Raw genomic sequence first — 115,343 nt, 5'->3', positions numbered from 1 at the left:
GCGCAGCCTATCCCGGACGGGATAGAGCCCGGCCATCTGGTGGGAGACGCGTAAAGGCGTAAAGCGCGAGTGTGGACGCCGCCCCAGGCGATTCAGGGGCGGCGTTCACGCTTCTTTGGCCTGGAGGGCCCGGCTGAGTACCTGGACGAGTTCCGCCTGCGCTCTTCTGCTGACCGCCGCGTCCGGAGCGAGGACGTCGAAACGGTGAAAGGCGCCGCGGTACAGATGGAACTCGGTGGGGACGCCGGCCTGGACGAGCCGGTGCCCGAAGGCCAGGCATTCATCCCGGAACGGCTCGATCTCCCCCACGGTCAGGTAAGTCGGCGGCAGGCCCGACAGGTCGGCCGCCCGGGCCGGGGCGGCGTAGCGGGACACGCCGCCGGAGCCCGCGGACCCGCCGAGCAGCGCGGACCAGCCGAAGCGGCTCGCGGCCAGGTTCCAGACCGGGGTGTCGGTGAACTCCAGGCTCGACGGGCTCGCGCACCGGTCGTCGAGCATCGGATAGAGCAGCACCTGGAGAGCGAGGTCCGGGCCCCCTCGGTCGCGGACCAGCAGCGCGGTCGCGGCGGCCAGGCCGCCGCCGGCGCTGCTGCCGCCGACGGCCAGCCGGTCCGTGTCGATGCCGAGGGCGGCGCCGTGCTCCGCCGTCCAGAGCAGGCCCGCGTGGCAGTCCGTCACCGGGGCCGGATGCGGGTGCTCCGGAGCGAGCCGGTAGTCGACCGAGACGACGGCCAGGCCCGCCTCGGCCGCGATGCGGAGCATCATCGCCTCGTCCCCTTCCGGGGTTCCGACGATCATCCCGCCGCCGTGGAACCAGCACAGGCCGGGCAGCGGCTCCGGACGGTCGGCGGGCCGGTAGATCCGGAGCCTGAGGCCGTCCGGCGTCCGCCCGTCCTCCACGGCGACCCGGGGCGCGGCCGCCCGCGCGGCGGCCGCCCGCCGGACGGCGAGGTCGCCCAGCGTCTCCCGGAGGGCGGGCAGGTCGGCATGGGACAGCTCGGCGAAGTCGATCGCCGGTCCGGGCGCGGCGGCGAGCGCCGCCGCGAGTTCGGGATCGAGCCTGTTCGGGTCGGACATGGCGACTCCAGGGACCCCGGCCGGAGCCGGCCGGCGTCCGGTCAGCGGGGCAGGGCGATCGACTGGGAGTGGCGGAAGAAGTCCGTCGGGTCCCACTTGGCCTTCACCCGCTGGAGCCGCGGGTAGTTGCCGCCGTAGTAGAGGGTCGACCAGGGGACGCCGGACTTGTTGTACGCCGGGTCGAGGATGTCGGGGTCCGGGGAGTTGATGTAGCACCCGTCGGCCTGGGCGCCCGGCGTCGGGTAGCCGCCGGTGTCGGCGAAGACCTGGCCGAAGATGTCGCGGAGCCAGCCGATGTGCTGGGCGTCCTCGCTCTCCGGGACCCAGAAGTTCTCGAACAGCGCCAGGTAGGTGGCGTTGCGGTGGGAGTAGGCGGTGGCGTCCGGGGCCACGGCGTTGACCTTCCCGCCGGCCACCCCGGTGAGCTGCACGGTCGCGGACATGTTGGCGTAGTCGGTCCGCATGACGTTCTCGTAGATGGCGTCGATCTGCCGGGGGGTGAACGGCTGCCGCATGTAGGCGCTCTTGACCGCGCTGCGCTCGCTCGGGTCGGTCATCAGGGCGGGCTGGCTCGTGCCGATGTAGCGCGTGGACGCCAGCCAGTTGAGCGTCCGGTGAGGGAGGGTCGGCGTCTGGATGCCGGTCCCGCGCACGAGGGCGGTCAGGTAGTCGTCCAGCAGCGTGGTGGCGCCGGGCACGGTGGCGTCGATCTGGGTGACCAGCCCGAGTCCCCCGGCGGCCCGGTGCGGGACGAAGACGATCCCGGACAGCGACGTGTACGGCGAGGCGGGCGACGCGTTGGCGGTCTGCCAGGCGCCGAAGTTGGCGATCAGCGTCCGGAAGGCGTCCTGGGGCAGGCGGGCGTACGGGATGAAGCCCGCGCTGACGATGACCTGGCTCGGCGGGTTCGGGAGCGCCTCGCGGGGCGAGGTCCCCGCGGCGTCCGCCGACCGGAACCAGTACTTGGTGATGACGCCGAAGTTGCCGCCCCCGCCGCCGCAGACGGCCCACCACAGGTCGTGGTTCGGGTCGGACGGACGGCGCGACGCCGTCACGAGCCTCGCGTGACCGAGGGAGTTCACCACGACCATCTCCACGGCCGCGATGTGGTCGGCCACCACCCCGAACTTGCGGGAGAGCAGGCCGTAGCCGCCGCCGGTGGCGTGGCCGGCGATGCCGACGAAGGGGCACACCCCGCCGGGCACCGTGACGCCCCACCTCCGGTAGAGCACCTCGTACACCCGGCCGAGCTCGGCGCCCGGCTCGACGGCGAAGGCGTTCTGGGCCGGGTCCCAGTAGATCCGGTTCATCGCCGAGGTGTCGATGATGACCTCGGTGCTGGTGCTGTAGACGAAGTCGGCGTAGCAGTGGCCGCCTCCTCGGACCGACACCCGCTTGCCGCCGCGCACCGCCTTCTGGACGATGCGGAGCACGTCGTCGGCGTCGCCGGCGATCTGCACCGACTCGGGGGCGGCCACCCAGCGCTGGTTGTTGCCGACCGTCAACTCCTTGAAGCGGGGGTTGCCGGGGGTGACCGTGATGGTTCCGCCCGAGGGGATCGGGGGCGCCGAGGGGGTCGTGTCCCCGTCGACGGCCTCCCCGCCGTCCAGGATCTGCTGTCCGTGCGATTCGTTCATGTGGTGTGTCAGTCCTCTCCGGAGGTTTTCAGCGGTGTGCCGACGTACTCGGCGGGGTCGACCCGGTGGGTGCGCTTCCAGTACTCCTCGGCGGTGAAGGGCCAGTTCTGCGCGCTCCGTCCGGAGGCGTTGACGAACCAGCTCGGGACCTTCGACCAGCCCCAGGCCCGGTTGGCGTTCGCCGTGTCGAGCCGCGCGTTGTAGTCGTCGTGGACGTCGCGGCGCACCTCAAGGGAGGCCGTCGACGTGGCCAGCAGATGCCGGACCGCGTCCAGCAGGTAGGTGACGCCGCATTCGGAGAAGTAGAAGATGCTGCCGCCCTGGCCGGACAGATTCGTGTTGGGTCCGTACAGGCAGAACAGGTTGGGGAATCCCGGGATGGTCAGGCCGAGGTAGGCGCGGGCGTCCCCGCCCCACATGGCGTGCAGGTCGCGCCCGCCGCGGCCGGTGACCCGCATCGGCATGAGGAACTCGGCGGCGCGGAACCCGGTGCCGTAGACGATGACGTCCACGTCGTGGAGCCGGCCGTCCGCGGTCGCTATCCCGGTCGGCGTGATCTCCCGGATGGGCTCGGTGACGAGGCGGACGTCATCGCGTTTCAACGTCGCGAGCCAGCGGCCGTCGTCACGGAGGACGCGCTTGGCCCCCACCGGGTAGTCGGGCATGACCTTGGGGAGCAGGTCCGGCCGGTCGGCGAGCTGCGCCTCCAGGTAGGCGGCCAGCCGTGACCGCGCCTGCTCGTTCAACGCGGACACCGCGCGTTCGGTCGGCGGGAACTCCGGGTCGACCACCCACTGCTCCAGGACGCCGTGCAGACCGGGCGCCAGCAGCCAGAAACGCAGAAAAGCCGAGTAGTAGGGAAGATTCTCCAGCAGCCAGCGCATGCCTTCGGGGACGGGCTGCCGGTAATGCGGGGTGGGCCGCAGCCACGGGGGCGTCCGCTGGAAGACGCTCAGCTCCGCGACCTGGCCCGCCAGTTCGGGGATGAACTGGCACGCGCTGGCCCCCGTGCCGACCACGGCGACCCGCTTTCCGGCCAGGTCGATCGAATGGTCCCATTCAGCCGAATGGAAGGACGCCCCGGCGAAGGACTCACGCCCGGGAATGGACGGGTAGGCGGGCCTGCTGAGCTGGCCGGTGGCGCTGACGAGCACCTCCGCCTCGGCCTCGGCGGCGCCGTCCGCCGTCTCCAGGGACAGCCGCCAGCAGGCGGCGTCCTCGTCCCATTCCGCGGCGGTCACCTCCGTGCCGAGCTGGATCCGCTCGTAGAGACCGGTGTCCTTGGCGAACTCGCGGAAGTAGTCGCGGAGGACGTCGCGGGTGCAGAAGTGTTCCGGCCAGTCGGTTCTGGGCGCGAAGGAGTAGCTGTAGAGGTGGCTCGGCACGTCGACGCGGCAGCCGGGGTAGTCGTTGGCCTGCCAGGTGCCGCCGACGTCGGAGCCGCGTTCGTAGACGGTGCAGGGCACGCCCGCCTCGCTCAGCCGGTGGGCCGCCAACAGGCCGCTCATGCCGGCGCCGATGACGGCCGCGCGCAACCGGCGGCCGGGCGCGATCCGCGGGGCGGTCCAGGTCGCGGCCTTGCCGGTGAAACCGAGTTCCTCGGCCAGCAGCGGGACCAGGTCCGCGGTGCCGCGCCCCATCGCCCATGAGGTGAGCCGCCGCAGCCGCTCCCCGTCGGGCGGCTCCGGGGCCGGGGGTGCGGCGTCCCTGAGCTTCGTCAGCAGCTCGAACGCCGCCTGCCGCGCGGCGTCCTGCTGTTCCTGGTCGAGGCCGCCCTGGGGGCGCAGCAGCCACTCGTTCGGACGGAGCTCTCCGGGCAGGACCGCGAGGTCATCGGTGAGGTGCGCGACCGTCATCAGCAAAGGCGGTATCTCGGCGTCGAGCAGGTGGCGGCGGATCGTCTCGTCATCGGCGGAGATGGGCGGGAACATGGGGCACCTCTTCGGCGGGCGAGTAGCGCGTCGTCACTGCTGGGGGTCGCCGTCGAGGATCGCCAAAGTCTGTCGCGGCTCGATCAAAGGAGACTCGAACGCGGCTTGAACGCGGTCGGCGCGGGCGCGGTCGGCGCGGGCGCGGTCGGCGCGGGCGCGGTCGGCGCGGGCGCGGTCAGTGCGAGAGCGGGCAGCCCATGAGCCGCAGGAGGTCGTCCAGCCCGGCCCTCACGTCGTCGATGCTCAGCCCCCGCTCTTTGAGCTGGTAGGAGACGAGGGTCGCCGACAGCGGCGCCAGCAGGGCGTCGGCGAGGTACGCGGAGTCGGCTTCCGGGACGAGCTGCGCCAGCAGAATGGAGAGGTGGGTGTGGTGCACGGCGTAGGGGACGCTGCGGAGCCTGCCCGACGCCGTGTTCTCGGCCAGGAGGAGCAGGTCGAGCTGGGTCTCCATCCGGTCGACCAGCGCGTGCAGGAACGCGTGGATCCGATCGCCGGGCGGGGCTCCCGGGCCGAGCGGAGGCGGCCCGTTGATGAACGCCTGCTGGAACTCGCGCTCCTGCTCGTCCAGCAGCGCGAAGATGAGCTGCGACCGGTCGCGGTACTTGCGGTACACGGTCGCGACGCCGACCTTGGCGGCCTTGGCCACCTCGTCCAGCGACAGCTCCGCCGCGCCGCGCTCGGCGATCATCGCCGCCGCGGCGTGGAGGATCTTCATGCGGTTCCTGGTCGCGTCGGCGCGTTCGGTGGGCGGCTGCGCCGCCATCGGAAGCCCGATGGGCGCGTCGCGGGCCACACGGACCTCCTTCCCGCCGTGGAGGGCTGATCGGCACGGCTCTCAAACCGTATCCGCGCGCACCGTACCGGTCAGCGCGCCTTGCTATCCGGAGAGCTCTTCGGTTAGCCTCAGGATAGCAAGCGGAGAGCTATCCGGTATGAGCGGGATGTCCTTTCTCCGGGCCGAGCGCCCAGACCTCTCCGCACCGCCCGATCGGAACGACACCGAGCACGTTCGAGGCAATTCGAGGGCTTCGGGCCTTCCTGAGGACACAGGGGAACCCATGACCACCAAGGTCGCCGTGATCTACTACTCGGCCACGGGCAACGTGCACAGGCTCGCCCAGGCCGTGGCCGAAGGAGCCGCCAAGGCCGGCGCGGAGGTCCGGCTGCGGCGGGTCGCCGAGTTAGCGCCGCAGGAGGCCATCGACGCGAACCCCGCGTGGCGGGCCCACGCCGACAGCACCGCGAACGAAGTGCAGCTCGCCGCCCTGGAGGACCTGAGCTGGGCCGACGCCTACGCCTTCGGCACCCCCACCCGTTTCGGAAACGTCTCCGCGCAGCTCAAGCAGTTCCTGGACACCACCGGCGGCCTCTGGCAGGCGGGCGAGCTCGCCGACAAGCCGGTCACGGCGTTCACCAGCGCGATCAACACCCACGGCGGCAACGAGTCCACGCTGCTCGCGCTCTACAACACCATGTACCACTGGGGATCGTTCATCGTCCCGCCCGGCTACACCGACCCGACGCTCTACGCAGCGGGCGGCAACCCCTACGGCGCCAGCCACCCCTCGGGAGCCGGTGAGGCGAGCGACGCCCTGCTCAAGGCCGCCGCCTACCAGGGTGAGCGCCTGGCCACCGTCGCCGCCCAGCTCGCGCGCGGCCGCGCCGCCTAGTCGATCACCGTTCCAGGACCCGTCAAGTCCGTGCTGTCAGCATGGCCGCAGCCCGTCGACGCCCGCTGGGAAGGGACCGTCATGCCAGAACGACTCGACATCGTGTGGGACGACTTCACCGAGGAGTTCCGCGCCGAGGGACCGGCCGCACGCTGGGTCTACTCGGCGGCCGGGCCCCATGTCGCCGATGACGGAGAGGTCGCGACCGGCATGGGCGAACTCCACGTCGTGTCCCGGCCCTTCACCCGGACGATCGCGCCCGAGGACGCGCTTCCCGGCACGCTGGACCACGTCAAATGGCTGGCCTACACGTCCCACACGGGGTCGGCGGGACTACCCGGATTCGACGCCCCGCCCGGCTCGGAACTGGCTTTCGAGGCGTCGTTCACCGGCCGCACCCACGGCACCGAGGCGCACCCGTTCGGCGACGCGGTCTTACCCGACGACCCGCGCCTGGCCGCCGTGGCGTTCAACGCGTTCGACCCGGAGACGTTCCTGGTCTTCGACTTCTTCCTCACCAACACCCGGATCTACGCCTTCTACGAGCGGCTCCCCTTCGCCCGGGAGGCGCTCGGCGAGTACGCGGCGTTCTCCTACGCCGTTCCGCTCGTGCCGAGGTCGCCCGGCGACCGCCACCTGCTGAAGATCGCCTACGACCGTGCCGCCGGAGTCGTGCGCTGGCTGATCGAGGGCGCCGAGGTGTTCCGGGTGTCGCGGATCGGCCACCACCTGCCGGGGCGCGAGCACCTCGTCCTGGACCATTCGGGCACCGAGCACATCGCCGAACCCCGGCAGCTCAACGCCGGTCTCGGAATCTTCACGCTGCTGGACGCCACCGGCCCGGACGGCGGCCCCGGACTTGTCCGGATCTCCACGGACGAGGGGTTCTACCCCGCCGCGGAGCACTTCCTCGACCCGGCGAGCAAGGAGAGCAGCCGGTTGTTCGGGCAGGGGGCGGAGTTCAGCGCCGGTCCAGTCCGGATCACCAGGAGCTGATCGGCGGTGACCGTGACCGTCCCCGTCCTCGGAGTCTGGACGCTGCACGCCTACCACGATCTCGACGAGCACGGGAACGCGTGCGTCGGGCCGCTGGGGCGGGCCCCGCGCGGCCTGCTGACCTACCGCTCCGACGGCCGCATGGCCGTGGCCATGATGAGAACCGAACCCGGCCCCTCCGACCTGGAGCCGTCGGCCGGCCTGCTGCCGCCGATGAGCCCGCCCGAGGAGTTCATGAGCTACTCGGGCACCTGGCGGCTGGAAGGGGACCGCAGGGTCGTCCACGCGGTCGAGGCCAGCGTCCACCCGCATCAGATCGGTACCGAGCAGGTACGTGACCTCGAACTGGCGGGATCGTCGCTCACCCTTCGCGGCACCGCGATCATCGACGGCCGTCCGCAGCACCGCGTCCTGTACTGGCGGCGGCAGCAGAAGCCGCCGCCGCAATCATCTGAAGGAGAAACCTCATGAAGGTCGTCGTCGCTCCCGGATACGTCCCGGTCGAGGAACTGGTCGTGGTCGACCAGCCCCGTCCCGAGCCGGGCCCCGGCCAGGTGCTCATCAAGCTGAGAGCCGCCGCCCTGAACCCGCTCGACGTCAAGCTGACCACGGGCGCCATGAAGGACCACATGCCGGTGGACCATCCGTTCACGCTCGGCCTCGACGCGGCGGGCACCGTCGAGGCGCTCGGCGAGGGCGTCCAGGACCTCGGGGTCGGGGACGAGGTCATCGCCTTCACCTACGGGGGTTCGGGCGCGCTCGCGGAGTACGCCCTGGCGAACGCCGGGCCGACCGTGGTCAGGCGGCCGGCCGCCCTCGATCCCGTGAAGGGCGCCGCGCTGCCCGTCGCCGCGATGACCGCCGCGGCCGTGATCACGGCGGCGGACGTCCCGGCGGGCGGCACGCTGCTGATCGTCGGCGCCGCCGGCGGCGTCGGCTCCTTCGCCGTCCAGCTCGCCGCCCAGGCCGGTGTGAAGGTGCTGGCCACGGCGACCAAGGACGAGGCCGACTACGTGCGCGGCCTCGGCGCGAAGGAGGCCGTCGACTACACCGCCGGCGACGTGGCCGAGCTGGCCCTCGCGGCCGAGCCGGGCGGCGTGGACGCCGTCGTCGACCTGGTCAACTTCGGGCCCGGCCTCGCGGCGACCGCGGCCGCCGCCAAGCCGGGCGGCCGGGTCGTGTCCACGCTCGGCGGGCCGCCGAGCTTCGACCGCGACGTCACCGCCGTCTACACCGGCGTCGAGGGCGGCATCGGAAGGCTCGACGAGCTGGTCGGCAAGGCCGCCGGCGGAACGCTGGCGGTCGAGGTCGGCTCCGTCCGCCCGTTCTCCGATGCGGTCGCGGCGGTCGTCGACTTCGCCGCCGCGGCGAACCGCGGCAAGACCGTCATCACCTTCTGACCGGCGGGAGCGAGCCATGTCGGGGCCCTACCACCTGGTCTGGGACGACTTCGGCGACGGGCTGCGGGCGACCGGCCCCGACGCCCGTTGGGCGTACTACACCTTCGGCGCCCTCGTGGGCGACGACGGCGAGCCGACCGGCGCCGGGAAGGGGCTCCGGGTCCGCTCCCGGGGCCGCCACCCGGTGACCGGGGAACCCGCGTTCCAGCGCACGACCGGCCGGGAGAACGGCGACCCGGCCGCCCTGCCCGGCGTCCTCGACCACGTCAAATGGCTGGTGTACGGCACGAACACGGCCTCCACCGGGCTGCCGGGCTTCGACGCCGAACCCGGGCGGGAACTGCTGATCGAGGCCGTCCTCGGCGGCAGGACGTACGGGACGGAGCGGCACCCGTTCGGCGACCGGGTGGTCGCGGCGGGCGACGACCTGAGACTGGCCGCCGTGTGCATGCCGCTGCTGGACGTCGAGACGTTCGTGCTCTTCGACTTCTTCCTGTCGAACGAGCGGATCTACGCCGGCTACGAGCGGCTTCCGTTCGTCCGCGAGCAGCACGGAGACTACGCGGCGTTCCTCTACACCGTCCCGGTCGGGCCGCGCACGCCGGAGCAGGAGCACCGGCTGGGCGTAGGTTATGACCGCACGGCGGGGGTCGCCCGCTGGTACGTGGACGGGACCGAGGTCATGCGCGTCGACCGGATCGGCCATCACCTCCCGTCCCGGGAGCACCTGATCCTCGACCACGGCGGTGAGGAGGCCACGGTGGCGCCACGCCAGCTCAACTGCGGCCTGGGGATGTTCACGATCCTCGACGCCACCCGTCCGGGTGAGGAAGGCGGGCTGGTCCAGCTCACCGAACACGACGAACACTATGCCCGACCCGTCTTCTGGGATTCCGAGAGCGATCCGGCGAGCCGGCTGTTCGGCCAGGGCGCGGAACTCACCTGCACGGGATACACCATCACTTCGCGTCCCGCGCAGAAAGACTGATCCTTTATGCGGCAACGTATCCTCGGCCAAGGCCTCTCCACCTCAGCGCTCGGGCTCGGGTGCATGGGAATGAGCGAGTTCTACGGCCCGGCCGATGAGGCCGAATCGATCGCGACGCTGCACCGGGCGTTCGATCTGGGCATCACATTCCTCGACACCTCTGATATGTACGGTCCGTTTACGAATGAGGAACTCCTGGGCCGGGCCGTCAAAGGGAGGCGGGAGGCCGTCACCGTCGCGACCAAGTTCGGTGTCCAGCGATCCGAGGACGGGGGCTGGCGCGGCATCAGCGGAGATCCCGCCTACGTCCGCTCGGCGTGTGACGCGTCGCTTCGCCGGCTCGGGACCGACCACATCGACCTCTACTACCAGCACCGCGTCGACCCCTCGGTCCCCATCGAGGACACCTGGGGAGCTCTGGCCGAGCTGGTGGCGGACGGGAAGGTGCGGCACCTGGGCATCTCGGAGGCCGACGGGCCGACCCTGCGGCGAGCGCACGCCGTCCATCCGATCACGGCGGGCCAGTACGAGTACTCGCTGTTCACCAGGGAGATCGAGGCGGACGTGCTGCCCGTCCTCAGGGAGCTCGGCATCGGCCTCGTCTCCTACAGCCCGCTCGGCCGGGGACTGCTGACCGGTGCGTACCAGGGCACGGCGAGCTTCGCCTCCGACGACTTCCGCCAGAACAACCCGCGCTGGCAGGGTCCGAACCTCGCGCGCAACCTGGCGCTGACCGAGGAGGTCGTCAGCATCGCGAAGGCTCGCGAGGTCACGCCGTCGCAGGTCGCCCTGGCCTGGGTGCTCGCCCAGGGGGACGACGTGGTCCCGATTCCCGGGACCAAGCGGGTGCGCTACCTGGAGGAGAACGCGGCCGCGGTCGACATCCGCCTGACCGGCCGGGAACTGGCGGCGCTCGGCGGGCTGGCCGACCAGGTCCAAGGCGATCGGTACGCACCACCGCCGCCGAGGGCCGGCAGCCGATGAACGCGGTTGACTGAAAAACCCGCGGTCCGTTCGGACCGCGGGTTTTTTGGTGCGTGGCGGGCTTTTGTCGCGGGCTTTTCGCCGCGGGCTTTGTCAGGACGCCTTGCGGTAGGCGAAATCGGTGATGCTGATCGTGTAGACCTTCGACTTCGCCTGGTAGCCGAGGCAGTAGGCGGTCGGGTACCAACCGGCCTTCTTCCACGCCCGGGGTTGGGGGAACGCCGTGCAGGAGCCCTTGCGACCGGCGGCCAACCCCTCGATCCACGCCTTGGTGATCATAGGCTCGTAGAACGTGATCTTCCCGTCGAAGGCGCCGTACATGAACGTCTGGGTGAAGGGCTTGCCGTGGAACTCCGGCGAGTCCATGTCCATCAGGTGGTTGCCCATGCCGGGCACGACGGCGCCCATGTCGTGATAGACGTCGGGCTTGTACTTGTCCGGAACCGGGATGCGGGCCCTCTTGAGGTCTTCGCAGTTCATCAGCCCCGGGCAGGGGCCGGTGGCGATGGCGTTCACTTCGGCTTCGCTCTGCATGTAGAAGTGGAAGTCGAAGTGCGGCACGCCGTAGATCTCGGGCGGGTCGTGCCCCTTCGGGTCCCAGGTCAGCAGCGCCCAGGTGAACGGGAACGCCTTGTCCCGGGTAGCGCGCTCGGGAAGGGCCAGCGCGCTTCCGTACTCCTGCACGCATTCGACGGTCGTCTTCCCATCGCGCTCGATGGGATAGCAGAGCTTTCCGTCCGATCCGCTCGTGGGCAGGCCCTTCAACGCGTTCGCCGTCAGGCGGTAGCCGAGCGTCCGCGGAGACTTTCCCTTGTAGACGGCGTACATCTGGACGGTCCCGTTGCCGAGGCGTTGCGCGGGGCCGTAGAACGTCCGCTCCCGCGCCGTGCGATTCGAGCCGCCGGACGCCGAGGCGGCGCCGATCATCGCGACGCTCAGCACGCCCACCAGCGCCAAACCGGTCCAGATTCTCTGACGTTCGGTCGTTTTCACCTGAGCTTCCTCTCGGGGACACTCTTCGTCGGTGACGGTGGCCGGAAATCTCGGGACGCGCGCGCGCCGCCGCGCGACCGGTGATTCCGGCCATCGTCCGAACTCCTCGGGTCACGATGCCCAGGCGCTCTCGAAATCTCCTAGAAGGGAGCTATCCACCCTCTCGAATGCTTACGCCGGACGAACGGAACGGAGCAGATCCACCGGCGAGGCCGCCACTCCGGCGGTGATCCTGTCGTTGCCGAGCATCTCTTGGAACAGCCGCTCGACCTCGGAGGTCGGCGCCACTCCGAGTTCGTTGGCGAGCATCTTCCGTAACGAGTGATATTCCTTCAGCGCCTCGGCCCGCCGCCCGGAGCGGAAGAGCGAGTTGATGAGCTGGTAATGCAGGAACTCGTTGAGCGGATAACTCGTCACGAGAGAGCGCAGTTCGGGAACGACGATCTGGTGCCGCCCGAGCTGCCGCAGCGTTTCGACTCGGAGACCGAGCGCGCGGAGCCTGAGCTCCTCCAGGTGCACCACGCAATCGTCGAGGATCGGCCCGGTCGGCACCGTGGCGAAGACCGGCCCGCGCCAGGTCGCGAGGGCTTCCTCCAGTTTGAGCAGCCCGGTCGTCAGGTCACCGCGGTCCAGGCACGCCGAACCGCACATGACCAGTTCTTCGAAGACGCCCACGTCCACTTCGTGATCGTCGATCCGGAGCAGGTATCCGGGCGACCGCGTGATCAGGAGCTCCTCCCCGTCGCGGGCGCTGATCCCCTCGCCGGCGAACATCCGCCGCGCGTGGTAAACGTAGGTCTGCAGTGTCGTGGAGGCGCTTCGCGGAGGATTCTGGCACCAGAGCTCCTCCATCAGCGTGCCGGAGCTCACCACCTCGTTCCTCCGCACGAGCAGAAGCGCGAGGATCTGAGCCATTTTCGACGCTTTCACAGGTATCGTGCGGTCGTCGTCACTGACGATCTCCATGGATCCAAGGATGTTGAACCTCACGAAAAAACTCCCCAGGTGTCCTGCGGGGTGTGATTTCTTCCTCGGCGGGAAGGACCAGTTTCATCGCGTCGGCGTGCTTTCGTTCAGCAGCACGCACCGGCTCCAGTGAATAGCCGGTTGGATGGACTGCCCCCGCTCGCCCCCTACGGCGTCACGCCGTTCACTACTTTCCGTGCATCCCCGTGGCAGACTCAGGCGACCCCGTGTGCCCGTGGTGCGACGCACGAACTTCCCCCGAGAATCCTCATCGGGATATTACACACTCCACCTTGAAGAGTCAAACTTCTTACAAGGTAGGTAAACCGCCAGGTCGAGCGCCCGGAATGATCGATAATAATTCCCGATTCTGGCGTGACCCTTAATTTCTGATCTTGAAAAGCTTCCCGCAGGTTCCAAAATGTTCAGCCAAAGGTAAGGATCGTGACGACCAACCGTGCCCTAGCGACGACGTTCGGTTACCGTCACCGGACGTCGCCTACGGCCAGGGCGCACCATGGATCGAGCGTCCGCACTCCGGAAGATCGTCGCGGGCATCCGCGCGAGGCCGCTGCCGCACATGACCGAACGCATCGCACGCCTCGAGCGCACGGGCAAGACGCTCCTAGGCGGTGACTGAACCCCGAACCAACCGCAGCGGACAGCCTCAGCCCCACGCGCGGATCACAGAAGCGGACGGTCTAGTTATCGCCTCGGTTTCCGTCGCGGATCACCGCCAACCCGCCGACCCGGGTCGTGATGCCCGCCGGCCCGCGTCGGGCGGAAGCGAGCACGCTGGCCGGTCGCCCGAGGGTGTCGCCCTGCTCCACCTCGATCGCGACCGTCCGTGCCCCTGTCGTGTCGAGCAGGTGGGCGGCCAGGCAGCCGGTGCTGTTGGCGTTGGCGACGTCCTCGTCGACACCGATCGCCGGCGCGAACATCCGCGCCGCACCCGGTCGGTCGCCCACCGGCGGTGCGTACACGAAACAGCCGAGGAGCCCGTACCGCCGGCACACCGCTGCCAGCCTGCCGAGGTGCGGGCGGACGCGGAGCAGCGCCGACCGGTCGCGGACCGGTACCAGCATGCGTGGTGCGCCGGGCGCGGCGATCCGTGGCGCGTCGGTCGGATGCGGGTCGTCCGCGGTGAGACCGAGCGCGGCGACGATCGCGGTGCGCTCGTCCGGTGCCGGGTGACGCAGCGCGACGAGGCCCTGGTCGAACCACACCTCGATTCCGGCGGGGCGGCGGATCGCGACGGTGTCGAACGTGCGCCCGCCGGTGTGTTGGCGCACGTTCAACTCGCCCAGCGCGGTGCGGGTCAACAGGACGGCCTGCGCGGCAACGGTGCCGTGGCCGCAGCCGGACAGTTCGGCGGTGGCGGTGAAGAACCGGACCGGCCGGCCACCGTCCGGCGTCCGCTCCGGACCCAGGAACGCCGCGTGCGAGGTCCCGGCCGCAGCGGCGACCGCACGTCGGTCCGCGTCCGTCGCCGCCGGGTCGTCGTCGGTGACGGCCGTGGGGCTGCCGCCCCGGCCGTCGCGCCGTACGCACGCATCGACCACCGTGACATCCGGCCAGGACATCGGCCCACCTTTGACGCTCAACGAACCGGCGATCGCGAACGGCGTCCGCCGATAACCGGGCCTGGCCGCAAGCGCCGACCGAACGCGTCCCGGAGCGTATTGTCCCGCCTCAGCCGGTGCCGTCCTGAACCGGATAGTGGATGACGACCGCGCCGCCGGTCGCGTAGTTGGCGACATCGGCGGCCAGCCGCCGGGCTTGCGGCGACGCCTGCGCCGCGGCGAAAGCGGCGGCGTCAGCGAAGTCCCCTTCGAAGACCGCGAAATACGGCGATTCTCCCGTGGTCGCCGCCACGTCGAAGCTGTAGCGCCACGCGAGCAGGCCGGGCCATTTCCTGACCAGTGGAAGGTGGTTGGTCACGTAGTAGTCGCGGAAGTGGTCGGGGTCGGCGGGCTTGGGATACAGGACCAGCAACTTATGCATGACGACCTCCGTCCAGAGGGCTCGGGTGGGTCGCGTCGCGCCAGATTCCATGGTCGAGCACACCGGGCTCGGTGGCCGCGGCCTCCGCGAAAGCCGTGAGGGCGGACTCGAATTCGGCGGCGTGCGTGGGTGGGATGTCTATTACTGCGGTCAGTTGAATCGCCATATGCGCAGGTTAGAGCTTCATGTGCGGTCAAGGGAAAGACCGGTTCGGGATAGACTCAGAACAGATCGTTATCAATCGGCAGGGAGGCCACGTGGCGCCGGATACGGTGAGCCTGCGGTACTTCCTGGTGCTGGCGCAGGAGTTGAACTTCACCCGCGCGGCCGCACGGATCGGTATCGCACAGCCCGCACTCAGCGCCCGGATGCGCCGATTGGAGGCGGAACTCGGTACGGCCCTGCTGGTCCGCAACACGCGTAGCGTCGTATTGACCACGGCCGGTGAGGCTTTGGCGGAGTCCGCACCGCCCGCGCTGGCGGCACTGGACCGGGCCTGGGACACCGCCCGGAGCGCGGCGGCCGGTGAACTGGGCACGCTGCGCATCGGATACAGCCTCAGCACCGGGGCCGAGACGGCACCGGCCCTGGTGGACAGGCTGATTCGCGGCAACAGCGGACTCGAGGTCGGCGCGGTCCCGATGGCGACCCCGGAGATCTCCCCCGCGGTCGCCGACGGCCGCATCGATGCCGGGATCACCCGCGGTGAACAGCCGGGCCGTGGCGTGCGCCGGTTCCCGCTGCGGCGTGAGCGTATAGGGGTCCAGTTGGCGCAGCACCATCCGCTGGCCGAACACCCGGAGATCGAGATCGCCGACGCGGCCGCGTATCCGCTGCGGCTCCCGGATCGCGCGGCCAACCCGGTGATCCACGATCAGCTGTCCGCACTGTTCCGAGACATCCGACCACACCCCCGATTCCACACGCCCGCAGTCTCTTTCGACATGTCTCAGCGCGACCTGCGCGACGGGGTCACCCTCGCCCCGGCCGGAGAAGCCGCGGCCACGGCACAACCGGCCGATCTCACCTGGCGACCGCTGCGGGACGCGCCCACCCTGACGATCCACCTGGTCCTCCCCCGCGACTGGTCGCCACTACACCGCCGTATCCGTGCCGTCGCCAAAACCCTGGCGCACGAGCTGCACTGGCTACCGGACTGACTGAAATCGTGGGTGTTGCCGCAGGCGTATCGCGACGCGGTGGAGATTCCGGCCCATGCGCCGCGCCCATGCGGGCCGGGCAGATTGTGCCCACGCCCAGCCCACCGCTGGCACCGGACACTGAAATAGAACGCTCCATGTCAAAACTCGATGTTAAATCTAACAATAGATCATCGGGTTGAAATTCACCGATTGACAAGACTTGAACGTCTGGCTACCTTTTCGGTAAAAGATCTTGTTATATGCCATTGACGAGCACCTGGAAACCTCCATTTCCCGGCAGTCGAAGAGCGTCCAATTTCGTGAAGGGGAATCGCATGCATAAGGAGATCGCGCTTTCCGCCGCTGCGACCGCCGCCGCGCTCGCCCTGGCCGCAACGCCGGCCGCCGCGTCCGCGCCGGTCAACAGTGGGGCCGTCTTCCCGCCCGACATGGGGGTCGAGATCGTGGCCTGGAACGGCTCCGGCTGTCCCCAGGGCACCGCAGCGGGTCAACTGTCGGACGGCAGAGAGGCCTTCACGATCACCTACGCCGAGTACAAGGTTCGAACGGGCGGTGACGCCAAGCCCACGGACATGCGGAAGAACTGCCAGCTCGGCCTGAAGGTGTACGTCCCACAAGGCTTCACCTACGCCATCACGCAGGTGGATTACCGCGGCTCCGCCCACCTGGAGAAGGGCGCCTCGCTCGTCAACAAGCGCGGCTTCTACTTCGAGGGCAGCTCGGGCGGCGGCACGCTATCGAACAGTCTGGTAGGCGAGTTCGACGACAACTGGCAGTACACAGACGTGATCCCGGTGGATCAGCGCGTGTGGAGGAAGTGCGGCGAGCAGCCGAACCTCAACATCAGCACCGAGCTGCGCGCAGTCAAGGGCATCTCGGATGCGAGTAAGGTCAGCTGGGGCGCCATGGACTCGCTTGACGGCAGCATCAGGCAGACCTACCACCTTGCCTGGAAGGCGTGCTCCTGACCGCACGACTGGCCCCGTCTACCAGGCAATTGCTCTGCGTCAAACGATTCGGTTCAGGTGCGGCTCCTGCTAGTGGAGCGGGCGGTCAGGTCATATCTCTGGCCGTGGGTGAAGTGAACGCGGTGATGTTCGCGTGCGAGGTGGAACCGCCAATACTCAGGAAAACTGCTATTGGCGACCAGGGCGCCTAGTCTCAGGACGGCCCGGTCCCGGCAAGGCCCCAGCGAGCACCGCCGATGGCGAGTCTGTCGGCCACAATGTGGGCGAATGGCACCTTCGATGACGCCGGTGGCGATCGGCCGCCCGGCCGCTAAGACCTGGCCGTAGGGCAGGAACGCGGGATGTCGAGGTAGGGCAGGGTCGATTTGTTCGCGGCGCGCGGGAAGCCCGGCGGCTCGGCGTCCGGGGCCGTGATGACCTGGTCGATGTGCCCGGCCAGCAGCGCAAGAACATGGGCGTGGACCTAGTCCCCGGCAATACTGTCGCCGGATTGGCGCAGGTCCCATGCCCCGGTCCAGGTGCTGGTCAGGGCACACACCGCCGAGCCAAGATTCCAAGATCTCCGCGAAGACGCGACCTGCGGCGCGAAGCTCGTCCAAGTCCCGCTCCGCTGCCGGACGCGCGGCGCCGGTGGGCGCGAATCGGACGGAAAGCGGTGGGTGAACGGTCTGCGATGTGGGCGCCGTCCGTCCGTACCTTCCTGGCATCGGACGGCGGGCCGGACGCCTCGGGGTGGACGGCCGCCGCCCCGCCGGGAGGACCTGGCGGGGATCACGGAAGGGGCTGGAGCGATGACCAAGACCGAGACCCAGGACCGGCCGAGGCGGCGGGGGCGCCGCGCCGCCACCGGGCTGGCGCTGGCCGGCGCGGCCACGCTGGCCGCGCTGGCCGTGCCGGCCGCGGCGTTCGCCGGCGGCGGTTCGATCTCCAACACCACGCTGCGCCCGGGCGACGAGGCGTGCGTGGCGGCGCACGCCGTCAGCTCGGTGAGCGCCTCGGGCAGCGCCAACGCGCCGGGCCTGAAGTTCAAGATCATCGGCCAGAGCGGCACCGTGGTGACGGGCTCCGGCTCGCCCGGCCCGGTGACGTCCTGGGGGGCGCAGACCCAGGCGGGCTGGTACAACTGGCAGGGAGAGGGCGACTACACCGCGTGCGCTAAGAACAACGGCACGTCCAACGTGCGTCTGAACCTCCTCGTCATCGACACGGTCTGAGCATGCCGCGCGGGCTCGTCCGACCGGACGGGCCCGCGCGGCCCGCGTCGCGGTGAGGCTGACCTCCCTGCCAGGTAAGGCGGGATGCCGGAAAGATGGGGACGTCCCGGTGTCGTGGTCAAGGGGGCACCGCGCATGGCCCAGCGACTCGCCGACCGGCTCGCCACCGCCCGCCGCCGTGGCTTCGTCGGACGGCAGGACGAACTCGCCCGGTTCCGGTCGTCCCTTGAGAACGAGGACGCCCCACGCGTGGTGTTCGTCCACGGGCCCGGCGGTGTGGGCAAGACGGCGTTACTGCACCAGTTCGGATGGATGGGCGAACGGCAGGGCCGCCGCCGCGTGTGGCTGGACGGCCGGGAACTCGCCCCGGTGGCGTCCGCCGTGGTCGCCGCCCTCGGCGCCCAGATCTGCGGTGGACCGGACGAGGACCCCCTCACCGCGATCGGAGAGGTCCCTGACCTGCTGCTCCTCATCGACACCCTGGAGGCGCTGGCACCGCTGGACCGCTGGCTGCGCGAGGAACTGATCCCCCGCTTGCCGGACGACGCGCTGACCGTCCTGTCCGGACGGGAGCGGCCGTCGCTTGGTTGGCGCGCGGACCCCGGCTGGCGGGAACTGCTGCAGACCATGCCGCTGGACAACCTCGCCCCGGCCGACGGGCGCCGGATGCTGGCCGCGCGCGGATTCCCCGACGCCGACAGCGACACCGCGCTCGCCTTCACCCGGGGCCACCCCCTCGCCCTGGCCCTGGTGGCGGACGCCCGCGTCCAGCGCCGCTCCACCGTCGCGCCGACCACGCCCGACGTCATCGCGGCACTGCTCAGAAGCTTCGTGGACACCGTCCCGTCCCCCGACCACCGGGCGGCGCTGGAAGCCTGCGCCCAGGTCCTCGGACTGACCGAGCCGCTGCTGGCCGCCATGCTCGACCGGCCCGCCGCCGCCCCGCTGTTCGACTGGCTCCGCGGCCTGTCGATCATCGAGCACGGCCCGCGCGGGCTCTACCCGCACGAACTCGTCCGCGAGGTCCTGGCCGCGGAGGCACGCTGGCGCAATCCCGACGGCCACGCGGCCGTCCAGCGCAGGGCCGCCGCCTACTACCGCACCCAGTTCCAGCGGGCCGGCGGCGCCGCGCAGCAGAACCTGCTACTCGACTTCGCGTACCTGCACCGCGACAGCTCCGTCCTGAAGCCCTTCCTGGGGAAGATGGGACCGGGCGGAACCGACGCCGACACCTTGCAGGCGACCACGGCGACGGAGAAGGACCGTACGATACTGCGATCCTGGGTGGCGGCGCACGAGGGACCCGCGTCCGCCGGCCTGTTCGACCACTGGACGGCGCGCCAGCCCCAGGGCTTCCTGGTGGTCCGCGACGAGGAGGGCGCGCCGGTCGGCTTCTCGCTCCAACTGGCGATCGAGGAGATGGACGACGGCGACCGGAGAGCCGACCCCCTCGCGGCCGAGGCCACGGCGCACCTGAACCGCAGCGGCGGACTGAGCGGACCGGAGACCGCCCGCCTCGTCCGCTTCTGGATGGACCGGGACGCCTACCAGGACATCTCCCGCGTCCAGACATTCATCACCTTGCAGTTATCCCAGGCGTACCTGTCGACGCCCTTCCTGGCCTGGACCTTCCTCACCTTCCGCGACCCGGACTTCTGGGCGGACGGCTGCGGCCACCTGGACTACCACCGGATCCCGTCCGCCGACGTCGAGGTCGGCGGCCACCGCTACGGCGTGTACGGCCACGACTGGCGCAGCGTGCCGCCCCTCGCCTGGCTGTCACTGATGGCGGACCGCGAGGCCAGACCACTGTCACCGCCGGGCGAACCGCCCCTGGAAAGACCCGAGTTCGCCGAGGCCGTCCGGGCCGCGCTGCGCGACCTCGGCAGGGCGGACGGCCTGCGCGACTCCGCCCTCCTGCGGACGGGCCTGGCGAACCCCGCGGACGGGACCGACCGTCCAGCCGCCCTCCGCGACGCGATCCACGAAGGCGCCGCGCTCCTGGAGGCGTCCCCCCGCGACCGGCGGGCCTTCCGCGCACTGCACCACACCTACCTGCGCCCCGCCGGAACCCAGCAGTTGGCGGCGGAACTCCTCGGCCTCCCGATGACGACATACCGCCGCCACTTGGCCGCAGGCGTCGAACGCCTGACGGACATCCTCTGGCAAAGAGAACTCGACACCCGCCGCTGACGTACGCCCGCGCGTACCCGCGTCCTGGACGTCACACGACGGCGACGACCTGCCCGACGAAAAGCTCTCCCGATTTGGCCAGGCCCACCATTACCCGACTCCTCGCCCAGCTAACGGCCCTCCGGGAATACCAAAGAGCAAAGGCACTTCGGACTGATGGGCGGTTGGACTCCCCCGTTCAGATTCTCGGTCAATCGTCTGCGCTGACCAGGCCAGGGAAGCTGGCAGCACACTGCGTCGGCGTGGCAGTTGTGAGGGTGCCTGCGGCGCTGAAGATGTATGCACCAAGCGTGCGTGATCAGCGTCTGGCTGTGAGAAATGCGGGTGCGACGGCGACAGTTCGTCGCTTTCTACAGACTGTCCAGTCGCCTGGTAATCGTGTCGAGTGTCGGCCAAGGAGGTCCCTCGCGCAGCGAGCGCAGGAGATCCTCTCCGAATCGTCTCCCGTTGGGAAGCTGGTCGCCGAGTTCCCAGCGCCAGGCTGCGACCATCGCGAGAACGATCTGGCGGCACTCGTCCAGCAGTCCTCGGTCGACATTCGGATAGTGCTCGCAGACCGCCTCGGGGACGTGGGCGAGATCGAACTCGACGGGTCCACGGCAGCACGTCTCGAGGTCGATGAACAACGGACCGTATTTGGTGCCGAGCACGTTGCCCGGATGCGGCTCGCCGTGAAGCAACTGCTCCACGGCGCCGCGCTCCTCGACTGCCTGTCGCAGGCTTCTGAGTCTGCTGCTGAGGAACACGCGGTCCCCGTCGGTGAGCTCTGGCGAGCGACCCGGGTTGGCAACGACGTCTTCCGCCTCCGCGATGCGATCGGTGAACCGCGGGCTCGGCACGTCGACGTTGCGCATTCCGGCGTGGAGTTGCTCCAGCGCCTTGGCGTAGTCGACCGGTGAGGTGTGAGGCGTCACGGGTTCGTAGTAGCTCCACAGCGTCACTGTGAAGCCGTCGCGCGCGTATACAAGTGGGCCCACCCGAGGTTCCAAGAGGCCCGTCGGACATCCGACCCGGGCGAGCCGTCGAGCGAGCTCGACCTCGAACTGTGCGTCCTCGCGCCCCCCAGGAGCGACCCGGGCAAGGACGTCGCACGGCGTCAGCCGCAGCGCCAGCCTGTTGGAGTTGTGGAGAAGGATCGCGTCGTCGGCCGGCAGGCCAAGCGATGCGGCGACCGAAGTCGCAGCAGCGACCGCCCGTCTGATGTCGGTCATCTCCACCATCGAATCTTGGCAGAGGTGAGCGAGCGCGGTGCCAACGAGTGTGACCACGGCGCCAGATTCGTGGGGTGGTCCAGACATCCACAACGCCCTGTGCGCGCGAATAGGTGAGCGACAACCGCTCGCCCATCTCAGGAGGACGTGTGAAGTCTTTCTCCCGCAAGGCCGCCTCAGCCACCGTTCTAACCCTCGGGGCGCTGACGGGCTTGATCACAATGACGGGGCCCGCTTCGGCCAGCCCGACGCAATGCAGCGTCGGCTTCAATTCCAGCATCGCCTCCAGCACCTGCCTCGGCGGCACCGGAGAGCACCGGATCGTCTGCTTCTACACCCACCACATTCCCGGCGTGGGAACCATCCAGGGCTACGGGCCATGGAAGCCGGTCGGCGAAACCTCCACCACCTACTGCCCCCCTGACCGAGTCACCAACACCTTCGTCGAAGTCCGCTGACCCACCCAGACCAACCAACCCCCGAAAGTAACAGCGCCCCCCGGCTCAACTACCTCGACCGAGGGGCTCGCATGCGCAGCCCGGTTGATGCGCTGGACGGTGCGCATGGCGCGGTGAGAACCCGCGCCATGCGCCCGTGCCCATCCGGCGACGGCTACGAGGCGATGGCCCAAACGGCTGAGCGCCCTGCCGAAGCCCGCAAATCACGCAAGGAGCACCCCACGCAGCCAACGACATCTGCCGCTCTGTGCGGACTGCCCCGCCGTCGCGGCGACCTCGGTCCGCACGCCACTGCCCACGTCCCAACACTGCGGCGCCTGGCCAAAACCCTCGATCCCTGCACGGCCCAAGAGGCCGCCACGCCCTCAAGATCAAATGATCAAGTATCCGAGGACGTCAATCGCGCCGGGTCAGCCGCGGATGACGAACACCGCGTAGTCGTCACCCAGCTCGGCGCTCTGGTCACCGTCCACGATCGTCAGCATCTCAAGCTCGTCGCGGGCCTGCTGGTCGGCCCAGGCGCGGGCGTCGGCCGGAAGTCGGTCGTAATCGGCCGGTCGCCCAGGAGCCATGTCGCCCAGCATGGTAGCGACGAGAGTGAAAGGGCCTGCGGGCATAGGAATCGCCTTCCGTGAGGGGTGGTGACGCCGCAATCCTGGGGGCCGGGGATGAACGTTTGCCAACGGCATGGCCGGGTGGCCGTATGAGGCCATCCATGAGGCCGAGGGCCGCGACCCCGCACCGGCCGGCTCCGCACCCGAGCGGTTCCGCCGCTTCGGCCTGACCACCGCCGGAGACGTCGAGGAACCTTGGGCCTAGCGGCGAGTTCAGGTTCGGATTCGGGCACCACGACTAACCCGGGCACGCTTGGCCGCGACGCCGCTTCCATCCGTTCGCGCCGCCCGTCATGTTTCCAGCCGCGCCTCCTGCCGCCATGCGGACCGGCCCGCTGGCGAGGCCGGTTCGAGGTGGTGAGCGAGCAGGCTGAGCAGACAGGTAATGATGGCGGCCGTGGCACCTGCGGCAAGCGCACCGGACGAAGCCCCGGACGAGCGACTTCGTCGCTGCATCCGGGGCTCGAAGAACATGGAGCCGGAACGCTTCACACGCCAACTCCAAGCAGGTGTCGGTCAGAGATCGGCGGTCCGCGAGAACCTGGCCGTGATGGCACGGAGATAGCGCCACAGGCGCTTGCTCGCGCAGCCTGGGCGGTGGCTTTAGATCGACCAGCCGCCAGGGCCGCAATGAGAGGGCATGGCGTACCGGGAGGACCTACGACTGCGGCTCGGCCAGCGCCCTGACCAGGTATGCACGCAGGGATGACGGGTCAGTCGAGCCGGACGTCGCCAGGACGCCTGCCACGGTTCGCGACGGAAGAGCGGACATCGGGGGACAGATACATCTGACGCGGCCGCACTGCCCGCACACCGGAACACTCATGACGCCTTCCTCCAAAGGGGGAACGTTGACCCAGCCCCTTTACCCGCCAGTTTCTTGATTCCACACGCTTCAATCTGACCAGGGCATTCTTGGGGCATGGACCATCTCCGGCAACGGAACAGGACGTATCACGATTCGCACACGATGACCCCGCACACCGCACAATGGAGGGTAAGACCGGGGCCCGCCGACGAACTCTTCGAGTTGCCCCGCCCGCACTGCTATACCCGCCACAACTCGTCGTGACCGGCGTCCGCGAGGGGGTGGCGCGCCGGTCATGGAGCGGCTCACCGTCTGCACCTAGCCGACCGGGGCTGCTGGCACTTCGGGAAGCGCGGCCTTCAGCACCGCCCGAAGTTCGGCGTACCGGCCGCACTGCAACCAGTGAACAGGAAGACGCGCGGGTTCCGCCGATCGCCTTCTCCTCCAACGCCCCAGCGCCCTTCACGGTCTTCACGTCCCCCGCCGTCCCCACCAGGACGCAGCCGTTGACCATCTGCGGGGGCCTTGCGCTGCACTTGGACGATCTCGGCCAGCGGGATCACGGCGCCCTTGCACTGCCACGCGCCAGAGTCGCGCCCACGCCGGGCGATCTCCCATCGATCGGCGTACAGCACCACGGTGGCTGATGTGCCTTGATCGTCTGGGGCATGCGCTTCCCGAAATCGACTACCGCCCACGTCCTCGCACCCGCACGGCCCAGAGGTAGGCATGGCGGTTTCAACCGGACGCCGGGCAGGCAGGCCCAAGGCCGAATTCGCAGTTTGCAAGGTGCTGGGCACGGAGCTGCACGGCTGTCTCGCAGGGCCGAGGCGAGCCCGGTGCCGGTCTGGCCACCATCGCGCAAGGATTTCCGCATTCGAACAACCACGGAACCGGTGCGTACACGTTCAGCGTGCCAGGTCTTCGCGACGATGCGGTGCTATTGACCATTCTGAGAGGATCATGGACATGCGTGTCGCCGCAGCACAAGCCCGATGCCCCTGGCTCGACTCCACCGCCGGGGTCGCCAAGGTGGTGGAGTTCCTTCAACGGGCCGCCGCGGACCGGATCGACCTGGTCGCCTTCCCCGAGACGTTCCTGTCGGGCTATCCGTTCTGGGTCGAGCAGACCGGCGGGGCCCGGTTCGACGATCCCGACCAGAAACGCGCCTACGCCGCCTATCTGGACGCCGCCGTCGAACTCGACGGCCCCGAGCTACGCGCGATTGTCGAGGCCGTCCGCGACCTGAAGGTCTTCACCTACCTGGGCATCACCGAAAGGGTCCGCGGGACCGTCTACTGCACGCTCGTCGCGATCTCCCCGGATGGCGGGATCGTCGGCGCCCACCGCAAGTTGATGCCCACGCACGAGGAACGCCTGGTCTGGGGCATCGGCGACGGGCACGGCCTGCGCACTCATCAGTTCGGCGGCCTCACAGTCGGCGGCCTGAGCTGCTGGGAGAACTGGATGCCGCTGGCCCGCCACGCCCTCTACGCCCAAGGCGAGGACCTGCACGTCTCGGTCTGGCCCGGCTCGTCCCGCCTCACCGGCGACATCACCCGGTTCATCGCCCTCGAAGGCCGCGTCTACTCCCTGGCCGCTGGCGCCTTGTTCTCCTACGCCGACATCCCCGCCGACTTCCCCTTCCGCGACCAACTCGCCGAGCGCGCCTCCCGCTACGACGGCGGCTCGGCCATCGCCGGGCCCGACGGCCAATGGGTCGTTCCGCCGGTCTCAGGCGAGGAACGGCTCGTCATCGCCGACATCGACCCCGCCGCCGTCCGCGCCGAACGCCAGAACTTCGACCCCACCGGTCATTACGGACGAGCCGACGTCCTCCACCTCCACGTCGATCGCCGTCGTCCCGTTCCGGCCGAGTTCGTCGATTGACGACTTCCGGTCCTGCCAGGCCCAAGGCCCGGCCCTTCCGGACGGCGTAGGCGGACGTCGCGCCGTCTGCCGCCGTGTGCGCCTGCTGGGAGTGGTCGGAAACGAATGACGCCCAGGAATCGGGAACGACCTCCGAGCAGGCCGAGAGGCACTCATCCGCAATCAGGCCAAAGGCTTCCCCCAGCACCCCACCGACGTGAGGTGGCGCCCGCGGACCGGTCGCGCGGCTGGCGCGCTGGCTTCGGCCGACGCCTCCGCCGCATGTCGGGGCCCGGCTGGATCACACGGTCTGTTCTGCCGCTTCCCACCCGCCCCAGTCCGGCCGAAACCGCCGTGCCGCCTGGGAAAGGCAGCCGCAGCGCAGTGGACGGCAGCGTTCTCGCAGCGCCTTCACAGCGTGGCCGGAAAGGCTGCCGACGGTCATTTCGATCAAGAAGTCCGAGAAAGGAAAGCCGCATGCGCATGCGCTCAGCCTTGCTGGCGTTGACCATGGCGACCTTCGGCACCGGGGTCCTGAGCACCGGCACCGCGAACGCCGCCCCATTGAAGGCCTCCATCACCTGCGACAGCGCGTCCAACCGGATCTCGACCCGGCTGACCGGGGCACTCGTGCCGAACTTCACCTACACCGTGAAGTTCACGGTCTGGACCGGCAGCCGGGTCACCACCGGCGGCGCGATCAGCTCGCTCCCGGAGTTGGGCAGCAGCGTGTCGGTGCCGATGACCACCGGGTCCGATCCGAACGTGGACGTCGCGGGTTACACCAGAAGCTGGAACGCGGCCGACTACGCCTACTACGGCGAGACCGTCCGGGTGACGGTGCTGAACCCGAACGGAGGCACGGTCGCCGAACGTGACGCCTCTTGCAGCCAAGACAAGCGCGTCACCGTCCAGCTTCGCTGTGCCCCGGAGGCGCACACCGTCACAGCGACCACCGCAGGCGTGAACTTCCTCGGGAACCGTTCAGTTTGGACGGAGTACGTCTATTCCACGACGTCCCAGTCGTCGGCGGACGGCCTGCGGTTCACCCGCCACAACATCAGCGGCCGACCGGACGTTACCCACAGCGTCACGGTGCCCGAATCCGGGCAGTGGTCGGACACGGGCTACGTCCACGAGCTCAGCGGTGATCCCTACTACTACGACGAAACGGTCACGGTCATAGTCCGGGACCGCCTGTCGAACCTCGTGGTCGGCCAGGGCACCGCCTACTGCGTGTACGCCGACAACCGCATCTCTACACCCACAGCGAGGGGCGTCACACGCGGTCAGGCATGGCCGGACATGGCCTGACCGCTACTTCTGCGGGCGGCAACGGGTCATTGCGCAAGGGGCGTCCGTAGCGTGCAGGGTGTGGGAAGCGACCCTCCAGTGGAGCCGCCCGACCGGGGCGACCCCACAACCGAGTCCGTGGTGCACCAGCATGTGACCGCTGCCCGCGATGCCTACACCGCGGGCGGGAACCAGTACTTCGGAGATCAGTACATCTACGTCGACCGGCAGAGCGAGGTGTCCACCGGAGCCCCGCTGGGTCGGTTGATCGGTGATCTAGGCGAGCAGGACGCGCTGGCGCTGGAGGTCCACCAAGCGTTCGCCGCCGGCGCGTCCGAGCAGGTGCCAGTGTTGCCGGTGTACCTACCACGGCCGGGGTTCGACGATCGGTTGCGGGCCGCCGTGGGGGACGCGGCGCACGGCAGCCGCATGGTGGTGGTGGTGGTCGGAGATTCCTCAACGGGTAAGACGCGGGCGTGCTGGGAGGCGATCCGCGCCGAATTGCCCGACTGGCGGGTCTGGCATCCGCTCACCCCCGAACGTCCGGCCGCGCTGGCCGAGGCGGTGCGCGCCGGGCGGGTCGCCCCGCGCACGGTGATCTGGCTGAACGAGGCCCAGTTCTACCTGCAGCCCGCAGGCGGGGAACGGGTGGCGACCGAACTGCAGTCGCTGCTGGCCGACCCCACGCGCGGGCCGGTACTGATTCTGGGGTCGATGTGGCCTGGTTTCCGGCAGGCTCTGACCGCCGGCGGCGACCCCGCGAAGCCGGATACGCACCGCGCGGCGCGGACACTGCTCGACCTGGCCGAGTACATCGCCGCACCATCAGGGTTCACTGCTGCGCAGCTCGCCGATCTGGCCGCGACGATCGAGACCGATCCGCGGCTCCGCACCGCCAGCACACGCGCGCCGAGCGGCCGCGTCACCCAGGAACTGGCCGGTGCCCCCGAACTACTGCGCCGCTACGAACATGCCACCCCGGCGGCCCGCGCGGTGCTGTGGGCCGCGATGGACGCCCGCCGACTAGGACACAACCTCTACCTGCCCGAACCCCTGCTCCACGACGCCGCCCCCGGCTACCTTAACGACGACGAATGGGACCGGGTCGGCGGCGGCGACTGGTTCCGCGCCGCGTTGGAGGAGCTCACCGCCCGGCACCGGCTCCTGCCCGGCCCTCTGGTCGAACACCGGGCCCGCCCCGGTGAGCCGCCCTTGCCGCACCGGCGGTATCGGCTGGCTGACTACCTCGAACAACACGGCCGTACCGAGCGTCTCCTGATCTGCCCACCGGCGTCCTTCTGGGACGCAGCCGCCCAACACAGCCGCGCCCCACACGACCTCCTCGTTCTGGGTGACCAAGCAAGGAGCAGAGGCCGCTACCGTCACGCCGCGCACCTTTACCGGCGGGCCGTCGACGTCGGAGACTCAGACGCGTTAATGGACCTGGCCCTGCTGCGCAAAGAAGCCGACGACCTCCAGGGCGCTGAGCAGTTCTACCGGCGGGCCGCCGAGGCCGGGAACTCCGACGCGCTGGCAAAGCTAGCGCTGCTGCGAGCGGAGGCCGGTGATCACGAAAGCGCGGAACGACTCGCCCTTCAGGCCACCGACGCCGGATACCCCGACGTGCTGGTGATCCTGGCCAAGCTGTGGACGAAGGCCGGTGATCACGAAGGCGCGGAACGACTCGCCGAAAAGGCCGCCGAAGTCGGCCACCCTGACGCGCTGGTCCATTTGGCCTGGCTGCGAGCAAAGGCCGGTGATCACCAGAGCGCGGAACGACTCGCCCGACAGGCCGCCGGAGCCGAACGCCTTGAAGCGCCGGAAGACCAGGCGTGGCTGCGGGAAGGGGTCGGCGACCTCCAGGGCGCTGAGTACCACCTCCGACCGGCCTCCGACGCCGGAACCCCCGCTGCACCGGGTGACCCGGCGCGCAAACAGGCGAAGCCCGGTGATCGTGAGGGTGCCGAACGAGCGGCTCTCAGAGCCGCCGACACCGCAGCCCCCAGGAGGATGGTGTTCCTGGCCTCGCTACAAGCGAAAGCCGGTGATCTGCAGGGCGCCGAACGGCTCTACCGGCTGGCCGTCGACGCCGGGAACATCGAAGCGTTGCTACGCCTGACCTGGCTGCGGAAGCGGAACGGGGACCACCAGGGCGCCGAGCGGCTCCGCCGCTTCGGCCTGACCGCCGCCGGGGACGTCGAAGAACCTTGGACCTAGCCGACCCGGGGTTATCCGGCCCGCCGGCAGGCAAGGAGTCGTCCATGACCGAGACGCGAACTCCCGACCCCTTACCAGCGTCGGAAACGGCTGCCCGCTCAGCGGACACCACGCTTGAGGCACTGCACTGGCACATCGTGCGATGCGACCATCTTCGCGCCGGTGTCGCATCCCGCGCGGGGGCCGTGCTCAGTACCAACGCCCTCGTGATCGCCGGAACCACGCTCGTGCTCTCCCTGCGCGACCAAAAGCCGGACGCGCTCCTTGTGGCGATCGCCTTGGCATCCCTCGGCTGTGTCGCCTTCTCAGTCGGCGGTGCCGCACTGGCCCTGATCAGCCTCCGGAGTTGGCGACCTCAGTCCCGCGATCAAGGAACCGCCACGTCCTTCCTGTACTGCTATGTCGAGGCCGACGAAGTCACCAACACATTTGAGACCTTCAAGCACAGGGCTCTTACAGCCTCCTCCGACGAACTCCTGGAGTTCGCGCTCGTCGAACTGTGGAGGTGCTGCCGCCTCTATAGATATCGCTACAAGAGGCTCCGAATCGCGGTGTGCTTGCTCCTTGCGGCCCTCGTACTGTTCTTGGCTGCCGCCGCGGTCTCGGCACTCGGCTGAAGGCGAACCCTACGGCGGGGGACGTCGGGCTACTGCAGGGCTCTGGGCGGCGGTCCGCAACCGGGCCGCAGGGGTTAGCGGCCAGCCCTCACTTGCAGATATTCGGCTGCCGCCCCCAGCGCTGCACGGGTTCGAGGAGGTATGTGCGAGCCATAGAGCATGCCGAAGAGTGTGTATCGCGGGCCTATCGAAAAACGCAAACGCTACCGCAACATGCCCCCGTATTCAGTGGAGGTGTGGGCCGCACGTGTCCGCGCCGATAGTGGCGGGCTCAAGCTTCTCTTGGTGATCAGAGAAAAGGGAGCGTGTTGCGTCAAATAGGAACGTGTCGTTGAGGATGGCCGGGATGGCCGTCGGTGTCACGATGCTGATGACGGCTCATTCCGGGCCTGCTACCGCCGCCCCGGCGCGGACGGGGAACGTGCAGAAGGCGATGGAGGAACTCGCCAGGACTCCCGGGGTCGTGGGGGCCGTCGGCGGGGCCTACGCCGACGGACGCCCCATCGGGCTGGGCAGCGCAGGCTCCCGGCTGCTGGACGGCAGGGGCGGCAAGATACCCGCGAACGCCCGCTTCCGGATCGGGTCACAGACCAAGGAAATGGTGGCCACCGTGGTGCTGCAACTGGTCGCCGAAGGCAAACTGGGGGTGGACGATAAACTAGCCGGCCTGCTTCCAGCAGTGGTCGAGAACGATCTGGTGGCGCGGGCCGACGAAGTCACGGTGCGGCAGATGCTCCGGCACACCTCCGGAATTCCCGACTGGTACGCCGACAAGCCGAACCCGGACGGAACCGAGGGAGAAATCTCGTTCGACCCGTTCGACTTCACGACCCACTACCAGCCGCTCGATCTGGTGAAGTGGAGCCGCGCCCGGCCCCGGACCGGAGAGCCGGGCGAGAAGTTCTCCTACTCCAACACCAACTACACCCTGCTCGGTCTGATCATCGAGAGACTCACCGGCCACGACCTGGCCACCGAAATGCACACGCGCCTGTTCGGCCCCCTGGGGATGACCAAGACCTACCTCGCCGTCAAACCGCCGGAGGGCATCGAGGGGCCGCACGGCCACGGCTACTATCCCGACGCGGACGGCAGGCTGCGCGACGTGGACCGGCTCAATTCCAGCATCGGAGGGGCAGCCGGAGGCGTGATCTCCACCGCGCACGACGTGAGCGCCTTCAAGCGGGCATTCACCCAGGGCAAACTGCTGCCGCCCGAACTCCAGCGCGTCCTGACCGACCGGCTGCCCAATCCCCCGCGACCCCTGGGTGAACACCGCAGCCAATGCGGCGACGATATTTACGTCACGGGCGGGACCGCTCCCGGCTTCCTCGCCATGACGTTCTACTCAGAAGACGGCCGCCGCCAGCTTTCGATATCGGCCACCCTGAGCGTCAAGGACCTCACCGAGCCGGGCGAAGCCATGGGCAGAGCAATGCAGGCCGTATTCTGCCCAGCCTCGTAAACGACGGCTCCTCCGCCCCATGGAAGAGGCCGAAGGAAAGAGCGTCCTCTCGCTTCGTTGAAGGCTGTCTGCGGCACTTCCGGGCGGGGCCGGGCTTGCCCCCGCGGTGCCGCTTCGTGGAACCGGTCACGTGGGCGGGCCGTCGCAGGGTTTCATGGTCGATCAGACGATCGAAGCGAAGGACGCGATGACTCAGTTCCCGCAGTTGCCGGCACCGGCGGATCTCGCCGCGGCCGGGCCCACAGGCGCCAAGAAGACGCTGAACAAGGCCGCGGCCCCGTTGCCCGCCGCCGAACTGGCGCCGTTCTTCGAGCACGCCTGCCGGGAACTGGCGCGGGCGGGCGAGCGCGAACTCGCGTTCTGGGCGTTCGCGCAGGCGCGCAAGGTCGAGAAGAACCATCCCGCGCTACGCGACCTCGACCGGGTGCAGGACGTCTTCCTCGAACTGGTCCCCGCGGGAGGCGTCGGCCCCGCCGCGCTGCGCGACTACGCCAAGACGCTCGCCGCGGAGCTGCCGGGCGAGGAGGCGCACGCCCGCTTCCGCGCGGTGATCTGCGCGGGATTCGACGCCGGGCTCATCCCGTACGCCCGGATCTTCCCCGACCTTCGCGCGCTGGCCCGCGCCGCGAAGATCAAGAAGCGGGACGAGGAGGCGTTCCTGGCCGAACGGCTGCTGCGCGCCGGGCTCATGCCCGTCGCGTCCCACCAGGTCTGGGCGGCCGCCCGGGAACCGCTCGCCGCGGTGGCCGGACGCGACGGCGACCTGATGAAACTGCTGATCGCCGCCGAACCCGACCGGCCCCGGCACGAGGAGGAGAGCGGCGAGGAGGTCGCCGAGGAGATTCGGCAGATGTGGCTGGAGACCTTGGCCGAGAGCGGGGCGGGGACGCACCTGTCGGCGCGGTGGTTCGGCACCGTGGGACGGGGTTGCGCGGCGACCGTCCTGCTGAGGCTCGTCGACCAGGCCGGGAGTCGTCTGTTCCCGGAGTCCGAGGTGGTACTCGGCGACGAAACGGACCCCGCGATTCCGCCTCCCGACTACCGGCACATCATCCCCCAAGGGGAACTCACCACCGACTCGCCCCGCTGGTGGGAGCCTGCCTTCGACGTGGAGCAGCAGGCAGCGGACGTGGCGTCCAGCCCAGAAGGACGCGAGCGTTTCGCCAGTCTGCTGGACGCGTTCGTCCGCGACATGGGCTACTTCGGCAACGTCGACTACGCGGCCACGATGCGAGCGCTCTGGAGCCTGCCGGAGACCCGCGAGGTGGTGCGCGAAGCCGTCGACGCATGGAAGGCCGACGCGGGCCGCCGAGACCTCCCCTTCCTGCACGACGCCTTGCACCGGCTGGTGCGGCTCACCGGCCCCGGCCGTCTTCTCGACGTGGAGCCGGACGTCGCCGACGGGCTCGAACCCGCCGATCCCGTGGACGCCCTGCTGCTGGTCCTGCGCGGCGGCGTTCCCGCCGAACTGGCCGTGCCCGGCGATGGAATGCCGCACAAGTCCCCGAAATCAGGCCGGACGATCGTCCAGCACCTGGGATTCCTCACCATCACGGAACGGTCCTGGCACGCTTACGCGTCCGTCATCGGCGACGACGAGCTGTCGGTGAGACTTCCCCAACTGCCGGAGGGGCTGCTGCCCTGGTATGACGGCCGCACCGGCCTCCTGTCGCGAATCCGGGACGGCGTCTGGCAGACGTTCCGGGTCGAGGGGCGGACGGGCCAGACCGTCGCGTTGACCCTCGACCCCGACACCGCCACCGCCCGGCCCGAGGCGCCCGGAACCGCCGAGGTGACCTTCCCGGGCGCCGCCGGGCCGAGCGAGGTCCGGTTGCGCCGCGGCGCGATCACCGTCACCGCCCCGGACGGGACCCGGACGGCCCGGCTGCTCTTCTCGCCCGTCATGAGAACGAAGAACGGGCTCGTGCCACCGCCCGGCTGGTGGTCGCGGCGCGACCCGGTCGACCCGGACGGGTCGGCGGCGCTGCGACGTCTCGACCGCGAGCGCGCGGCGCGCCTGCTGGAGGCGACGCTGACCGGACCGCGCGCGGCCGCCGACGCGCTGGACGCCGTGCTGCCGGAGGTGACCGCGCCCGCGCTGCGCGACGGCGTCCTCGAAGCGGCCCGCACGGCCGTCGAGTGCCTGCTGCTGGCCGTCGAGTTGCGCGACCGGACCGGGCGTCCGCAGCCTCCGGCGCTGCCCGCGCTGGTCACACCGGCGTCCGACCTGCCCTTCGCGCGCACCGCGGCGCGGACCAGGTGGCTCGTGCACCAGCGGTTGCTGGCCCGCGCGCTGGAGTCGGCGACGACCGGCGAACCCGCGGCCGGCGAGCCCTACCTCGTCCGGACGGTCTCCCTGCCACGCGCCGGCCACGTGGGCGTCGGCATGGACACCCTGGCGGGTCACGCGCTCCCGGCCGTTCTGCCTTGGACCACCGACGCGCGGCGCGAAGGCGTCCTCGACGTCCTGCGTCTCTGGGCCAACGCCCCGATCGGCGACGGCACGGCGACGGCGGCCTGCCGGATCCTGCGCCTCACTCCGGCGGGCGGCGAGGGGCAGTCCAACGCCGAGCGTCAGATGGTCGACAAGGAACTGGAGAGGACGGCGCCCGGAGAGCTCTGGCGCACCCCGACCGGCGCCCTGCTGATCATGGACTACCAGCGGCACGCCAGGACCGCGACGGCCGTGGAGTACGCCCCCGGCGGGACGTTCGGCCCGGTCGGGCCGCCCGGCTGGCGAGCGGTTCTGGCACCCGTTCCCTGCTGGGGCTGGAGCGGCTCCGACCGGGTCGTCCGGCTCATCCGGTTGCTGGCCGAGCGCGGCCCCGCACCGATCGACGCCGCCGCCACCGTCCGCGACCTGGCGGAACGCGCGGGCTTCACGGTGGCGGACGCCGTCGCGGCCTGCGACTTCCCCGCCGAGGTCCTCGACGACGGCATCCCCACGACCGGCGCCACGATCTCCTTCCCCATGCGGGACGCGGTGCGGGAACGCCTGCTGCCCGACGACCCGGCCGACCTCTGGGCCACCGGCCTCGCCACGGACGCGGCGGCCGACTGGTGGCGGGCCCACGGCGACGCCAGCTGAAGGGTTCCACTGAGGCGTCCGCGCGACGTTCGAGCGGGTCGTGGCGGGCGGGGGTCACGCGATCACTTGGGAGGTCAGGAGGGTGCCGCGGCGAACAGACGCGCGGGCGCGTCGAGCTTCGGGCCGCTGCGCCGAGCGGTCGGGAACGCACGGCGAGCTGCACGCTTTGCGAGGATTATCCCGATCTGTCGGTTTAATTACGGCCGAAAGCGGGGGTTCGCCCCGGAACGACCGCTGATCGCAAGGATCCGACCGCTCACCGATCACCCGCCCCGGTCGTCGCTCGAACACGGCCACTGGCAGAACACGGCGGCACTTGGCCCTTTCCGGCTCTAAAACGCCATTTTAATCTTCGATTCACCCGCCCTCGTGATGCGAACGCACTGCATTCGGCAGAAGTAAAGGCGCTACTGCCGCCACCGGCCCCGGAAAAACAACCCTGACCCCTCGCCACACCATACGCCCCAGACCAGAGAGTCCGGCGCATCGCCCTATTTCACGGCGCTGCGCATTACCGGGAATATGGGCTGCCCATCGTCGTGTCCTGCGGCGATGCGCGGCGCCGTGTCCTCGGCGGTGTGGCCGTCTTCCCCGCGACCACGGCGCCTCCATTTCCTTGCGGCGCCGTCCGATCCCCCGCGTGAGAGAGAAGGTCGGCATGGAGCCGAAGAAACTCAGATGGCCCATCGTCATCGCCGCCGCGGCGGCGGCGACGATGTTCACCTCCCCGGTGTCCGCGGCCCCGGTCGCCCCGTCCACGACACTTTCCGAAACGACCGACTGCGCGTCCGGCACGACCGTCAGCACGGACAAGGGATCCGTGTGCGGGACGGTCTCCGACGGCGTCGCCTCCTGGCTCGGGATCCGGTACGCCGCCCCTCCCGTCGGCAGGCTGCGCTGGGCGCCGCCGGAACCCGCACCCGCCTGGACCTCGACGTTCCCCGCGACCGAGAAGGGCAACAACTGCCCGCAGGCGGACGGGCTGGGCGCCGGATCGACCAACGAGGACTGCCTCAACCTGAACGTCCGGGCGCCCGTGAACGCCGGTGCCAAACGGCTGCCGGTCATGGTCCAGATCCACGGCGGCGGGTTCAGGTTCGGCACTCCGGCCGACGGAAGCCACCTCGTCCGCTCCGGCAACGTCATCTCGGTGGAAGTGCATTACCGGCTCGGCATCTTCGGCTTCATGGCGCACAAGGACCTGGGCCGCCACTCGGGCAACTACGCGTTCCAGGACCAGCAGGCAGCGCTGCGCTGGGTCCAGCGGAACATCGCGAACTTCGGCGGGGATCCGCACAACGTGACCATTTACGGCGCGTCCGCGGGCGGGTCGAGCGTCTGCGCGAACGCCGTCTCCCCCACCGCGAAGGGACTGTTCCAGAAGGGAATCGCGCAAAGCGGGGAGTACAACTCGCTGCTCGGCACCAACACTTCATGGCAGCCGCAGGACTGCAAGTCAGAACTGCCCACCGCGGAGCAGGCGCATCGGACCGGCGACCGGTTCGCCGCCGCCGTCGGCTGCGGGAACGCCGCCGACACCGCCGCCTGCCTGCGCCAGGTGCCGGTGAAGACGCTGCTCGACAAGTCCGGCGACGGGATGGGCCCCGACCAGGGCACGATGGCGCCGATCGTCGACGGCAAGACCCTGACCATGTCCCCGGCGAAGGCGTTCGTCACCGGCCACATCAACAAGGTGACGCTCATGCACGGCGTGGACCGCGACGAGACCCAACTGGCGTCCGCCAACACGCCCGCGGACTACAGCAGGCTCGTCCAGCAGCAGTACGGACGGTACGCCTCCAAGGTGTTCGCCCTATACCCGCTGGACCGCTTCCCCGCGCCCGCGGCGTTCATCGCCTACCGGACGATCGCGGCCGACTCCAACTCCGTCTGCCCGTCCCTGCTCAACCACCAGCGGATGTCGCGCTATATCACCGTGTACGGCTACCAGTCCGACAACTCCGATGCCCCACCGGCGAGCTTCCTCGACCAGACCAAGCCGAACGGCGCGTTCCACGTCCTGCTGAACCAGTTCCTGTCGCCTCGTCCGGGGCAGCAGTTCACGCCCAACCAGCAGGCGTTCGGCGCGCAGATCACGGCCCAGTGGACGGGATTTGCCCGCACCGGCGACCCGACCGTCCCGGGCGCGCCCCTGTGGCCGCGGTTCACCCGCCAGAACCCGGACGTCATGTCCCTGGCCCCGGCGGGCGACAGTGAGCTGACCCGAGAGATCGCACGCCAGCACCACTGCGACTTCTGGAACAAGCTCACTCCCTACAACCACTGACCGTCGACCCGGTTCGGGTGCCGCGCTAGGGCGGCACCCGAACCGGTGTTGGCTCTCTGCGGCCCGGTCAGGGCTAGCGGTCCTCGGGCTCCTGTTCCCCTGGCCGGGTGGTCGAGAACCGCGCCTGATATCGGCTGGGCGAGCCCCCGAAGCGGGCCACGAAGACGCGGCGCATCGTCTCGGACTGGACCTGGACGCCGGGGTGGGCACGGGCCAGGAGCGAGGCATGCCGCCAGAGGAAGGTGGCGCGGCGGCCGGATAATAGCCCGGCCGCGCGAGCACGAAGGAGCCGGTGCAGATCGACACCAGTCGCCGGGCGCGCGAGTGAAGTCGGTGGGCAGCGGCGATTAGGTCGACCGGAATCGGGCAGCTGACCAGGACGTCACCGCTGGCGATGACCACTGTGTAGGGGTCGGGTACGGCTGCGGCCTCCTCGGTGGTCGGCAACTCGATCCCGAACGAGGAGAGCACCGGCTTGCCGGACGGGGACACGTAGCGCACCGCGTAGGCGGCGCCGAACAGGTTGGCCTCGGCGAACACCTCCGCTGGACCTGCCACGTCGAGCATCTTCACACCGTCGAACACCACGAACACGACGTCGCGTGCCATCGCCTTCCCCAGGTCCGGATCTGTGGCTGACGGGCCCACAAGGCTGGAGTCGATCCGCTCCAACAGCAGCTCAAGGAGGCTCCGTGTCCGAGGTCATCGCGGGGATCGCCATCCCCGACACCGACCTGGTTCGCCAGGCCACCGCCCTCGTCAAAGAGGCCGCGGACGAGACACTTTTCAACCACTCACGCCGGGTCTTCCTTTGGGGATCGTTGAAGGCCGCCGCGCGGGGACTCGACGTCGACCCCGAGCTCGCCTATGTGGGAGGGCTTTTCCACGACCTCGGCCTGACCCCGTCCTACGCCACCAAGGACCGCCGTTTCGAGCTCGACGGGGCCGAGGCGGCCCGAGCGTTCCTGCTCGACCACGGCCGTACCGAGTCGGAAGCCCGCAATGTCTGGCTCGCGATCGCCCTCCACACGACCCCGGAAGTCCCGCTCCATCTGGAACCCGAGGTCGCCGTCGTGATACTCGGCGTGGAGACCGACGTCCTCGGGCTCGGCCTCGACGAGATCACCGCACAGCAGCGCGCCGAAGTCGTGGCGGCCCATCCCCGCCCGGACTTCAAGAACCGCATTCTGCGGTCCTTCTACCAGGGAATGGCAGACCGGCCCGATACCACCTTCGGAACGATGAACGATGACGTCATCGCGCACTTCGACCCGTCCTTCACCCGAACGGACTTCGTTGAATTGATCAAAAACAGCCCCTGGCCGGAATAGACCCTTCAAGCGGGAGTGAACGTGGTCTGCTAGTCCACAGGCACGAGACGAAGACAAATGACCGACCACCCCGACCCCGTCCGATCCAAGGCCCGCTAAAGGCGCGCCCCGGTCCGATAAACGTCAGTCGGTGGGTCTGAGGAGGACGGGCAGGGTGCGGTGACCGTTGGAGATGAAGGAGTCGAGTGGACGCAGCTCACTCGGTTGCGCGGCCAGGGTCAGGTCGGGGAAGCGGGTGAACAGGGCGGGCAGTGCGATCGACGCCTCCAGCCTGGCCAGGGGCGCGCCAAGGCAGTGGTGGACGCCGTACCCGAAGGCCAGGTGCTCCTTGTCGGCGCGGGTGATGTCGAAGAGGTCGGCGTCGGCGCCGTGCACGTCGGGGTCGCGTCCGGCCGCGGCCAAGCAGACCAGAATCGCCTCGGCCTTACCGATGGTGGTGTCGTCGTCCACCTGAATGTCCTCGACGGCGAAGCGCAGTGGCAGGTTGGCCACCGGAGGCTCTGCTCGCAGTGTCTCTTCGATGACGTCGTCCCAGGTCGCCTGCCCTGCCCGGACCATGGCGAGTTGGGCGGGATGGGTGAGCATGGCGTGGACGGCGTTGTCGAGAAGGTTGACGGTGGTCTCATGGCCCGCGCTCAGGAACAGCGTGAGCGTGTCGACCAGTTCCTCCTCCGACAGGGCCGAGCCTCCGTCACGGGCGGCGATCAGAGCCGACGACAGGTCGTCGGTGGGACGCGCCCGCTTCTCCTGAACCAGCCCGCGCAGGACCTCCCGCATCCGCGGTAACGCCGCGGCTGCCTCTTCCGGCGCGGTGGTGGTGCGGAAGAACACGTCGACGCAGCGGCGTATCTCCTCGCGCGCGTCCGGGTCCTCGACGCCGAACAACTCGCAGATCACCTGGATCGGGAGCGGGTAGGCGTAGCGGTCACGCAGGTCCACCGGTTCGCCGGTTGCGGCGGCGTCGAGTTCGTCCAGCAGCGCGGTGACGATCGCCTCGACACGGGGACGCAGCGCGGCGGTACGGCGCGTGGTGAACGCGCTGGACACCAGCCGCCGCAGCCGCCGATGGTCCTCCCCGTAGGCGGTGAACATGTTGCGCACCACCACCCAGGCGAACAACGGCCACCCGGGGCCGACCTCCCCGTTGATCAAGGGCGGCCAGTGCAGGTGAGCGTCCTTGGAAACCCGGCCGTCGGTCAGCAACCGCCGCAGCACCGCCGGACTGCTCACCGCCCACGCGCCCACACCACCGGGCAACACCACACGCGCAGCAGGCCCCCGCCCGCGGATCCGGGACGCGTCACCGTGCACATCACGGCCAGTAGGATCGATGACGAACGGATCGCCGTCTTCAGAAGTGCGCATCGGGCTCTCCCAGGGTCTGCCTGATGATGCCGAGCGATCGTCCGGTCACACCGGCCGAGCCGCCGTCAGGCGTTCGACCCTCGCCGGTCCGAGTCCCACCATCGCCAGTCCTACGCTCGGCCGAGCGACGTTGTCCATACGATCCGGCTGACCGCAAGAGGTCGGACGATTCGGCGCAGCTCCCGTGTTCTTGGACAGCCGATATTCAAGGCCCACATCGCCGGGACGGAATTCCATCACCCTCGCGATAGCACTGTGCGAGGTCGTTGTGCGTCCAATCCAAAGGGAGCGCGCCTAGGACGGAGACCAGTGTGATCGTCACTCTTGCAGATGTGGTCTCGAGTGTGCTGACCGAAGCCATCGTGGGTGGGGCAGCTCGACTGGCCATTGCGGTAGGCCGGGTATCACGGCGGGGTAGAGCTGAGAACACCGAAGTCAGAACGATCCTCGACTCCGCGGCAGATGTCCTGGCCCCCCGGGTCAGGGACTGGCCGCCGGATATCCAGGCTCAGTTGGCCGAGGCAATGGACAGCCCGCATGTCCTGGCCTACGTGCACGAACTTTTCGCGTTGCGGTTCACGGGTGTCCCTCGCGCGGAGATCGATCGGCTTGGACGTTCGTTCCGGGACTTGTTCCCCGGTGAGCTGGACCCGTACGCCTACGAGATCTTCATCTGCCTCGACGATCAGATCTTCGCCGCCGTTGAGAGTTTGCGCGCCACCATGCCCGTGGAGTACCGCGACCGCAGGCAGGACGCACAACTCGTGCTCATCACGGCGACACTGAACGCGATCTCCCGGCATATCGCGTCGATCTCGACCATCTCCGACGACGGTGCCGACCGCCGGTTCCTCGACGCCTACCGGCGTCAGGTGCTCGATCATCACGGCCGCCTCGAGCCGCCCGACTTCGAACGCCGCAGGCGGATACCGATCGACGACATTCTAGTGGCCCCTGGCATAGTCTCCGTTCCGGACGACCCTGAGCACGCCGAGCGGTTGGAACTCGCCGCGTTCGCTCAGCGCATCGACCGGTCTGTTCTGCTAGGTGATCCCGGAGCCGGCAAGACCACCGCTTGTCACGCCTTGATGCATATGCATGCCATCGAGCCGCGTACACGGGTACCGTTTCTGGTGACGCTGCGGGAATTCGCCGTCGAAGATCCTCCCGCCAGGTCGGTGGTCGAGCACATCGAGCACATTCTGCGGACCTTTTACCAGTGTCCCCCGCCCGCAGGGTTGGTCGAGCGACTGCTGCTCAGCGGCATGGCCATGGTCATCTTCGATGGGCTGGACGAGCTGCTGGACACGGGCCGGCGCGGTGACGTCGCCTCCATCGTTGAGCGCTTCTCGGTCGAGTATCCCCTCGCCTCGATCCTCGTCACATCCAGGGTCATCGGATACGACGAGGCGCGGCTGGACGACCGGCAGTTCGACTGCCACCGGATCGCCGGTTTCGGGGAGCAGGACGTCCGAGACTACGTCGCCAAATGGTTCGCCCAGGAGCGCATGACGGCGGCCGAACGCGAACGCGATGTCCACGATTTCCTCGCCAGCAGTGCCTCTGTCGCCGACCTGCGCACCAATCCGCTGATGCTGGCGCTCATGTGCATCCTCTACCGGGGCGAGGGCTGGATTCCCCAGAACCGCCCGGAGATCTATGAGCAATGCGCTTCGCTGCTCTTCCGCCGCTGGGACATCCGGCGCCGTATCCGCACAGAACTACGTGCGCACACGATGGTGGAGCCGACCCTCCATCATCTCGCATATTGGCTGTTCACCGAACGTTCCGCACAGCCGTATGTCACCGAACACGAACTGACCGCCCGGACCGCCGGCTTCCTGCTCACCCGCGGCTTCGAGCAGCGCGACGACGCCCTCGCGGCGGCCGATGAGCTCGTCAGGTTCCTGCGCGGCCGGGCATGGGTGTTCAACGACGTCGGCACCTCCCCGCGCGGCGAGTCCTGGTACGCCTTCACCCACCGCACTTTCTTGGAGTACTTCGCCGCCGCTCGCCTGGCCGGCCTGCACGACTCCCCTGCCGACCTGGGCGCCGAGATCCGCCCGTATGTCGTCCGCCAGGAGTGGGACACCGTCGCCCAGCTAGCAGTCCAGATCAAGGACCGCACCAGTGACCGAGGCGCCGAACGGCTCTTCCGAGCCCTCCTGGCAGGAGAGCAGACCGAAGAGGAACGCGAGAACTTGCTGGGCTTCCTCGGCCGCTGCCTCACCTTCGCCCAACCCCCCGCCGAGATCGTCCGCAGTCTCGCCCGCGAGGCCGCCCATTACGCCTTCCGACCCAACGAGGCCGGCTCGCCCCGGCTACGTGCGCTCGGCTGGATCATGTACGGCGGCACGTTCTATACCGATCTCATCGCCGAGGAGATCGACGCCGTCCTCACCATCCACCTGGCTGACGCGGAGACCCAGGAACTGGCCCTGCTCATCGGCATTTCCCTCGATGACCTGCCCTGGCTGTATCAACCCGAGCTGCGCGGCGGCCCCGATCACTGGAACGAGGCTGCCGAGGCGTTCTCCCTCAAACACGCTGACAGCCTCATGGCGCTCGCCCCAGGCAACCTGACCCTCGCCGTCGAAGCGTTCCGCATCCGCCGGCTGGACATCACACACATCGTCCGACACCACGGCATGACCGCTCTGCTGCGTTCCACTCCGCACGTGAAACATCACGACGGCTCCGGCTACAGCTACTACCGCAATCAGCCCCTCAGCACCATCCTCCTCGGCGACCCCACAGCATTCGTCCCGGTCGACACATCTCCCGACTCGGATCTGACATGGATCGTCCGCCAGCTCGACCTACTGGGCCGCCACCTCCCTGACCTTCCCGCCCCTCCCTGGGCGGACAGGTCCGCCTCGGACCTGGACATGTCGATCAACAGGTACTGCCCAGGACTGCCCCACAGCACTCTCGACCTGCCGAACACACCGCATGTCGCGCTGGCTCTGGCAGTCGTGCTATTCATGTCCGCCGAGGTCGACCATGACCCCGATGGCCTCACGGCTCTCGTGGAAGCGACCCCGCACCTGGCGCCCTATGCCCCGTACCTGCGACAGCGCTTCGGCTACGAGCCCCCGCCACCCCACCCCGCCAGCCTCCTGGAGCGCTGGGCCGCGCACCAAGTCGACTTCACCGCCCCGGATTCTGTGGGGTGAGCCTGCGAGGGCGCTCTTGATGCCGGGTTGGTTGAGGTTGGACGCCGCCTTGCCGGGACGGCAACGGCGTCTTGAGCGCTCTGAGGCACTTTGTGCTCCTTCTCGGCGAGATCGAGTTGTTCGGGCTTCTTGTTGATGCCTTTCTGACGGTCTGCGGCGTGAAAGCGGTTCGGGTGGTGAGCGGAGTAGAAGTGACGACCATCCTCCCGGAGGTGCGAATGACGGACCCAGCGGAAGGGGCGGCAGCGTGACCGCCCCACCCGACACGGCCCCGACGGACGCGGATCTGCTCGCCGCGTCCGTCCACGACAGTGACTGCTTCACCACCGTCTACGACCGGCATTACGCCGACGTCCACCGCTATGTCGCCGGACGCCTCGGCCCGCAGACGGCCGACGACGTCGTGGCTGAGACCTTTCTCGCCGCGTTCCGCCGCCGCGCCGTCTTCGACCCGTCCCGCGGGTCCGTCCGGCCCTGGCTGTTTGGCATCGCGACCAACCTGATCGCCCAGCACCGCCGCGCCGAGACCCGCCGCTACCAGGCGCTCGCGCAGGTCGGCGCGGACCGTCATCCCGGCGGCCACGACGACAGGGTCGCGGCCTCGGTGTCCGCCGAACGGCTCCAGCCGTCACTGGCCCGCGCGCTCGCCGCGCTGTCCCGCAAGGACCGCGACGTCGTGCTGCTCAAGGCCCTCGCCCAACTCACCCACGAGGAGATTGCCGACGTCCTCGACATCCCGTACGGAACCGTCGGGTCCCGCCTGAACCGGGCGCGCAAAAGCCTGCGCGCCGCACTGCCCGCTGACACGGAAGGACTGTGACCATGGACGAACTCCAGATGATCGTCACAATGCTGGACGAGCCGCCCACGCCGGAGAGCGAGGCCGCCGTCCGGCATCGCCTCCTCAACGAGATGCGTGAGCCGGAGCGGCCGACGCGCCGCGCCTGGCGCCGTCCCGCCATGTGGAGCGGCATCGGCCTGACCGCCACCGCCGCCGCCCTCACGGGGGTGGTCGTCCTGTCGTCCGGGACCACCCCGCGCGCGCCCGACCCCGGCCACCGTCCAGCCGTCCAGCCGATGTCGGCGAAGACGGTGCTGCTCACCGCCGCCGAGCACGCCGAGGCGGCACCGACCACCGGCCGGTACTGGCATGTCCTGACGGTGCAGTCGAGGGCTTTTTACAATGAGCGGGGAAAGTACTGGATGCTCGGGCAGCAGCTGATCGGGCAGTGGAGCCGACCGGACGGACGGTCCTGGACGGGATACCGGGGCCTCGGCGCCGTTCCCATGTCCCCCAAGGACGCGCCCGCCTTCCGGCGGGACGGCTCGCCCGACCCGAACCCGATCTCCCCCGCGCTCGACAAGGACACCACGGCGAAGACCTTTCTGGTCTGCGACAGACAGATGACGTTCAAGCAGGTCCAGGCACTGCCGACCGACCCCGGCAAGCTGAGGAGCGCTCTGCGGCGGGCGATCCCGCGCAACCACCCCACCGCGGGCCGGACAGCGGACGAGGTCGTGAAGAACTGCGTGACCGACCTGCTCAGCTTCGTCCCCGCGTCTCCGAAGGTGCGCGCCGCCGCCTACCGGATGCTCGCCGCCATGCCCGGGGTCACCTCCATGGGTGAGGTCACCGACGAGCGCGGACGCAAGGGGGTCGGGCTGCACGTACGGGTCCTGCGCGGCGTCACCGACACCGTGATCATCGACCCGAACACCTCGCTCGTGCTGAGCACTGCGCGCTCCGCTCCCAACGTCCCCGGCAAGGTCGACAAAGAGCTGTACCTCCAGGTCGGCTGGACCGACGGCGGTCCGAGAATCCCCACGCTCCCCTAACCGTTGACCTGTGGCGTGCCGCCCTACACGCGAGGCTGCGCAAGGGCGGCACGCCGCACCTCGACCGAGGAGAGTCCGGCGGGCTGGTGCCGGCTCGCGGCTCAACGACGAAGCGGCCGGGGTCCGATCGCACGGGGCCCCGGCCGCCTTCGCGTGCCGTCCGGCTACTTGGGCGGCATCAGGACGGAGTCGATGATGTAGACGGTGGCGTTGGCGGTCTGGACGTTGCCGCAGACCACGTTCGCCTTGTCCGCGCCGACCGTGTAGGAGTCGCCGGAGCCGCTGGTGGTGAGGGCGGCGCTCTGCAGGGTCTTGAAGCTGCCGGCCGACAGCCCGTCCGGCGTGATCTTCTGGCCGACGACGTGGTAGGTCAGGATGCTCTTCAACGTCTCCTTGTCGGCCATCACCTTGTCGAGAGTGCCCTTGGGGATCTTCTTGAACGCGTCGTTGGTCGGCGCGAACACGGTGAGGTTCTGGGCGGAGTTCAGCGTGTCGACGAGTCCGGCCTGCTTGACCGCGCTGACCAGCGTGGACAGCACCGGGTTGTTGGACGCGGCCGTCGCGACCGGGTCGGTGGACATGCCGCTGAAGCTGCCCTTGCCGGAAGCGGGGACGGCCGAGCAGGCGGGGCCGAACGGCTTGTCCGTCGCGGGCCCCGCGGCGGCGGTGCTGGACGGGGCGGGAGCGGACGTCCCGGCGGACGCTGTGGTGGAGCCGTTGTCGTCGTCTCCGCCGGAGCAGGCCGCGAGCCCGGCGGTCAGGGCCGCCGCGGACAGGACGCCGAGGGCGATTCGGGTGTACTTCATGGTGGGTTCCTTCGGGATAGGTGGGCTGTCGATTTCGTCGGCTGCCGCGGTCAGGTCACGGTGACCACCACCGAATGCCAACCGGTGGCCCCGTCCGGGACGGGCGGTGACCGGTGCTCGGGTTGGGTCGTTCCGGTCCTGTCGGTGGCGCGGACGCGGAGCGTGTGCGAGCCCGGGAGGGCGTTCCACTCGGCGATCCACTGCCGCCAGGTGTCGATGCCGGGGACCGGTGCGAGCCGCGCCGGACGCCAGGGCCCGTCGTCGACCTGCCATTCGACGGCGTCGACGCCGCGGTGCTGGGCCCAGGCGGTGCCGGCGACGGCGACGGGTCCGGCTTCGAGGCGGGCGAACGGCTTGGGGACGTCGATGCGGGAGAAGGTCTTCACGGGCGCGCGTTCGGCATAGCCGCGTCTGGTCCAGTACGCCTGGTCGGTCGCGAACCGGGTGACCTTGAGGTCGACGACCCACTTGGTCGCCGACACGTATCCGTACAGGCCGGGCACCACCATGCGGGCGGGGAAGCCGTGCGCCACCGGCAGCGGCTCGCCGTTCATCCCCACGGCCAGGAGCGCGTCGCGGCCGTCCAGCACGCTCTCCAGCGGGGTGCTGAGCGTCATGCCGTCGGACGAGCGGGACAGGATCTGGTCGGCCCCCGACCGCACCCCGGCCCTGCGGAGCAGCGGCGCCAGCGGTACGCCGAGCCAGCGGGCGTTCCCGGCCAGGACACCGCCGACCTGGTTCGACACGCACGACAGGGTGATGTCGCGTTCGATCAGCGGTTGGCGCAGCAGGTCGTCGAACGTCAGCTCGACGGGGTGCGCGACCATGCCGTGGATCCGCAGCGTCCAGTCCCGGGGATCGACCTGGGGCAGGACGAGCGCGGTGTCGACCCGGTAGAAGTCAGCGTTGGAGGTGCGAAACGGCGTCATCCCAGGGACCCGCACCTGGGCGCCCACCGGGACCTCAGGCGCCGGGCTGGCCGGACGTGGCAGCTGCACGTCCGCCCGGACCGACGAGACGTCGCCGCGCCGCAGCAGCATCCGCCCGGACACGCCGCTCACCACGGCGACGCCGATCACTCCCGCCCCCGTCAGCAGCGCGCGCCGCCGACCGATCTCGGCACCGGGAGCGGGGACTCGTGGGGCCTCGGCGTCCTGCTCGGGCTCCGTCGCGGGCTCTGGTCCGGTGGTGTCGGGACGGCGTTCTGGCCCGTCCGTCCGGCCGCTGGCCACGGTTCCGGTTGCGTTGCCGTCTGCCGGGGTAGCGATGCCGTGATCTGTGGCGCGGGACTCGGGAGTCGGGTTGGGAAACAGGCGGATGCCCGGTGTCAGCAGAGCCAGGGCGGCCATGCCCGCGAGCGCGCCGACCGTGGCCGGCACCGCGTCGACCGGCTCGGCGACCGGCCTGGTCAGAGCCGCGACGACCCCGACCGCCCCGAACGCGGCGAGCCCGATCAAGCCCCAGGCGAGGCGGTGTCGGCTGAGCAGCCCGATGGCCAGCGCGGCCAGGACGATCCCGGCTCCGAGGCCGAGCAGCAGGACCGTCTTGTCGTCGCTCCCGAAATGGCGGATCGCGAAGTCCTTCAGCCACGCCGGGGTGAGGTCGATGAAGCCCGCGCCGACCGCGAGCAGCGGCGAGGACGACGCACGGCCGAGCGCCCCGGCCGCAAGCTCCGCGACTCCCATCGCGGCGGCGGCGGCGAGAAGTCCGCGCAGGGCGGCGGTGACCCACCGCAGTCGCCTGGTCGCTCGTCTCGCTGTCACACCGGGTGTTCGGGGCAAGGCGTCGGGTGGATGGGTCGAGTTTTCACCGAGTTCTGGACCCATCCAGGAGGGCGTCGGCGCCGAACCACCGATGTGGAGATGACCGAAGCAACCGGCAAGCCGCCCAGAACACTGAAGCCGGTCGGTGACACGCCGCGGGAACCACCCGATCTGGCCGCGTTGCTCGGCCGTGTCGCTCGCGGCGACCAGGACGCTTTCGGGCAGGTGTACGAGCTGATGTCCAGGCCGGTGTACGGGTTGGCGCTGCGGGTCGTCCGCGATCCGGCGCAGGCGGAGGAGATCGCGCAGGACGTGCTGGTCGAGGTGTGGCGCAAGGCGTCGCACTACCGTCCCGAACGCGGCAGCGCGACGTCATGGGTGCTGACCGTGGCGCACCGCCGCGCCGTCGACCGGGTCCGCTCCACCCAGGCCGACCGCGACCGCGAGGAGCGCGCCGCCGCGCCCGCGCCCGACTACGACGAGGTCGCCGAAGAGGTCGGCACCCGCCTGGAACACCAGCAGGTGCGCTGCTGCATGCGCGGCCTCACCGAGACGCAGCGCGAATCGATCACCCTGGCCTACTACGGCGGCTACACCTACCGCGAGGTCTCCGAACTGCTCGGCGTCGGCCTCGCCGCCGTCAAGACCCGGATGCGCGACGGACTCATCCGGCTGCGTGACTGCCTGGGAGCGCAGCCGTGACCCACGACCCGCACGACCTGACGGGCCCCTACGTGTTGGGCGCGCTCGGCGACACCGAACGGCGCCGCTTCGAACGCCACCTGCCGCGCTGCGCCGCCTGCGCCGACGAGACCGCCGGACTCCGCGAGACCACGACCTGGCTGGCGCTCGCCGTCGCCCGCCGTCCACCGGACCGGCTCCGCGGACGCGTCATGGCCGAGGTCGCCCGGACCCGGCAGTCGCCCCCTCCGCTCGGCCGCCGCCTGCCGTCGCCCCGCACCGGCGGGCTGAGCCGACTCGCCGCCGCGGCATGCCTGGTCCTAGCCCTCATCGGCGGTGGCACGACATGGCACTTCCACCGCTCCGCCGAACACGCGCAAGCCCTCAACCGCCAGGTCACGGCAGTGATGACAGCACCAGACGCGTACACCTCCACTGCCCGCACCCGAACGGCCACCATCACCGTCGTGTCGTCACGCTCGCTCGGCGAAGCCGTCGTCACCACAGCCCGCCTGCAACGCCTGCCACCGGCCAAGACGTACCAGATGTGGTGGCTCGGCCCGGCCCCGCCGCGCTCCGCCGGAACCCTGACCCCCTCGGGAGAGCCGCGCCCGCTCGTCACGACCGGCCTCGGCAACGCGCAACGCTTCGGCGTCACCATCGAACCCTCCGGCGGTTCCCCCCAACCGACCAGTGCCCCGCTTCTGACCCTCGCCCTCGGCTGACCACGACCGACCCGGCATGCCGGTAGGAGCCGAGGACGTCATCAGCCCTGTGATTATCGGGTGCCTTATCGGCGTGGCGCCTTAGCTGGGACTTTGGGCGGGTCGATCCAGAGACGGGGAGCGTGAGGGTCGCGGAGGCGGCGGAGAAAGGACAGGACTCCGCTGCTACCCGTCGCCCAGCCGCCGCTGGTCTCATGCTGGGTGTGGTCGGGGAAGACGGGGGCCGTGGGAGTACCGCCGGCGCGGTCGAGGATGTGCGCGGCGACGGCGGTGGCGTACCGGTGGTAGGTGGCGTCCTCGGTGGCCTGGTGCAGGTCGAGGTAGAACTCCCCCAGGCCCGACAGACCGCAGCACTGCGAGACGACGATCATGGTCGGGGCCAGGCGCAGGCAGGTGGTGGCGGCTCGGCGGGCCAGGTCCAGATCCAGATCCAGGTGCAGTGGGTCCGCGGAGGTGGCGGCCCGGGTCAGGACCGCGCCGATTCCGGCCAGACCTTGGCAGAACGAGGCGTGCATCGGTCGGGCGGACGATCGCTCCGCCGCCTCAAGGAGCGCCGGAAGGTGTCGGCTCAGGATGGAGAGGTAGTCGCGCGCCGTCGCCTCGATGGACGAGTCGCCGGTGGCGTCGTGCAGGGCGTGCAGGAAGTGGGCGGCTCCCGCCAGCCCGTGAGCGAAGCCAAGGGACTGGGACACAGCACTGCAGTCGTCATAGTCGACGTCCGAGTCGTGCACGACGGAGGGGGCGCGGGCGATGAGGTGCTCGGCGTAGTGGGCGGCGGCACGGAGGTGGGCGGCATCACCCGTGACGTGCCACAGGTGCACCTGTCCCAGACCGATTCCCGCGAGCCCATGGGTGAAGTCGTGCTGCTCGACACGATGCGGTGGCGGCGTGGGAAGGCCGACGGCCATGGTGAGCAGGGTGTCATCGTTGAGGGCACGGCCCGCGGCCGCGGCGAACAGCGCCGTGCCGGTGGTGCCCATCATCAGGGACGCGGGCGCCTGCTTGAGGGTGAGCAGCCCGCACGACCAGTGGGCCAGTGCGCGGACCAGATCACCGATGCCGGGGCGGTCGAGGTGGTGAAGGAGTTCCATACCGATTCCGGCGGCTCCATAGGACGCGCCGGCGGGGTTGGGGAATCCGCCGGGCGACCGGTCCTGGCCGGTCAGCAGGGCTCTGGCGTGGACGATGACCTGGTCGAGGGTGTGGCCGGTGATGGCGGGCAGGTCGAACGGCCGCCGCGCCGGCGGAGATCCGTCAGGCGCGCGGCGCGAACGACGGCCGCTGCGTAGTTCCCGGGCGGCGGCGCAGCGTTCGGCGGGTTCGGGGCTCATGAGGCCGACGATCACGCCGGTGTGGTCCCGGCCGTCCAGCAGGGCGGCGATCCGGTCGACGTCGTGATTGCGGATGTCGCCGGTCAGCCAGACCGGGGCCAGTCCGGTGACGGCGTAGAAAAGGGTGGCGCCCAGCGAGTAATAGTCGTCCTCGACGCATGGAGGGCGCCGCTGTTCCTGCTGTGGGGAGCTGTAGCCCGGCGTCCAGCCGTGCAGAGCAGCGCCTTCGACGTGGCTGATCTGGAAGTCGATCAGGTGCGGGCGACCGCGGACGTCCATGACGACATTCTTGGGCGCGACGTCACGGGCGATGATCCCGTGCCGGTGGACCTCGTCCAGCGTCGACAGCAACGCGGCGGCGAGATCGTCGGCGGCGCGCCCGGGGCGGTCGGGGCGGTCGCCGCCGGTGGTGAACGGACCGTTGTCGACGACGTCGCGTACCAGGGTGTGCGCTCCGAGGTCGGTGAGCGCCAGGTAGTCGGCGACCCCGTGCCGGAAATGGTCGATCACCTTCGGTACGCCGGGGACGTCCCGCAGAAGGTGCAGCACCTGGCGTTCGTGGCTCAGCCAGGTCCGCGCGTCGCGCTGTTGCTCGTCCTGGTTGATGTGGGCGAGCGCCTCCTTGAGGATCACGCTGGAGCCGCCGCGGCGGTCGGCGGCCCGGTAGACGCCGCCCTTGGCGTTGATGGTGATCGCTTCCTGGACGAGGTACCGCCCGCCCAAGGTGATCGACTCGGGAACGGGCTCGTCCCCGGAGGCCGCTCGGTCGGCGGGCCGCGCTGTGCCGCGTACAGGTGTCGCCGCGTCGTCCTGGGCGGGCTCGGCAGCGAACGGATCGTCCAGCCACGGTGGCGTCCACACGACCGGGCCCGCCTCGCCCGGATGCGGCCGCCCGTCGGGATCGACGACGCTCAGGTACAGGTCGCCGTTGTCGTTGAACTCCAGGCGGGCGCGGAACGGCCCATAGCGGTAGTAGACGGGGGCGTCCGCCCGCACCCGCCGGTCGCTGTTGATCCGGGGGCCGCTCAGCCCGGTCAGCGCGTCGGCCAGGTCGCGCGCCAGTCCGGTCACCTGGTCGGGCGCCGGGTAGACGGTCATGGCCTTGCCGACCGCGCCCGGCGGCGTCTGCACGGAGTTGAGCTCGTCCAGATGCTCGTGGGAACGGATCACCTTGAACCGGCAGGGAGCCGCCGTCAGCACCGGGACGGCGCGCCGCAGCGTCTCGGCCAGCGCCGCGGGGTGCGCGGACACGTGGAGCTTCCATCCCTGTTCGGGAGGTTGGAAGCCGGGATCGTCCACGTCGAGCCACATGCCGACGGGGGTCACGACCCGGCCGCTGCTCGCCAGCAGATCGCTGAGCAGTCCGGCGGTCTCCTTCTCGTGTTCTGGAACGCCGCCGGCGAAGCCGGGTCGGTGGCTGGTCCCTCGCGTCACTGTTTCGACCTCGCCCGGAAAGAGGGCCGGAGCGGACGGAAATTGTCCGCCCCGGCCCGGACTTCATGGAATTGACGGCAATTCGTCCTCTATCAGAGGGTGTAGCCGTCGCAGCGGATCGTCCAGCCGGAGACGCAGGTATTGCGACACGCCGATCCGGCGATGTTCACCTCGTCTGTGCTGGGCGCCATGGCGAACAGGCCGGTGGTGTCGACCGCGTCCGCTTCGCGTGGTATGGGGAGCTCAGTTGACAAGACCCCTCCTTTCTTTGTCGTATTCGGACGATTACTTAGAGTAATAGTAGTTGAATGGGAATGGCCACCGCTTGGACGGCAAAGCCTGTGGAGATTGTTGGGAGTGGGATCGGTGACGTCCCGGCCGTGCCGACCGGCCCCCGGGCTCAGGGTTCGGTGGTCGGTTCGCGGTGCCCGCCGCTCGTGGCGGTGTCGTCCGCCGAGCGGTAGGCGGATGCCTGCAGGGCGTACAGCTCGGCGTACAGTCCGCCGCGTGCCATCAGCTGCGGGTGTGTGCCGTGCTCGGTGATGCGGCCGCCGCTCAGGACGTAGATGCGGTCCGCGTGCCGGACGCTCGCGAGCCGATGGGTGATCAACAGGACGGTGCGGTCGCGGTCGGCGGCATGGGCGCGGATCTGGTCGAACAGGTGGTGCTCGGCGCGGGCGTCGAGGGCGGCGGTGGGTTCGTCGCAGATCAGGAGCGGCGCGTCCCGGTAGAAGCCGCGGGCGACCGCCAGCCGTTGCCATTGCCCGCCCGACAGCTCGCGTCCGTCGTGGAATCGCCGGTCGAGAAGGGTGTCCAGCCCGTGCGGCAACTCGGCGATCACCTGGGCGGCGCCGGCCGCGGCGACCGCCCGCTCCACGGCGCGCCGGACACCGGGCGCCGCGGCGTCGTCCCCCATGGTGACGTTGTCGGCGGCGGTCATCGGCCAATGGGTGTGGTCCTGGGCGACGACCGCGATGGAACGTCGCACGACGTCGGGGTCCAGGTCGTCCACCAGCAGGTCATCCCAGCGGACATGCCCCCGCTGGGGAAGGTACAGACCGGCCAGGATCTTGGCGAGCGTGGTCTTGCCCGACCCGTTCTCCCCGACCAGCGCCACGATCTCGCCTCGCCGCAGCCGTACCGACACCCGGTGCAGCGACGGGACCGCGCTGTCGGGATAACTGAAGGTGATCTCTTCCGCCCTGATCTCCCGGAACCGCTTCAAGGTCTCGCTCTGGCGCACCGCCTCGGTCTCGGTGCACGACGACCGGTCGCCGCGGGCTCCGCGTACCCACGCCTCCGCCCGCCGGCAATAGGCCAGGTAGTCGCTGAAGTACAGGCCGTCCTCGTAGCAGCGGTTCAGCGAGTGGACCAGGCTGACCAGGGAGGCCTGTCCGGCACGGATCGCCAGCACCGCCGTCCCGGCGACGGCCAGCGGCATGGCGCCCCACCACAGCAACGCCCCCAACGCCGTGTACATCAACGCGATCGTCAGTCCCTTGACAACATCCCCGAAGACGCGCGTCCTGGTCTGGCGCCACGCCAGGTCCAGCGACACGGCGCGGATGTGATCGGCGAGTTCGGTGTACCGGCGCAGCAGAAAGCCACGGACCGTGAAGGAACGGATCTCGGCCGCGTGCAGCCGCTCGGTCATCAGATCGGCCATGATCCAGCTCCGCCGCTGGACCTCCACCAGGCTCAACTGGGTGAGATACCCGAGCCGGGCCGCCGCGACCGCCGCCCACGCCTCGGGGAGAGCGGTGAGCAGCAGCAACGGCAAGAGCACCGGATGCAGGACGCCCAGCGCGCCGGCCGCCGCCGCGACTCCGACCACGGCGGTGAACAGCTCCACCGTGTGGTCCACCATCAGCGGGGCCGACTCCGCGCCCCGCAGGCGCGCACGGTGCAGGTCGTCCTGAAACTCGGGATCGTCGAAGGCCGCCAGCTCGATCGCGGTGGTGACCTCGTACAGCCGGCGCTCGACGACCTGCTGGACCTGGGGCCGCAGCCGGGCCTGCGCCCACTGCGCGACCGCCGCGCACGCCGCGCGGAGCGTTACGGCCGCCCCTACGAGCAGCAACTGCGGCGCCGCGTCCCGCACCCTGTCCGGCGTGGGCCCGGCGGAGAACAAGGAGGTCAACACACCGGCCGTGGCCAGCAGCCCGAACGCGGTGAAGACACCGGCGACGACGTTGAACGTGACGGTGACGACCTGGTCGACCCTGTTGGCCCGCCACCCCAGCCGCAGAACCTGGCCGACCAACGCGGGCAACCGCCGGGACATCGTGAGCATCCCGGTCTCCGCCAGCTCGGTCGCCTTGTCGTACCGGGTCTGCCCGCTCAACTGCGGCCCCAGCGGCACCGCCCTCGACCGTCCCCCGCGCCGTGCCCACCGAACGAGCAGCCGCATCACCGCCTCCACACCCCCTCAGAGGATGAAGCGACACCACCCGCCCCACCCGGCGTCCCTCAGAACGACACCCGTCGATAACTAAGAGTCACTGACGAGGTGCTCTATGTCAGGAGATCCTGAAATTCGCACCGCCCCCGACCGCCCCTGCCCCCACGCCCGGCATGGTGCGCGCAGCCCCTCCACGAGCAGGCACCATGTGTGTACCAGGGCCGACCTGGAATCTCATGGGCGCTGAGATGGTTGGCGACAGTGTGAAGAAGATTGGTTTCCTCTCGTTCGGCCACTGGAGTGACGGCGCGGGCTCGCAGACCCGGTCTGCGCAGGACGCCCTGCTGCAGTCGGTCGATCTCGCCGTGGCCGCGGAGGAACTCGGTGCCGACGGCGCCTACTTCCGGGTGCACCATTTCGCCAGGCAGCTGGCTTCTCCCCTGCCGCTGCTGTCCGCGATCGGCGCGAAGACCTCGCGTATCGAGATCGGCACCGGCGTGATCGACATGCGGTACGAGAACCCGCTGTACTTCGCCGAGAACGCCGGGGCCGCCGACCTGATCTCCGGCGGGCGCCTGCAACTGGGCATCAGCCGAGGATCACCGGAACAGGTCATCGACGGGTGGAGGTACTTCGGGTACGAGCCGTCCGAGGGCGACACCGATGCCGACATGGCGCGCAAGCACACCGAGGTACTGCTCACCGTGCTGCAGGGCAGAGGCTTCGCCCAGCCGAATCCGCGGCCGATGTTCCCCAATCCGCCCGGGCTGCTGCGCATCGAGCCGCATTCCGCGGGGCTGCGCGACCGCATCTGGTGGGGCTCGGGCTCCAACGCCACCAGCGTTTGGGCGGCCGAGCTGGGCATGAACCTGCAAAGCTCCACGCTGAAGGACGATGAGACCGGCGAGCCGCTGCACGTCCAGCAGCGCAAGCAGATCGAGGCGTACCGGCAGGCGTGGAAGGATGCCGGACACGAACGCGAACCACGCGTGTCGGTCAGCCGCAGCATCTTCGCGCTGACCAGCGACCTGGACCGCGCCTACTTCGGCCGCAACGCCGACTCGGGCGACCACATCGGAATGATCGACGAAAAGACCAGGGCCATCTTCGGGCGCTCCTACGCGGCCGAACCCGACGTGCTGGTCAAGCAACTCGCCGAAGACGAGGCCATCCAGGCCGCGGACACGCTACTGCTCACGGTTCCCAACCAGCTCGGCGTCGACTACAACGCACACGTCCTGGAGAGCATCCTGACCCACGTGGCCCCCGAACTCGGCTGGCGCTGACGCGAACCCGCCCTTCTGAGCGCGGCGGAACTCTCCAGGGCCGCGATCAGACGAGGGCGGTACCCACGCTCGCGGGGCGGAGAGCGTTTCTCGGACCCCCTGTATGCTCCGGACATGTCGCTGGATCGTGGGTTTTTCACGTCGTGGTGCGGCGAGGTTCCCTGGTCGTCGGAGAGGTTCGCCGCGGTCGGCGCTGAACACTCGAGGCTCTCGTGAGGGTGCTCGATCCGCGCGACCGGATCGCGCTCGCCGACCTCGTCTCCCGGTACGCCCTCTACGCCGACCACGTCAAATACACCGCTCTCCTGGGTCTCTTCGCCGACGACGCGGTGCTCGTCCTGCCGGACCCTCCCGAGCAACTCGAACCCGTCCACTCCTTCCGGGGACGAGACGAGATCGCCAAGGCGCTCCGATCCCTGGAGAGGTTCCCGCGCACGTCGCACGAGATCGTGGGCCAGGTATTCGATCCGGGACGCGAGAACGCGACGGCGACCGGGCAGGTCGCCTGCGTCGCGCACCATCTCAACGAGGACGAGCCGGGAAAGCCCACCGACTTCGCCTGGCATGTCCGCTTCAGCGACGCCTACCGGCGGGAGGGCGGCTTCTGGCGGATCGAGCGCCGGACCGTCCAGATCGACTTCATCGAGAAGAGACCGATCTGGTGCTGGAGAGATTGAGCACCAAGAGCGTCGCCTCTCAGATAACCCTGGTCGGCTTCCTCACCGGCCTCCTGCGCGGATGGCCGGTGGGTTGAGGCGGGCGCGCCTCGGCGGGGCCGAGTGAGCGATCGGGTCCAGGTTCTGTGTCCGAGCGCGGGTCAAGCGCTGGCGCAGGCGAAGCAGGTACGGGCGGACGGACGCGCCTCCAGGCGTTCCACCGCGATGGGACCGCCGCATTGCTCGCACACGCCGTAGGTACCGTCGTCGAGCCTGCCCAGCGCGTCGTCGATTTCGGCCAGACGTTCGCGGGCCCGGACCAGGGACGCCTCGATCCGAGCGCGCTCGAAGGCGATGGTGGCGCCCTCGGGATCGTGCTCATCGTCCACGTTGGCCTGCGCCGACGCCTCGACGACACCGTCCCAGTCAGCGCTCAGCGACGCCACCAACTCGAGCATGCCGACACGCTCAGCGATCAAGCGTTCCTCCACCGTAGCCACAACACGACAACGCCAACGGCACCACCACTTCTTCCAACCCGTCCGGGCAGGTGACCAGAGCGCGGACCTGGCGGTCGGCGATGTCGGTTCGTCCGGCGGGCAGTTGCACTTGCGGCAGTCCGCACGCAAGGCGCGGGCGTGGGCGAAGGTGGAGCGGACGCCGTCGAGCAGGTGAGGGATTGGCGGGGTGTGGTGTGGGTAGCGCCAAATGATGATCTTTGACGGCTTCACGATGGATCGGGTCGATGTCGGTGAGGTCGAGTTGCGGGTGCGGCACGGTGGGACGGGATTGCCGGTGCTGCTGCTGCACGGTCACCCTCGGACGCACGCCACCTGGCACAAGGTCGCTCCTGCGCTCGCGGACGAGTTTCGTGTGGTGTGCCCGGACCTACGCGGTTACGGGAAGTCGTCCAAGCCGCAGACCGACGCCGACCACACCCCGTACTCCAAGCGGGCGATGGCCCGGGACATGGTGAACCTGATGCGGGCGCTCGGACACGAGAAGTTCGCGGTGGCGGGGCATGACCGCGGGGCGCTCGTGGCGTTCCGGACCGCGATGGACCATCCGGAGGCGGTCACCGCGTTGATCCCCATGGACGGGCTCCCGGTGGTCGAGCATCTGGAGCGCTGCGACGCTCGTTTCGCGGCGGAATGGTGGCACTGGTGGTTCTTCGGACAGACCGACAAACCCGCCGAGCGCATCATCAGTGCGGACCCGGATGCCTGGTACACCGCCACCGACGAGCACATGGCACCCGAAGCCTGGGACGACTTCCGCGAGGCGATTCACGATCCGGCGACCGTGCACGGAATGCTGGAGGAATATCGGGCCGGTCTGGGAATCGACCGGCGGCATGACGAGGACGACCGCCGCGCCGGTCGCCGCGTCCGGTGCCCGACACTGGTGTTGTGGTCGTCCAAGGACGACCTGGAAGACCTGTACGGCGACCCGGTGCGGATCTGGGCGGACTGGGCCGACGACGTCCGCGGCCATTCCATCGACTCAGGCCACCACATGGCCGAGGAGGCCCCCGAGCTTGTCGCCGACGCGATCCGCACTTTCCTCAATGAGCGAGTCCGTCGAACCTCGTCTGGCGCAACCTAGGTCACCGCTCCACCCGAGCCACGCTGAACTACCTCCCACCGAACTCCACGGCACGTGCAGTGGCTGACCGCACGACCGGACCAGTCACCCGAACAGCACCGGCGGCCCCTCGGCCCATCAATCGCCTCGTAGCCACGGCGTGAGAACTCTCCCTCGATCCCGATCGAGGCGTTCTCCGAAGGGCCGTCGCGAGCCCCCGATCGCGTTGGCCGTGCATGTCGGTCGCGGGCCGACCGGCGCGGCGGGTCAGGGACGTCCGTCGGCGAATGCTGAGCGTGCACGAGCCGATCCATGCGCCTGGCGCGGCTCCCGCCGCCCTGCCCGCCCGTCGCGGCGCCACTCGTGGCAGCGGCCTGGACAACCCACGGACCACCGCGCACGGGTACGCGAACGTAGGGTGCAACTATACGAAGCGGCAATGGCAATCATCGAGACGAATCAAGCCCCTTGAAACGCCTTTCTAGGACATGACCACCCGCTGAGGCGGAGTCTTGAACGCTAACCGGGACATTCGCGTTAAGGATGTGAAGGTGTGTAGGAACTGCGGGCCAGCGCTACCGGAGGGATGGCAGACACCGGCGAACAGGGCGTAGTTCCAGTCCCGGAAACGGGCCGTCCTCGTCATGTCGATCAGCAAGTCGCCATCGGCTGCTTGCCGTATTCGTCCGGACACCATGACGATCGGTACAGCGATCACCCGCACAGCTGGCACACCAACCAGCGCTGACCCGTCGGGGGCCGCCCACCGCACGGCCCCCTTGCGAGACGGACTCGGGACTACCAGGTGTGGGCCACGTCGACGATGAGCCGCGTGCCGCCGCCGTCGCGCGGGAGCGTGAGGACCCGGAACGGCAGGCGCGCCCGCACGCCCAGGCCGATCGTCGTCTGACCCTCGAAGGAGCCCGCTCCGGCTACTTGCCGGAACGTGGTGTAGCCGGTGACGTCGGCGAGGTTGGGCGAGCTGGCCGGGAATCCCGTAGCGGCGGCCGCTTGGACGATGACCCGCAGCTTGGCCCCGCCGCGCAGCGGAACCGGCTTGCCCGAACCCTCCTGGAGCACCTGGTCGACGTACTCGGTTCGGTAACCGAAGCCCGACCCGGCCACCTCGATGACCAGTCGGTCATAACAGGACTGAGAGCCGGTGCGGACCCGCTCCAGCGGACCCTCCGAGTGACCGCTCAGCGTGCCCTTCGGCAGCGATCCCCATGTCGTGTCGCACGCGGCCGACGCGGATGTGCCGAGACCCCCGAGAAGAGCGGCCGACACGACGAACGTCAGCAATCCTCCAAACAGTCTGCGCATTCTGGACCTCCATCACCCAAAGCGATATCGATCAAGAAGACGCCCCTCGCCCGCCGATGGTTGGCCCCGGAGCATGGCCGAATGCGGCGGCCCGCAACGGACCACTCGTCCCCGCACAACCCCGGCGGAGTCGGTCTGGCAGCCCCGCGCTACCCGGGCGGGCTTGGCCATCCTCCTCGCGGCCGGGCTCGCGTTGGTTCGCGGGCCGCTTGTGGGATGGCGGGGGTTCGGTTCGGGTGTTGGATCGCCTACTACAGTTGTGGCGGTTGGGTGAGGGCGGCATACGCCGCCTCCAACTGCCCCAGCGGTCGACGCGACGGACCGCGCGGCACCCGCCTCACCCCTTCGCGCGCAGGACGTCGGGTTCCAGGTAGATCAGCCGCGCGATCGGCACGGCCGCGCGGATGCGGGCCTCGGCGTCGTTGATCGCGTCGGCGACCTCGCGGGCGTCGTCCTGGAGATCGACGGCGATCTTGGCGGCGACCAGCAGCTCGTCCGGGCCGAGGTGCATGGTGCGCATGTGGATCACTGAGGGGACGTCGCGGCCCTCCAGGATCGCCCGCTTGATGAGGCGGATCTGCTCGGGTCCGGCGGACTCGCCGATGAGCAGGCTCTTGACCTCGGTGGCCAGCACGATCGCGATGGCCGCGAGCAGCACGCCGATCGCCGCGGTGCCGATGCCGTCCCAGACGCCGTCGCCGGTGATCAGGGTCAGGCTCACCCCGGCGAGCGCGAAGACCAGGCCGGCGAGCGCACCGGTGTCCTCCAGGAGGATCACCGGCAGCTCGGGCGACTTCGACCGCCGGACGAACTGCACCCAGCTCGAGCGTCCCCGGCTGCGGTTCGACTCCTTGACGGCCGTGCGCAGCGCGGTCCCCTCCAGGGCGATCGCGACCAGCAGCACCGCGATCGGCACCCACTGCCACTCGTCAATGGAATGCGGATCGCGGATCTTGTGCCACGCCTCGTACAGCGCGAACAGTCCGCCCAGGCTGAACAGCACGATCGCGACCAGGAAGGCGTAGATGTAGCGTTCGCGCCCGTACCCGAACGGGTGCTCCTCGGTCGGACGGCGCTCGGCGCGCTTCCCGCCGATCAGCAGCAGCGCCTGGTTGCTGGAGTCGGCCACCGAGTGGATCGCCTCGGCCAGCATCGACGACGACCCGGTCAGCGCGAACGCCACGAACTTGGTGACCGCGATCCCCAGGTTCGCGCCCAGCGCGGTGAGGACGGCCTTGGTGCTTCCTTCGGCGCTCACGCACTCCCCCGGCGGATGAGACTGTCATGGTCCGGACGAGGACCATCCCTCTTTGGCGCCCGGCTAAGCGTAGGAGGCGATCGCCGGGAGCATGTCCTGCAGGGTGCGTCCCTGGCCGGGTTCACCGATCGCGGCCATCTTCCACCCCGCGCCCTGCCGGTAGACGCGGGCCATCACCATCGTGGTGTGCCGTCCGCCGCCGGTGAGGGTGTACCGGGTCAGTTCCTCGCCGGTGCTCTCGTCGACGAGCCTGCAGAACGCGTTCTCGACCTCCTCGAAGGTCTGGCCGCTGAACGAGCTGACCGTGAACACCAGCGACGTCACGTGCACCGGCACTCGGGACAGGTCCACCAGCACTGATTCGTCGTCGCCGTCCCCGACGCCGGTGAGGTTGTCGCCGGTGTGCCGGACCGAGCCGTCGTCGCTGGTCAGCTTGCCGAAGTAGACGACGTCGGCGACGCCGCCGTCGGCCAGCAGCACGCAGGAGGCGTCCAGGTCGATGTCCTGCTCGCGCTGCTTGCCGAACATGCCCTTCTTCTTGATCGCGTCCCAGCCCAGGCCCATCCGGACCATGGTCAGCGTCCCGCCGGGCTTCTCCAGCGAGACCCGCTGCCCCTTCACCATCGAAACCGCCACGCCTGGCTCCTCTCACCGCCGACCGGCCGCGCCCGTCCGAACGGCGGGCACGTTTAAACTACACTTGTAGCAGATTGCGTGCCGCGGCGTCGGCGGCTGCGGCGAGCGGACCAGGACGGTGTCGACGAGGACGCCGATCGCGACCGCCAGGCCGACTTCGGCGACGGTGACGTCCGGCATTTGGGCGAGCGCGAGGAAGGTGCCCGCCAGCACGAGTCCGGCGGCGGTGATGGACGCCGGCGGTGGCGGTGAGGCCGCGTCGGACGGCGTCCGCCGTGGTCGCGGACGTGGGTGAACAGCAGCGCCACGCCCAGGAAGGCGGCGCAGGAAAGCAGGACGGTGCCGAGCAGCATCAGCGGCGCGACGACCGACCTCAGCAGCATCCCGAGGACCAGGGTGATCGCCAGCAGGGCGAGCGGGACGATTCGCAAGGCGTCGTCAAGCGCGGCATTCCGATAGTCCGGTAGTCCGTCTGGATCGCCGGGGCCCCGCCCACGAGCACGCCGGGCCCCGCCTCGGTCAGCCGGTCGCGGAGGCGACGACGATCCCGGACGCGGCGCGGCATCGGCGAGCGCCCGCCTGGTACGAGCCGTCATGTGCTCTCTGGCCCCGCGGTGGCCTCGGTCATGTCCCTCAGCCCATCGCCATGGACGGAACAACTCTCAAAGTAGAGCTGTTATGATTTTCAAGCTACAACACTAGTAGGCTTGTTCATGTGGCTGTCCGAGAGGTGATCGGCCCCGCCAAGAACACACCCGCCACACCATCCGCCACCGCGCCGCCGACCAGCCCAAACCGGGTGACGCAGGCCGTGCTCCCCGTAAGGAGACCTTCGTCATGACCACCACGCACTACCCCATCGCGATCATCGGCGCCGGGCTCGGCGGCCTGACCTTGGCCCGGGTCCTGCACACCCGCGGCATCGAGGCGGCCGTGTTCGAACTGGAAGCCGGACGGCATGTACGCACCCAGGGCGGCATGCTCGACATCCACGATGACTCCGGACAGGTCGCGCTGCGCGCCGCCGACCTCCACGACGGCTTCCAAAAGATCATCCATCCGGGCGGCGAGGGACTACGGCTGCTCAATCGCGACGCGACCGTCGCTTTGCACCAGCCGGACGACGGCACCGGCGACCGTCCCGAGGTCGACCGCGGAGACCTGCGCGACCTGCTCCTGGACTCCCTGCCCGAGGGCACGATCCGCTGGAACGCCAAGGCCACCGGCGTCCGTTCGCTGGACGACGCCCCGCACCGCGGCCGCCACGAGGTGACCTTCGCCGACGGCACCGCCATCACCACCGACCTGCTCGTCGGCGCCGACGGCGCCTGGTCGAAGATCCGGCCGCTGGTCTCCCCCGCGCAGCCGTCCTACACCGGCATCTCCTTCGTCGAACTCGACCTGCTGGACGCCGGTACCCGCCACCCCGGCGCCGCCGAGTTGACCGGCAGCGGCTTCATGATCGCCATGGACGGCGAACGCGGGTTCCTCGCCCACCTCGAAACCGACGGCACCCTGCACGTCTACACCGCGCTCCGGGCCCCCGACAGCTGGCTGGACGGCATCGCCTTCACCGACACCGCAGCAGCCAAGACCGCGCTGCTGTCCCATTTCGCCGACTGGGCCCCCGCTTTCCACGCCTTGATCACCGACGCTGACGGTCCCCTGGTGCCGCGCCGCATCAACGCCCTGCCAGTCGGCCACCGGTGGGACCGCGTCCCCGGCGTGACCCTGCTCGGCGACGCCGCGCACCTCATGTCACCGTTCGCCGGGGAAGGCGCCAACCTCGCCATGCTGGACGGCGCCGAACTCGGCCTGGCCATCGCCGACCACCCCGGCGACCCCGAAGCCGCCCTGACGGCCTACGAAAGGGGCTTGTTCCCGCGCAGCGAGACCTCGGCCGCCGAATCGGCCGCCTCGCTGGAGCTGCTGTTCGGCCCCGACCCCATCGCCCGCCTGGTCGGAATGTTCACCAGCCCCGAGCAGCAATGACGCCCCACCCGCCGTCCCAGGCGACCATCAGGCCCCCAGGCGGACGTGCCCCGGTTCCCCACGAAAGGCGTCCAGAAATGATCAAGATCGCAGTCGTCCTGGCCAGCACCCGCCCCGGCCGCCGCGGCGAGGCCGTCGCCGACTGGGTCCTCAAGCACGCCGCCCAGCGCGCCGACGCCCGCTTCGAGCTGGTCGACCTCGCCGAGGTCGACCTGCCCCACCTGGACGAGCCGATGCCGCCCGCCACCGGCCGATACACCCACCGGCACACCAAGGCCTGGGCCGAGACCGTCGCCGGTTACGACGGCTTCGCGTTCGTCACCCCGGAGTACAACCACTCCTATCCCGGGGTGCTGAAGAACGCCCTGGACCGCGTCTACGCCGAGTGGAACAACAAGGCCGCCGCCTTCGTCTCCTACGGCTTCGACGGCGGCGTCCGCGCCGTGGAGGCGCTGCGCCCTGTCCTGGGTGCGCTGCAGGTCGCCGACGTATCCGCGCAGGTCGCACTCAGCTTCCACAACGACTTCACCGGCTTCACCGAGTTCACTCCCGCCGAACACCAGACCGCCGCGCTCACCACCACCCTGGACCAGCTCGTCGCCTGGTCCACCGCCCTGGCCCCCTTGCGCGCCACCGCGTGACCGAAAGAGTCCTAGCAAGCCCTGGAAGGCGAGCGAAGGCATCCGGGGCGTAACAATACGCAGCTCTGCGTAACGGGCAGCAGTCCGGATGTCCGGGACGCGCGCTACGGTGCCCACATGCTCACCCGCCCGACCGGGAACTGGCGCCAACTCGGCACCCACCCCGACTCACTCCTGCAGCGAGTCGACCAAGCACTGCTCACTTTCGAAACCGAGCTGACCACCCTGGACACCACCTCCGACCAGGCCATCATGACCACGGTCGCACACGTGGTCCTCGCGCTGAACCAGATCGACGGCACCGACGACCACAGCTTCGACACCATCGACCGCGAAGAACTCTCCGAGTACATCGACGACGCGCTGACGCGAACCGGAATCGACGTCGAGGCGCTGGCACGCCGACAAGGCATTGACCCGGGCGCGCTCACAGACCAGTGGAGAGACTGGTAAACAACGAAGGCGAGGTTGGTCCGCGCCTGCGGGACCACGATCGTGAACTGTGGCGGATCCGGGCGCAGGTCTGGCGTGGTGGTCGGCTCATGCGGTAGTCACACTCCACAGTGCACGAGGCCACACCCATGGGGTCGACCGGTCACGTGTGGAGACTCCAGCCCACTTCGGGCCTGCGTTCGCGGCACCCAGGGCCCGTTTCTGAATTGCGAAACCCGACTCTGGTGAATTCGCGTCCCAAACTGGACATAGGATCGCAGCAAATTGGCCGGAGTAGGTCACGACATTGATGGTTCGACTCTCCGGATCCTCCGGAAGTCGGCATCCGGGGCACGGCCTGGCGGAAGTCGATGGTGGATCGCCAACCTGTATTGCTATCCTTTATTGGAAGGTATGTCTTGGCCGTCAAGGGTGCGTAAAGTTATTCTGTGCCCGGCGACAGCCCGGCTCGCTGTGGTGAGAGAGTTCGACCGCGGCAAGAGCCTGCTGATCAGCGCCATGTTCGGACGGCCCGGCACCCTTCTCAAAGGTGTTGTCCCGACGATTGGGGCGGTGACTGAGTTGTGGCGCGGGGACGGCGTCGGCCGGGTCTTCGCGGCCAACGGCGCCGGCGGTCTACACCGGCACGCTGGAAGTGCCCGCCCCTGCGGTGCCAGCGGCCCACCGAAGGGGAGCGGGTGAGCGGCATGGGCGCGCGCATCGTGTTCTACGTCGGCAGCGGCCTGCTAGACAACGTCGTGACCATCGGCGTTCACGCGCTAGGCGCTAGGGATCTCGGTGGCGAAGCGGTCAGACGGCGCTGGCGCTCGCGGACGCCGCGCTCCTGATGCTCAAGGGGCTACAGCCGGGCAGCGTGGACCCGGCCGGGATACCGCCGGGCGCCGATCGGGGGACCTGTGTATGCCTTTTGTATGGCGCATTTACCCACCGGCACCAGAGCATTCGTGCTACGAAACAGAAGTCGGCGATGCCGGTCGCTTGAGTCGTCGCAGACGGAGGTTGGATGAACTCTTACGCTCCAACTAGCAGGGCGCCTCGCGGAAGGGACCATCATGTCTGAGTGGATCGTTGACGGAAGCGGTATCACGGCTCCCACTTCCGAGGCGCTCCTCGACGCGGTGCGGCATGGTGCCGTTCGACGGGCTCCCCGGCATCGGCTGGCGGTCCGGCTCCTGGAGATGGTCATTCACGAGAACCGGCGCTGGTTTGGTGAGGCCGCGGTGCGTGTGGACGTGCTCGTCGTCCATGGCGGCACCACGACGGCAGAGTACGCGCCGACCACTTTCAGCTTTCCTCGGGTGAGTGATGGTGACCGCCTGCCGATCGGGGACGGCGGGCTGTTGCTGTTCCACGGTCGTCCGAAGTGGTTCCTGAGCATGTTCGTCGCCGTTTCGCGGGACAAACCGCAGGCCTCGCCGCTGGCGGAACTGGTCCAGGACGTAGTCACGTCCGAGCCTGCCACGACGCTTCAAACCCAGGCGCTCGCGCTCGCCACCGGTGTTCCCGATCCTCAGATGCTGGCGATGGCTTGGCAGTCGGCATTGCTGGTCGGGGACTCGATGCTGAACGCCCTGAGACGGGAAACAGGAGCTTCCATCGGTGTCTACCGCGATTCCTGGCTGCGCGGCAAGGACGGGTGGGGTGTCGGCCGCCATCCGGCCAGCGGCCTGCTGACCGCAAAGGACCTCGCGTTCGCCTTTGAGATCGTCGAGGAGCCGGAGTGAGTGACGACGGCTCGTCGTTCGACGGAGAGCAGCGAAGGGAACTCCTGTCGCTGTACGACTTGTTGATGACAGAGCTGAGCGCCACGCTCACGCCCGAGCAGGAGGCCGTCCTCGGCTTCACCCGGCACCAATTGCGCAACGACCAGCAGGTACCTGCCGACGTGGTCGTCAGCGGGCTGGGGATTCTCGGCGAGCAGGCGAGCGCTGACGGTCGGCCGGACCTTTGGCGCAGGGTCCGGCGCGTCTTGTACGAGGTGACGGCGGACCCGTCTCTCGGACCCCCGTCCGACGCGCAGGTGAGCTACAGCGGTCCTCCATTGACCAGGCCGCAGTTGCGCAGGCTTCGATCGCTGTATGACCTTGCCCTGGCAGAATTGCATGACGCGCTCGCACCGGACGAGTTCGCGGTCTTCGATGCTGTCCGGCACCGGTTACGCAACGGCCTTCCGGTGACCGACCTGGCCGTGATGGGTCTTAGAGAACTGGGCAGACTAGCGGCCGACCATCGACGGTCCGATCTCGTCGTGCGACTTTTCCGCGCCTATCTCGACCTGATCCCGGACGCCTGGAGCATCTGGTACGACTTCGGAAACCATCTGGTGCATTTGGCGGATTTGGAGACTGCGCTGAGTGCCTATGACGAGGCGCTCCGCCGTAACCCCGACCACGCTTACGGCTGGTACAACCGCGGGTGGGTGCACTACGAACTGAAGCACTACGACGATGCCGTGGCCGACTTCGTGGCAGCCGCTCGGCTGGACTGCGATCTGAGATCTTTCGCGAATTCGATCATCCGCCGGATCATCAAGGTTCGTGGATTCGTCGCCGCTTTTCAGATCATTAACGATTCGACGCTGCCACTGGGGAAACGCCAAGAACTCGTCCTGGCACTACGAGAAGCCATCGATGATTCCCGCGATTTCGACGGTTTTTACCTGACCACGCCGCCCGACCTGGCCCGAGACGCGAAAAGCCAGGTGGCCGCACTGGCTCTTCGCGCGGAACTGGCCGATATTCGGCGGGAAAGCCCTCTCGCGCCAGGCTTTCTCTTCTTCAGTCGCACCCCAACGGATTACAACGTCAAAGTCGTTGAAGAGGCGGAACTACTCGAGAAGCTCTGGTATCTCCCGCCAGACGTGTCACCCGGCCCACCGGACCGGGTTCGGCACCTACAGCAACTGGAAGAGGCTCTGCGAGTGGGGCGGGCGCTGGGTGCGCTCGAGGCCCTCTGGGCCGTTCATTACGTCGCGGGCGCGATCGCGTTGTCGTGCCTCATGGACGGCGCTGTCGACTGGCCCTCGCCAGTCCTGCGGCTTGCCGTCGCACGCCGCGTTGCCAACGGTGTCCACCCCGACGATCGAGAGAATGCGGCGAGAGTCAGCCAATGGATCCGAGATCGTGAAGGAAAGGGCGTCTCTGCCTATGCCCTAGACCAGTTTCGCGCTGCCGCGGACACGCTCAAGGAACTGTCGCTCGCCCTGGCTGGACCGGATACCGAGGCGGTGATCCACTCGGCGGACATGAATCAACTGCTGAAGGAGTACATTGCCGCCGCCGAAGGACTCGTCGAACAGGACACTGCAATCCCTGTAAGACTCGGCTCGGTCCTTCGCGCGGAGTCACTGTGGCTGCTCATCGAGCCGGTCTACCGCGAATGGGTCTTGGCCGCCGACTACGGCGGGCGTCCGGACGCTCGCCTCACCGCGCTCTGCCACGCGCGGCAGTTCAATGCACTCGCGGCGACCGAGTTGTGGTCCGAAGTGCCAGCGGAGCGTTGGCAGGCGTGCCGCGCGCGGATCGTCGAGACCTACGGCACCGACATCACGATCAGCGAAGTTCAGGAAGCGCTTGGTCCAGAAGCGGTGCTCGCTGACTACCACACCTACGAGATCTTCGGCGAGACGGTGTCCCGGCTCGCCGTCACCGCCTCGGACGTCGATGTGATGACGCGGGATGTCGACGTCACCGGCGGCGAACTCAGGGCAATGATCACGTCGGGCCGGCCCGCGGCCCTTTCCTCGACCGGGTTTCCTTCGCAGGTGGAAGACCCGCTGGTGCTCCCATCTCCGCTGCCCCGGACCGTAGTTTTGGTGCCGTACGGCTACCTACGCGAACTTCCCATTCATGCCCTGCCCACGGTGCGGGCGGCAATCGACAGAGGCGAAGTGGATCGCGTCGTCTACCTCCCGACCGTCTCGTACGCGACCCGCCCGTACGGTCCCGCGGCCCGCCCTGAGCGCGCATTGTTCGTTGGCTGCGACCCGGCCGGCGACATCGGTTTTGACGAGGACCTGGAATCTCTCCATGAGTATGTCGGCGAGGTCACGGTTCTGACCGATGACGAGGCCACCCACGCCGCCGTGCTCGCAGAAATGCAGCGACACGACCTCGTCCATTTCGCCTGCCACGGTGATCTGGACCCGCGCCTGGCCGCCGGATACCTGGAACTGGCCGATGCGCGGCTGTATCCCTGGGACGTGCTTTCCCTATCAGTCCCCCGAACCGTCGTCATGAATGCGTGCCTGGGGATCAGCGTCCAGCGCATCGAGACAACATCGGACGGTGCCTTCGGGTTGCACGATGCCTTCCTCCTGGCCGGGGCACGACACGTCGTCGGCGGCTTGTGGGAGGTCCATGAATGGACCGCACGGCAGTTCGCCAAGTCGATGTATCGCAGACTGTCCGAGGGAACTGACGTCCCGGCAGCGGTCGCCAGCGCACAGCAGGATCTTCACAGCGCCACGCCCGACCCGTTTCTCTGGGCGCCCCACGCTTGCTTCGGTGAATGGCGATCCTGAACCGTCGAAGCGCGGATGGGCAGCGACCTGGGCCCACTCCGCCTGGCGGGCCGGTGGCGGCGAGCCGTTCTGAACGGCTCGCCGCCACCGCGCGTTCTCCGAGGTGGGCGGGAGAGCGGTTCCTCGATCAGATCCGGGTCGAGGTGGAGGCGTACCCGCCGCCACCGGGGTAGACCCACTCGCCCGTCAGCGTGGTGCCGTCGGCGTCGAAGGCGCCCTGGTAGTAGGCCGGGCCGCCCTTGGCTCCGGCCCAGATGGTCAGCCGGTCGCCCTCCAGTTCGTAGACGTAGTCGAAGGTGTTGCCCGCCGAGTCGTAGTACCGCGACACCACGTCCGCCCCGGTCGGCTCACCGAACGGACGCAGGTTGCCGATGATCTCCATGCCGGTGACCGGCTCGCCGAACTGGGTGAGCTCGACGTGCTGGACGAGGAAGAACCGTCCGGGCATCCACTCGTAGCGCACCGTTCCCTCCGCGCCGCCGGTGACCTTCCAGGTACCGACCAGGCGGTCCAGGGCCTTCAGTTCGGGGCTGGGCTGCTGGGTCTCGATCATGTCGTTCTCCTCTGTGGGTTGCTCGCCGGTACCTCGAAGACCCCTGCCGGGCTTTGACAAGACCTCGCTATGACCTGATTCACACTCGCCCGGCGTCAAAAGCCCCCGTCCGGGTCCGAGGTAGCGAGCGAGAGAACCGACCGACCAGGGAGGACGTCATGACCGCCGCCTCCGTGGCGTTCACCGCGCTGGCCGTCGCGGCTATCGTGATGACCCCGCCGGGCGGCGCCGCCCGCCATGTCGAGCGCCGTCGCCGCGTTGGTGCTGCTGGTGCCGATGTCGTCGGGCTACATGAGCATCCAGACCGCCGTGAATGGTCTGGTCCACCTTCGCCTGGGCGGCCGTCCTCGCGGTGCCGCCGCCGCCGTAACGCGGCCCGCGACGATCGACAAAGGAATTCACCATGAAATACCTGCTGCTCGCCTACACTCCGGCCGCCGCGTGGGACGCCGCCACCGCCGACGTCCCCTCCGAGGAGGCGCTGGCCGCTTTCGCGACCTACCAGAAGCTCGAAGAAGAGCTGATCGCCTCCGGCGAGTTCGTCACCAGCGAGGGCTTGGGACACCCGGCGGTCAGCACCACCGTCCGCCGCGACGGTGACAGGGTGGTCGCCACCGACGGTCCCTTCGCCGAGCTCAAGGAGGTCCTGGCCAGCTTCGCCGTGATCGACGTGGCCGGGAAGGAACGCGCCGTCGAGATCGCGGCGCGCATCGTCGAGGCGCTCGGCGAACCGATCGAGATCCGTCCGATCATGGGCGAGGACTTCGCGCCGTGAACCACGAGCTCGAGCACCTGCTGCGCACCGAGGCGCCTCAGGTGCTCGGCGCGCTGGTCCGCCGCTTCGGCCGATTCGACATCGCCGAGGACGCGGTGCAGGAGGCGCTGCTGACCGCCAGCCAGACCTGGCCGGCCGAGGGCGCCCCGGAGAACCCGCGCAGCTGGCTCATCCGCGTCGGATACCGGCGCATGGTCGACCTGATCCGCTCCGACCAGGCCCGCCACCGCCGCGAGCAGCGGGCCGGAGCGGACGAACTCGCCATGCGGGGACCCGAGCGCCGGGCGCACCCCGCACGCGAGACCGACGACAGCCTGACCCTCCTGATGCTGTGCTGCCATCCCGCGCTGGACCCCACCTCGCAGGTGGCGCTCACGCTGCGCGCGGTCGGCGGCCTGACCACCGCCGAGATCGCCCACGCCCACGGCACGACCGAGCCCACCATGGGCGCCCGGATCAGCCGCGCCAAACAGCGGCTGGCCCGCGCCGGGGCCCGCTTCACGCCGCCCACCGAGGCCGACCGCGACAGCCGTATGGCCGCGGTGATGCGCGTGCTCTACCTGATCTTCAACGAGGGCTACACCGCCACCTCCGGCGACCGGCTCGCCCGCGTCGACCTGACCCGCGAGGCCATCCGGCTGACCCGCATGCTCCACGCCACGCTCGACGACGACGCCGAGGTGACCGGCCTGCTGGCGCTGATGCTGCTCACCGAGTCCCGGCGCACCGCCCGCACCGACGGCAATGACCTGGTCCCCTTGGACGAGCAGGACCGCACCCGGTGGGACCGCGACCTGATCGACGAGGGCACCGCTCTCATCGACGGCGTCTGGCGCCGCAACGAGATCGGCCCCTACCAGCTCCAAGCCGCGATCGCCGCCGTGCACTCAGCGGCCGCCTCTTCCGAACAGACCGACTGGGCCCAGATCGCCGTCCTGTATCTGTGGCTCGAACGGCTCACCCCTACCGCACCGGTCCAGCTCAGCCGCGTGGTGGCGGTGGCCCACGCCCACGGACCGGCCCGGGGCCTGGCGCTCCTGGACGACCTCGACCAACGCCACCACCTGGACCGGCATCCGCTCACCAGGCAGCGGGAGCACGCGGTCCGCGCCCACCTGCTCCAGATGACCGGCGACACCACGCGGGCAGCCGCGCTCTACCGGCAGGCGGCCGACCTGACCGCGAACCGGGTTGAGCAGCGCTACCTGCTCGGCAAAGCCAGCGAGATCAGCACCGACCTTGAGGGACATGCCCCCCACGTCCGCTGACTGGGCCACTGCGTGTTCCTGTCCGAACGGCCGTTGGACGGCGCAGCGTCGGCTACCTCGAATGGCGTCAGGTCGGCGGCACTCACCATCTTGGTCGGCGTCTCGCCCCACAATTCAGGTAACCGGACGACCTGCCGTTATGGACTCGCTCGCACTCTTCGACACCAGGGCGCGGCTGTACGTAGGGCTAAGCAGCGGCCGTGTCCCGGACGCGCCCAAACGCAGGCCCGCAGATCAATGGCCCAGGTGAAGCATGTCCACTCCCTGGACATGTCCATTTGCGGGGATAAGGTGCGTTCTGGAGGGTATTACGACAGAGGACCGAGTTTGCGGCGGGCCATTATTACAGTAACGGTCATTACTTTCTGGAACGACGATAGGTCCCGATGGCTTCGAATCGACAGATAGGGCGGGGCGGTACCCACATCGCCCTGGTCTCACTGGGCAGCGAAGTGGTCCGATGCGGGCTTCGCACCATGTTGTGCGAGCTGAACGCGCTCGAGGACGTGGTCGCCAGCGGCAACTTCGACCACAGCATGGAGTTGCTGCACTCGGGCCGTCCCACGCTGTTGGTTCTGAACTACGGCGACGAGCCCCAGCAGGCGGAGAAGCTCGCGAGCACGGCCGCCGACGTCGGTGTCCGAGTGTTGTTGATGCTGCGGACCGTCACCGGAGAGACGCTCGCGCCGGTCGCCGCCGTACCGGCGGACGGCTACCTGCTGGAGCCGACGCTGACCCGCGAAGTCCTGATGAACGCACTGAGCGACATGGAGAGCGGGTTGGTTCCGATCCCCCATCCGGTGGCGCGCAGGCTCCTGGCCGAGGTCGGCCCCGCCTCCCCGCCCGCGCCCGTCATCCCGCCCGCCCCCGTCGACTCGACCGGACCCGTCGCAGCGGTGCCGGTGCACGAAGGCGCGGAGCCCACCACGCTGACGGATCGCGAGCTCCAAGCGCTGTCGCTGATGGTGGAGGGGCTGAGCAACAAGCAGATCGCCCGTCGCCTGGGCATCTCCGAGCACGGCGCCAAACGGCACGTCGCCAACATCCTGGCCAAGCTCAACTGCTCGAACAGGACGCTGGCGGCCGCCGTCGCGCTCAGCCGCGGACTCGTCCAGGACCCGGGGACCTCGCGCCGGGGTCGACGCCGCTGAACACCAGCCCGCCGCGATCCAGCCCGCCGCTGTCCAGGGCGGCCAGGGCGCGCAGCGGCGCGCGGGCCTTGAGGAGCATCTCCTCGTACTCGGCCGCGGGATCGGAGTCCAGCACGATGGCGCCGCCCGCGCCCACCGACAGATGGCCCGGACGCGCCACCATCGTGCGGATGACGATGTTGAGGTCGGCGGTGCCGCCCAGGCCGAAGAAGCCGATCGCGCCGGAGTAGACGCCGCGCGCCCGTCCTTCCAGCCGGTCGATGATCTCCATTGTGCGCAGCTTCGGCGCTCCGGTCATCGATCCGCCGGGGAAGCACGTCCTCGCCGCTCGGACGGCGGTCACGCCTTCGCGCAGATGGCCGCGCACGGTGGAGACGAGCTGGTGCACGGTCTCGTAGGACTCCACCGCCATGAAGCTCGGCACGCTGACCGTCCCGATGTCGCTGATGCGGCCCAGGTCGTTGCGGAGCAGGTCGACGATCATGAGGTTCTCCGCCCTGGTCTTGTCCGAGGCGGCCAGTTCCTCGCGCAGGGCGGTGTCCAGTCTCGGTTCAGGAGCACGCGGCGCCGTGCCTTTGATCGGCTTGGACTCGGCCATCCTCTCCCTGTCGACCTTCAGAAAACGCTCAGGAGAGGTGCACAGAACGTGCGTCTCGCCCAGGCGCAGATAGGCGGCATAGGGCGCGGGATTGAGTCGCCGCTGAGCGAGATAGAGCTCGTAGGGCGAGCCGTCGAAGGGGATCTCCGCGCTGTTGGTCAGGCAGATCTCGTAGCTCTCCCCGGCCCGCAGCAGCCGCAGGCACTCCTCGATGTCCGCCAGGTAGCGCTCTCGCGGCCGGACGAGCCACGGCTCCGGATCGAACTCCGGACCCGGCTGAGGCGCCGGTCGCGCCCTCAGCCCGCGCCTCCGGCAGACATCGGCGGCGCTGGAGACCCAGGCGCGGGCCGCCTCCCGGTTCTCACGCCCGCGGTCGGTCAACGCGAGCGCCCACGCCTCTCCGGCTTCGTGGTCGATCGCCACGAACCGGGTCGCCGACATCCAGGTGGCGTCAGGCAGGGACGAGACGTATGCCGCAGGCGCACCGCAGTCGCGCTTCAACTCGTAGCCGAGATAGCCGACATAGCCGCCGTTCAGGTCGAACGGCAGCGCCGGATCGCTCGGGACGGCCCGTGCCGCGAGATGCGCGTCGAGCACGTCGAAGATGGATGAGGAGACCGTGCGCTCCCGCCCGCCCGCCCGCACCACCACGCCGCCGGATCCCGGCCGGCAGCACAGAGTCTCGCCGTGCGGCCCGCCCGCGTCGCCCAGGAAGGAGAAGCGGGACAGGCCGGGCTCGACCCGGCTGCTGTCCAGCCAGAAGGAGTAGGGCTCGTCCGCGAACAGTTCGGTGAAGACGTCCTCGGCGTCGGGGACGCCGGAAATCCGCTCGACCTCCAGCGACCAGCGAGGGGACGTCCCCATCCGTGGCGTGGAACCGTTCCGGGCACTCCTGCCCGGCCGGGCCGTCGCGTTGTACTCCGCCGCGAGGTCGCGAAAGTTGGACAGTAGCGTCGGCCCGAAGTCGGTCGAGATCGACTCCGGGTGGAACTGCACGCCCCACCAGGGCATCCTTCGATGTCTCAGGCCCATCACGACCGCGTCCGCGGTCCATGCCGTGACCTCCAGGTCGTCGGGCACGGGCGTGGCGACGCACAGCGAGTGGTAGCGCACGGCATGGAAGCCCTGGGGCAGGCCGCGGAACAGATCGCGCCCGCAGTGCCTGATCTCTTCCACCTGACCGTGGACCGGTGCGGGCGCGGGCACCACTTCGGCGTCCGACATCCAGGCCAGCGCCTGATGACCGAGGCAGACTCCGAGCGTGGGCAGCCCGGAGTCGCGGACGAGGTCGAGCGTGACGCCGACGTCGCGGTGCTGCTGCGGGCGTCCCGGGCCGGGAGAGACGATGAGCGCGTCGAAGCGGCCCAGATCCAGCTCGCCCCAGCCCGGATCGTCGTTGGGCATCACCACCGGCTCCACCCCGTAGGCCCGAGCGGCGAGCTGGAACAGGTTGTAGGTGTAGGAGTCGTGGTTGTCGACGATCAGTGTGCGCACGGCAGTTCCCAGAGGTTGGCGGCGGGCAGGACGGCGCGGTGCCGTACGGCCCGCCGCCAGTCCGCGGCCCTGGCCGAGACCCTGGCGGCCGTCGAGCGGCCGTCGGCGCCGATCCAGGCGCGCACCGGACGAAGGCCGTGCAGGGCGTTGAGGGTCCAGGTCTCCAGCGCCGGCAACTCGGCGAGGTCGACGCTCTCCCGCCGGACGGAGCATCGCCAGCACTCGGCCAGCCGTTCCAGGTGAGTCCTGGTCACCGACGGGAGGACGAGGAGGTCGGCTTCGGGCACGCACAACTCGTCGCCGCGCCACCACACCAGTGCGCTGTGGGCCGTCTCCAGAACGGTGCCGCCACTGCCGTAGAGCAGCGCGTCGTCGGCGCCGACCGCCTTGGCCCGTTCGCGCAGCCCGGCCAGGACGCGAAGATCGGGGCCCTTGACCGTGGGGCACACGCGGGGATCCGGATCCGGCGGGATCCACAGCGTCACCTCGCCGGCGCCGGGAGCGGGCGCGGGTCTGGGCCAGAGAGCAAGCCCGGGCTCAGGCCCGCCGTACGCCTCGATCCTCGGGAACCAGCGGCCATGGGACGGCAGCCAGTGACGCACCGCGTCCAGGAAATCCAGGACGGTCGCGGGCGACAGCTCGGGCGCCAGCTCCGCGCAGGCGCCCAGGAAGCGCCGCCCGTGCAGCATCAGGTCGCGCACCCGTCCATCCGCGACCAGCCAGGAGTCCACGACCGCCGGGGCGCCGGGGCGCCGGTCCGCCACGGGGGTCAGACCGGACGGCTCGTTCCACACCAGGCGCAGGTTCGACATGATCACCACTCTCCCGTGCGCACCGCGAAGCGGCGCAGCTTGCCCGTCGCGGTGCGCGGCAGCCCCGCCCGGAACTCCACGTGGCGCGGCACTTTGTAAGGGGCGAGCCGGAGCCGCGCCAGGGCGATCAATTCGCCTTCCAGCCCGGCGCGGTCCGCGTCGGAACGGGGCACCACGAAGGCGCGCAGCTTCCGCGCGCCGTGCTCGTCGGGGATGACCGCCACGGCGACCTCGGACACCGCCGGGTGCTCGCCCAGCACACGCTCGATTTCCAGAGGGGAGACGGTGATGCCGCCCACCATTTCCATGTCGTCGTTGCGGCCGCAGTGTTTCAGCGCGCCGCCGTCGACGTATTCGGCCAGGTCCCCGGTGCGCAGCCAGCCGTCGCGCAGCGCCCGCGCGGTCTCGGCGGGGCGGTCCAGGTACCCGGCCATGACCGAGGCGCCTCGCACCCAGATCTCTCCCGTGCCCTCCGTGATGAGCGCCCCGTTCTCGCCCCGCAACGCGATTTCGTATCCGGGCAGCGGACGGCCGATGGTGCCGGGTTCGTCCCGCCAGGCGGTGTTGGAGCAGTAGGCGTGGCCGACCTCCGTGGAACCGAGCTGGTCCAGGACAGGAACGCCGAGAAGCCCGCTGGCCCTGGCGCCCAAGGTGAGAGACAGGGACTCCCCGGCCGAGACGGCCACCCGAACAGATGAGAACGCCTCTGGCGAACACTCGGCCACCAGGTTGGCGTATGCGGACGGGACGCCGTACAGCAGCGTCACGCCGTGCCGTGCCACGATCTCGGCGATCTCCGCCGGCGCCGGCCGGTGCGGCACGAGCACGGCGGCGGAACCGGAGAAGAGCGGGAAGACCAGCGCGTTCCCCAGGCCGTAGGCGAAGAACAGCTTGGACACCGACAGCGTCACGTCGTCGTGCCGCACGCCCACAACGCCGTCGCCCGCCGCCCGCTGGTAACGCGCGGGGTCGGCGTGGCGGTGCAGCGCCGCCTTGGGGACGCCGGTCGTACCGGACGTGTACTGCGCGTAGAGCGGAGTGTCGCCGGACACGGCCGCAGCCGATCCGGCGGGGGCGTCCGCGGCCAGCCGCATCAGGCGCTCGCCCGTCAGGACGGCGGTTCCGTCGAAGCGTCCGACGAGGTGCTCCTCCGCCACCACGAGGCGAGCCCGGCAGTCGTCTGCCAGGAAGCCGTGCTCGGCGGAGACCAGTTCGGGGTTGACCGGGACCGCGACCGCGCCGATCCGTGCGGCCGCGAGGAACGCCGTCACCCAGGCGATGCCGTCGCCCATCGCGACGAGCACCCTGTCACCAGGCCGGACGCCTTGGTCCACAAGCACCGAAGCGGCGGAGGCGGCGAGGGCGTGCACCTCGCCGTGCGTCCAGGACCGCTCCGAGGTATGGAAGGCAGGCCGCTGCCACCAGCCCTCCCGGTGGGCCTTGGCGGCGAGACGCAACGCGAGGTTCGCGGACGGGATCTCCGCGCTTTTCCCGTTGCCGCGCCGTGGGGCGGTCGGCGTCTGGACCGTGGCGCGGCCGGACGAAGGCTCAGGCATGGCGGGACCTTTCCGGCGGGCCGCCACGGGGACGGCGCGGCAGGTCGAGGGGGGCGGTGAGGAAGGCGCCGTCCACGGGGCCCACCGGCCACCACCCGCACGTGATCAGCTCCGCGAGCGCGTCGGCGCGGTCGTCGGCGAGCGCGGCGGCGACGAGGGTGCCGACCAGCCAGAGGATCGCCCCCGACATCGCCAGCGCGTCGGCGTCCTCGGGATCGGCGGGACGCAGGCGCGGAGTGGCCACCAGCATCGCCACGTGCTCGGCCAGTTCCAGGCGGTCCGCACGGCCGGTGAGGTGGAGGCGTCGCCGGGCGTCGTGACGGCGGCGCTCCAGCTCGGCAAGCCAGTCGGGAGCCACGCGGTCGAGGAGCGCGGCGGGGACGTCCGGCGCCGGCCGCACCGGCGCGCCCGCGAGCGTCTTCGGCAGACCCTCACTCCCCCGGCGGGGCGCACCGTCCGGTGGCAGATGGGCACCGTCCGGCGGGACGTGCGCGGACACGCCGTGGAGCAGGGCCGCGACGCGGTCGCCGCCGGGTCCGAGGTCGCGGGCGAGTCCCTCCGGCGGGGCGCTCAGCTCGTAGTAACGGGCCAACGCGTCGCCACCTCCGGGTAGTCCAGTCCGAGGTCGTCGCACAGCAGCGCACGGGTACGCCGGACGAACTCCGCCCGCGCCTCGTCATTGGTCAGCCGCTTGATGCCCCATTTACGGAAGGTCTCGTTGTTCCGTGAGTCGCTGCGGCCGAAGAAGGGCAGCGTCATCGCGATGAGGCGATGCGCCGACGAGCGGACCTCTTCGCGGGTGCCCGGATCGGCGGCCAGCCGCTTGGCCCGCGCGGTGCCGAACCCGACGTGGAAGCGCTCCTCCGGCATCAGCGACCGGCACAGATCCCGCAGCGGCACATAGGAGCACTCGCACAGGTCTTCCATCAGGACGACCTCGGCGAGATCCACGATCGCCTTGGTCATCACATATCCGGTCCACGACTCCACCTGGTAGTCGAAGACCGACAGCGGCGGACGGTCGTGGACGTCCTCAAGCCCGAGTTCATTCGCGAGCTTGTTGAACTTCAGATGGTGGCCGTACTCCTCCATCGCCATTCTGCAGGCGAGCCATTTGTCACGCGGAGTAGGCGCGAGCGAAATGGACGGCTCGTCGAACACCGCGGCCCCCGCCGCCTCATTGCGCACATGACTTCCGATGATCTTGCCGAGCGCGGTGACGTACTCGCCGCCGAGCGCGTGCGCCGCGGCGGCGTCCCGGGGTTCCTCGGTGAGTGCGGGCGGCATCCCATCTCCTTCCGGACATCATCGACGGAAGCTAAGCGCGGCCCGGAGCGGAGGCAAGTGCCCGGATGGGCACCTCGAAAGAGCACCTCCCGACTTGGGACGGTGCGTCGATCGGGCACCGCTGGCACGTTCCCGCTGATCAACCTTTCCGGACCGCCCGGTTAGGTTAGGCAACCCTAATCATCGGATGGCTACCTATGATACGTATGCCAATAATTCGAGATTGGTCAGACACTTAGGTATATGTCAGTGTTATGCGCCATGACGGAAACGGCGATGCGTTCCTCCTGCCTGTCCGCGCAAGGCCGGCTGCTTTCCCCGAACGACCTCGAAGCGGCCGTGAACGAGCTGACGGGATCGCCATGCCGCACAATTCAGACCGTTCCGGGAGGAAATCTCACGGCATTGGTGGAATCCGTCCCGGGAGCAGGGCCTTCGGCGCGCCAGGTGCGGAGCGCCGTCATCGACGCCTGCGGCGCGGTGGTGGAGACGGTGGCGTTCGTCGACCCGGGATCGCTGACGGGCGACCGGGCGGAACTCGTGAACCGTTACCGCCGTGGTCTGCTGCCGGTCCGTGACGTCGACACACTGGCCGCCCCGCCCGTCCCGCTGGACACCGCATTGGATACCGAGCGTCCCGGCTCGCAAATCGCGGGAAGGACGCACGCCCAGGTCCTCCCGCCCCAGGCTCCCGCGATGGAGGAGATCGCCGGTGCCGCGGCCGACCTGCTCGGCGTCCGCCCGGAGGATCTCGACCACGGCGAGGACCTCATCGCGCTGGGGCTCGACTCCGTCCGCATCATGCAGCTCGCCAACGACTGGCTGCGCCAAGGTCTGGACGTCAAGTTCACCGACCTCGTGGAGGCGCCGACGATCGAGTCATGGCACGCACTGCTCCAGTCGTGCGGCGCCGTCACTCTGCCCCGATCCAAGCCCGAACCGGTCGATCGCGACGCCCCCTTCGCTCTCACTCCGCTCCAGCACGCCTACTGGTTCGGCCGCCGCGACCGCCAGGTGCTCGGCGGCGTCGGCTGCCACTTCTACATCGAGTTCGACGGACTCGCCATCGACCGCGCCGCCCTTGAGCGCGCCGCCCGCGCCCTCTTCGAGCGGCACGACCTGCTGCGCGCCCGCTTCCTCGACGACGGCACCCAGCAGGTTCTGCCGCACAGCCCTTGGCCGGGCCTGACCGTCCACGACCTGAGCACGGCCGAGGACGCCGAAGAGGCCCTGCTCAGGACGCGCGAGAGGCTCTCGCACCGGCGTCTGGACGTCGAGCGCGGCGAAGTGCTCGACCTGACGCTCTCACTGCTGCCCGGCGGCGCCTACCGCCTGCACGTCAACATCGACCTGCTCGTCGCCGACGTCCGCAGCATCCAGATCGTCCTGGAGGACCTGGGCGCCCTCTATCGCGGCGAGGACGCCGAACTGCCCCCGCTGACCTACTCCTTCCGCGAATACCTCGCCGAGCGGGAACCGCTGCGGGCGAAGGACCACGAGGCCGGCCGCCGGTACTGGGCCGAACGCCTGCCCGAGCTGCCTCCCGGCCCGCCGCTGCCGCTGGCCGTCGATCCGGAGAGGGTGGAGCAGGTCCGGGTGGTGCGCCGCGACCGCGGGCTCACCGCCGGGGAACGGGACCGGTTGGCCGAGCGCGCCCGCGCGCACGGCGTCACGCTGCCGATGGTCATGGCCGCCGCGCTGGCCGAGGTCGTCGGCCTGTGGAGCGGCGCGCCGCGCTTCGTGCTCAACGTCCCGCTGTTCGACCGCCAGGCGATCCACCCGGATGTGGAGCACATGGTCGCCGACTTCTCCAACCTCGTCCTGCTGGAGGTGGACCTGTCGCGGCCGCGGACGTTCGCGGAGCGCGTCGCGGCGCTGCAGGCGCGCTTCCAACGCGACGCGGCGCACTCGGCCTACTCCGGTGTCGAGGTGCTCCGCGACCTCAACCGGGGCGGCCGCCACGACCAGGTGACCGCGCCGGTGGTGTTCACCAGCGCGCTCGGCATGGGCGACCTCGTCGGCGCGGACGTGCAGCGGAGCCTCGGCCGGCTGGGCTCGATGCTGTCCCAGACGCCGCAGGTGTGGATCGACCACCAGGTGGTCGAGATCGACGGCGGGCTGCTGATCAACTGGGACGCCGTCGAGGAGCTGTTCCCGCCGGGCGTGCTGGACGGCATGGCCGACGCTCACAACCGGCTGCTGGACTGGCTGCTGGAGGACGACTGGGACGCCGCCGTACCACCGCTGGTACCGGCCGCCCAACTCGCCGTCCGCGAAACGGTCAACGACACCGCCGCGCCACTCCCCGAAGGCACTCTGCACGAACGGTTCTTCGAGCTGGCTCGCCGCGCCCCTGCCCGTCCCGCCGTGCACCACGCCGCCGGGCCCGCCATCAGCTACGGCGAACTCGCCGACCAGGCGCTACGCGTCGCGGGCTTCCTCTATCGAAATGGCGTCCGCCCGGGCGATGCGGTGGCGGTGTGCCTGCCCAAGGGCCCCGGACAGATAGCCGCGGTCCTCGGCGTACTGGCCGCCGGGGCGATGTACGTCCCGGTCGGCGTGGACCAGCCGCCCGCGCGGCGGGAGCAGATCGTCCGCCGCGCCGACGCCCGGTTCACGCTGACCCTGACACCCGACGAACTCCCCGGCGTCCCGCCGCTGGACGCCCCCGTCGACGTCGACCCGGAGAGCAGCGCCTATGTGATCTTCACGTCAGGGTCCACGGGCGAGCCGAAGGGCGTCGAGGTCAGCCATCGCGCCGCCCTCAACACCGTGCTGGACGTCAACGCCCGCTTCGGCATCACCGGCGACGACCGCGTCCTGGCCGTGTCGGCGCTGGACTTCGACCTGTCCGTCTGGGACGTCTTCGGCCTGCTGTCAGCCGGGGCCGCGCTGGTAATGATCAACGAGGACGAGCGGCGCGACGCCGCCCAGTGGGCGCGGCTGGTCAACGACCATCAGGTGACGGTGTGGAACACCGTCCCCGCGCTGCTGGACATGCTGCTGATCGCGGCCGATGACCCGCTCCCCTCACTGCGGCTGGCCCTGGTGTCCGGCGACTGGGTCCCGCTGGACCTGTCCGCCCGCCTGGAGCACGCCGCGCCGCGATGTCGGCTCATCGCACTCGGCGGTGCCACCGAAGCCGCCATCTGGTCCAACTACTGTCCGGTGCCACCCCGGATTCCCTCCGAATGGGTCTCCGTCCCTTACGGCAGGCCCCTGACCAACCAATGTTTCCGCGTCGTGGACCCGCAAGGCCGCGACTGCCCGGACTGGGGACGCGGAGAACTGTGGATCGGCGGAGCCGGAGTCGCCAGGGGCTACCGGGGCGACCCCGACACCACAGCCGCCAAATTCGTCGAGCACGACGGAGTCCGCTGGTACCGCACCGGTGACATGGGGCGTTACTGGCCGGATGGCACATTGGAGTTCCTCGGCCGCATCGACCACCAGGTCAAAATCCGCGGCCACCGCATCGAACTCGGCGAGATCGAAGCGGCGCTGCTCTCCCATCCCCAGGTCGAACGGGCGATGGCCACCACCGTCGAAAGCGCCGCCCAGCAATTGGCGGCGGTCATCGTCCCGACCGGCGATCGGCGCCGACCCGATGAGGACGATCTGCGCGCGCACCTCGCCCAACACCTGCCGCCCTACATGGTCCCCGAGCACATCGCGCAACTCCCCGCTCTCCCCCTCACCGCGAACGGCAAGGTCGACCGCGCCGCAGTCCGGACGATTCTCGGCGGAGAGCTGGCCGGACGTGCGGAACGTTTCGAGCCTCCTCGTCCCGGTATCGAAAGCGTCATGGCCGCGATCTGGACCGAGGTGCTGAACGTACCGGCGGTGGGCCGTGACCAGAACTTCTTCGCGCTCGGCGGCGACAGCCTCCTGGCCACCCGTCTCATCCTCCGCCTGCGCGCCGCCGGAGTCGCGGGCGCCGAGCTGACGAACCTGTTCGACAACCCCGAACTGGCCGCCTTCGCCCAGACCGCACGACTCGGAGAGGAGGAGGCCCCCGAGGCGTCCGTCCTGCGGGCCGACCCGGAACACCGGTACGAGCCGTTCCCGCCCACCGAGGTGCAGCGCGCCTACTGGTTCGGCCGCACCGACGACTTCGCGCTCGGCGGCGTCGGCTGCCACTTCTACACCGAATACGACTTCGACGGCCTCGACCTGCCCCGTTTCGGCGCGGCGTGGAACCGGCTGATCGAACGGCACGAGATGCTGCGCGCGGTCTTCCAGCCCGACGGCGCGCAGCGCATCCTCCCCACGGCGCCGGAGCTGACCATCCCGGTCACGGAGGCGGGCGACGGCGCCGCCGACCAGGCCCTCGCCGAGCTGCGGGAGTCGATGTCGCACCAGCTCATCGACGTCACCCGGTGGCCGTTGTTCGACGTGCGGGCCGTGCGGTACGGCGAGGGCCGCGTCCGGATCGGCGTCAGCTTCGACAACATCGTCTTCGACGCGCTCAGCATCATGACCCTGCTGCGCGAGCTCGACGCCGTCTACCACGACCCGGACGCCGAACTGCCGCCGACCGGGCCGTCCTTCCGCGACTACGTGCTCACCGTCCATCCCGACCCGAAGGCGCGGCGGGACGCCGAGGAGTACTGGTCGAGCAGAGTCGCGGAACTGCCGCCCGCGCCCCAGCTTCCGCTGGCGAACGACCCGGCCGGCCTCGGCCGCCCGCGCTTCACCCGCCGGCAGATCCGCGTCCCCGCCGAGCAGTGGCGGACCGTCAAGGACACCGCCCGGCGGCACGGCCTCACCCTCTCGACCGTCCTCGCGACGGCGTTCGCCGACGCGCTCGGCGCGTGGAGCGCCCGCCGCGACATGACGATCAACCTCACCCTCTTCGACCGGCGCCAGGTGCACCCTGACATCGACACCGTCCTGGGCGACTTCACCTCGCTGCTGCTGGTCGCCTACGAGCCGGGCGAGACGTGGCTGGACAGCGCCCGCCGGCTCCAGCGCCGGGTGGCGCGCGACCTCGACCACAGCGACGTGTCCGCGCTGTGGGTGATGCGCGAGCTGGCCAAGCGGACCGGCTCGTCCGACGTCGCCATGCCGGTCGTGTTCACCAGCACGCTCGGCGTCGCGGGCGAGGACGGCGCCCTGACCGGCACGCTCTTCGCCGACCCGGTCTGGGGCGTGTCGCAGACGCCGCAGGTGTGGATCGACCACCAGGTGGTCGAGGTCGACGGCGGGCTGGTCGTCAACTGGGACGCGGTCGAGGACCTGTTCCCGCCGGGCGTCCTGGACGCCATGACCGACGGGTACGGCCGGCTGCTGGAATGGCTGCTGGAATCCGACTGGGACACGGCCGCGCCGTCGCTGGTCCCCGCGTCGCAGCTCGCGGTGCGGGCGGCGGCCAACGACACGGCGGCGCCGGTTCCCGAGGGCACGCTGCACGGTCGCTTCTTCGAACGGGCGCGCCGTGATCCGTCCCGCGCGGCGATCCACCCGGGCATCTCCTACGGCGAGCTGGCCGGACGGGCGCTGCGCGCGGCGGGCTTCCTGCGCGAGCACGGTGTCCGCCCGGGCGAGGCGGTGGCGGTGTCGCTGCCGAAGGGCCCCGACCAGGTCGCTGCGGTGCTGGGCGTTCTGGCGGCCGGGGCGCTCTACGTGCCGATCGGCGTCGACCAGCCCGAGGCCCGGCGCGAGCAGATCATGCGCCGCGCCGACGCGCGCCTGCTGCTGACCGAGCTGCCCGAGGGCGAGCCGTTGGACGCTCCGGTGGAGGTGAAGCCGGACGCGAGCGCGTATGTGATCTTCACGTCCGGGTCCACGGGCGAGCCGAAGGGCGTGGAGGTCTCCCACCGCGCGGCGCTGAACACGGTGCTCGACGTCAACGCCCGCTTCGGCGTCGGCGAGGACGACCGGGTGCTGGCGGTGTCCGCCCTGGACTTCGACCTGTCGGTATGGGACGTGTTCGGGACGCTGTCCGCCGGCGGGTCACTGGTGACGGTGGACGAGGACGACCGCCGCGACGCCGCCCGATGGGCGCGCCTGGTCGCCGAGCACCGCGTGACGGTGTGGAACACGGTGCCCGCGCTGCTGGACATGCTGCTGGTGGCCGAACGCGGGCAGGTGGGCTCGCTGCGGCTGGCGATGGTGTCGGGCGACTGGGTCCCGCTGGACATGTCGGCCCGGCTCGCGCGGGTCGCGCCGGAGTGCGGGCTGATCGCGCTCGGCGGCGCGACCGAGGCCGCGATCTGGTCCAACTACTGCCCGGTGCCCGCCGAGGTGCCGCCGGAATGGGTGTCGGTGCCTTACGGCCGTCCCCTGGCCAACCAGTGCTTCCGGGTCGTCGACTCACTGGGCCGCGACTGCCCCGACTGGGCTCCGGGAGAGCTGTGGATCGGCGGCGCGGGAGTGGCAGAAGGGTATCGGGGCGACCCGGACACCACCCGCGCCAAGTTCGTCGAGCACGAGGGGATGCGGTGGTACCGCACCGGCGACATGGGCCGCTACTGGCCGGACGGAACCCTGGAGTTCCTGGGCCGGGTCGACCACCAGGTCAAGGTCCGCGGCCACCGCATCGAACTCGGCGAGATCGAGGCGGCGCTGCTGTCCCACCCGGACGTGAAGCGCGCGGTGGCGACCACGGTCGGCGGCGCCGCCCGCGGGCTGGCCGCGCTCGTCGTCCCGGCCGGTGACCTGGACGCCGACGACCTCCGCGACCGGCTGGCCGAGCGGCTCCCGCCGTACATGATCCCCGAACCGGTCGTCCAGGTCCCCGACCTCCCCCTCACCCCGAACGGAAAGGTCGACCGGAACGCCCTCCACCGCCTGGTCGAGGAGCACGGCGACGGCCAGGTCGAGGACGCCCCGCCCACCGGCCCGGTCGAGGAGGCCCTCGCCCGGATCTGGGAGGCGCTGCTCGACGTCCCCGGCGTGGGCAGGCATCAGAACTTCGTGACCCTCGGCGGCGACAGCGTGCTGGCCACCCGCCTGGCCGAGGAGATCAGGATCGAGTTCGGCGTCGAGCTCCCCCTGCGAACGCTGTTCGCCGAGCCGACCATCGCCGAGCACGCGGCCCTGGTCGAGCGGCACCACCACGACGGAGCCTTCGACGACGGAGCCTTCGAGGAGGGCACGATATGACGGCTGGTCAGCTCATCGCCGAACTGGCCCGCGAGGGCGTGCGCCTGTGGGAGGAGGCGGGCCGGCTGCGGTTCCGCGCCCCCGAGGGCGTCCTCACCGAGGAGCGGCGCGCGCAGCTCGCCGCCCGCAAGGACGAACTGCTGGACCACCTGAGCCGGTCGGCCACGCCGGAGCTGGCGCCCGAGCCCGGCGCCCGGCACGAGCCGTTCCCCCTCACCGACGTGCAGGCCGCCTACCTGCTCGGCCGGGGCGACGCCTTCGACTACGGCGGAACCGCCTGCCAGGTCTACGCGGAGCTCGCCTTCGCGGACCTGGACGCGCGGCGCATGGAGGACGCCTGGAACCGGCTCGTCGAGCGGCACGACATGCTGCGCTGCACCGTCCACATGGAGGGCTACCAGGTCACCGCCCCCGAGACGCCCCGGTACGGGATCGAGGTCGCCGATCTGCGCGGCCGCTCCCCCGCCGAGGTCGACGCGCATGTCGCCGCCACCAGGAGCGCCATGGACGGCCGCCGCTACGACCCCGCCGTGTGGCCGCTGTTCGACGTGCGGATCACCCGGACCGGCGACCGCGACCTCCTGCACGTCTCCATCGACTTCCTCATCGCCGACTACCTGAGCATCCAGCTCCTGCTCACCGAGTTGAAGCGCCTCTACCTCGACCCGGGCGCGGAACTGCCGCCGCTGGAGATCACCTTCCGCGACTACGTGGCGGCGGCCCGGGGCCTGCGCGACGGCGCCGCCTACGAGCGCGACCGGCACTACTGGGAGGACCGGCTGGACGACCTGCCCGGCGCCCCCGAACTGCCGCTGCGCGAGGACCGGGAGGTCCAGGCGACCGGCTCCTTCACCCGTCACGCGGTCCGCTTCTCCCCCGAGCGATGGAGCGGGCTGCGTGAACGGGCGGCGGCGCACGGCGTCACCCCCTCGACCGCCGTGCTCGCCGCCTTCGCCGAGGTCGTCGGCCGCTGGAGCCGCCAGCCGGCGTTCTGCCTCAACCTCACGCTGCTCAACCGGCACCCGCTCCACCCGCAGGTGGGTTCGCTCGTCGGCGACTTCACCACCGTCAGCCTGCTTGAGGTGGACGGCGCCGGAGACGGCTTCGCCGGCCGCGCCGCCGGGCTCCAGCGGCGGCTCTGGAACGACCTCGACCACCGGCTCTACTCGGGCGTGGAACTGATGCGCGAGATGGCCCGCCGCCAAGGCAGGCGGACCGCCCTGTATCCGGTCGTCTTCACCAGCACGGTCGGGCTCAGTGACGAGAACGAGGGCATGCGCGGCCTGGCCGAGGTGGTGCACGGCGGGAGCCGGACGCCCCAGGTGTGGATCGACTGCCAGGCCCTCGTCGAGAACGGCGTCCTGGAGGTCAGGGCCGACGTGCGCGACGGCGTCTTCCCCGCCGGGCTGATCGAGGACCTGTTCGGCGCTCTGCGCACGCTGCTCCTCGACCTGGCCGCGTCCGACTCCGCGTGGACGTCGCCCGCGCCGGTCGGGCTGCCCGCCGCGCAGGCCGAGCGGCGCGACCGCGCCAACGCGACGGCCGCGCCCCGTCCCGAAGGGCTGCTCCACGAGCCCGTCGTCGCCCAGGCGGCGGCCACGCCGGACGCGCCCGCCGTCATCACCGCAGAGCGCACACTCACCTACGGCGAACTGCTCGCGCGCGCCACGGCCGTGGCCGAGAGCCTGGCGGGGGCGGGCGACGCGCCCGTCGCGGTGCTCATGGAGAAGGGCTGGGAGCAGGTCGTCGCCGTGCTCGGCACGATGCTGGCCGGCGCCGCCTACCTGCCCGTGGACGCCGGGCAGCCGCCCGCCCGGCGTGACCGCATCATGGCCGACGCCGGGGTGACCACAGCGCTGACGCAATCCTGGATCGGAGAGCGTCCGCCCGGGGTGCGCTGCGTGGACGTCGACACGACGCCGCCCTCCACCGGCCCCGTTCCCTCCAGCCGTGCCCGCCCCGGCGATCTCGCCTACGTCATCTACACGTCCGGCTCCACCGGCGAGCCCAAGGGCGTGATGATCTCCCACGAGGCGGCGCTCAACACGGTGGCCGACATCAACGGCCGCTTCTCGGTCACCGCGGCCGACCGGGTGCTCGGCCTCGCAAGCCTTGGCTTCGACCTTTCCGTCTACGACATCTTCGGCCTCTTGGCCGTGGGCGGGGCGCTGGTGCTGCCCGGCCCGCAGGAGCGCGGCGACCCGGCCCGCTGGGCGCGGCTCATCGCCGAGCACGGGGTCACGCTGTGGAACTCCGTCCCCGCGCAACTCCAGATGCTGGCCCACTACCTGGACGCCGGCCCCGAGACCGACCTCCGAACGCTCAGGCTGGCCCTGCTCAGCGGCGACTGGATCCCGATCACGCTCCCCTCGGCCGTCCGCGCGCGGCTGCCCGAGATCGAGCTGGTCAGCCTCGGCGGCGCGACCGAGGCGTCGATCTGGTCGATCTACCACCCGATCGGCGACCTCTCGCCGGACTGGACGAGCGTCCCGTACGGGAAACCGCTGGCCAACCAGACCTTCCACGTCCTGGACCGGGCGATGCGGCCATGCCCGGACTGGGTGGCGGGCGAGCTCTACATCGGCGGCGCCGGGGTGGCGCTGGGATATCTGGGCGACGAGGCGAAGACGGCGCAGCGGTTCGTCCGGCATCCGGAGACCGGCGAGCGCCTCTACCGCACCGGGGACCTCGGCCGCTACCGCGAGGACGGGGTGATCGAGTTCCTCGGCCGCGAGGACCGGCAGGTCAAGATCCGCGGCCACCGCATCGAGCTCGCGGAGGTCGAGGCCGCCGTCCAGGAGCATCCGGCGGTCGCCGCCGCCCACGTGCTGGTCGACGGCGACGGGCTGGAGCGCCGCCTCGCCGCCTTCGCCGAGCCCGCCCGCGACCGGTCGGACGAGCCTACGGAAGAACTGGCCGACGAACTGCGCACGGCGGGATCCCGCGCCGGCGACGCGCACACCGCGCACCTCGATCGCGACGAACTCATGGAGTTCATGACCCGCCTGGACAGGGCCGCGGTCATTGGCATCATGCGCGCCCTCGTGCGGCAGGGGCTGTTCGGCGCCCCCGGCGAGACCGCCACCACCGACGAGGTCATCGAGACCATCGGCGCGGCACCCCGGCACCACCGGCTGGTGCGCCGCTGGCTGCGCGTCCTGGAGAACGAGGGGTTCCTGGAACGGGACGGGAACGTCCGCCGCGCGGTGCGCACCGCGAGCGGGCACGACCTCGACGCCGCCTGGGAGTCGGTCGCCGAGCTGCAACGCGAGGACAGCTACCCCGCCGCCCTGATCGACTACTTCAGGACCAGCACCGACCACCTGCCCGAGCTGGTCCGCGACGAGCTGGACCCGCTGCCGCTGCTCTTCCCCGAGGGCCGCCTGGAGATCTCCGAGGCGGCCTACCGGGAGAACGTCATCAGCCGCTACGTCAACCACGCCGCCATCGAGATGCTGCGCCGCATCGCCGGACGGCACGACGGCGGCCTGCGGGTGCTGGAGGTCGGCGCGGGCGTCGGCGGCATCAGCGCGCAGCTGATCCCGGCGCTCGCGGAGTACGACGTCGACTACCTGTTCACCGACGTCTCGCCGTTCTTCCTCAACGAGGCCCGCGAGCGCTTCGGCGACAAGCCCTGGGTGCGGTACGGGCTGTTCGACATCAACGAGGACTTCCGAGGGCAGGGGTACAAGCCCAACGACTTCGAGGTCATCGTCTGCGTGAACGTCCTGCACAACTCCCGCCACGCGGGCCGGGTGCTCGACCGGCTGACGCAGATGCTGCGGCCCGGCGGCTGGCTGGTGTTCGTCGAGACCACCGAGGACAGCTACCAGATCATGACCTCGATGGAGTTCATGATGCCGGAGAAGGACCCGCGCAAATGGGACTACGAGGACTCCCGCAAGGGCCTCGACCAGACCTTCCTCGGCCGCGGGCAGTGGGAGGAGCTGCTGCTCGACGCGGGCGCCGACACGACCGTGTGCCTCCCCGGCCCGGAGGACGTGACGGCCCCGCTCGGGCAGCACGTCTTCGCCGCGCGGTTCAAGGCGGACCGGCGGCCGCTGGACGTCGCCGCGCTGGCCGGGCACCTGGCCGGACGGCTGCCCGAGTACATGATCCCGGCGCATCTCCAGGTCGTCGACGAGCTGCCGCTGACCCGCAACGGCAAGGTCGACACGGCCGCGCTGCGCTCCTGGCTGCCGCACGCCGCCGCGAGCCGCGCCTCGGCGGGCGGTCCGCCCCGCGACGACCTGGAACGGGAGCTGGCCGCCATCTGGGCCGAGGTGCTCGGCGTCGCCGAGCCCAACCGCGACGACGACTTCTTCGACCTCGGCGGGGACAGCCTCGTGGTCGCCAAGCTGGCCGCCACGCTCCGCGCGCGCGTGCCCGCCGCCGAGGAGGCGCTCTGGGACGACCTGGTCCGCCAGATCCTCCACCGGCCGACGGTGGCCGCGCTCGCCGAAGCGCTGCGCGAGGGCGGCGACCGCGACGGAGCCGCCGAGCGCGCCGTCGCATCGCCGCTCGTCCCACTCGGCGGCGAATCCGACCGCGGCGGGCCGTTGCGCGTCCTCGTCCACGAGGGCAGCGGCACGCTCGCCCCCTACCGGGCGCTGTCGCGGCTGCTGGCGGGCAAGGGCGGCGCGCTGGCCGGGCTCGCGATCACCGACGTGGAGTCCTACCTGGCCGAGGATCCGCGGGGCCTGATCGAACGCCGGGCCGCGAACTACACCCGCGCGCTGCTCGACACCGGCGCCGACGCCTTCCACGTGGTCGGCTACTGCATGGGCGGCCTGCTGGCCACCGAGATCGCCAGGCAGCTCACCGAGGCGGGTTCCGAGGTCGCGACCCTCACCGTGATCAGCAGCTACACGCTGCCCCGGATCATCGAGGACGAGCTGGTCGTGGAGTACGTCTTCGCCAAGGTCATGGGCGCCGACCCGGCCGAAGCGGGCTATCCCGGAGACGAGCGGACGATGTCCGAGGTCTTCGAGCTGCTGCTCCGCGAAGACCAGGACAGGGTGCCCGCCGGGCGCGTCACAACGCTCACCGGCGACCTGGCGCCCATCGCCGACGTCTTCCGCGCCCAGGCGAGGCGCCCGCAGGACGAACGGCTGGCCGCCATCGGCCGCGCCGCGAGCCGCCACGCGGACTCCGACGCCGACGTCGAACGGCAGGTCGCGGCCTTCTACCAGGTGGTGCGGCACAGCCTGCGCGCGGTCGGCGCCCACGCGCCGGAGCCGTACGCCGGTGACATCACGTTCCTGCGCCAGCTCGGCGACACGCGCTTCCTGCCGTGGCTGCGCGACGACATGACCGGCTTCTGGCGCGAGCTGTGCCTGGGCGAGCTGAGGGTGGCCGACATCCCCGGCGACCACTTCAGCTGCCTGCGTCCGCCGCACGTGGACGAGGTCGCCGCCCTGCTGACCCAGGGATGGGAGCGGTCATGACCGTCGGCGTGATCGGATGCTACGGCGCGGTGGGCCGCGCGCTCGTGCGCCGCCTGCGGGGGCGGCTGCGCCTGGGCGGCAGGGACCTGACGCAGGTGCGGAAGCCGGCCCGGCCCGGCGACGAGGTCGTCCAGGTGGACATCGACGACGCCGCCCGGCTGGCGGAGTTCTGCGCCGGCTGCGACGTGGTGGTGAACTGCGCGGGCCCTTCGGCGAGCATCGGCGACACGGTGGCCCAGGCCGCGCTGAGGGCGGGGGCCCACTACGTGGACGTGGCCGGAGACCACCTCGGCCGTCCCGGCCTCGCGGCGCTCGCCCGGGGACGCGCGGCGGTGCTGGCCGCGGGGATGATGCCCGGCCTGTCCGCGCTGCTGCCCCGCGCGCTGGCGGAGCGGGTCGAGCGGCCCTCCCGGCTGGTCGCGCACGTCGGCGGCCTCGACCGCTTCACCAGGGCCGCCGCGCTCGACTACGTCGCCTCCCTGCACGGCGAGGACGCCGCTCCGCTGGCCGCGTGGCACGCCCACGGTCCGCTGCGCGGCGCGCTGCGTCCGGCGGAGAACGTCGTCCTGCCCCACTTTCCGGGACGTGTCAGCGCCTACCCCTACCTGAGCGCGGAGACGCGGCGGCTGGCTCGGACGCTGGAGCTCGCCGAGGTCGAATGGTGGGGCGTGTTCGACGGCGAGCGGACACTCCGCGCGCTGTCCGGAGCCAGGGACAGGGAGGTCGAACAGGCCGCCGAGGACCTCGAACTGGCGGCCCGCCTCGACGCCCTCGGCCGCCGCCCGTACTTCCAGCTCGTCTTCGACATGGACGGGAGGGTCCTCGTCGTCCGCGCCGCCGACGGTTACGAGCTGACCGCCGCGCTCGCGGCCACGACCACGCGGGCGGTGGCGGCGGGCCGGGTGCCCCCGGGCGCCCACGACGCCTCCGACGTGCTGGTCCCGGCCGCCGTGCTCAAGGAGCTGCGCGACGACCCGGCCGTGGAGGTCACCGAACTGTCGCGCGCGCCCGTCGAGGAGGGGGTGCTGTGAGTACCGGCACGCACGGGGATCGGCGCCCGCGCGCACTGGTGTGCGGGACGGGCTTCGGGCGGGTGCACCTGGCCGCTCTCACCGCGCCCGACCCGGCCTTCGAGCTCGCCGGCATCCTGGCCAAGGGCGGCGAGCGCTCCAAGGCATGCGCGAACGAGGCGGGCGTCCCCCTCTTCACCCGGGTCGGGGACGTGCCCGACGACATCGACCTGGCCTGCGTCGTCCTGCTCGGCGAGGTCAACGGAGGCCCCGGCAGCGCGGTGGCGGCCGAGCTGATGGATCGCGGCGTGCACGTCCTGCAAGAGGGACCGCTGCTGCGCGACGAGCTCGTCGCCGCTCTGCGCGCCGCCCGCCGGAACCGGGTCGTCTACCACGTGAACAGCCACTACGTGCACCTTCCTCCGGTGCGGCGCTTCATCGCCGCCGCCCGCGCGCTGCGACCGCTGTACGTCGAGGCCGCCTGCGGCGTGCAGGTCTCCTACCACCTGTTCGACATCCTGGGCCGCGCGCTGGGCGGCCTTCGCCCCTTCGACCTGCCGCCCCCCACGGGACGCGGTCCGTTCCGGACGATCGACGGCACGCTGGCCGGCATCCCGTTCACGCTGCGGGTGCAGAACCAGTTGCATCCGGCGGACCCCGACAACCACGCCCACCTGCTGCATCGCGTCACCATCGGCGCCGAAGGCGGCACGCTCACGCTGGCCGAGACCCACGGCCCGGTGCTGTGGTCGCCCCGTCCGCACCTGCCCGCCGAGGCGAGACGGACGACCCGGCTCGCCGACGCCGCGGACCCCGGGCTCGACCTGCCCGCCACCAGCGCGATCGGCCCCGCCGCTCCCCCGACCTATCGGGAGGTCCTCGCGTCCATGTGGCCGGAGGGCGCTCATCGCGCGATGACGCGCACATGGAGAGCCGTGAGTGAGGGCAGTGATCCATTGCGTGAGGGCCAGTACTACCTGACCGTGAGCGCGGTGTGGCAGGCGATGGCCACTAGCCTCGGCTACCCCGAGCGCCTGTCCGGACCGCCGCACCGTCCGATGCCCGCCGACGAGCTGATCGCCGCCGCGAGAACGGAGTTGGAGGAATCACCGACATGACCGTCCGGCAACGGGAACGGTGGCTGCGTCCGCTGCGCGTCCAGGACGTGCCCCGCCTGCGCATCGTCTGCTTCCCCCACGCGGGTGGCGCCGCAGGCTTCTTCAGAACGTGGGGCGCGCGCCTCCCCGACGGCGTCGAGTTGTACGGCGTCCAGTACCCGGGGCGCCAGGACCGGCTGCGCGACCCGCACGCCCGGACCATGGACGAGCTCGCCGAGCCGACCGCCGACGCCCTCGCGTCGCTGGGCGAGGCGCCGGTCGCCCTGTTCGGGCACAGCATGGGCGCCGCGGTGGCGCACGAGACGGCCCGGCGGCTGGAGGGCTTGCTCGGGCGTCCGCTGGCGGGGCTTGTCGTGTCCGGACGCCCTGCTCCCGACCGGCTCCGTCCCACCGAGGTGCACCTCGGCGGCGAACCGGCGCTCGTGGCCGACCTCCGCAGGCTGGGCGGCACCAGCGACGAGGTCCTGGACGATCCGGCGCTGCGCGAGCTGGTCCTGCCGACGCTCGCCGCCGACTACCGGCTGATCGAGACCTACCGGCCGGCGGAACCCGCCCCGATCCGCACGCCGGTGTTCGCGTGCGTCTCCACCGCCGACCCCGAGGTGGACCGCGACGAGGCCGCCGGATGGGAGCGCCACACCACGGGCCGGTTCCGGCTGCGGGTGTTCGCCGGCGACCACTTCTACCTGATCCCGCAGGAGGACGAGCTGGTCGAGCAGGTGCTGCAGTTCTGCGGCATGCCCGGCCGCTGGCCCTCCACCCCCTGAACCCCATCACGATCACCAACGGAAGGGAGCCCCTGATGAGCATCGAGAACGAGCTGCGCGAGCTGGAGGAGAAGGGCTGGGCGGCCATCTCGGTCGGCGACGGCGACTTCTACCGCGGTCTGGTCACCGACCGCACGGTCTGCGTCGAGCCCGACGGCCTGCAGACCGGCCGCGAACTGGCCGACGACATCGAGGCCAACAAGTCGCCGTTCGACGACTACACGCTCGACGACGTGAAGGTGCTGCCCCTGGGCGACGGGTCGGCGCTGATCACCTACCGGGCCACGATCCGGCTCACCGAGGCGGACTTCTCCTTCGAGCTCTACATGACGAGCGTCTACGAGCGCGGCGGCGACGGCGGCTGGAAACTCGTCTTCCACCAGCAGACCCCGGTGAAGCAAGACGGCTGACGAGTCCAGGCGGCAAAGGGGCCGCCCACATCGGGAGGTAGCGCTGATGCGCGAAGAGGGAGTCGAGGTCGAGCGCCTCCGCAAGGTCTTCGGCAAGAAGACCGCCTTGGAGGAGGTGTCGTTCACGGTCGAGCCGGGGGCCGTGGTCGGGCTGCTCGGCCCCAACGGCGCTGGCAAGACCACGACGGTGAACTGCCTGAGCACGCTTCTGCCGCTGGACGGCGGCCGGGCCTCGGTGGCGGGGCACGACGTGGCCGGCGATCCGGCGGGCGTCCGCGCCTCGATCGCGCTGACCGGGCAGTTCGCCGCCGTCGACGACATGCTGACCGGACGGCAGAACCTCGTCCTGTTCGGCCGGCTGCTCAAGCTGGACCGCCGCGCCGCCGCCGCGCGGGCCGCCGAGCTGCTGGACGGGTTCCGGCTGAGCGACGCCGCCGACCAGCCCGTCAAGTCCTACTCCGGCGGCATGCGGCGGCGCCTGGACCTCGCGGCGGGCCTGGTGGTCAAGCGGCCCGTCCTCTTCCTCGACGAGCCGACCACCGGGCTCGACCCGGTCGGCCGCCAGGAGATGTGGGACATGGTCGACGGCCTGCGCGCGGACGGCGTCACGCTGCTCCTGACCACCCAGTACCTGGAGGAGGCGGACCGGCTGGCCGACCGGATCGTGGTCATCGACCACGGCCGGGTGATCGCGCAGGGCACCCCCGGCGAGCTGAAGAACCAGGTCGGCGGGCAGGTGTGCGAGGTGCGCGCCGAGCCGCGCGAGCGGACGCTGCGGGTGCTGCGGGAGCGGTTCGGCGACGTGGCGGAGTCCGGCGGCGGCGTGGTCACCGTCCGCGGCGCCGACCCCGGCACGCTGACGGACGTCGTCACGGTCCTGCGCGAGGCGGGGATCACGGCCGACGACATTCGGCTGCGGCGTCCCACGCTCGACGAGGTGTTCTTCACACTGACCGGCGCCGGGGCCGGCCGGGAGCACGAGGAGGTCGGCTGATGGCCACTGGCACGGAGGCGGGGCCGGTCAACCTCTTCGGGCAGGGACTCCTGCTGGCGGGGCGCAACCTCCGGCTCAACTCGAAGGCCGACACCATCAGCACGATGGTGGTGTTCCCGATCGTCTTCGTCTTCGGGTTCCTGGCGCTCTTCCAGAACCTGCTGCGGACGCGCGGCGTCGACTACGCCCAGTTCCTGCCTCCGGCGATCGTCGTGCAGTGGATGTTCTCGGTGGCCATCACCGCCGCCTTCTTCTTCGCGTCCGACCGCCGGAACGGCATGCTGGCCCGCTACCGGTCGCTGCCGATCAGCCGAGGCGCGGTGGTGGTGGGCCGGGTCGCCGCCGACAGCGTCCGGGCGCTGCTCGCCGTCGCGGTGATCATCGCGGCCGGGTACGCGGCGGGCTTCCGGTTCCAGGCCGGACCGGCGGCGTCCCTCGGGTTCGTGGTGCTGTCGGTGGGCTTCGCGCTCACGGTCTCGGCGGGCACGAGCGCGGTCGGGCTCGTCTCCCGCGATCCCGAGGCCGTCTCGTCGACGCTGCACGTCGTCTACCTGCCGCTGCTGATGGTGTCCTCGGCGTTCGTGCCCGCCGACGCCTTCCCCGGCTGGATCGAGCCGTTCGTGCGGCACCAGCCGGTGAGCGTCGTGCTCGACGCCCTGCGGGCGCTCGCGGACGGCGGCCCGACGGCCGGGCCGGTGCTGAAGGCGATCGCGTGGCTGGCGGGACTGCTGGCGGTCTTCTCGGCCGCGGCGGTCCAGGCGTTCAGGAGGGCGGCATGAGCGTCATCACCGAGACGGGTCTGCTGGCGGGCCGCAACCTGCGGCGCTTCGCCAAGAGCACGCAGCTCGTCGCCGACTCGCTGCTGTTCCCGCTGATCCTGCTCTTCCTCATGCTGCTGGTCTTCGGCGAGCTGGTCGACGATGCGTCCGGCGGCCGCTACATCGACCGGCTCGCCCCGGCCATCGTGCTGTTCAGCGCCGCCTACGGCGCGGTCGGCACCGGCCTCGGGTTCTTCACCGACCTGCGCGGCGGCATCGTCGACCGGTTCAGGGCCATGAACATCAGCCGGCTGTCCGTGCTGGGCGGCCGGATCGTCAGCGACCTGGTGCGGGTCCTGCTGGTCGCGGCGGTCACCACGGGCGTCGCGCACGCGGTCGGGTTCCGCTTCACGCGGGGGCCGCTGGCCGCGCTCGGGTTCTTCGCGGTCGTCGTCCTCTTCGCGTGGATCTTCCTGTGGCTCGCGGTCGTGGTGGCGATGTCGGCCAAGAGCGAGCAGGCGGTCAGCGGAGCCCTCAGCAGCCCCGTCACGCTGCTGCTGTTCCTGTCGTCGGGCTTCGTGCCGGTCGACCAGTTCGCCGCGTGGCTGCGGCCCGTGGTGCGCGCCAATCCGCTGTCGCTCGCGACCGACGCGCTGGTCGGGCTTTCCAGCGGCGGGGAGATATTGCGGCCGACGCTTTTCACCGCCGCCTGGGCGGTGGCCGCGACGGTGATATTGGTGCCGCTCGCCGTGCGCCTCTACAGATGAATTCGCCGGGCCTGCGCGCAGGCCCGGCGAATTCGGTCAGCCGCGTCGCCTGAATTCGAGGAGGCGGTACTCGATATGCCCTTCTTCCGCGGCGCATTTCGCGGCGCGCAGCAGTGCGGGCCGCCAGCCGTGCTCGGCCGCCAGCGCGTGCACGCGCCGCTCGTCGCCGAGATCGGTGAAGCCCAGCAGCAGCCTGCCGCGGGGCTCCAGGTGCGCGGCGGCGCCGCGGAAGAAGTCGGCGTGCGCCGCGTAGCCGGAGTCGAAGAAGGCCCGCTCCAGGGCGTCGGCGGGCCGTCCCTCGACGAAGTTGGAGTTCCAGTAGATGACGTCGAACCTGTCGTCGCCGGTCAGCGGCTCGAACATGTCGCCGCAGGCCACCCGGACCACGGGTCCGACGCCGTGCCGCTCGGCGTTCAGCCGGGTGTTCTCGGCGGCCGCCTCGCTGACGTCCAGCGCCGTCACCGAGGCGCAGCCGCGCAGCGCCGCCAGCACCGAGACGTATCCCGTGCCGCTGCCGACCTCGCAGAAGGAACCGTGCGCGGGGTAGGGCAGCCATTCGGCGTACAGCGCCGACGACTGCGACAGATGGGGGGCGTAGACGCCGGGCAGGAGATCCCATTCCATGCCGAGCAGCCGGAATGTTCGGGGAGTGACGATTTCTCGGTGGCGGGCGATGAGAGCATGTGCGACTTGGTGCATGTCGCCGATTATAGGGAAAAGTGTCCAGAAGGCCACCGAATGAGGAGATGAAAAGAATGCCGACCCAGTTGCCGACCGATCCGCTGCGGCAGTTCACGCGGTGGCGGGACGAATGGCGAGCGGATGACGCGCAGACGCCCGACTCCGCCGTGCTCGCCACGGCCGACCACCATGGCCGCCCCTCGGCCCGCTGGGTGGACGTGGCCTACGTCGACCACGGCTTCGTCTACTTCACCAACCACGCCAGCCGCAAGGCCGCGGACGTCGCCGTCAACCCGGCCGCCGCGCTCTGCTTCGGCTGGCTCGCCAAGGGGCGGCAGGTCAGGGCCGAGGGCCCGGTCAGCCGGCTGGACGAGGTCGAGTCCGACGCCTACTTCGCCACCCTGCCCCGCTCCCTCCAACTGCTGGCCTGGAGCAGCGACCAGTCCGCCGAGATCGACGACCGGCAGGTCGTCCGTGCGCGCTTCGACGCCGAACGCGCGCGCTTCGACGGCCAGGAGGTGCCGCGTCCCGGCCACTGGGGCGGCTACCGGCTCACCCCGGAGGAGATGGAGTTCTGGCAGCGCCGGGCCGACGAGATCCAGGACCGGGTGCGCTACCGCCGCCGGGAGGACGGCTGGCAGGCGGTCCGGGTGGCGCCGTGAGCGGCACGAGCCGTGAGGAGGAACCGATGATCGCCGGATGCGTGCCCTGGCCCGCGGAGACCGCCGAGCGCTACCGCGCGCTCGGCCTGTGGACCGGCCAGACCCTCGACGTCCTGCTGTCCGCTCATGGCGAGCGCACCGCCCTGGTCTCGGGCTCCACCCGTCGCACGTACCGGGAGCTCGCCGAGCGCGCCGCCCGCCTGGCCACCGGATTCCACGGCCTCGGGCTGCGGCGGGGCGACAGGGTGATCGTGCAGATGCCGAACACGCCGGAGCTGATCGACACGCTCTTCGCCCTGCTGACGCTCGGCGCCGCCCCGGTGCTCGCGCTGCCTCCGCACCGGCGGGACGAGATCGGCCACCTGGCCGTCCACACCGAGGCCGCCGCCTACGTCATCCCCGACGTCCATCAGGGCTTCGACCACCGCGAACTGGCCCGGCAGGTCCGCGGCCCGCGGCATGTGATCGTCGCCGGGGAGCCGGAGGAGTTCGAATCGCTGGCGTCGCTCTACGCCGAACCCACCGAGCTGCCACCGCCCGAGCCAGGCGACGTGGCCTTCTTCCTGCTGTCAGGCGGCACCACCGGACGCGCCAAACTGATCCCGCGCACCCACGACGACTACATGTGCAACATCAGGCTGAGCGCCGACAACGCCCGTCTCGGCCCCGACGACGTCTACCTGGCCGCACTCCCCATCGCGCACAACTACGCCCTCGGCTGCCCCGGCGTGCTGGGCACCTTCTACGCGGGCGGCAGCGTCGTGCTCAGCCCGACGCCGAGTGTCGGCGACGCCTTTCCCCTCATCGAGGACGAGCGCGTCACCGTCACCGGCCTGGTCCCGTCGCTGGCGCTGCTGTGGGTGGACGCCGCCTCATGGAGCCCGCACGATCTTTCAAGTCTGCGCCTCGTCCAGCTCGGCGGCGCGGGCGTCAGCCCGGACCTGGCCCGCGACGTCGGACGACGGCTCGGCCCAGTGCAGCAGTCGTTCGGGATGGCCGAAGGGCTGCTCAGCCAGAGCCCCCCGGACGACCCGCCCGAGCTGCTGACCAGCCTCCAGGGCAAACCGCTCTCGGCGCACGACGAGGTCCGCATCGTGGACGAAGCGGGCGACGATGTGCCGCCCGGAGAGACGGGAGAGCTGCTCGTCCGCGGGCCGTACACGATCAGGGGCTACTTCCGAGCCGAGGAGCACAACGGCCGAGCCTTCACCCCTGACGGCTTCTTCCGCACCGGCGACCTGGCCCGCCGTACCGAGACCGGCCACCTGGAGATCCGCGGCCGCGTCAAGGACGTCATCAACCGCGGCGCCGACAAGGTGCCCGCCGACGAGGTCGAGGAGCACCTGCTGGCCCACCCGGACGTGCGGGCCGCCGCCGTGGTCCCGGTGCCCGACCCCTACCTCGGCGAACGCACCTGCGCCTACATCGTCGCCCGGGACGAGCCCCCCACCCTCAGGACGGTCGCCGCTTTCATGCGCGAACGCGGCGTGGCCGACTACAAGATCCCCGACCGCGTGGTCGTCGTCCCCGGCCTGCCGCTCACCCCGGTCGGCAAGGTCGACAAGGCCAGACTCCAGAAGACGTCGCCGTGATCAGCGGGACCGCGCAGCAACCCGACTGGGGCGACCCGGCGCTGCTCGACCACGTCACCGACGAGCTGCGCCGGATGCCGCCGCTGGTCAGCCGGGCGGAGTGCGACCGGTTCAGCCAGGCCGTCGCCCGTGTCGCCCGAGGCGGGGGCTTCCTCCTCCAGGGCGGCGACTGCGCCGAGCGCTTCCGCGAGTCCGGACCCGCCGACGTGCGCGCCAAACTCGCCCAGCTCTACGGCCTGACGGAGGTGATCCGCTCGGCCTCCGGCCAGGCGGCCGTGCCGGTGGGACGCCTGGCCGGCCAGTACGGCAAGCCCCGCTCGGCTCCCTACGAGCGCACCGCCGACGGCGCCGTCGTCCCGTCCTACCGCGGCGACGCCGTCAACAGCCCAGCCGCGGACGCCCGTCGCCCCGATCCCACTCGGCTCCTGCGCGCCCACCGGTGCGCCGAGCGGGTGCTGCGGGTCGTGCGCGATTCCTGGACGGGTCGGTCGCCGCTGGAGCGGGCCTATGTCTCCCACGAGGCGCTGCTGCTCGACTACGAGCGTCCGCTGGTGCGCGGCGACTACGCGTCCTCGGCGCACTCGGTGTGGATCGGGGACCGCACCCGCCAGCCCGACGGACAGCACGTCGCCTTCGCGCGCTCCGTCGCCAACACCGTCGGCGTCAAGATCGGACCCGTCATCAGCCCGGCGCAGGCCGTCCAGCTCAGCCGCCTGCTGAACCCCCACGGCGACGACGGCAGGCTGCTGTTCATCGTCCGGCTCGGCAGCACCCGTGTGCGCCGCCTCCTGCCCGAGATGGTGGCGGAGGTCGGCAGGCGGGGTAGGCCGGTCGTGTGGCTGTGCGACCCGATGCACGGGAACACGATGCGAATCGGAAAGGGCCCCAAGACCCGGCTGATGGAGGCGATCCTGGACGAGATCGTGGCGTTCGTCCGCGTCATGCGGGCCCATCGAAGGCACCCGGCCGGACTGCATCTTGAGATGACCCCCGAGGACGTCACGGAGTGCACCACCGCGCCCGCCCCGTTCCGGCCGCCGCCCGAGCTGCCGCACTACCGCACGGCCTGCGATCCCCGGCTGAACGCGGCGCAGGCCGCCGAGGTGGTCGAGCGCTTCGCCGCCCTACTCTGAGGAAGGAAGGACCGATGGGCTTCGACGGCATCCCGCGCAAGGCGTTCGACTTCTACAAGGAGCTGGAGGCCGACAACACGCGCGAACACTGGCACGCGCACAAGGCCGACTACGACAGCGCGGTCCGCGAACCGATGCAGACCCTCCTGGACGAACTGGAGGAGGAGTTCGGACCGGCCAAACTCTTCCGTCCCCAGCGCGACACCCGGTTCAGCAACGACAAGTCGCCCTACAAGACGAACCAGGGCGCCACCATCGGCGACAAGGGCCCCGCCGGCTACTACCTGCAGCTCGGCGCCGACGGCCTATTCGTCGGCGGGGGCTTTCACGCCTTCACCTCGGAGAGCACCGCCGGATATCGGGCCGCCGTCGCCGACGACAAGTCGGGCCCCGAGGCGCAGGCGATCGTGGACCGGCTACGCGAAAAGGGGTTCTCCCTGGTCGGCGAACGGGTCAAGACCCAGCCGCGCGGCTACTCGGCCGATCACCCACGGATCGAACTGATCCGGTACAAGTCACTGGGCGCCGAGAAACGCATCCCCAAAACGAAGGCCACCGGGCGGGACGTGCTGCCCACCGTCCGCGACACCTTGCGCGACCTGCGCCCTCTGGTCGAATGGCTCTCCACGCACACCGAGACGTGAAACCCTCCTGCACGCGTCCGGCGGCGGTGCGCGCCGCCCGACGAGAAGAATCTTCGGTCGCCGTTCCCGTTGATCTTGAGTTCGGCCCTCTAACAGGTGACGGTCCGAGCGCGCGCCATTCCGGGCGCCCGCACGGGCCGAGACCGAACGGGTCGGAGGGATGGACGTGTGGACGATGGTCGCGGCGGTGGCGCCGGTGCTGGGCGCGGTGATCGGGGTGGTCGACGGCCGGTTACAGGCCCGGCGGGATCGGCGGCGGCGGGCCGGTGATGAGTGATGAGCACGACCGGGAGGCCGCGCGCCGCCGCGTGCCCGACCCGGCCGCCGACGGCGCCGACGTGCGGGCCGCGCTGGCGGCGACACGGCGAAGCTTCCTGGACTTCTTCGACGCGGAGTTCTCGTCGGTGGTCAGGTTCGTGATGCGCGACGGCGCCGGAGTCCACGATGCCCAGGACAGTGCCCAGCACGCGTTCGTGCAGGGCTGGCGGATGGCGCGGGAGGGCCGATGGGATCAGATCGACCAACCGCGCGCCTGGATCCGCACGGTGGCGTTGCGCCATCACCGGGCCCGCGATCGGGTGGAGATTCCCGTCCGGCATATGCCCGAGACGGCCGTCCCGGGCGCGGGGCACGCCGAGCTGACCGGCCAGGCCCGTGACCTGGTGGCCGCACTGCGCCTGTTAGACCACAACACCCGGATGGTGCTGGCCCTGCACCTGGACGACATCCCCACCCAGGCCATCTCCGCGCACCTGAGCATCTCCGAGCAACGCGTCCGGGACTTGCTCAAGAGGGCCCGCCGTACGCTCAGGAAACACCTGACCGCGCCACCGGGACGGCCTCCGCGACCTGCGGACAGCACCGAACCCGCCGGCCACGAAGGGAGGCACGGGCAATGAGCGTCTTTCCGCCACGCCGCCGGGACGACCCGGTCCCCCCTGACGATGAGCCGACCCGCAGCGACCTCACCGACGTCGAACTGGACGCCGCCCTCGCCGCCGGCGATATCGAACTGCTCGACCATGTGCGAGCGCATTCCAACCCGGCGGCCGTGCTGAGCGCCCTGCTCGACGGCGGTCCCACTAGTACCTCATGGGACGCGGCCGCTCCCCCGTCCAGGCGCACCGACGCCTCGCCGCCCCGGCCCGCGCTGGCCGCCGAGCGCATCCTTGCCCGCAGCCACGCCCGCGACCTCGTCACCCTGATCGAACGCGCTTGTGGTCGCGTCCCCGCCTTCAACGGTGGCGTCTCCCTCGTCCTCAGCCGCGCACGCATCATCGCCCTCACCCTCGTCCACATCCTCCAACTCGTCCGTGCCCTCGGCGAGCTCCACCGCGCCCGAGAACTCCATCAAGCACTCTCCCGTGCCTTCGCACTCACCGGTGCCGCCGAACAGGATCGCGTCCTCGAACAGGCCCTCGACCTTGCCCGGGGGCTCGCCCGCGACCTGGCGGCACGGCCGGTGGACGCCTCCGGCGCCGACTTGACCGCCGTGCGAGTGTCCGACCTGGCGGTGCTGGACGGGGTGGTGTGGGACGAGGACACCCGCTGGCCGCTCGACCTGCGCGAGCGGATCGTCAGCCGCTCGGAGGAGATCGCCTCCGGCGTCTACCGGGTGCGCGGCGGCACCGAACGCGACCCGCACGCGGTTCCCGGACGGTGACGCTCACCGCCCCGTAACGGCCGGGCGCGGGCGTTCAGGGGCGGTGGCCGCGTTGGCGGACGGCCTCGTACAGCGCGACCGTGGCGGCGCTGGCGGCGTTCAGGGAGCTGACCGCGCCGCCGATCGGGATCCGCGCCATCGTGTCGCAGCCCTCCCGCCAGCCCGCGCTCAGCCCGGCGGTCTCGTTGCCGATCACCAGCAGCACCGGACCCGTCAGGTCCACCTCGGCGATGTCGTCGGTGCCGTTCTCGTCGGTGCCGACCACGGTGAGCGGCCGCCCGGCGGCGCGTTCCAGCCGCACCCAGTCCAGCACCTCGCGGTGGGAGCGGACCCGGACCACCGGCACCGCCAGCAGCGACCCGGTCGAGGCGCGCACCGCCTTGGGGTCGTAGGGGTCGGCGGCGTGCCCGGTGACGATCAGCCCGGCGCCGCCGAAGGCGTCCAGCGAACGCACCATCGTGCCGATGTTGCCGGGCCCGGTCGGCCGGTCGAACACCACGCCCAGCGTCGACGGACCCACCGCGATCCGCGACAGGTCGTCGTCCGGCAGCGCCACCACCGCCACCAGCTCGGGAACGTCCTGCTCCTTGCCGCTCAGCTCCCGCAGCAGTTCGGGCGCCATCGCCACCCGCTCACCGCCGGCTCGCTCCAGCATCTCCGCCGCCCACCGCGACGGGGGCCGCCCGGCGTCGTGGATCAGCGCCCGCACGGGCCAGCCGCGCTCCACCGCCAGGCTGATCGGCCGGACGCCCTGCACCAGGAACTCCCCGGCTCGCTGCCGCTTGTTCCGGTTCCGCAGCAGCGCCTCCCACTGCTGGAACCGCGCGTTGGGCCGCGAGATCCGCAGCACATCCCCCACCGGCGCTCCAGTCCTCGCTTCTCACCCGACGAACGGCCAAGTCTTCCACAACCGATCTGGGCAAAGGTCGCCTGGCAGCCGAGTCTGCGCGGGACTGCTCAATGTCCCGGACGGTCCGGCTCGGCCGGCGCGGGGCCCAGGGCGCCGATGGCGAAGTCGATCGCGGCGGCGAGCCGCCCCGCATCGTGTCCGGCGCGTTCCCGGACCCGCAGCCCGAGGACCGTGGTGAACAGCAGCTCCACGGCTGCGTCGAGATCGAGGTCGGGGGGCAGTTCGCCGGAGCGGCGGCCCTCGTCGAGCAGTGAGCGCAGGGCCGACCGGGTGACCTCGAAGGCCGCCTCGGTCCGCGCCCTGATCTCGGCGTCGGAGGTGCCGAGTTCGGTGGCGGTGTTCACCACCAGGCAGCCCGGGCCGGGCTCGGCGTCGGCGGCGCAGCCCACCAGCCACAGCAGCCAGTCGCGGAGCGTCTCGCGGACGGGCCGGTCGGTGACCGCCAGCCGTTCCTTCGCCTGGAGGGACTCGGTGGCGCGGTAGTGGTCGAGGGCGCGCAGGAACAGGGTGTGCTTGTCCTCGAACGTCCGGTAGAGGCTGCTGGGCGTGAGGTGGAGCTCGGCGCCCAGGTCGCGGACCGAGGTGGCGGTGTAGCCGCGGTGCCAGAACAGGTCGGTCGCGCGGGCGACCGCCTCGTGCTCGTCGAACTGCCGGGGTCGTGCCATGCCCCTCACCCTAGCCGACTTGTGGAGCGATCGCTCCCATACTAGAGTCCGGCGAAATATGGGAGCGATCGCTCCCGAATGGGTTCTCCCCGTGGAGGTAGACGTGACGACGACCGAGCCGACCGTCCGGGACGTCCGGCAGGAGCCGGAACCAAGCCGGTGGGCGGCTGTGGCCGCCGTGGCATTGGGCACGTTCCTGCTGGTCACCGCCGAGCAACTGCCCATCGGGCTGCTCACCGACGTGGGTTCGGCGCTGCGGGTGTCCGAGGGCACCGCCGGACTGATGGTGACCGTGCCCAGCCTCGTCGCGGCGGTCGCGGCGCCGGTGGTCCCGGCGCTGGTCGGCGGGCTGGACCGGCGGCTGCTGCTGCTCGGCCTGATGGGGCTGATGACGCTGGCCAACCTGGCGTCCGCGCTGGCGCCCGGCTTCACCGTGCTGGTGGCGTCCCGGGTGCTCGTCGGGGTGGCGATCGGCGGGTTCTGGGCGGTCGCGGGCGGGCTCGCGGTCCGGCTGGTGAACGGGGCGCACGTGCCGCGCGCCACCGCGATCATCTTCGGCGGGGTCGGCGCCGCGAACGTGTTCGGCGTGCCGATCGGCACGCTGATCGGCGGCCTGACCGGGTGGCGGACCGCGTTCACCATCCTCAGCGTGCTCGCGCTGCTCGCGCTGGCCGCCCTGCTCGCCGTGCTGCCGCCGCTGGCCGCGTCCCAGGTGATGAGCCCGCGCCTGCTGGCCCGGCAGTTGCGCAACCCCGGCGTGCGGATCGGCATCCTGGCCACCTTCCTCCTGGTGACCGGTCATTTCGTGGCGTACACCTTCGTCAGTCCCGCCTTGCAGCGGCTCTCCGGGATCGACGCGCGGCTGGTCGGGCCGCTGCTGTTCGCGTTCGGCGTCGCGGGCATGGTCGGCAACTTCGCCGCCGGCGCGGCGCTGGCCCGCCGGACGCACCGCACCGTGCAGATGATCACCCTGACCCTGGCCGTCGCGATGCCGCTGTTCGTGCTGCTCGGCCGGGGGACGATCGGCGGCATCGCGCTGCTGATCGTGTGGGGCCTCGCCTTCGGCGGGGTGTCGGTCGGACTCCAGTCCTGGATGATCAAGGCGGCGCCGCGCGCGGTGGAGGCGGCGTCCGCGCTGTGGGTGGCGGTGTTCAACCTGTCGATCGGGCTGGGCGCCCTGGTCGGCGGCGCCGTCCTCGACTCGCTCGGCCTGACGGGCCTGCTGTGGATCGGCGGCGCCGCCGCCCTGGTCGCGGCCCTCGCGGTGTGGACCGCACGAGGCAACACCGACCTGCGTTGACCGCGACCCGGACCGGAACCGCACGGCCGTACGCGGGGTCTCCCGGCGCACCTTCGCGCGGACCCGGTCTGGGCTGTGGGAGCCGCCTCCAAACCGCACGGCCCTTCGTCCGCCGAGGTCAGGGCCCGCGGAAGGTGGCGCGGTAGGCGGACGGCGGCACGCCCACCGCGGCGTGCAGATGCTGGCGCAGCGACGCGGCCGTCCCGAACCCGGCCCGCTCGGCGACCCGGTCGACCGGCAGGTCGGTCTCCTCCAGCAGCCGCCGCGCCCGCTCCACCCGCTGCGCGCTCAGCCACACCTGCGGCGACACGCCCGTCTCCTGCCGGAACCGGCGGGTGAAGGTCCGCACGCTCATCGACGACGCCGCCGCCAGCTCCGCCAGCGTCACCGGCCGGTCCAGGCGCTCCAGCGCCCACGCCCGCGCCGCGCCCGTCGACGGCGCCGCCGGTCCGGGCGCGGGGTCGGGCACCGGGCGGGCGATGAACTGCGCCTGCCCGCCGTCGCGGTGCGGCGGCACCACCGTGCGGCGCGCCACGTCCCCCGCCACGGCCGCGCCGTGGTCCCGGCGGATCATGTGCAGGAACAGGTCGATGCCCGCCGCCTCGCCCGCCGAGGTCAGCACGTCCCCCTCATCGGCGTACAGGACGTCCGGGTCCACTCGCACGCCCGGGAACATCGCGGCGAACCGGTCGCAGGACAGCCAGTGCGTCGTCGCGCGCCGTCCCTCCAGCAGCCCCGCCGCCGCAAGGACGAACGCGCCCGTGCAGATCGACGCCACCCGGGCACCCCGACCGGCTGCGGCCGCCAGTGCCGCCGGGACCGGGCCGTCGCCGGGACGCTCCTCGTCCAGCACGTGCGACGCCGGGACGATCACCGTGTCCGCCTCGGCCACCGCGTCCAGGCCGCGAGGCACCCGAACCGCAAAGTCGGCCGCCGCCGCGACCTCGCCCGGCCGCACCGCGCACGACGCCACCGTGTACAGCGGCGCGCCGTCCGCCGACCGCGCCTGCCCGAACAACTGGTGGACGATCCCCAGCTCTAGCGGCAGCACTCCGTCGCGGACCAGCACCGCCACCCGATGCGCCTTGGTCTCCCCGCCGCGCCCGCCGTCCATGGCCCGATCCTTACACATCGCGGCCTGCGGGCCACTCGTGCCGCGGCCCGCCCGCCCGGCAGCATCGAACGCCTGGACCGACCGGAAGGAGCCACCGCCATGAACGTCCTGTGGGTCTTCGCGCACCCCGAGCCCCGCTCCCTCAACGGCGCGCTGCGCGACCACGGCGCCGCCACGCTACGGAGCCTCGGACATCGCGTCCGCCACTCAGACCTGTACGCGATGGGCTGGAATCCGGTCGTCGGCCCTGCCGACTTCGGCCACGACCCGCGCGACCGCCTCGTCGTCGGCGCCGCGTCCGAACGCGCTCATGCGGCGGGGACGCTCGCCTCCGACATCCGCGCCGAACACGACAAGATCGCCTGGGCGGACGCGCTCGTCGTGCAGTTCCCGCTGTGGTGGTTCGGGATGCCCGCCATCCTCAAAGGCTGGTTCGACCGCGTCTTCGTCCAGGGTTTCGCCTTCGGCGTCACCGACGACCAGGGCCGCACCCTGCGCTACGGCGACGGCGGCCTCGCCGGGCGCCGCGCCCTCGTCATCACCACCGCCGGTGCCCGCCCCACCGGCCTCGGCCCGCGCGGGGTCCACGGTGAGGCGGAGGACGTTCTGTTCCCGCTACTACACGGCACCTTGTTCTATACCGGCATGGACGTCCTGCCGCCCCTGGTCATCGCCTCCGCCGACCGGGCCCGTCCGATTGACCACGCCGCCGCGCAAACGGCCCTGGACGACCGCCTGCGCGACCTGCCCACCGCGACGCCCATCCCGTACAGGGCCGAACTCGGTGGCGATTACGATGCCGACCTCGTCCTGCGCCCGGACTTGGCTCCCGCCCGCACCGGCCTCACCGTCCACCGCACCGACACGTCGGCACAGCCCGCTCCAGGCCCGGGGCATGTCCCGCACCGCACCAGTGCGGCTTGACCCCACCGGGCGCAACGCTTTCACCGACGCGCCGGTGATTCGGCGAGGCAACCAGTGTTGGCGTTGAGTCGGGCGGTGCCGTCGCCGGACGCCATCACCGATCGGTCGGTGACGATGGTGTTCCCGTCGCCGTGCTTTCGTCAACAAAGTTGAGGAGTTGCCCAGTGGTTCTGGAGATCCGCACCTACCGCCTCAAGCCCGGGGCCCGGGCGGAGTTCGTCCGAATCATGCGCGAGAAAGTCGGTGCCGCTACTGCGACGGCATGGCATCGACGTGGTCGACTGCGGCGCATCCCTGGTCGACGAGGACGGCCACGAGGAGGCGTATCTGATCCGCGCCTTCACCTCGCTGGAGGCCCACCGGGCACAGGAGGACGCTTTCTATGCCAGCGCGGAGTGGCGGCAGGGGCCACGGGAGGCGATCGTCTCGCGCATCGACAATTCCCACACCATCGTGATCGAGGCCAGCGAAGAGACCGTGGAAGCCCTGCGCCGTTAAGGGCAGAGACCACACGTCATCACCGCCGACCCGGACGTGGCAGAGCGTCGCGAACAAGGCAGCGCACGACGACGCGTACAGCGCCTTCGTCGGCTGGACGATCTGCTCGGCACGGAGGGGGGTCTCGCTGTGAACGTCCGGGAACGGCGACTCACGGCCGCGCTCAGCTCGCCGACCGACGCCACGCTGTCCATGGGACGGAGACGGGCCCCACACCGACATGCGTCGGCCGCGCTCCGCGGCAACCTCCGGGGCAGCACACTTTGCCTTCCGTATCTCGGACGAGCACAAGGTTACTTTCCTCCAAATAGGGGCACCCGAATTCACTGCCATTAGCGAATCATAACTCGTTCCATTTTACGAGTTACGCGAAACGCCAATATGTGTCAATGATAGAGCCTGACCGATGCCTGACCAGGGAAGGTCAAGAGCGACTGCCGCCCACCGAAAGGCACCGAGCGTCCTACCCGACGACAGAGTTCGCTCCCAGAAAGGAACGTCGGGAATGAGAACGCTCACCACACGGGGACGGGCCGCGGCCGGATCGATGGCCGCGGTCGCCGCCGCTGCGCTGCTCGTCGGCGCCTCCGCGCCCGCCCACGCAGCGAACCCCACGTTCATCAGCGGTTTCCTGAACCCCACCAAGGTCATCGACGTGGAGGGCTGGTCCACACAAGACAGGGGCAGGGTGCACTTGTGGGATCTCCGCCATACCGACGACGTGAGAAACCAGCGGTGGTTCGTCGAAAAGGTCGGAGTGCTCAACGGTCACGATGTCTTCCGCTTCAGGAACGCCCTGTCAGGGAAATGCCTGGACAAGTCCGAAGACACTCCCAACGGCAACGGGAACGCCGTCTACCAGTACGCATGCCATGACGGCAACAACCAGAAGTGGGAGAAGATCCCGTTCGGCAACGACCCCTGGACGCAGCTCAGGAACGTCGCGGGCGGCCGTTGTCTCGACATCGAGGGCCCCAGGTGGGAGAACGGCAGAACGATCCATGTCTGGGACTGCTACGGATCGGACGGAAAGCCGGCTTGGAGCCAGCGCTGGAACATCAACCCGTGACCGACTCCCCGTGACACTGCGGTAGGCGACCGAAGGCATTCCTCTTCGCCGAACCCGAACGGAACACCGCGCCCCGACTCACCGCCACCCTTCCAGCCGGCGACGGGAAGACCGGGGCGCGGCCCCGTCAACTCCGCAAGTACACGCGGGACATCTCGATTTTCCGGGTCAAGCAACCGAACGCGCGTCCAGCGCTTCGCCGACACCGTGGCCACGACGATCGCGCCGCCCACCGAGCGTCCCAGTGAGCTGACGTTGTGCCGGTCCTTGGCGTCGCCACTCTCGTCCCCCGACGCACCCAGGCGGCCCCCATTCACGGCACCACCTCGCACCCTGCCGCTTACACGAGCACGTCGAACACGTCCAGCCGCACTGTAATTGTCGCGAAGAAGCCTTCGAAGTCGACTGAGTACAGATCCCCTGATCAGAAGCTCCGGCAAATGGGCCCGAAGCTCGGCGGGCCGACCGTTTCCGGCCATTTCCAGACGCGGTAACGGCTGGTCACGGCCGTCCAGAACGCCGGAACGCCGATTGGAACGATGCTTTGTCAAAAACAGGCGTTGACGTTCGATAATCGATGATCAAGACGACCGGCGCGCAGCTCACCTAACAATAGAGATCGACCATCGAGTTGAAAACCCATACATTGACATTTCTTAACGGTTGAAGTTACCCTTCCTTCAAGATCCTGGACACGCCATTGATGGGGCCCTCTCAATCGCGACATCCAGCACCGCGTCTTCAATCACCAGAGACGAAGAACCGCCCGACCACACCAGAACAGAGGTTTCGCATGCGTAAAGGGATCGCCTTTTCGGCCGCCGCCGCGCTCGCGGTGATCGCGGGGTCCGCCACCCCCGCGGCCGCGTCCGACGAGTACCTCGAACACGGGCCCGACGGAGTGACCATCACCGTCGCGACGGTCAACGGCAGCGGATGTCCGCTCGGCACCGCCGCGATCGCCCTGTCGGAGAACAACGACGCCTTCACCATCACCTACAGCAAGTACTTCGCGCAGGTAGGCGGATCGTCCCTACCCACCGACGAACGCAAGAACTGCCAACTCAACCTCAAGGTGCACGTCCCCCAGGGCTTCACGTACGCCGTCTCGTCGACCGACTACCGCGGCTACGCCTCACTCCGCGAAGGCGCGAGCGCCACCCAGCTCGCCAGTTACTACTTCCAGGGCAACAAGGACACGAGGGCGTACTCGTATCCCATTGCCGGTCCTTTCAAGAAGAACTGGCAGAACTCCGACACGGTGAATGTGGCGCAGCTCGTATGGTCGCCGTGCGGTGAGCAGCGAAACTTCAACATCAACACCGAACTGCGAGCGGACCTGGGAACGTCGAACCCGTCGGATGTCAGCTACGTCAGCATGGACTCCACCGACGGCAGCATCAAGACGACCTACCACTACGCCTGGAAGGTCTGCAAATAGTTTCGAGAGGGTACCTCTCCGTTCGGCGAAACACTCACCGCCCCCGGACGGAGAACCATTTGGGATCTCAACGGCGAACGGCTCCGACCGCCCCACCCGCAAACGCGATGCCGCCCGTCGGTCTGATCCGGCCCAGGGATGTGCGACTGGACGAGGTGCTGGCCTGCCTACCGCAGGACCAGCACCTCCCCATATTCGCCCATCTGATTCGACCCGTTCGACGTCCTCGACCGGACGGCCGGGCGCGTGATCTCGCTGTTCGGCCTGGTCCTCACGGTCGCGACCATCGAGCTGCAGGTCCGCGCGGTCGAGGAGCCCTACCTGCGGCGCCTGCACGCCCGGGACTACGACCGCTACGCCGCCGAGGTGGGCCGGTTCCTTCCCGCTCTGGGCCGCCACCACCCGATCAGTGGAAACTAGCCTGTTGGATGGGCATGGCAGTCGGACGAGGGGGTGGCCGGTGCGGGAAAGCGAGTTGGCGATCGAGGAGTTGGAGGCGCTGCGTCTCCCGTTGACCGGCTACTGCTACCGGCTCCTCGGTTCCTCGGCTGACACCGATGACGCGGTTCAGGAGACGCTGATCCGGGCGTCCGCCAAATGGCAGCAGTACGACCCGGGCAAAGCCGCATTGAGCACGTGGGTCCACCGGATCGCCACCAATGTCTGCATCGATATGCTCCGCGCGGCTAAGCGACGGGCATTGGTCATGAGCGCGGAGTCCGCTGGACCGGACCTCGGCCCTCCGCTCCCGCCGGAGATGTGGGTGGAGCCGATCCCGGACTCGCGTGTCCTGGCCGGCCAGGATCCCGGCGAGGTCGTCATCGGACGGGAGTCGGTCCGCCTGGCGTTCATCGCGGCGCTCCAGCACCTCGCTCCACGGCAACGGGCCGTCCTGGTGCTCCGGGACGTCCTGGTGTTCTCCGCGCAAGAGACGGCCGACATCCTCCAAACCACGGTGCCCGCCGTGAACAGCGCGTTGCAGCGCGCACGCGCCACATTGGACGCCAACCGCCCCGACCCATTCGACGTCTACGACCCCGAAGACGCCGCGCAGCGGGATCTACTGCATCGGTATGTGGCGGCTTTCGAGTCCCATGATGTCGCCGAATTGACCGCGGTGATGCGCGACGACGCGACGACCTCGATGCCGCCGTTCCGATGGCGGCTGGACGGCGGCCCCAAGATCGCCGCGATCACCGGGTACAGCGACTCCTGCGCGGGCGCGCGCCTCGTCCCGTGCGGCATCAATGGCGGCCCGGGCTTCGGGCAGTACCGGCCAGGCGACGACGGAGTCCTGCGTCCGTTCGCGCTCATCTCGGTCGACCTGCGGGACGGCCGGATCGCCCGGCTGGTCACGTTCCTCGGCACCGAGCACCGGTTCACCGAGTTCGGCCTCCCCGAAACGCTCCAACCCCCGGGTCGGCGCACCGTGTGACCGATGAGTTCCCGCCCGCCGCGTCGTACAAGCCGATGAAGGCCAGACGACGCGGAAGGACATCCCGATGGGAACAGCCACAACCGACCTGACCAGCGAGATCCACGCAGAGCGCGAACGGCTCGCCGGTCTCCTCTCCGCCCTCCCGCCGGAGCAGTGGGACGCGCCGTCGCTGTGCGACGGCTGGCGGACCCGCGAGGTGGTAGCCCACATCACTATGCCGTTCCGGACCAGACCGCTCGGGGTGATCGCGGGCGTGGTGCGGGCCGGGTTCTCGTTCAACAGGTACGCCGACCGGGACGCCCGCTCCACGGCGAAGGCGATGAGCGAGGCCGAACTCCTCGACCTCCTCCGGCACAACATCGAGCACCCCTGGCGGCCGCCGGGCGGCGGAGAGGCGGGCGCGCTCAGCCACGACGTCATCCACGGCCTCGACGTCACCGAACCACTCGGCCTCCCCTCCCCACCACCCGAGCGCATCGCGCTCGTCCTGGCGTCGAGCGGCCCCCGGCAGCTGAGGTACTTCGGCGTCGACCTGGACGGGAAGCAACTGACCGCCACCGACTCCGACGTCTCCGTCGGCGAAGGCCCCACGGTCGTGAAGTCGACCACCAAAGAGATCCTGCTCGTGGTCACCGGACGCCGCCCTCTCGCCAAGGCGGACTGACGTTTCCCCTAGCGTGACGTATCCACGCGCGGCCCGTCCTACCGCGGTTGCGCACAAGGCTGAGAGGAGCTCGCGATGGTCCGCCGCTGGAGTCCCGCGGAGATAGGCGCGCCGGTCGGGCAGTACAGCCACCTGGCGTCCGTGCCCGCGTCCGCCGAACTGCTGTTCGTCTCCGGGCAGATCGGCGCCCTGCCGGACGGCACGCTCGCCGGACCCGGCGCGGCGGAGCAGACCGCCCAGGTCTACGCCAACATCGGCGCCGCTCTCGCCGCCGCGGGCTCCGGACCCGCGCACCTGGTGCGGCTCTTCACCATGGTGGCGGGCCGTGAGCACCTCGCCGACTCCAGGCGGGGCAGGGACGCGACGTTCGCCGACTGGTTCCCGGACGGCGACTTCCCCGCCCACTCCCTGATCGTGGTCGACGCGCTGGCCGCTCCGGAGATCCTGGTCGAGGTCGAGGCGGTCGCGGTGGTGCCCGCACCCTGAGCCGGCTCCTCTCGCGCCCGGCTGGCAGACCCGACCAGGTGTGGGTTAGAGGAGGGCTCGGTGGGCGAGATACCAGCGGGTGGGTTCCGGGCGCTGAGGGCGTTCAGGGAGCCGGGACGGAGGCGCGCGGGTCTTGTTCCAGTCGGTCGTGTCGTGGGTGTCCGGCTTGTCCGGGCCGGTCATCTACGCGGTCGTCGCCGGGCTCGTGTTCTGCGAGGACGCGCTGTTCTTCGGCTTCGTCCTGCCCGGTGAGACCGCCGTCGTCCTCGGCGGGGCGCTCGCCGCGCAGCACAAGGTCTCGGTCGTGCCGCTGGCCGCGATCGTGGTGCTGGCGGCGATCGCCGGGGACTTCGTCGGGTACCAGATCGGGCGCCACGCCGGGCAGCCGATCCTGGAGACCCGTCCGCTCCGCCGCCACCACGACCGCGTGGACGCGGCCCGCGACCTGATCCGGCGCAGGGGCGGCGTCGCCGTCTTCGTCGGACGGTTCGTCGCGTTCTTCCGCGCGATCATGCCCGCCCTGGCCGGGGTCTCGGCCATGCCCAGCCGCGTGTTCCTGCTCTACAACGCCGCCGGAGGGCTCGTCTGGGGCGTGAGCTTCACCCTGCTCGGCTATTTCGCCGGGCACGCCTATGCCCGGATCGAGCACGTCGCGGGACGCATCAGCGCGATCGTGATCGCGGCCGTGGTCGTCCTGGCGGTCGTCATCTGGCGGCTGCGCGGTCACCCGCAATCGTGATCGCGGCCGTGGTCGTCCTGGCGGTCGTCATCTGGCGGCTGCGCGGTCACCCGCACCGGAAGCGCGATGGGAACGATCGTTCGGGGACGGATTCCCGGTAACCGTTCACCTGGGGCACCCCGACTCAGCGTCCACTGGCCGTGAGTTTGTAGTTGGGCTGGGACGGGTGCGCCCGTCCCAGCGGCCCTTCGGCCATGGCGCGGACGAGCGTCTCGCTGACCTGGGTGACGAACCGCCGCCCCGCCTCGGTGATCCCGTGTCCGCAGGCCGGGCCGCGCATGGCGCAGACCCAGCGCATGGTGCCCGTCGCGAACACGCCCGCCCCCTGACGGTTGGTGTAGTAGGAGGCGTGCGCGACGGCCGACCGGTTCCCGCAGGAGATCGGCGAGCTGGCGACGATCTCCAGGGTGCCGGGGGTGGGGCCGCCGCGGTTGAGCGCGTCGGCCTCCGGTCCGACGACGCCGGGGAACCGCGTCCCGGCGCGGACACCCGTGCCGCGGAACAGCCAGAAGTCGGGCCGCGAGACGGTGAACGCGCCCTCCGCCGGAAAGCACATGTACTGGATGCCGATGAGATCGCTCTCCGGACGCGGCATCGGCGGAAGCCGCCAGTCCTGGGTCGACTCGGCCGGGTCGGTCCGCGCGACGGGATCGGTGCCGGAGTCCTTGTAGCAGACCACGAGCCGGTTCGCCCCGAGCGGCGTCGCGCCGAACCGGATGTGCCGGTTCACCGCGTTGGCTCCGAGGAACGCGATGTTGACGCCCTGGTCGCGGGCCCGCGTGGCGCGCTGCCGCATGGCGGACGACCAGTACTCGTCATGCCCCAGGGACAGCAGACCGCGCGCCTCCTTGAGCAGGCCCGGGTCGGAGTGCAGGTCGTTGTCGGTCGCGTACGCCAGCGGCACGCCCGACTTCTCGGCGAGCGCGATCGCGGGCTGCTCGTACTGCATGAACTTGCCCGCGCCGTTGCCGTCGTAGGGACGGTCGAAGCTGACCGCGCTCGCCCGGTCGTTCTCCCCGCCTGACGGCCCCTTGTACAGGTCGTAGCCGCCCCACATGTTGTACGCCTGCCAGGTGGTGGTGCCGTTCAGCACGACGAGGCGTCCCGCCGCGCTGGGGGAACGGACCGTCATGGGCACGTACCGCTGCGCCCCGGACGCGGCGGTCAGCATCATCAGGTAGCTGCCCTCGGGCCACCCCTCGGTGGACACGGTCAGCGACGGCCGCCACGGCGCCGACACCGTCCGGGACGCCGGGTCGACGCGGGCGCTCCCCTGCCGGACGCCCGGATACGTCCCGGACCGCCACACCCGCCGGGCCTGCGCCCCGCCGTACCAGCCCATCCGGAACGCCTGGACGCTGAACCCCGGCGTCGTGGTCGACACGAACAGCCGGAACCGTCCGCCGGGCAGCACGCTCACGTGATCGGCGTAGCCCTCGATCTCGTGCTCGGCTCCCTTGTGGCGGCGTTCGATCCGCCAGTCCGCGTCGCCGTGCTTGGCGTTCTCCGCGACGGCCGCCGTCTTCAGCGCCCCCTGCTCGTCGGGGTCGCGGTCGTGCGACCCCGACGAGCAGGCGGCGGCCAGGAACAACGCCAGGACGAGGACGGGCATGACCCGCCCCGGCAGCGCCCGGCGCCGCACCGTCGCGGGACGCCTGTCCCCGACCCGGCGTCCGCCGGGATCGATCCCGCCGCGCGCACGGCTTCCCACAACTACTCCCCCGGTGATCATCGACTTCTGCGAGATTCCTCCCCGCCGCGGGGGTCCGAAAGCCACAGCATCGACCAACGCACCCGAAACAGATGGTCATCGACGCAGGTCCTGCGGTTGGCGCTTTCCCCGCACGTAGGCCGGTTTCGGCCGCCCCCCTCGCCACGTCCAAAGCGCCTCCCGCAAAGCCCCGGACGGGCGGTGAGACCGCCCGTCCGGAGCCGCACAGGAGCCGAAGAATCACAATTCCGATTCTTTGTGCGATCCCTTTCCAGTCAAAGAGCCGAGATCAGCCCTCGCGTTCGCCGAACCAGCGGGAGAGGTGGCCGTCCAGTTCCTTCTGGTCGTCTCCGATCCAGGCGACGTGGCCGTCAGGGCGTAGCAGGACGCACGGAACGTCCAGCGCCGCGGCGGGCTCCGCGAGGTAGTCGACCCGGTCTGCCCAGCCGCCGACCGTGAGGCGTTCGGTGCGGTCCAGCAGCACGCCCCGTCCGCGATGCATCAGACCGTAGAGGCTGCCTTGTTTCAGCTCGACGTCGCGCAGGCGGCGACCGAGCAGGTCGGGGCCTTCGCCGAAGTCGTAGCGGACGCCGATCGCGGTGATCTTCTCGATCAGGTGGCGGTTCACCTCCTCGAAGTCCATCAGTTCGGTGAGCAGCCTGCGCACGGCCCGCGGGCCCGGTTCGAGGGACAGGAGTTCCGCCTGGGCGCGGGTGTTGTCCAGCACCTCCTCGGCGACCGGATGGCGTTCCGACTGGTAGGTGTCCAGCAGTTTCTCCGGCGCCCAGCCGCGGATTCGCGCGGCCAGTTTCCAGCCGAGGTTGAA

At 70.2% G+C, this 115,343-nt stretch carries 96 protein-coding genes and 2 pseudogenes (2 of these 98 only partly in view); 61 read left to right on the top strand and 37 right to left on the bottom strand.

Annotated features, from left to right (window positions below; all coding sequences use genetic code 11):
* Positions 1 to 54 carry the 3' portion of a nuclear transport factor 2 family protein gene (locus tag FXF68_RS35810; RefSeq protein WP_148767268.1) on the top strand. The gene continues 342 nt to the left of window position 1, outside the view, so the window shows 54 of its 396 coding nt (coding positions 343-396); the start codon falls outside the window, past its left edge; its stop codon occupies positions 52 to 54.
* A gap of 51 nt (positions 55 to 105) precedes the next feature.
* Here the strand turns inward: FXF68_RS35810 and FXF68_RS35805 are convergent, their stop codons facing one another.
* From FXF68_RS35805 to FXF68_RS35790, 4 genes are all read right to left on the bottom strand, one after another.
* A complete protein-coding gene (locus tag FXF68_RS35805) occupies positions 106 to 1,077 on the bottom strand; it encodes an alpha/beta hydrolase (protein WP_148767267.1) in 972 nt (323 codons plus the stop codon).
* A 41-nt stretch (positions 1,078 to 1,118) separates the two neighbouring features.
* On the bottom strand, positions 1,119 to 2,714 hold the full coding sequence (locus tag FXF68_RS35800; RefSeq protein ID WP_148767266.1) for an FAD-binding oxidoreductase: 1,596 nt from the start codon (positions 2,712 to 2,714) through the stop codon (positions 1,119 to 1,121).
* A gap of 8 nt (positions 2,715 to 2,722) precedes the next feature.
* Positions 2,723 to 4,645: a flavin-containing monooxygenase gene (locus tag FXF68_RS35795; protein WP_148767265.1), complete on the bottom strand. Its 1,923-nt coding sequence runs from the start codon at positions 4,643 to 4,645 to the stop codon at positions 2,723 to 2,725.
* 175 nt (positions 4,646 to 4,820) lie between these two features.
* Positions 4,821 to 5,438 (bottom strand): TetR/AcrR family transcriptional regulator, encoded by a 618-nt coding sequence (locus FXF68_RS35790; protein WP_246179121.1) that lies wholly within the window; start codon positions 5,436 to 5,438, stop codon positions 4,821 to 4,823.
* 265 nt (positions 5,439 to 5,703) lie between these two features.
* On the opposite strand from FXF68_RS35790, the gene wrbA reads away from it, so the two are divergent.
* The 6 genes from wrbA (at position 5,704) to FXF68_RS35760 (ending at position 10,683) form a co-directional block, all read left to right on the top strand.
* Positions 5,704 to 6,315 carry an NAD(P)H:quinone oxidoreductase gene (wrbA, locus tag FXF68_RS35785; protein WP_148767264.1) on the top strand — a complete coding sequence of 204 codons (612 nt, stop codon included), beginning with the start codon at positions 5,704 to 5,706 and terminating at the stop codon, positions 6,313 to 6,315.
* 81 nt (positions 6,316 to 6,396) lie between these two features.
* Complete coding sequence (locus FXF68_RS35780) at positions 6,397 to 7,311, top strand: DUF6081 family protein (protein WP_148767263.1); 915 nt, start codon at positions 6,397 to 6,399, stop codon at positions 7,309 to 7,311.
* Between the two features lie 6 nt (positions 7,312 to 7,317).
* A complete protein-coding gene (locus tag FXF68_RS35775) occupies positions 7,318 to 7,782 on the top strand; it encodes a lipocalin-like domain-containing protein (RefSeq protein WP_148767262.1) in 465 nt (154 codons plus the stop codon).
* On the top strand, positions 7,779 to 8,711 hold the full coding sequence (locus FXF68_RS35770; RefSeq protein WP_148767261.1) for an NADP-dependent oxidoreductase: 933 nt from the start codon (positions 7,779 to 7,781) through the stop codon (positions 8,709 to 8,711). Before FXF68_RS35775 ends, FXF68_RS35770 begins: the two co-directional genes overlap by 4 nt.
* A 16-nt stretch (positions 8,712 to 8,727) precedes the next feature.
* Entirely contained in the window at positions 8,728 to 9,699 is a 972-nt protein-coding gene (locus tag FXF68_RS35765) for a DUF6081 family protein (protein WP_148767260.1), read from the top strand.
* Positions 9,700 to 9,705: 6 nt separating this feature from the next.
* Complete coding sequence (locus FXF68_RS35760; protein ID WP_148767259.1) at positions 9,706 to 10,683, top strand: aldo/keto reductase; 978 nt, start codon at positions 9,706 to 9,708, stop codon at positions 10,681 to 10,683.
* 93 nt (positions 10,684 to 10,776) lie between these two features.
* Here the strand turns inward: FXF68_RS35760 and FXF68_RS35755 are convergent, their stop codons facing one another.
* The 5 genes from FXF68_RS35755 to FXF68_RS44845 all read right to left on the bottom strand — a co-directional run bounded on the left by FXF68_RS35755 (position 10,777) and on the right by FXF68_RS44845 (position 14,812).
* A complete protein-coding gene (locus FXF68_RS35755; protein WP_148767258.1) occupies positions 10,777 to 11,676 on the bottom strand; it encodes a hypothetical protein in 900 nt (299 codons plus the stop codon).
* A gap of 171 nt (positions 11,677 to 11,847) precedes the next feature.
* On the bottom strand, positions 11,848 to 12,642 hold the full coding sequence (locus FXF68_RS35750) for an AfsR/SARP family transcriptional regulator (protein ID WP_222870245.1): 795 nt from the start codon (positions 12,640 to 12,642) through the stop codon (positions 11,848 to 11,850).
* 701 nt (positions 12,643 to 13,343) lie between these two features.
* Entirely contained in the window at positions 13,344 to 14,225 is an 882-nt protein-coding gene (locus FXF68_RS35745) for a PhzF family phenazine biosynthesis protein (protein ID WP_148767256.1), read from the bottom strand.
* A gap of 109 nt (positions 14,226 to 14,334) precedes the next feature.
* Positions 14,335 to 14,646 carry an EthD family reductase gene (locus FXF68_RS35740; protein WP_148767255.1) on the bottom strand — a complete coding sequence of 104 codons (312 nt, stop codon included), beginning with the start codon at positions 14,644 to 14,646 and terminating at the stop codon, positions 14,335 to 14,337.
* Positions 14,639 to 14,812, bottom strand: a complete 174-nt coding sequence (locus FXF68_RS44845; protein ID WP_425458645.1) for an antibiotic biosynthesis monooxygenase — start codon at positions 14,810 to 14,812, stop codon at positions 14,639 to 14,641. The genes FXF68_RS35740 and FXF68_RS44845 overlap by 8 nt, the downstream gene beginning before the upstream one ends.
* 91 nt (positions 14,813 to 14,903) lie before the next feature.
* On the opposite strand from FXF68_RS44845, the gene FXF68_RS35735 reads away from it, so the two are divergent.
* From FXF68_RS35735 to FXF68_RS35720, 4 genes are all read left to right on the top strand, one after another.
* The gene (locus FXF68_RS35735) at positions 14,904 to 15,806 is read left to right on the top strand and encodes a LysR family transcriptional regulator (RefSeq protein ID WP_148767254.1); all 903 of its coding nucleotides are present in this window, start codon (positions 14,904 to 14,906) and stop codon (positions 15,804 to 15,806) included.
* A gap of 317 nt (positions 15,807 to 16,123) precedes the next feature.
* Positions 16,124 to 16,777, top strand: a complete 654-nt coding sequence (locus FXF68_RS35730) for a DUF4360 domain-containing protein (RefSeq protein WP_148767253.1) — start codon at positions 16,124 to 16,126, stop codon at positions 16,775 to 16,777.
* Positions 16,778 to 17,568: 791 nt separating this feature from the next.
* Positions 17,569 to 17,991 (top strand): hypothetical protein, encoded by a 423-nt coding sequence (locus FXF68_RS35725; RefSeq protein WP_148767252.1) that lies wholly within the window; start codon positions 17,569 to 17,571, stop codon positions 17,989 to 17,991.
* Between the two features lie 135 nt (positions 17,992 to 18,126).
* Positions 18,127 to 20,184: an AAA family ATPase gene (locus FXF68_RS35720; protein ID WP_148767251.1), complete on the top strand. Its 2,058-nt coding sequence runs from the start codon at positions 18,127 to 18,129 to the stop codon at positions 20,182 to 20,184.
* 350 nt (positions 20,185 to 20,534) lie between these two features.
* Here FXF68_RS35720 and FXF68_RS35715 read toward each other — a convergent pair whose 3' ends face one another.
* Entirely contained in the window at positions 20,535 to 21,395 is an 861-nt protein-coding gene (locus tag FXF68_RS35715) for a phosphotransferase family protein (protein WP_148767250.1), read from the bottom strand.
* A gap of 149 nt (positions 21,396 to 21,544) precedes the next feature.
* Between FXF68_RS35715 and FXF68_RS35710 the strand changes: the two genes are divergently transcribed.
* On the top strand, positions 21,545 to 21,853 hold the full coding sequence (locus FXF68_RS35710; RefSeq protein ID WP_148767249.1) for a hypothetical protein: 309 nt from the start codon (positions 21,545 to 21,547) through the stop codon (positions 21,851 to 21,853).
* A 410-nt stretch (positions 21,854 to 22,263) separates the two neighbouring features.
* On the opposite strand, the gene FXF68_RS42785 is transcribed toward FXF68_RS35710, so the two are convergent.
* Positions 22,264 to 22,425 (bottom strand): hypothetical protein, encoded by a 162-nt coding sequence (locus FXF68_RS42785; protein WP_187438276.1) that lies wholly within the window; start codon positions 22,423 to 22,425, stop codon positions 22,264 to 22,266.
* 1,813 nt (positions 22,426 to 24,238) lie between these two features.
* On the opposite strand from FXF68_RS42785, the gene FXF68_RS35705 reads away from it, so the two are divergent.
* The 7 genes from FXF68_RS35705 to FXF68_RS35675 all read left to right on the top strand — a co-directional run bounded on the left by FXF68_RS35705 (position 24,239) and on the right by FXF68_RS35675 (position 36,111).
* Positions 24,239 to 25,165 carry a carbon-nitrogen hydrolase family protein gene (locus tag FXF68_RS35705; protein ID WP_222870243.1) on the top strand — a complete coding sequence of 309 codons (927 nt, stop codon included), beginning with the start codon at positions 24,239 to 24,241 and terminating at the stop codon, positions 25,163 to 25,165.
* A gap of 456 nt (positions 25,166 to 25,621) precedes the next feature.
* Entirely contained in the window at positions 25,622 to 26,458 is an 837-nt protein-coding gene (locus FXF68_RS35700; protein WP_148767248.1) for a hypothetical protein, read from the top strand.
* A 117-nt stretch (positions 26,459 to 26,575) separates the two neighbouring features.
* The gene (locus FXF68_RS35695) at positions 26,576 to 28,654 is read left to right on the top strand and encodes a tetratricopeptide repeat protein (RefSeq protein ID WP_148767247.1); all 2,079 of its coding nucleotides are present in this window, start codon (positions 26,576 to 26,578) and stop codon (positions 28,652 to 28,654) included.
* Between the two features lie 44 nt (positions 28,655 to 28,698).
* A complete protein-coding gene (locus FXF68_RS35690) occupies positions 28,699 to 29,271 on the top strand; it encodes a Pycsar system effector family protein (protein WP_148767246.1) in 573 nt (190 codons plus the stop codon).
* A gap of 346 nt (positions 29,272 to 29,617) precedes the next feature.
* On the top strand, positions 29,618 to 30,736 hold the full coding sequence (locus FXF68_RS35685) for a serine hydrolase domain-containing protein (protein WP_187438275.1): 1,119 nt from the start codon (positions 29,618 to 29,620) through the stop codon (positions 30,734 to 30,736).
* A 154-nt stretch (positions 30,737 to 30,890) separates the two neighbouring features.
* Positions 30,891 to 33,824, top strand: a complete 2,934-nt coding sequence (locus FXF68_RS35680; protein WP_148767244.1) for a hypothetical protein — start codon at positions 30,891 to 30,893, stop codon at positions 33,822 to 33,824.
* A gap of 658 nt (positions 33,825 to 34,482) precedes the next feature.
* On the top strand, positions 34,483 to 36,111 hold the full coding sequence (locus FXF68_RS35675; RefSeq protein WP_148767337.1) for a carboxylesterase/lipase family protein: 1,629 nt from the start codon (positions 34,483 to 34,485) through the stop codon (positions 36,109 to 36,111).
* Positions 36,112 to 36,384: 273 nt separating this feature from the next.
* Here the strand turns inward: FXF68_RS35675 and FXF68_RS44840 are convergent.
* Positions 36,385 to 36,720: pseudogene (locus tag FXF68_RS44840) on the bottom strand (DJ-1/PfpI family protein); the annotation flags it as partial.
* An 83-nt stretch (positions 36,721 to 36,803) separates the two neighbouring features.
* Between FXF68_RS44840 and FXF68_RS35665 the strand changes: the two are divergent.
* The gene (locus FXF68_RS35665) at positions 36,804 to 37,442 is read left to right on the top strand and encodes an HD domain-containing protein (RefSeq protein WP_148767243.1); all 639 of its coding nucleotides are present in this window, start codon (positions 36,804 to 36,806) and stop codon (positions 37,440 to 37,442) included.
* A gap of 123 nt (positions 37,443 to 37,565) precedes the next feature.
* Here FXF68_RS35665 and FXF68_RS35660 read toward each other — a convergent pair whose 3' ends face one another.
* Positions 37,566 to 38,672: a cytochrome P450 family protein gene (locus FXF68_RS35660; protein ID WP_246179120.1), complete on the bottom strand. Its 1,107-nt coding sequence runs from the start codon at positions 38,670 to 38,672 to the stop codon at positions 37,566 to 37,568.
* 446 nt (positions 38,673 to 39,118) lie between these two features.
* Between FXF68_RS35660 and FXF68_RS35655 the strand changes: the two genes are divergently transcribed.
* From FXF68_RS35655 to FXF68_RS35645, 3 genes are all read left to right on the top strand, one after another.
* Entirely contained in the window at positions 39,119 to 41,983 is a 2,865-nt protein-coding gene (locus FXF68_RS35655; RefSeq protein WP_148767240.1) for an NACHT domain-containing protein, read from the top strand.
* A 247-nt stretch (positions 41,984 to 42,230) separates the two neighbouring features.
* The gene (locus FXF68_RS35650) at positions 42,231 to 42,803 is read left to right on the top strand and encodes an RNA polymerase sigma factor (protein WP_148767239.1); all 573 of its coding nucleotides are present in this window, start codon (positions 42,231 to 42,233) and stop codon (positions 42,801 to 42,803) included.
* Positions 42,804 to 42,805: 2 nt separating this feature from the next.
* A complete protein-coding gene (locus FXF68_RS35645) occupies positions 42,806 to 43,819 on the top strand; it encodes a CU044_5270 family protein (protein ID WP_148767237.1) in 1,014 nt (337 codons plus the stop codon).
* Positions 43,820 to 43,983: 164 nt separating this feature from the next.
* Here FXF68_RS35645 and FXF68_RS35640 read toward each other — a convergent pair whose 3' ends face one another.
* On the bottom strand, positions 43,984 to 44,625 hold the full coding sequence (locus FXF68_RS35640; RefSeq protein WP_148767236.1) for a fasciclin domain-containing protein: 642 nt from the start codon (positions 44,623 to 44,625) through the stop codon (positions 43,984 to 43,986).
* A gap of 50 nt (positions 44,626 to 44,675) precedes the next feature.
* Complete coding sequence (locus tag FXF68_RS35635; RefSeq protein WP_342787225.1) at positions 44,676 to 46,388, bottom strand: molybdopterin-dependent oxidoreductase; 1,713 nt, start codon at positions 46,386 to 46,388, stop codon at positions 44,676 to 44,678.
* A gap of 99 nt (positions 46,389 to 46,487) precedes the next feature.
* On the opposite strand from FXF68_RS35635, the gene sigK reads away from it, so the two are divergent.
* Together sigK and FXF68_RS35625 are read left to right on the top strand one after the other, a co-directional pair.
* Positions 46,488 to 47,090 carry an ECF RNA polymerase sigma factor SigK gene (sigK, locus tag FXF68_RS35630; RefSeq protein WP_148767235.1) on the top strand — a complete coding sequence of 201 codons (603 nt, stop codon included), beginning with the start codon at positions 46,488 to 46,490 and terminating at the stop codon, positions 47,088 to 47,090.
* Positions 47,087 to 47,794, top strand: a complete 708-nt coding sequence (locus FXF68_RS35625) for an anti-sigma factor (RefSeq protein WP_148767234.1) — start codon at positions 47,087 to 47,089, stop codon at positions 47,792 to 47,794. The genes sigK and FXF68_RS35625 overlap by 4 nt, the downstream gene beginning before the upstream one ends.
* Positions 47,795 to 47,859: 65 nt before the next feature.
* On the opposite strand, the gene lanL is transcribed toward FXF68_RS35625, so the two are convergent.
* From lanL to FXF68_RS35610, 3 genes are all read right to left on the bottom strand, one after another.
* On the bottom strand, positions 47,860 to 50,559 hold the full coding sequence (lanL, locus tag FXF68_RS35620) for a class IV lanthionine synthetase LanL (RefSeq protein ID WP_246179119.1): 2,700 nt from the start codon (positions 50,557 to 50,559) through the stop codon (positions 47,860 to 47,862).
* A 92-nt stretch (positions 50,560 to 50,651) separates the two neighbouring features.
* The gene (locus FXF68_RS35615; protein ID WP_148767233.1) at positions 50,652 to 50,813 is read right to left on the bottom strand and encodes a cinnamycin family lantibiotic; all 162 of its coding nucleotides are present in this window, start codon (positions 50,811 to 50,813) and stop codon (positions 50,652 to 50,654) included.
* 146 nt (positions 50,814 to 50,959) lie between these two features.
* A complete protein-coding gene (locus FXF68_RS35610) occupies positions 50,960 to 52,969 on the bottom strand; it encodes an ATP-binding cassette domain-containing protein (protein WP_148767232.1) in 2,010 nt (669 codons plus the stop codon).
* 227 nt (positions 52,970 to 53,196) lie between these two features.
* Here FXF68_RS35610 and FXF68_RS35605 point away from each other — a divergent pair, with 227 nt between their 5' ends.
* The gene (locus tag FXF68_RS35605; RefSeq protein WP_246179118.1) at positions 53,197 to 54,246 is read left to right on the top strand and encodes an LLM class flavin-dependent oxidoreductase; all 1,050 of its coding nucleotides are present in this window, start codon (positions 53,197 to 53,199) and stop codon (positions 54,244 to 54,246) included.
* Positions 54,247 to 54,458: 212 nt separating this feature from the next.
* A complete protein-coding gene (locus FXF68_RS35600) occupies positions 54,459 to 54,923 on the top strand; it encodes a nuclear transport factor 2 family protein (protein ID WP_148767231.1) in 465 nt (154 codons plus the stop codon).
* Between the two features lie 140 nt (positions 54,924 to 55,063).
* Here the strand turns inward: FXF68_RS35600 and FXF68_RS35595 are convergent, their stop codons facing one another.
* Together FXF68_RS35595 and FXF68_RS42780 are read right to left on the bottom strand one after the other, a co-directional pair.
* The gene (locus tag FXF68_RS35595; protein WP_148767230.1) at positions 55,064 to 55,360 is read right to left on the bottom strand and encodes a TraR/DksA family transcriptional regulator; all 297 of its coding nucleotides are present in this window, start codon (positions 55,358 to 55,360) and stop codon (positions 55,064 to 55,066) included.
* A 10-nt stretch (positions 55,361 to 55,370) separates the two neighbouring features.
* Positions 55,371 to 55,718, bottom strand: coding sequence for a hypothetical protein (locus FXF68_RS42780; protein WP_187438289.1), 348 nt, complete (start codon positions 55,716 to 55,718; stop codon positions 55,371 to 55,373).
* Between FXF68_RS42780 and FXF68_RS35590 the strand changes: the two genes are divergently transcribed.
* Positions 55,698 to 56,507 carry an alpha/beta fold hydrolase gene (locus FXF68_RS35590; RefSeq protein WP_342787228.1) on the top strand — a complete coding sequence of 270 codons (810 nt, stop codon included), beginning with the start codon at positions 55,698 to 55,700 and terminating at the stop codon, positions 56,505 to 56,507. The two genes, FXF68_RS42780 and FXF68_RS35590, sit on opposite strands and share 21 nt — an antisense overlap.
* A gap of 777 nt (positions 56,508 to 57,284) precedes the next feature.
* Here FXF68_RS35590 and FXF68_RS35585 read toward each other — a convergent pair.
* From FXF68_RS35585 to FXF68_RS44835, 5 genes and pseudogenes are all read right to left on the bottom strand, one after another.
* Complete coding sequence (locus tag FXF68_RS35585) at positions 57,285 to 57,809, bottom strand: AMIN-like domain-containing (lipo)protein (protein ID WP_148767229.1); 525 nt, start codon at positions 57,807 to 57,809, stop codon at positions 57,285 to 57,287.
* Between the two features lie 337 nt (positions 57,810 to 58,146).
* Positions 58,147 to 59,067, bottom strand: a complete 921-nt coding sequence (locus tag FXF68_RS35580; RefSeq protein ID WP_148767228.1) for a cation diffusion facilitator family transporter — start codon at positions 59,065 to 59,067, stop codon at positions 58,147 to 58,149.
* A 63-nt stretch (positions 59,068 to 59,130) separates the two neighbouring features.
* A complete protein-coding gene (locus FXF68_RS35575) occupies positions 59,131 to 59,703 on the bottom strand; it encodes a TerD family protein (RefSeq protein WP_148767227.1) in 573 nt (190 codons plus the stop codon).
* Positions 59,704 to 59,715: 12 nt separating this feature from the next.
* Positions 59,716 to 59,934 (bottom strand): MMPL family transporter, encoded by a 219-nt coding sequence (locus FXF68_RS43470; protein ID WP_281292255.1) that lies wholly within the window; start codon positions 59,932 to 59,934, stop codon positions 59,716 to 59,718.
* Positions 59,935 to 60,044: 110 nt separating this feature from the next.
* Positions 60,045 to 60,299, bottom strand: a pseudogene (locus tag FXF68_RS44835) (hypothetical protein); the annotation flags it as partial.
* Between the two features lie 241 nt (positions 60,300 to 60,540).
* On the opposite strand from FXF68_RS44835, the gene FXF68_RS35565 reads away from it, so the two are divergent.
* From FXF68_RS35565 to FXF68_RS35545, 5 genes are all read left to right on the top strand, one after another.
* Complete coding sequence (locus tag FXF68_RS35565; RefSeq protein WP_148767225.1) at positions 60,541 to 61,695, top strand: FAD-dependent oxidoreductase; 1,155 nt, start codon at positions 60,541 to 60,543, stop codon at positions 61,693 to 61,695.
* Positions 61,696 to 61,772: 77 nt separating this feature from the next.
* On the top strand, positions 61,773 to 62,336 hold the full coding sequence (locus tag FXF68_RS35560) for an NADPH-dependent FMN reductase (protein WP_148767223.1): 564 nt from the start codon (positions 61,773 to 61,775) through the stop codon (positions 62,334 to 62,336).
* Positions 62,337 to 62,453: 117 nt separating this feature from the next.
* Complete coding sequence (locus tag FXF68_RS35555; RefSeq protein ID WP_148767221.1) at positions 62,454 to 62,789, top strand: hypothetical protein; 336 nt, start codon at positions 62,454 to 62,456, stop codon at positions 62,787 to 62,789.
* Between the two features lie 1,052 nt (positions 62,790 to 63,841).
* Positions 63,842 to 64,513, top strand: a complete 672-nt coding sequence (locus tag FXF68_RS35550; protein WP_148767219.1) for a hypothetical protein — start codon at positions 63,842 to 63,844, stop codon at positions 64,511 to 64,513.
* Entirely contained in the window at positions 64,510 to 67,311 is a 2,802-nt protein-coding gene (locus FXF68_RS35545; protein WP_148767217.1) for a CHAT domain-containing protein, read from the top strand. Before FXF68_RS35550 ends, FXF68_RS35545 begins: the two co-directional genes overlap by 4 nt.
* 127 nt (positions 67,312 to 67,438) lie before the next feature.
* Here FXF68_RS35545 and FXF68_RS35540 read toward each other — a convergent pair whose 3' ends face one another.
* Positions 67,439 to 67,864, bottom strand: a complete 426-nt coding sequence (locus FXF68_RS35540) for a hypothetical protein (protein ID WP_148767215.1) — start codon at positions 67,862 to 67,864, stop codon at positions 67,439 to 67,441.
* Positions 67,865 to 68,267: 403 nt separating this feature from the next.
* Here FXF68_RS35540 and FXF68_RS35535 point away from each other — a divergent pair, with 403 nt between their 5' ends.
* From FXF68_RS35535 to FXF68_RS35525, 3 genes are all read left to right on the top strand, one after another.
* The gene (locus FXF68_RS35535; protein WP_148767213.1) at positions 68,268 to 68,639 is read left to right on the top strand and encodes a YciI family protein; all 372 of its coding nucleotides are present in this window, start codon (positions 68,268 to 68,270) and stop codon (positions 68,637 to 68,639) included.
* Complete coding sequence (locus FXF68_RS35530) at positions 68,636 to 69,907, top strand: RNA polymerase sigma factor (RefSeq protein ID WP_148767211.1); 1,272 nt, start codon at positions 68,636 to 68,638, stop codon at positions 69,905 to 69,907. Before FXF68_RS35535 ends, FXF68_RS35530 begins: the two co-directional genes overlap by 4 nt.
* A 386-nt stretch (positions 69,908 to 70,293) precedes the next feature.
* Positions 70,294 to 71,058: a helix-turn-helix transcriptional regulator gene (locus tag FXF68_RS35525; RefSeq protein ID WP_148767209.1), complete on the top strand. Its 765-nt coding sequence runs from the start codon at positions 70,294 to 70,296 to the stop codon at positions 71,056 to 71,058.
* Here the strand turns inward: FXF68_RS35525 and pabB are convergent.
* From pabB to FXF68_RS35500, 5 genes are read right to left on the bottom strand one after another with little or no spacing between them, the layout of a single operon-like run.
* Positions 71,003 to 73,150: an aminodeoxychorismate synthase component I gene (gene pabB / locus FXF68_RS35520; protein WP_148767207.1), complete on the bottom strand. Its 2,148-nt coding sequence runs from the start codon at positions 73,148 to 73,150 to the stop codon at positions 71,003 to 71,005. The genes FXF68_RS35525 and pabB overlap by 56 nt on opposite strands.
* A complete protein-coding gene (locus FXF68_RS43460; RefSeq protein ID WP_148767205.1) occupies positions 73,138 to 73,962 on the bottom strand; it encodes an aminotransferase class IV in 825 nt (274 codons plus the stop codon). The genes pabB and FXF68_RS43460 overlap by 13 nt, the downstream gene beginning before the upstream one ends.
* A 2-nt stretch (positions 73,963 to 73,964) precedes the next feature.
* Complete coding sequence (locus tag FXF68_RS35510; RefSeq protein ID WP_148767203.1) at positions 73,965 to 75,518, bottom strand: AMP-binding protein; 1,554 nt, start codon at positions 75,516 to 75,518, stop codon at positions 73,965 to 73,967.
* Positions 75,511 to 76,110 (bottom strand): hypothetical protein, encoded by a 600-nt coding sequence (locus tag FXF68_RS35505; RefSeq protein ID WP_148767201.1) that lies wholly within the window; start codon positions 76,108 to 76,110, stop codon positions 75,511 to 75,513. The genes FXF68_RS35510 and FXF68_RS35505 overlap by 8 nt, the downstream gene beginning before the upstream one ends.
* Positions 76,089 to 76,805 (bottom strand): Phenylacetic acid catabolic protein, encoded by a 717-nt coding sequence (locus FXF68_RS35500; RefSeq protein WP_187438272.1) that lies wholly within the window; start codon positions 76,803 to 76,805, stop codon positions 76,089 to 76,091. The genes FXF68_RS35505 and FXF68_RS35500 overlap by 22 nt, the downstream gene beginning before the upstream one ends.
* Before the next feature lie 447 nt (positions 76,806 to 77,252).
* Here FXF68_RS35500 and FXF68_RS35495 point away from each other — a divergent pair, with 447 nt between their 5' ends.
* Genes FXF68_RS35495 through FXF68_RS35455 form a run of 9 tightly spaced genes read left to right on the top strand, consistent with a single transcriptional unit; the run spans position 77,253 to position 95,183 of the window.
* The gene (locus tag FXF68_RS35495) at positions 77,253 to 83,912 is read left to right on the top strand and encodes a non-ribosomal peptide synthetase (RefSeq protein ID WP_246179117.1); all 6,660 of its coding nucleotides are present in this window, start codon (positions 77,253 to 77,255) and stop codon (positions 83,910 to 83,912) included.
* Complete coding sequence (locus FXF68_RS35490; RefSeq protein WP_148767197.1) at positions 83,909 to 89,359, top strand: non-ribosomal peptide synthetase; 5,451 nt, start codon at positions 83,909 to 83,911, stop codon at positions 89,357 to 89,359. Before FXF68_RS35495 ends, FXF68_RS35490 begins: the two co-directional genes overlap by 4 nt.
* Positions 89,356 to 90,390, top strand: a complete 1,035-nt coding sequence (locus FXF68_RS44245) for a saccharopine dehydrogenase NADP-binding domain-containing protein (protein WP_246179116.1) — start codon at positions 89,356 to 89,358, stop codon at positions 90,388 to 90,390. The genes FXF68_RS35490 and FXF68_RS44245 overlap by 4 nt, the downstream gene beginning before the upstream one ends.
* Positions 90,387 to 91,487 carry a Gfo/Idh/MocA family oxidoreductase gene (locus FXF68_RS35480; protein ID WP_246179115.1) on the top strand — a complete coding sequence of 367 codons (1,101 nt, stop codon included), beginning with the start codon at positions 90,387 to 90,389 and terminating at the stop codon, positions 91,485 to 91,487. The genes FXF68_RS44245 and FXF68_RS35480 overlap by 4 nt, the downstream gene beginning before the upstream one ends.
* Positions 91,484 to 92,254 (top strand): thioesterase II family protein, encoded by a 771-nt coding sequence (locus FXF68_RS35475; RefSeq protein WP_148767191.1) that lies wholly within the window; start codon positions 91,484 to 91,486, stop codon positions 92,252 to 92,254. The genes FXF68_RS35480 and FXF68_RS35475 overlap by 4 nt, the downstream gene beginning before the upstream one ends.
* Positions 92,255 to 92,289: 35 nt before the next feature.
* A complete protein-coding gene (locus FXF68_RS35470; protein WP_148767189.1) occupies positions 92,290 to 92,664 on the top strand; it encodes a nuclear transport factor 2 family protein in 375 nt (124 codons plus the stop codon).
* Positions 92,665 to 92,710: 46 nt separating this feature from the next.
* Positions 92,711 to 93,658 (top strand): ATP-binding cassette domain-containing protein, encoded by a 948-nt coding sequence (locus FXF68_RS35465; protein WP_148767187.1) that lies wholly within the window; start codon positions 92,711 to 92,713, stop codon positions 93,656 to 93,658.
* On the top strand, positions 93,658 to 94,437 hold the full coding sequence (locus tag FXF68_RS35460; RefSeq protein ID WP_148767185.1) for an ABC transporter permease: 780 nt from the start codon (positions 93,658 to 93,660) through the stop codon (positions 94,435 to 94,437). Before FXF68_RS35465 ends, FXF68_RS35460 begins: the two co-directional genes overlap by 1 nt.
* Complete coding sequence (locus FXF68_RS35455) at positions 94,434 to 95,183, top strand: ABC transporter permease (protein WP_148767183.1); 750 nt, start codon at positions 94,434 to 94,436, stop codon at positions 95,181 to 95,183. The genes FXF68_RS35460 and FXF68_RS35455 overlap by 4 nt, the downstream gene beginning before the upstream one ends.
* 36 nt (positions 95,184 to 95,219) lie before the next feature.
* Here FXF68_RS35455 and FXF68_RS35450 read toward each other — a convergent pair whose 3' ends face one another.
* The gene (locus FXF68_RS35450) at positions 95,220 to 95,882 is read right to left on the bottom strand and encodes a methyltransferase (protein ID WP_148767181.1); all 663 of its coding nucleotides are present in this window, start codon (positions 95,880 to 95,882) and stop codon (positions 95,220 to 95,222) included.
* Positions 95,883 to 95,938: 56 nt separating this feature from the next.
* Here FXF68_RS35450 and pdxH point away from each other — a divergent pair, with 56 nt between their 5' ends.
* The 6 genes from pdxH to FXF68_RS35420 all read left to right on the top strand — a co-directional run bounded on the left by pdxH (position 95,939) and on the right by FXF68_RS35420 (position 101,558).
* Positions 95,939 to 96,526 carry a pyridoxamine 5'-phosphate oxidase gene (gene pdxH / locus FXF68_RS35445; protein ID WP_246179114.1) on the top strand — a complete coding sequence of 196 codons (588 nt, stop codon included), beginning with the start codon at positions 95,939 to 95,941 and terminating at the stop codon, positions 96,524 to 96,526.
* 26 nt (positions 96,527 to 96,552) lie between these two features.
* Entirely contained in the window at positions 96,553 to 98,118 is a 1,566-nt protein-coding gene (locus FXF68_RS35440; RefSeq protein ID WP_148767177.1) for a (2,3-dihydroxybenzoyl)adenylate synthase, read from the top strand.
* A complete protein-coding gene (locus FXF68_RS35435) occupies positions 98,115 to 99,251 on the top strand; it encodes a 3-deoxy-7-phosphoheptulonate synthase (RefSeq protein ID WP_246179113.1) in 1,137 nt (378 codons plus the stop codon). The genes FXF68_RS35440 and FXF68_RS35435 overlap by 4 nt, the downstream gene beginning before the upstream one ends.
* A gap of 14 nt (positions 99,252 to 99,265) precedes the next feature.
* Positions 99,266 to 99,895 (top strand): DUF2461 domain-containing protein, encoded by a 630-nt coding sequence (locus FXF68_RS35430; RefSeq protein WP_148767175.1) that lies wholly within the window; start codon positions 99,266 to 99,268, stop codon positions 99,893 to 99,895.
* Between the two features lie 269 nt (positions 99,896 to 100,164).
* Positions 100,165 to 100,794: an RNA polymerase sigma factor gene (locus FXF68_RS35425; RefSeq protein WP_148767173.1), complete on the top strand. Its 630-nt coding sequence runs from the start codon at positions 100,165 to 100,167 to the stop codon at positions 100,792 to 100,794.
* Positions 100,791 to 101,558 carry a hypothetical protein gene (locus tag FXF68_RS35420; protein ID WP_148767171.1) on the top strand — a complete coding sequence of 256 codons (768 nt, stop codon included), beginning with the start codon at positions 100,791 to 100,793 and terminating at the stop codon, positions 101,556 to 101,558. Before FXF68_RS35425 ends, FXF68_RS35420 begins: the two co-directional genes overlap by 4 nt.
* A 34-nt stretch (positions 101,559 to 101,592) precedes the next feature.
* Here FXF68_RS35420 and FXF68_RS35415 read toward each other — a convergent pair whose 3' ends face one another.
* Positions 101,593 to 102,417: a TrmH family RNA methyltransferase gene (locus FXF68_RS35415; protein ID WP_148767169.1), complete on the bottom strand. Its 825-nt coding sequence runs from the start codon at positions 102,415 to 102,417 to the stop codon at positions 101,593 to 101,595.
* A 98-nt stretch (positions 102,418 to 102,515) separates the two neighbouring features.
* Entirely contained in the window at positions 102,516 to 103,133 is a 618-nt protein-coding gene (locus FXF68_RS35410; protein ID WP_148767167.1) for a TetR/AcrR family transcriptional regulator, read from the bottom strand.
* A gap of 103 nt (positions 103,134 to 103,236) precedes the next feature.
* On the opposite strand from FXF68_RS35410, the gene FXF68_RS35405 reads away from it, so the two are divergent.
* Positions 103,237 to 104,433, top strand: coding sequence for an MFS transporter (locus tag FXF68_RS35405; RefSeq protein WP_246179112.1), 1,197 nt, complete (start codon positions 103,237 to 103,239; stop codon positions 104,431 to 104,433).
* A gap of 118 nt (positions 104,434 to 104,551) precedes the next feature.
* Here the strand turns inward: FXF68_RS35405 and FXF68_RS35400 are convergent, their stop codons facing one another.
* Positions 104,552 to 105,547 carry a GlxA family transcriptional regulator gene (locus tag FXF68_RS35400; protein ID WP_246179111.1) on the bottom strand — a complete coding sequence of 332 codons (996 nt, stop codon included), beginning with the start codon at positions 105,545 to 105,547 and terminating at the stop codon, positions 104,552 to 104,554.
* Positions 105,548 to 105,646: 99 nt separating this feature from the next.
* Here FXF68_RS35400 and FXF68_RS35395 point away from each other — a divergent pair, with 99 nt between their 5' ends.
* From FXF68_RS35395 to FXF68_RS35355, 9 genes are all read left to right on the top strand, one after another.
* The gene (locus FXF68_RS35395) at positions 105,647 to 106,471 is read left to right on the top strand and encodes an NAD(P)H-dependent oxidoreductase (RefSeq protein ID WP_148767161.1); all 825 of its coding nucleotides are present in this window, start codon (positions 105,647 to 105,649) and stop codon (positions 106,469 to 106,471) included.
* A 243-nt stretch (positions 106,472 to 106,714) separates the two neighbouring features.
* Positions 106,715 to 106,969, top strand: a complete 255-nt coding sequence (locus tag FXF68_RS35390; protein ID WP_222870241.1) for a hypothetical protein — start codon at positions 106,715 to 106,717, stop codon at positions 106,967 to 106,969.
* Between the two features lie 505 nt (positions 106,970 to 107,474).
* Positions 107,475 to 108,038 (top strand): RICIN domain-containing protein, encoded by a 564-nt coding sequence (locus FXF68_RS35385; protein ID WP_187438271.1) that lies wholly within the window; start codon positions 107,475 to 107,477, stop codon positions 108,036 to 108,038.
* A 793-nt stretch (positions 108,039 to 108,831) separates the two neighbouring features.
* On the top strand, positions 108,832 to 109,479 hold the full coding sequence (locus FXF68_RS35380) for a DUF4360 domain-containing protein (protein ID WP_148767157.1): 648 nt from the start codon (positions 108,832 to 108,834) through the stop codon (positions 109,477 to 109,479).
* Positions 109,480 to 109,725: 246 nt separating this feature from the next.
* Complete coding sequence (locus tag FXF68_RS35375) at positions 109,726 to 109,899, top strand: hypothetical protein (protein WP_187438270.1); 174 nt, start codon at positions 109,726 to 109,728, stop codon at positions 109,897 to 109,899.
* 40 nt (positions 109,900 to 109,939) lie between these two features.
* The gene (locus tag FXF68_RS35370; RefSeq protein WP_222870240.1) at positions 109,940 to 110,914 is read left to right on the top strand and encodes an RNA polymerase subunit sigma-70; all 975 of its coding nucleotides are present in this window, start codon (positions 109,940 to 109,942) and stop codon (positions 110,912 to 110,914) included.
* A 67-nt stretch (positions 110,915 to 110,981) separates the two neighbouring features.
* On the top strand, positions 110,982 to 111,581 hold the full coding sequence (locus FXF68_RS35365; protein ID WP_148767155.1) for a maleylpyruvate isomerase family mycothiol-dependent enzyme: 600 nt from the start codon (positions 110,982 to 110,984) through the stop codon (positions 111,579 to 111,581).
* Between the two features lie 75 nt (positions 111,582 to 111,656).
* The gene (locus tag FXF68_RS35360) at positions 111,657 to 112,067 is read left to right on the top strand and encodes a RidA family protein (protein ID WP_148767153.1); all 411 of its coding nucleotides are present in this window, start codon (positions 111,657 to 111,659) and stop codon (positions 112,065 to 112,067) included.
* A gap of 133 nt (positions 112,068 to 112,200) precedes the next feature.
* A complete protein-coding gene (locus FXF68_RS35355; RefSeq protein ID WP_148767151.1) occupies positions 112,201 to 112,806 on the top strand; it encodes a DedA family protein in 606 nt (201 codons plus the stop codon).
* A 124-nt stretch (positions 112,807 to 112,930) separates the two neighbouring features.
* Here FXF68_RS35355 and FXF68_RS35350 read toward each other — a convergent pair whose 3' ends face one another.
* Positions 112,931 to 114,517, bottom strand: coding sequence for a N,N-dimethylformamidase beta subunit family domain-containing protein (locus FXF68_RS35350; protein ID WP_222870239.1), 1,587 nt, complete (start codon positions 114,515 to 114,517; stop codon positions 112,931 to 112,933).
* A gap of 289 nt (positions 114,518 to 114,806) precedes the next feature.
* Positions 114,807 to 115,343: the final stretch of a rifampin monooxygenase gene (rox, locus tag FXF68_RS35345; RefSeq protein WP_148767149.1), read on the bottom strand. Its footprint extends 900 nt past the window's final position; only the last 537 of its 1,437 coding nucleotides appear in the window; its start codon lies beyond the right edge, outside the window — the gene reads right to left on this strand; it ends in the stop codon at positions 114,807 to 114,809.

Source organism: Actinomadura decatromicini (genome assembly GCF_008121305.1).
Taxonomy (GTDB): Bacteria; Actinomycetota; Actinomycetes; order Streptosporangiales; family Streptosporangiaceae; genus Spirillospora; species Spirillospora syzygii.
Note: the sequence above shows the minus strand (reverse complement) of the source record. Positions and strands in the feature narration are given on the sequence as shown.

Coding starts and splice junctions, on each gene's coding strand:
- FXF68_RS35805 (WP_148767267.1), bottom strand. CDS start 1,077: ATGTCCGACCCGAACAGGCTCGATCCCGAACTCGCGGCGGCGCTCGCC.
- FXF68_RS35800 (WP_148767266.1), bottom strand. CDS start 2,714: ATGAACGAATCGCACGGACAGCAGATCCTGGACGGCGGGGAGGCCGTC.
- FXF68_RS35795 (WP_148767265.1), bottom strand. CDS start 4,645: ATGTTCCCGCCCATCTCCGCCGATGACGAGACGATCCGCCGCCACCTG.
- wrbA (WP_148767264.1), top strand. CDS start 5,704: ATGACCACCAAGGTCGCCGTGATCTACTACTCGGCCACGGGCAACGTG.
- FXF68_RS35780 (WP_148767263.1), top strand. CDS start 6,397: ATGCCAGAACGACTCGACATCGTGTGGGACGACTTCACCGAGGAGTTC.
- FXF68_RS35770 (WP_148767261.1), top strand. CDS start 7,779: ATGAAGGTCGTCGTCGCTCCCGGATACGTCCCGGTCGAGGAACTGGTC.
- FXF68_RS35765 (WP_148767260.1), top strand. CDS start 8,728: ATGTCGGGGCCCTACCACCTGGTCTGGGACGACTTCGGCGACGGGCTG.
- FXF68_RS35760 (WP_148767259.1), top strand. CDS start 9,706: ATGCGGCAACGTATCCTCGGCCAAGGCCTCTCCACCTCAGCGCTCGGG.
- FXF68_RS35750 (WP_222870245.1), bottom strand. CDS start 12,642: ATGGAGATCGTCAGTGACGACGACCGCACGATACCTGTGAAAGCGTCG.
- FXF68_RS35745 (WP_148767256.1), bottom strand. CDS start 14,225: ATGTCCTGGCCGGATGTCACGGTGGTCGATGCGTGCGTACGGCGCGAC.
- FXF68_RS35740 (WP_148767255.1), bottom strand. CDS start 14,646: ATGCATAAGTTGCTGGTCCTGTATCCCAAGCCCGCCGACCCCGACCAC.
- FXF68_RS44845 (WP_425458645.1), bottom strand. CDS start 14,812: ATGGCGATTCAACTGACCGCAGTAATAGACATCCCACCCACGCACGCC.
- FXF68_RS35730 (WP_148767253.1), top strand. CDS start 16,124: ATGCATAAGGAGATCGCGCTTTCCGCCGCTGCGACCGCCGCCGCGCTC.
- FXF68_RS35725 (WP_148767252.1), top strand. CDS start 17,569: ATGACCAAGACCGAGACCCAGGACCGGCCGAGGCGGCGGGGGCGCCGC.
- FXF68_RS35720 (WP_148767251.1), top strand. CDS start 18,127: ATGGCCCAGCGACTCGCCGACCGGCTCGCCACCGCCCGCCGCCGTGGC.
- FXF68_RS35715 (WP_148767250.1), bottom strand. CDS start 21,395: ATGACCGACATCAGACGGGCGGTCGCTGCTGCGACTTCGGTCGCCGCA.
- FXF68_RS42785 (WP_187438276.1), bottom strand. CDS start 22,425: ATGGCTCCTGGGCGACCGGCCGATTACGACCGACTTCCGGCCGACGCC.
- FXF68_RS35705 (WP_222870243.1), top strand. CDS start 24,239: ATGGACATGCGTGTCGCCGCAGCACAAGCCCGATGCCCCTGGCTCGAC.
- FXF68_RS35700 (WP_148767248.1), top strand. CDS start 25,622: ATGCGCATGCGCTCAGCCTTGCTGGCGTTGACCATGGCGACCTTCGGC.
- FXF68_RS35690 (WP_148767246.1), top strand. CDS start 28,699: ATGACCGAGACGCGAACTCCCGACCCCTTACCAGCGTCGGAAACGGCT.
- FXF68_RS35685 (WP_187438275.1), top strand. CDS start 29,618: ATGGCCGTCGGTGTCACGATGCTGATGACGGCTCATTCCGGGCCTGCT.
- FXF68_RS35680 (WP_148767244.1), top strand. CDS start 30,891: ATGGTCGATCAGACGATCGAAGCGAAGGACGCGATGACTCAGTTCCCG.
- FXF68_RS35675 (WP_148767337.1), top strand. CDS start 34,483: ATGGAGCCGAAGAAACTCAGATGGCCCATCGTCATCGCCGCCGCGGCG.
- FXF68_RS35645 (WP_148767237.1), top strand. CDS start 42,806: ATGGACGAACTCCAGATGATCGTCACAATGCTGGACGAGCCGCCCACG.
- FXF68_RS35640 (WP_148767236.1), bottom strand. CDS start 44,625: ATGAAGTACACCCGAATCGCCCTCGGCGTCCTGTCCGCGGCGGCCCTG.
- sigK (WP_148767235.1), top strand. CDS start 46,488: ATGACCGAAGCAACCGGCAAGCCGCCCAGAACACTGAAGCCGGTCGGT.
- FXF68_RS35610 (WP_148767232.1), bottom strand. CDS start 52,969: ATGCGGCTGCTCGTTCGGTGGGCACGGCGCGGGGGACGGTCGAGGGCG.
- FXF68_RS35605 (WP_246179118.1), top strand. CDS start 53,197: ATGGGCGCTGAGATGGTTGGCGACAGTGTGAAGAAGATTGGTTTCCTC.
- FXF68_RS35595 (WP_148767230.1), bottom strand. CDS start 55,360: ATGCTCGAGTTGGTGGCGTCGCTGAGCGCTGACTGGGACGGTGTCGTC.
- FXF68_RS35585 (WP_148767229.1), bottom strand. CDS start 57,809: ATGCGCAGACTGTTTGGAGGATTGCTGACGTTCGTCGTGTCGGCCGCT.
- FXF68_RS35565 (WP_148767225.1), top strand. CDS start 60,541: ATGACCACCACGCACTACCCCATCGCGATCATCGGCGCCGGGCTCGGC.
- FXF68_RS35560 (WP_148767223.1), top strand. CDS start 61,773: ATGATCAAGATCGCAGTCGTCCTGGCCAGCACCCGCCCCGGCCGCCGC.
- FXF68_RS35555 (WP_148767221.1), top strand. CDS start 62,454: ATGCTCACCCGCCCGACCGGGAACTGGCGCCAACTCGGCACCCACCCC.
- FXF68_RS35550 (WP_148767219.1), top strand. CDS start 63,842: ATGTCTGAGTGGATCGTTGACGGAAGCGGTATCACGGCTCCCACTTCC.
- FXF68_RS35540 (WP_148767215.1), bottom strand. CDS start 67,864: ATGATCGAGACCCAGCAGCCCAGCCCCGAACTGAAGGCCCTGGACCGC.
- FXF68_RS35535 (WP_148767213.1), top strand. CDS start 68,268: ATGAAATACCTGCTGCTCGCCTACACTCCGGCCGCCGCGTGGGACGCC.
- FXF68_RS35525 (WP_148767209.1), top strand. CDS start 70,294: ATGGCTTCGAATCGACAGATAGGGCGGGGCGGTACCCACATCGCCCTG.
- FXF68_RS43460 (WP_148767205.1), bottom strand. CDS start 73,962: ATGTCGAACCTGCGCCTGGTGTGGAACGAGCCGTCCGGTCTGACCCCC.
- FXF68_RS35510 (WP_148767203.1), bottom strand. CDS start 75,518: ATGCCTGAGCCTTCGTCCGGCCGCGCCACGGTCCAGACGCCGACCGCC.
- FXF68_RS35500 (WP_187438272.1), bottom strand. CDS start 76,805: ATGCCGCCCGCACTCACCGAGGAACCCCGGGACGCCGCCGCGGCGCAC.
- FXF68_RS35490 (WP_148767197.1), top strand. CDS start 83,909: ATGACGGCTGGTCAGCTCATCGCCGAACTGGCCCGCGAGGGCGTGCGC.
- FXF68_RS44245 (WP_246179116.1), top strand. CDS start 89,356: ATGACCGTCGGCGTGATCGGATGCTACGGCGCGGTGGGCCGCGCGCTC.
- FXF68_RS35475 (WP_148767191.1), top strand. CDS start 91,484: ATGACCGTCCGGCAACGGGAACGGTGGCTGCGTCCGCTGCGCGTCCAG.
- FXF68_RS35470 (WP_148767189.1), top strand. CDS start 92,290: ATGAGCATCGAGAACGAGCTGCGCGAGCTGGAGGAGAAGGGCTGGGCG.
- FXF68_RS35465 (WP_148767187.1), top strand. CDS start 92,711: ATGCGCGAAGAGGGAGTCGAGGTCGAGCGCCTCCGCAAGGTCTTCGGC.
- FXF68_RS35460 (WP_148767185.1), top strand. CDS start 93,658: ATGGCCACTGGCACGGAGGCGGGGCCGGTCAACCTCTTCGGGCAGGGA.
- FXF68_RS35455 (WP_148767183.1), top strand. CDS start 94,434: ATGAGCGTCATCACCGAGACGGGTCTGCTGGCGGGCCGCAACCTGCGG.
- FXF68_RS35450 (WP_148767181.1), bottom strand. CDS start 95,882: ATGCACCAAGTCGCACATGCTCTCATCGCCCGCCACCGAGAAATCGTC.
- pdxH (WP_246179114.1), top strand. CDS start 95,939: ATGCCGACCCAGTTGCCGACCGATCCGCTGCGGCAGTTCACGCGGTGG.
- FXF68_RS35440 (WP_148767177.1), top strand. CDS start 96,553: ATGATCGCCGGATGCGTGCCCTGGCCCGCGGAGACCGCCGAGCGCTAC.
- FXF68_RS35430 (WP_148767175.1), top strand. CDS start 99,266: ATGGGCTTCGACGGCATCCCGCGCAAGGCGTTCGACTTCTACAAGGAG.
- FXF68_RS35425 (WP_148767173.1), top strand. CDS start 100,165: ATGAGTGATGAGCACGACCGGGAGGCCGCGCGCCGCCGCGTGCCCGAC.
- FXF68_RS35420 (WP_148767171.1), top strand. CDS start 100,791: ATGAGCGTCTTTCCGCCACGCCGCCGGGACGACCCGGTCCCCCCTGAC.
- FXF68_RS35410 (WP_148767167.1), bottom strand. CDS start 103,133: ATGGCACGACCCCGGCAGTTCGACGAGCACGAGGCGGTCGCCCGCGCG.
- FXF68_RS35400 (WP_246179111.1), bottom strand. CDS start 105,547: ATGGACGGCGGGCGCGGCGGGGAGACCAAGGCGCATCGGGTGGCGGTG.
- FXF68_RS35395 (WP_148767161.1), top strand. CDS start 105,647: ATGAACGTCCTGTGGGTCTTCGCGCACCCCGAGCCCCGCTCCCTCAAC.
- FXF68_RS35385 (WP_187438271.1), top strand. CDS start 107,475: ATGAGAACGCTCACCACACGGGGACGGGCCGCGGCCGGATCGATGGCC.
- FXF68_RS35380 (WP_148767157.1), top strand. CDS start 108,832: ATGCGTAAAGGGATCGCCTTTTCGGCCGCCGCCGCGCTCGCGGTGATC.
- FXF68_RS35365 (WP_148767155.1), top strand. CDS start 110,982: ATGGGAACAGCCACAACCGACCTGACCAGCGAGATCCACGCAGAGCGC.
- FXF68_RS35360 (WP_148767153.1), top strand. CDS start 111,657: ATGGTCCGCCGCTGGAGTCCCGCGGAGATAGGCGCGCCGGTCGGGCAG.